This window comes from Haliscomenobacter sp. (assembly GCF_033763495.1).
Taxonomy (GTDB): Bacteria; Bacteroidota; Bacteroidia; order Chitinophagales; family Saprospiraceae; genus Haliscomenobacter.
Window position 1 is genome coordinate 1 of sequence record NZ_JANRKL010000181.1, and the last position, 101,713, is coordinate 101,713.

A 101,713-nucleotide genomic window follows, 5' to 3' on the forward strand; every position below is an offset into this window, starting at 1 on the left:
GCAACTCCTTGGGCAGGGACCGAAACAAACTAGGTGTGGGTGTGAAAGTGTGAACGTGTGGGTGTGACAGCCTTCCATTCCCACAAGAAACCCCGCCAACCCACAAGAAAGGGTTTGGGTGTGATCGTGTGAGTGTGGGTGTGACAGCCTTCCATTCCCACAAGAAACCCCGCCAACCCACGGATTTATCCGTGGGAGGCTACCAAAAGGTCCTAACCCACGAATTTATTCGTGGGAGATTCGAAGGACTACTTATCATCATCAAGCTACAACCATGTAGCACAAAGCACAATCATGAAAAACTTTTTTAAAACCATACTTTGTCTAAGTCTGTTGGCCATCAGCGCCTCGCTGTTTGCCTCCAGTCACCGGGAAGCACCGCTGATCGCGGATGATCCCTTGGCGGACAATACCGATTTGTACGCCTTCCGCAGCCCTGATGAACCAGGCATGATCACCATCATCGCCAACTATGTTCCACTGCAATTGCCACAAGGTGGCCCCAACTATTACAACTTTGGTGAAAACATCCGCTATGAGATCCACATCGACAACGATGCCAGCATTCCCGGCGATGAAATCACCTTCCGTTTTACGTTCAAACTGGTGAATGAAGACCCTACTACTTTCTTCAACATCCGTTTGGGCAAACAAAACCTGAAAGCCACTTACACCCTTGAGCGCAGCATCGATGGAGGTAAAAGTTTCCAGATGGTGATCAGAAATGGTGTAGTACCACCCAATAACGTTGGTACCCGCTCGATTACCAGCGGAGTTGGTCTGGATACCCGTTATGCAGATTTGGTACAAAATGCCATCACCACTTCTTCTACTGGTGAAAAAGTATTCTGCGGCCCAGCCGACGATCCTTTCTTTGTAGACCTGGGTGGCATTTTTGACCTCGGTGATTCACCTCGTCAAGGTAGCAAATCTCGCGATGGCGTCAAGTGTTTGAATGTAAGCACCATTGCCATTCAAGTGCCCATTCGCACCTTGCTGAAAAAAGGAGCTTTCTATTTGCCCAAGACCATTTTGGATCCTGACTATGTGATTGGAGTATGGGCTTCTTCCAGCCGTCGCGCCATCCGTACTTTGTCTAAAGGCAAAGAAACGCACTCTGGTGATTGGGTTCAGGTATCTCGCCTGGGTATGCCTTTGACCAACGAAGCGGTGATTCCAATTGGTTACAAAGACTATTGGAACGCACTCAGCCCTTATGCTGAAATCAGCGACACTGTTTTAGACAATTTCTTCTACAATCCAGAATTGGCCCTGTACATGGACGATTCTCAGTTCGGTACTGCCGTTCCAGCAATGAAGCAATTGCGCATCCAGCGCAAGTCTTTGGGTTCATTCGACTTTGGCTATGGCAAAGATGGTTTGTATCCACTTAAAGGGAATCCTGCGCTGAATGGAACAGCGCTTGATGATAAGGTGTTTGGTACATTATTGCTTCCTGGCCCAGGAAAGGCTCGCTCTGTAGATCTTTGGCCGATCTTCCACACGGGTGCCCCGAACCTTCCCCCTTACCAATTGGCAACGGGCAAAGGTGGAAACCCCCTGGCGCCAGGTAAGCCTTTCATCCACAACTTCCTCCCCAACGGTGGTGACATGTTGCGTTTGAACATGGCTGTACCTGCTACCCGCCGTAGCGATCCTAACTTCAGCTCACTGGGCTTGGTTCAAGCAGCAGTAATGGGTTTGACGCATCCAAAATACAAAGGCAACCGCAGCCTGGAATTCATCCCGAATATGGATGGTTTCCCAAATGGTCGCCGCTTGGAGGATGACGTTACCCGGATTGAATTACAAGCAGTAGCTGGTGTGGTTTTGGCTGCCGTTGGGTTGTGGTATGACGACTTTGATGGTAAAAACCCTGTCAGCACCGACTTGATTGATGTCCTGACCTACACCACTGGCGTAGAGAAAAACGATGCAAAATTTGGGATGAGCTTCCCTTACGTAGCATTGCCCTGGGCTGGCGACGGCAAATGTGGTGGCGTAGAAGTAAGCAGCCCAAGTACGGCAGCTATTGCTAACGCCGCTGCGGAAAGCAGCTTGTTGAACGCGCCAAAAGTTGTAGCAGCGGTTTATCCAAACCCGGTACGGGATGAGATCAACTTCAATTTACGGTCTCAAGGTGAAAACCAAATTCAAATCGACCTTTACGACTTGAATGGCCGCAAATTGAACAGCATCATCTCCACTACGGTATTCGAAGGTGAAAACGCCATTCAGGCGAAACTTCCAGTAGGCCTGGCCAAAGGCAACTACTTTGCAAGGATCATCGACAAGAATGGTGCCGTATTGCAGAATGTGAAAATTGTAAAAGTCAACTAAAAGTTGAGAGGGTTGAGGAAGGTTGAGAAGGTTTAGGCTACCGCAGTGACTTAGACGCAGGCCAGTATCAACCTTCTCAACCTCCCTCAACCTTCTCAACCTTCTCAACAAAAAAGCCATGTACCACCGCATTTCCATCCTTTTCCTTTTCCTTGCTTTCGCTTTTGCTTGTGCCAAGAAGCAAACTGAGTCAGCTACCCTGACGGTCAAAGACATTCCATTACTGCTTGACCGCAATGAAGCCATCCAAAATGGCCAAGAATGGTCGGACGTCCAAAGTTACTACGGTACTTCCCGCCAGGCACTGCTGGATAACCCCAAAGACTACGAAGCAGCCCTCAAATTGGTATACGTATTTGTCAACGAAGCCCGCATCACCGGCGAGCACGGACATTACTACCCAGCTGCGCTGAAAATGAGTGATTATATTTTGCAAAAACCAGAACTGGAAAAAGACCTCCAATTTCGGGCCATGGCCGCCAAAGCAGGCGTCCAATTATCCCTACACGACTTCAAAAATGCCCTAAAAACCGGCACTGAAGCCATGAACATCAACCCTTACAACGCCCAGAATTATGGGGTATTGGTAGATGCCAATGTTGAATTGGGCAATTATGATGAAGCCGTCAAGATGGCGGACAAAATGGTTTCGATTCGCCCTGACTTGCGCTCTTACGCCCGGGTTTCCTACTTGCGTGAAATTTACGGGGATGTGGATGGTGCCATTGAGGCCATGAAAATGGCGGTAGATGCTGGTTTTCCGGGTCAAGAACACACCTGCTGGGCCAGACTTACCCTCGGTAATTTGTACAAACAATACGGCAACCTCGATGCAGCTGAAGGCGAATACAACACCATTTTAAAGGAACGCCCTAACTATCCATTTGCGGTTGCTGCCCTGGCTGAAGTGGCCGTGGAGCGCAAGAAATACGGAGAAGCGGAAAAGCTGTTTAAAGATGCTGCCAATATCATCCCTGAAGTAGGCTTTTATGAGGAACTCGCCAGATTGTACAAAGCTCAAGGTAAAGATGAAGCTTGTAAAAAAACCCTGGCTGAAATTTGGCCCATGCTCGCAGATGATGAGGCCCACGGCCACAACATGAACCTGGAATACGCCAGCATTTACGCCGACATCGTTGGTGATTTGAATAAAGCGCTGAAATACGCGCTGAAAGAATACGAAATCCGCCCCGAAAACATTGACGTTAACCGCAAACTGGCCCTGATCTATCAAGATATGGGCAATAGCGCTAAAGCTTTGGAGCACATGACCAAAGCAGCCAAAACCAATTCCAAACACCCTGAATTGAAACAACTGGCTATAAAAGGGTAGAGTACATTTTTTTGAGCTATACCAGGCAGTTGAGCAGTTTTCGCTCAACTGCTTTTTTTTTATTGTTACATTTGGGGCATTGGGGCGATAAATGTAATACCCAGGCAAATGGAATTGAACGATCTTGATTTTTTATTGGAAGCCGTAAAGGCTTCTCCCGACAATCTGCCACTGCGTAAACTACTGGCTTCAGCACTATTAAAAAATAGTCGTTTTGAAGAAGCAGAAGTGGAGTACAAAGCTGCTCTACGCATGGCACCAGAAGATTTGACCCTGCAAATGGGTTTGGCCACTGCTTTTTTAGAGCAGGGTAAAACGGCGATGGCCATGGTCATCATGGAAGATATCTTGTCGCATGATACGCCGCCACCTCAGGCCTGGATCATTCAGGCGCGCCTGTTATTGAAGGCTGGCCAAGCCCAACAAGCTCAGGAGGCCTACGACAATGCCATCAGCCTCGATCCCAATTTGGCCGACGCCTACCTCAACAACGAAATCAGTCAAAAACTGGACCAGTCAGCGGAGCCCAACAAAGTGCGTTTGGGCGGATTTGGTGACGAAGATGAGGAAGAAGAACGTATCCTTGAGTTTGAGCGACCCAAAGTCAGCTTCAACGATGTAGGTGGGATGGAAAAAGTGAAGGAGGAAATTCGGATGAAAATCATCCACCCACTGGAGCATCCCGAAATCTACAAGGCTTATGGAAAAAAAATCGGTGGTGGGATACTGCTTTACGGCCCTCCCGGCTGCGGCAAAACCCATTTAGCCAGGGCTACTGCAGGTCAAATCAAGAGCAATTTTATGGCGGTGGGCATCAACGAAATCCTGGACATGTGGCTGGGACAGAGTGAAAAAAACCTGCACGCCATCTTCCAAAAGGCCAGGCAAATCAAGCCTTGTGTGCTGTTTTTTGACGAAGTTGACGCTCTGGGCGCCAATCGTAGCGACATGCGCATGAGTGCAGGAAGGCACTTGATCAACCAATTCCTCAGTGAACTCGACGGCATCGAGCAGTCCAACGATGGAGTTTTGATTCTGGCAGCCACCAATGCTCCCTGGCACCTCGATCCAGCTTTCCGCCGCCCTGGTCGTTTTGACCGGATCATTTTTGTACCCCCACCAGATGAAGCGGGCCGGGCAGCCATTTTGGAAATTCACTTGCGCGACAAACCGGTTTCGAACATTGATTTTGCCAAAATCGCCCAAAAAACCAATGGGTTCTCTGGTGCTGATTTGGAAGCTGTAATTGATATTGCCATTGAAAACAAACTGGAGGAAAGCATGCGCAAAGGTATTCCGCTCCCTCTCGACACCGCTGACTTGCTCAAAGCGCTTAACCAACACCGCGCAACCACCAGCGAATGGTTCAGCACCGCCAAAAACTACGCCCTGTTTTCGAATGAAAGCGGGCAGTATGATGAAATTTTGAAGTATTTGAACGTAAAAAAATAGTTGAGGAGGTTGAGTAGGTTTAGGCTACCGCAGCGGCTTGGACAAGAAAATTGTCAAAATCGCTGCGGTAGCCTAAACCTACTCAACCTTCCTAAACCTTCCTCAACGCAACTTATCTCCATGTCACGCCACCTTGAACGCGCCCAACTCCTCATGGAACAACGGCGCATAGCTGAAGCTGAAAAAGAACTGGCCCTTGCTCTGCAGGAGTCTCCCGATAATGGATTTGCCTTCCGATTGTTGGCCTTGTGCAAGGTAATGAGCAGAAACTACCCTGCGGCCTTATCTCCCGCACAACAAGCTTTAGCGCTCGATCCGGATGACCCCGGTAATCATTATATTTTGGCGGTAGCTAGTTTTTACAACAACCAAAACCAGCAGGCCAAGGACTTGATTCGCAGCGGTTTGAACCTCAATCCCTACATGCCCTCCATGTTTGAATTGGCTGGAGAAATTGCCATGCAGGAAGACCAATGGGAAGAAGCGCTCTATCAGGCTCAAAAAGGATTGGAGATTGATCCCGAAGACACCGAATTGGTCAACCTACGCGCTCGGGCATTGCTCAAACTGAATCGTACCGCCGAGGCGGAGGCTACGATGGATTACGCCCTGTATACTGACCCACACAATTCCATGTCACACGCCAATCAGGGTTGGGTGGCCGTGCATCAAAACAATTTTGAACAAGCAATTGCATCTTTTAAAGAAGCGCTACGCCTCAATCCACAAAATGCCCATGCCCGGGCGGGTTTAAAGGAGGCAATTAAGGCCAAAAACCCTTTATACCGCTGGATTTTGAATTATTTCCTGTGGATGAGCAAATTGCAAAGTGACAAACAGTGGTGGTTCATCATTGGTTTGTATTTTGTATACCGCATCGTGCTGAGTTTGAATAAAAACTTCCCGGCGCTAAGCTTTTTGCTCACCCCTCTGATTGTCCTATACATTCTTTTTGCTTATTCCACCTGGATCGGGCAACCGGTTTCTAATTTTTTCCTGCGCTTTCACCCGCTCGGAAAACACGCTTTGAGTGCCGATGAAAATCGGGCTGCCAATTGGGTGGGCATTCAATTGCTTGCACTTTTGGGCGTAGCAGTCTTGTATTGGTTGGCACCTGAAGCGGGTTGGCTCGGCTGGACCAAAGACCGACTGCTTTTTGCCGTCCTGGTAGTTGGCACCATGTTGATTCCGGTCAGTGGTTCTTTTTTAGCCCCTGAGGGAAGCCAAGCACGTAAGCAATTGGCCTGGTACGCCATCATTCTGGGTGTTTTTGGTCTGGTTCCAGTCTTATTCCCTGTAGCATTTGAGATGATCTATGTGTATGGGATCGGGATTTTTGTGTATGCTTTTGTGGCGAATTACATCTTACAGCGGGCAGCAAGGAGATTTTGAGTGCTTGTTTGAGCTCAAAAAATTTACCAAAGCAATTTATATTTGAGGTAAAGAATGTTGACCATGACTAAAAAAGAGATTCGCGACCTGATTGCCAGTGGTCGCCTGAATGAAGCCATTAAAGGACTACCTGGAGTTGTTGCAGAGCACCTGCAAAATGATGTGATTTTGTTACAAAGTCGATTGAATGGATTGGAACGCCAGGAGCGTTTGGGTACTATTGATTCGGGCAGTGCCAATATTGAGCGGGCAAAAATCACTGCAGCAGTGCTCGACATGCTCTCTGGTGATTAAGCCTGATGGATTGGGTCTTTTTTCTCCTCATAAATGGGGAGATTTTACAAATCCCCTCCAGCGATGAAGCCTAAGAATGTAGAAACCCTGATCTTTGAGTCATTAATTTGATTGTTCACACACAACACTCAAACCATGAAGACGCACAAGATTATGGCACTTATTACGGCAATGACTCTTTTCCAAACCCTGAGTGGGCAAAGTAGCAGCGAAGACCACTATGTGGGCACCTTCAGCAATAGCCAATCAGGTCTGGTTTTGTCGATGGATAAGGCAGCTGATGGCAGTTACAAGGGTTTTTTCCAGTTGCAGGGACAACAATATACGTTCAGCAATGGGGTCAAACTCTTGGGCATGATCAATGCTGAATACCAATACAATGGCCAGGCATTTGCGTTTTCGCTCTCTCGTTTGCTGGGTGAATATTATGTAACTAGCGAAGGGGTAAGTATTCCTGTAGTGAAAACGGCCAATCAAGCTGTCGCCGCCACTAAATCAACAGTTGGCGCTGGAAACACCCCAAAAAGCAGTACAGCTACCAGTCCCACTACGTCCAACGTGACAGGTGGCAAAGCAACAACCACCGCTCCTGCAGCCACTGGTGCCCGGATTTCCGACCCTTACAGTGGTTATTCTTTCCAGACGCCAGCTGCCTGGAAAAGCCAGGAACAAGGTGGTGGTTTCGTACTCAATAAAGTGGGTACCCAGGTATCGATGAGTGTAAGCCCCCATGAGTACAAAACCCTGGCCGAAATGCGTGCCCAGGTACTCGACGCCAACGACCCCGCCAGCAATACTTACCTCAAAGCCCAAACCCAGGCTTATGGCAGCAATGGTTTGTTGATCCGTTTTGATGGCACTGCACAAGGCCAAGCTGTAGTCATCGAAATGATCAGTTTGTTGTCGCCAAACGGCGGTGGTGTGACCGTAGCCGCTTCAGGAGCAAAGGACCAGTTCGGTGCGGAATATACCTCTCTGGTCAAATCCGTGGCCAATAGTGTCCAATTCAGCAAACCTCAAACCTCCAGCCTGGCGGAACAATGGAAACAAAAGATCAAAGGCAAAAGGCTGGACTATTACTACACGGGCAATGGAATGGCCGATCACTACATCATCCACATTTGCTCGGAAGGTACTTTTGTGTACAAAAACGACAATTCCTACAGCTCAAATAATGCTTATACCGACTTTTCTTACGCAAGTGCAGGTGCGGATGCTGGCAAATGGCAGGTAGTGGCCAAAGGTACTCAACCTACTTTGATTCTGCGCTTCAATGATGGCCGGGTTTGGGAATATCCAATGAGCCCGGGGAAAGCTGGAAATGAAATCTTGTTGAATGGAAAGCGGTATTTTGTGCAGGCAGGGACGATGTGCCAGTAGATTCTCAAGCAATTGATAAGCAACTTGCCTCAAGTCTAATAGAACTCACTCCTCAAAAAAACAAATATTCCCCCCTACCCAATCAAAATTCTTATTGAAACGCACCCCGATCATTTCACCCTTACTCATGCGCGAAAGGTTGGTGATCAATTTGGGGCGAGCCTCCCCCTGGTGCCATACATACATCAAGCGGATTTCCAGCTTAACCCCACCAGTAGGCGATTCAATGACGGGCTCATAGTTTACTTTGCGTTGCAAAAGGAAGTTTTCTTTGTCCGAAATCGCGTCCAGGTCTTCTGCGGTGATGTGCAGTTTAACCCCGGAACCAGCGAAGGAAAAAAGAGGCTTCAAAACGTAATTTTCCAGATCAGCCGGGTATTCTGGCAACTCATGCAAGAAATAACTTTTGGGTACAAAAGGGCTGTTCAGCAGCGGCAAGGTAAATTTACTTGCACGGTAGAACCAATTGGGATGGGCAATCCATTCCACGTCGACGTCGTCGGTAAGTTTGAACTCGGTCACCAGATCCGGGTAGTTTTGTAAGTCGTCAAAAATTACCCGGTTGTAAATACGTTGGATATCAATGCGGTGGCCATCTTTTTCGTAGTACAATTTCCGGCCATCTTTGCGCACCTTGGTCAGGCAAACAGCTTCGATGCCGAGGATGTCTTTGGTTACCGCAAAATCAATTCTGGTTTTTTGAATCTCTGGGTAAATCTCCAACAGAATGGTGTTTTCAGCCTTGCCTTCGCCAATAAACAGGCGTTGCAACTCTGCGATGTACCCATCCCGATCCAATCCATTAAAGTATTCGGTGAAGCCCTGGGGGCAATAAAAAAAACGCTTATACATGTCCCCGATGTACGCCTGATAGCCATACAAGGTAGCGAACCCCTGCATTTCAATCAATTGTGGCGTGAACTCACCCTGCTCATCCTTACAAACTGCAAAATCCAAGGTCAACAAAGTACAAGTATCCGGCTCGTTGGGTACCCGCTGGTCGGCGGGAATGGCCCGCTCGGTTTTGGCTCTAAAATCGGGTTGGATCATCACATCAATGATGTCCTCTCCGGCCTGAATCAATCTTTGCGTCAAGGCTTTAGGGACAAAAGCGGGGGTTTCTGCCACGCGAAACTCCAGGGTGTCGGGAAAATCTTGCTTGATTTGAGCTACAAAAGCCTCATAAGTCTCTTCCGTAAAAGAGGCATTGTACCGTTGGCGTATTTCTGGCAACATAAAACCATTATCAAGCCACCAAGGCTCCCTGGAGCTGTTCGGCAGCGTGGTGTAAAAATGAAGGAATGATCACCGCTTCGGTCAACATGATTTTATCAGGATCATCAAGTCGATCGATCATTTCAAAGTATTTGACCTCGCCGTGGGTTTCGATGACCCATTTGCGCTTGTCGTCCATCAGGTAATAACGCAGCATCCCCCGTGAATCAGCCTCGGGATGGAACTGGGTGCCAAAAACTTCGGGAGAAAAACGAATCGCCATTACGGCACGTTCCAGCGGAATGTGGGGGCGCTCTTTTTCCAGACACAAGGCTTGGGCTCCAAATTCACGCATCCTGGTTTCGTTGACCTGAGTTACCTGATAATCTCGTGAATCAACGGCATAGAATGGTTCGGGCAAGCCATGAAACAAAAATTCGGCGTAACCGTCACCCATGCGGTGGATGGGCATTACGCCAAAAGAAGTGGACTGTCTTCGCGTCACTTCGGCCAGGCCCAAATGGCGGCAAACCATTTGAAAAGAATGGCAAATGAGGAACATGAACTTCTTGCGAGCATGGCTCCGGTTGTAAGCAAAAAGGGAATCCACAAATGCAAAATAATCCTTTTCCCATTGGGTATTGGCCGCTAGTGGGCTGCCCGGGCCACCACTGGAGATAAAAATATCGAATGCTTCCAGATCTGGAATTTCGTTGTTTGCACGCACATTGAATACTTCAAAACTGCCCTCAATGCCATCCTGCTCCAGAAAGCGAGCTGCTATCTGCCGAATACAACGCATACCTTCGTTGGCCCAATTGTCGTACATGTCCAGTACCGCAATCTTAATCGTTTCGTCCGTTTTCATCACAGCAAAAAAATTTAAAGCTTTGAATAAAAAGGGTCAAAAATAGTCAACCTGGGCCGATTTACCAAAGTCCGTAAGCAGTTTCCCCAATGATAAAGTCTACAACAGCCTTAAAGTCCTTGGTTTCGTTGTACACTTTGAGTTGGCGATCTGCCCCAGTTCCATTTTCCATCATTTTGATGATGTACTCAACTTCTTCGCGGCTCCCCAATTGATCTACTACATCATCAACAAAATCAAGCAGCTCCAGGATCAAAGCTTTAGTAGGAACTTCTTCTTGTTTTCCGAAATCAATCAACTTGCCATCGATGCCATAACGGGCTGCCCGCCATTTGTTTTCGTTGATGAGTGGTTTGCCGTACATGCGGAAACTCAGGTTGCTGCTCATCAATTTGTACAATTTGACCACAACAGCTTGCATCACTGCCGCCAGGGCAATGGTTTCTTCAGCGCGCATTTGTACATCACAAATCCTGAATTCTACGGTTTCAAAAAACGGATGCAGGCGCATGTCCCACCAGATTTTTTTACCATTGTCGATACAACCCGTTTTGATCAACAAATCCAGGTATTGTTCATATTCCATTGCACTGCTGAAGGATTCAGGCAATCCGGTGCGAGGGAATTTGTCAAAAACTTTGGTACGAAAAGACTTGTAACCCGTATTGCGGCCCTCCCAAAATGGAGAATTGGTGGAAAGGGCAAAAATGTGGGGCAAAAAATACCGGGCTACGTTGATGATTTGTACACCAACTTCCCGGCTGGGAATGCCTACGTGTACGTGCAAACCAAAAATGAGGTTAGAGCGGGCAGCTTCCTGCAATTCTTCCACAATTTGGTCATAACGCGGATTGGGCGTAATCGGCTGATCAGCCCAATGCGAAAAAGGGTGGGTACCTGATGAGGCAATTTTTAAATCAACCTTATCGGCAATCTCCATGACGTACTTGCGCAGATTGACCACATCCTCGCGGGCCTCATGAATATTTTTACAAATAACGGTGCCGACTTCCACCACTGCCTGGTGCATTTCGGCTTTCACTTGTTCCTGGAGCTTTACTTGCCCCTCATCTACTATCCGCGACATGTGCGAACGCAACTCCCGCGTTTGCGGGTCGATGGTTTGAAACTCTTCTTCTATGCCAAGGGTGAAACAAGAAAGATCCATAGGTTGAAGGTTTTTATGGGTTCCAAGGTTTTAGTGTTCATAGTTTCAGGGGTCACGCCGACACTTCGACTACGCTCAGTGACCGGAGGAACCCCTTAAACTATAAACACTAAAACCTTACTTCGTTTTTGTTGTCTTTTTCGCAGCAGGTTTTTTCCCTGCAAGTCCGGTCAAGGCAGCCATGTCATTGTTCACGCCTGCACCGACAAAAGTACCCCAGGTGAGGTTGGTTTGTCCAGGTTTGGCGGCTTTGGCACGCTCGATGGCCATGGTTGCAGCGGCTTCTACTACCCAGTCAAAGTTCTCTTGACCGACCGAATTCACATCGGCATCAGGTGCCGGGTTGCAGAAGTCGATGGCGTATGGAATGCCGTCACGCACTGCGAATTCAACCGTATTGAAGTCGTAGCCCAGGGCCAGATTCAAACGCATGACGTAATCATGCACCGTTTCCAGCAATTTTTTGGCTGCAGGCCCTTGCGCTTTGATTTGTGAATCGTAGCGCAAATGGTGTGGATTGCGGGGCTCATAAGGCATGATGCGTACATGTTTTTGCCCTATGCAATAACAACGGAAATAATCGTCGAAAACGATTTCTTCTTGCAGCAGCATCACCAATTGCTCGGTTTCCGCGTGTTTTTTCCACAAATCCTCGGCATCCTCCACCCGATAGACACTTTTCCAACCTCCACCTGCGTGTGGTTTCATGTAAGCTGGAAATTTGACATAATCAAAAATGGCATTCCAGTCCAGGGGCATTTTGAGGTTGCGGAAGGATTCGCCGCTGGTATCGGTTGGCAATTCAAAGGAAGGAATCAGTGCAGTATTGGGCACCGGTACGCCAACTTGTAGGGCCAAGCAGTTGTTGAAAAACTTTTCATCTGCGCTCCACCAAAAAGGGTTGTTGACTACAGCAGTGCCACAAAGTGCGGCGTTTTTGAGAAATGCCCGATAAAAAGGGACGTCCTGAGAAATGCGGTCAATGATCACTGCGTAACCACTATCGCCGCCCTGGGTCACTTTGTCAATCGAAACGGGTTCAGCAATGATGTCCTTACCTTCTTTTTGATTGACACGTTCAATGAATGCCCAAGGGAAAGTGTTCTCTTTTCCGAATAAAATACCGATTTTTTTCATATGTAAACGTTTTCTTGTTCGTGAATTTTGGCAAAAAGCCAGTTCAAATATTGTCCTTAAATTTTAGACAAGTAATCAGGGAACATTTCCCGCCAGATTGGCCAATCGTGATTGGCAAAAGGGCGGATATCCAGCCAATGGTTGATGCCCTTGCGCTGTAAAATTTGTGACATCCATTCATTTTCACCCTTGCAAAAATCGTGTTCAGACGTGCCAAGGACAATCTTCATATCGTAAAAATGGTTGTTCTGCGCATCGGGCATAAAATCAGGTGGGTTGTTAAAAAACACGTTGTCGTCGTAGTACCCTCCCAGATGTTGTTTGATGTCAAAAGCGCCACCCATGCTGAATAGATAAGCTACTTTATCCGGGTGTTTAAAGGCAAAATTCAGGGCGTGATACCCTCCAAAACTACAGCCTGCTACTCCAATTTTATCCACATTACATTCTTGTCGAATGGAAGGAACCAGTTCCTCATTCAACATGCGGTCATAACAGGTATGGTTGTATACACGAGTAGCCGGATGCAGGTGTTTGGCGTACCAACTATCGCTATCGATGCTGTCAATGCAATAGATTTTTATTTTTCCCGACTCAATAAACCCACGAGCGGATTCGATGAGTTTAAAATCCTTGTTTTCGTAGTAACGCCCCATGGAGGTAGGAAAAAGCAGGATCGGATAGCCCCAATGTCCAAAAGTCAACATTTCAATGTCTCTTCCCAAACTATGCGACCAGAATTTGTGGTAAGTCTCTTGCAAGTTTATTTGGTTTTAATGGATTGAATCAGGGTAATATCGCAAAATAATTACTTTTGCCTGCGACTAAAATAATATTATTCTCGATATGCACAAAAAAGAACTCGTTTTATCCTCCATTCATTTGGGACGTAAAGTCAAGGTGACCCTTATTTTGCCACCCCATTATGCATTTAGTTTTCGGCACTATCCCGTTTTGTACCTCAATGATGGCCAGGATTTACCGAGTTTGCGCATGGAGGAAACCTTACATACCTTGTTTACCGAGCAGAAGCTTCGCCCTTTTATCGTGGTGGGTATTCATGCCAATGAGCAACGCATCCAGGAGTATGGTACCGCAAATCAGGCAGATTATGCGGGCAGAGGTAGTAAAGCCGGGCATTTTACCCATTTTGTTTTGGATGAACTCAAACCCTACATCGAGCGGCATTACCGGACCAAGACTCAGGCTCAACACAATTTTTATGCAGGGTTTTCATTAGGTGGCCTGTCGGCCCTAGATATTGTTTGGCACCATGCTGATGTTTTTTCCAAAGTAGGCGTTTTTTCCGGTTCCTTTTGGTGGCGCTCCAAGGCACTGGATCAAGGCTATAATGAGGCAACGGACCGCATCATGCATGCCCTGGTTCGGGAAACGCCTGATAAACCAAACGTCAAATTCTGGCTCCAAACGGGAACTGAAGACGAAGTATCCGACCGAAACAACAATGGCATCATCGATTCCATCGACGATACCCTGGGATTGATTGAAGAGTTAAAACTAAAAGGCTATCGCCTCAATGAAGATATAGTGTACCGTGAAGTGGAAGGTGGCCGCCATGACCAGACGACTTGGGGAAGGGTGATGAGGGAGTTTTTGGAGTGGACTTTTAAAGAGTGACGAATTTTTCGAATGACGAATGACGAATTGGGAGCGTTCCCAATTCGTCATTCGTCATTCGAAAAATTCGTCATTAATTTTTTACCGCATCATCCGAATCTGATTCCCTCCATTGGCATTTCCTTTCTGGAAGCCTTTCATGGAGTAGATGAAGCTGAACATGAAGTAACGGGCCAGAGAGTTGATGTCCTGATCCTGGAAGTAATTCAGCTGAACGGTCCGGCTGATGCCCTGGTTCTGGTTCAACAAATCGTAAACCCCAAACTTCAACTGGCCTTTGTTGCCTTTCAGAAAAAAGGCGGAAACCGCAGCATTCCAGATTGGAATATCTTGATCAAATTCCTCGCCCAAACCACGGAATTGGCTGTAATCCAGGTCTGTTTCGATGTTCAATTTATCCTTGAAGAAGAATTTTCTCAGACCTGCAGAGTAGGTGTAGCTGTAGTAATCCTGGTTGCGCTCGCTGTTGAGGGAGTAAGCTGTATTGGAATAGTTCAGCGTATAACCCAGGTTCCAGTCCCATTTCTCTTTTTTCTGGTTTTCGAAAGTGATCCCAGCGGTTGGGTTGGTGGTATTGGTGAAGTTACGTGCCGTGTTCACAAAGGTAATTCCCCTGTTGTAGTTGAATCCTCCGGAAAGGTTATACCTCATTTTTAGGCCTTTGAACCGGCCTCCATAATTCAAGCGGCTAATGAAACGGTAATCATCCGGTACGTTGATGGGTGTACGTTCGGTGACAAATGTTTCTTCATTGATGGTTTGCGCCGTTTGAATCCGGTTGTGGGTATAGGTAAAGTTCGTGAATGCAAAGAAGTTGGTAAAATTGAACTGATTGAAGTGGTTGTAGCGCATCGTAAAACGATTGCTGTATTCAGGCTTCAGGTTCGGGTTCCCGATGTAAATATTCAGCGGGTTGCTCAAGTCACGAACGGGTTGCAACTGCGTAATTGAAGGTTCGTTGATGTCGGTACTATAGTCAAAGTTGAAGCTGCGCATTTGGGTAAAATTGTAGCGCAAACGCAGACTTGGCAAGTAGTTCAGGAAATCCTGTCTTACCTTTTGCTCACTCGAGCGGATGTCTCCTTCCAACACGGCTTGCTGTACAGCCAGGCCTGTAGAGAAGTTCAATTTGGGGTTGGAAACCCTGAAATTGAAGCCTCCATTGTGGAAGTTAAAATCGCTGAGGGTACGGTTGGTTTGAATGGAATTCAATACCAGTTGTCCGGTAGGCAATACATCGTACACTTCACGGTTGTTGTCGTTGCCCCGGTGGTTGTAAGAATAATTGAGCTCCAAAAACTTGCCCCGTGACAATGGTTCAGTGTAGGACACCCGGGCATTGTAACTCATCCGATCACTGAGGGTATTGGTTTGTTGATCGTAGTTTTGAGTATTGGTGATCGAACCATCCGTGCCAAAGAACAGGTTCCGGGACAGGTTGGTACCATCCGTATTGCCATCTACATTGTTCAAGGTGAAAGTGGTGCTCAAGCTACGGCCACGGCGGCTGAAACGCTTCCGGTACAACAAAGTAGTGTTCAAATTGGTATTGGTACCATCTGAAGCATTGGTCTGGCTACTCGAGTTCCGAGGTGCATTCAATTCCGTAGTGGAAAAAGAATTTGACAAAATGTCGTTACCATTGCCGCTCAGGGACAAACGACCTACCACCCGGATAGATTGGGTAGAATCCATGTCGTGGTCGAGGGTAAAATTGAGTCGGTGTACATTGCTGCGTTCGTCCTGTTCTGAGGTATCGTTGGTAATAAAAGCTGATTTTTCCAGATAATTTTCAGTTCTGGTTTTTTGATCGGTCTCCTTTTTGAAGCCACTGTACAGGTAACTACCGTTGATTTTGGTTTTTTTGCCAAAATCCTTGCTGAAGTTCAAGCCAGAAGAATAAAAGGTAGTAAAACCGTAGTTGCGGCCAAAATTGATCGGAATGTCGCTTCCGCCACCACCACCACCGCCACCAGTGACGATACGCATGCCACCGCCGCCGCCCATGCCACCGGCACCGCCCGAGAAATCGAGGTACTCATTCACGGAGAAACCATTGCGGTTGACGTTGTTGGCAGAGCCGATGAAAGACAATTGGCCGGTCTTGGAAAAACGGTTGACGTTGCCGCCCAGATCAAATTGTTCCGGTCCACCAGCCCCTACACGGAAGTTGCCAAAAACGCCGTTTTGACGGTCTGGACGCAAAGTCAAGTTGATGGTTTTTTCGCGTTGACCATCATCCACACCGGTGAACTCGGCCACATCAGTCATTTTATCAAACACTTGTATCTTATCGATTGCATCAGCAGGCAGGTTGCGGGTTGCGGTTTTGGGGTCGCGTCCAAAAAACTCCTTGCCGTTGACCAATACCCGGGTTACATTTTCCCCTTGGGCTTTGACGTTACCGTCCTTTTCTACTTCTACCCCGGGTAGGCGTTTGAGCAATTCTTCAACGGTAGCGTTAGGTTGGGTTTTGAATGCTGCGGCATTGAACTCAACGGTATCTTTTTTGATGGTCATGGGGGATCTTTCACCTTCCACCACATACACATTCAGCGTTTCGGATTGCTCCTTCATGATGATTTTGCCGAGGTCTTTCTCCTTTTCACCCGCAAGGGTAATCGGGATTTTTTTGACGCCATAACCCAAAAAACTCAACTGCACAATGTAATCGCCAGCTTTCACACCAACGACTTCAAAGGCACCTTTCGGATCAACAAGAGCAAAACCACTTAAAAGTGAATCTTTAGCTTGCAGGACCATCACCGTTGCACCAGTGAGCGTTTGCCCGGTAGTATCTGCAACGGTTCCAAAAATTTTCGTTTGTGCTTGTGTACTTGCATAGGTCAGGAAGAGTGCACAAACGAGGGTAAAAATATGCTTCATAAAAAAAAAATTAATCGGGTTATTTCTTGCTACAAAGATACCGGAGCATTTCCTGGAAAGAGGTTAATCTGTCTTGATATAAGGTTAAAAATTGTTAACAAAGCTATTTTAACACAAATGGGGCTCGCAGCAAGCGCTACGAACCCCATTTTTACTAGGTTTTTCCCTATCTAATGCCCTGCCGACATTTGTACTGGTGTCTCGTCATTTCCTTTAATTTCCTTCACCAGAAAACAGGAAGCAGCGGCACAGAGCATACAAAACCCAGCCAGGATCAAAGCATTCCGAGGGTCATCCCCCAACAAGGGCTTGTAATACAGCGGTACTGTTAACATCCCGATGAACTGTGGCACACAGATGAAACCGTTAAAAATCCCCATGTATACCCCCATCCGGGCAGATGAAACGGCATTGGCCAGCATCAGGTAAGGCATTGACATGATTGACCCCCAGGCCAGGCCGATTAAGGTCATGCCTGCAAAATAAATCCACTTGTCATTGCTCAGGATCACACTGAAGAAGCCCAGTGCCCCGATTGTCAAAAACAAAGCGTGGGTGGCTCGGCGGCTACCCATCCGTTTGGCGATGGCAGGCAAAAAGATCGAAATCACAAAGCAGGAGATGCTGAACATCGCAAAACACAAGCTGCCCCAGTTTTTACCCGCTTCAAACCCGGTAGGGTTCGCATCTGGGCTTGGGGCATTAAAGGCATATTTTGCAGCGGCCAGGGATAAATATTGCCACATCAGGGGAAGGCCGTACCAGGTAAAAAATTTCACCCACCACAATTGGCGCATCACGATTGGCATTTCCGATAGCGAAGCCAAAATTTCCTTAAAAACCGGCAACATCAAGACCAAATACAGGCCTAATGCAATGCCTCCAGCCCAGATCAGGCCATTGGTGAGTCCGCCCAAACGAATGGCAAACATGCCACCAATCAAGGCAGCGCCAATGGTTAATGCCAAATGCCAAAAGGAAATGTTTTTCTTTTGTTCTGCGCTAAAGGTAGGTTGTATTTTATAGTCTTCATTTTCAGGTGGATATTCTTTGGTGGTATACATCGTCCAAAATACGGTCAGCAAAATTGCCGCAGCCCCAATGTAAAATGGGATACGTACTGAGTCCGGAATGCCATTGCTAAAGTCGCCACCAATCGCCATCGAAATGCCAATGATCGGGAGAATAAGCGGCATCAAATTGGAAAGGGTTTGACCGAATCCCACCATAAATGATTGTACTGCAAATCCGGTTGGGCGTTGTTTTGAATTCAACAAATCCCCTACAAAGGCTCGAAATGGTTCCATGGAAGAATTCAAACCCGCATCCAACAACCACATCAAACATGCAGCCATGAAGACCGATTTGGAATTAGGCATCAAAATCATCGCAATACTGCCTACGATGGCACCGATAAAGATGTATGGCCGGCGGCGCCCCCAGGTATTCGACCAACTCCGATCGGACAAAGTACCAATGATCGGCTGCAACAAAAGCCCCGTGAGCGGTCCGGCCAGCCAGAGACCAGGAATGCTGCTTTCTTCAGCTCCTAAATAGCGATAAATTGGACTCATGTTGGCTTGTTGCAAACCAAAGCCATATTGAATACCCAGAAACCCGAAACTCATGTTCCAGATTTGCCAAAAAGAAAGATCCGGTTTGTTCTTCACTGTAATCGTTTTAAACACCTGCTGGCGTTTCCCAAACAAGCGTTATTTGCTAATCTAAGTAGTTCGAAAAATTTTTGTAATGATATTTATTTTTTCCCGAAAGAAAAAAATAGTCGAGCAGAATAAACCACCTTCACACATGGGTTGGAGACGCAACTGGTTAAAAACTAAGCATCACACTTTTCCCCAAATAAACCCCTTGCGGTAAATCCACGATTACTGTAGTTGTATTGTTTTTCACATTAGGCAAACAAATAAATTTATCGCTTTTTGAGGTATAAGCACCTGGTAATGTGATGAGTATTCGGCCCAAACACCGTGATGGGTCTGCCACAGTCAACTGTTTCACTTTATCCCCTGCCATTTTGAGCATAACCATACCCTGACTGTCCATTTTTATTTTTTGCCCTTTGGCAATTTCTACCTCACCTGCTTTGTAAAAAGCCAACTGAACAATGCCCAATGTGCCGTGTTTTACACCTTGCAAATCTGCTGTATTCGATAGGATTTCAATGTTGCGGTTATTCACACTTGTTTCCGCCAATTTTTGCTCGGAAACATTTGGCACAACGATGTACTGATACTCAGGATATTTCTCCATCTTTCGTTTACCATGAATATCGGTTTCGTTTATTTTATCGCCGTGATTGAACCACAACTTGAATACATCTTCACTTACCAATTCTGTGCTGATGTTCTTTTGGTCTGTAATATCTGACCAACGCCCCGTTTCGGACTGATTGGATATGTTTATAGTTGTTGGTTCGGGAAAAAGATACCCGATTTTATCCTGGTGCACCCATTTCACATTTTCAGCAATTCTATTGCCCTTCGAAAGGACTTTTTTCTGCCCATCTTGCATTACTATCACCTCGCTCCTCAACAGAACTTGATTGATTGTGGTGACAATGGGCAATGACTTTTTGGGCTTTATACCTGCACCGAGGCAAACATATTCCTCATCAAAAAAGAACCACGATTTTTTGGCTTCGAGCATATCGTGGGGGCTTTTAAAATCAAACGCCACTGCACCGTATAGGCCATCGGTCACGGCACCCACGAAGTTGGTTAGCCCATCTTTTTGAATGTCAGTAGGTGGTGGCAAACTTGGTTTTTGCATAATGGTTGTGCCGGATATTTTTTGCCAGTCATATACCGCCCAAATATTGTGGTATTCGTCACCTTTGAGCATCAAATAATTTGTACCATCGGCTCGGTGATGGGTTGTTTTACCTGGTCCGTTATAGGGTTCTTCCATGTTTCGGTTTCGGGTAGAAAACATCCTGACACTGGTGTAAAAATTGGGGCGTTGAAAGACAAAATGCTCAGTTTGCCAAAAGAATTTGGCAAAGGACGAAGTTGGCCGGGCTTCCCCTTTTCTCAATTTAATGATGTCTTCCAATTCTTTTTTTCTATAATCAGTGCTGACTAAAAGTCGCTCAATTTCCAGCGTTCCTTTGGGTTGCAAAGGAGGTTTTTTTATCGAAATACTTCGATTTGCTACCCCTACATCATCATAAATGCCGTACACCTGTTGTTTGTAAATACCATCCAGATAATAATCCACCAATAGGTTGATATTCTCTTTTGAAAACTGATATTTCGTGCCAGCCACATAAGAAGACCATTCGCCATATGCATTAGCAAATTTGCCGTAACCATAGGAATCGGTATTGTTCACTCGATCGGGACGATGATGAAAACTATAATCATGCTGTATACAACGCTCCCCTGTTGAGAATTTCATTTCACCCTCAATGATGTGGATGATTGTGTCAAAAGCCATATCCTTGCCAAGAAAGAGTAAATTCTTAGCCAGGATACCCGCGATCACAATCCTGTCACCACTCGGACGTGCGCCCGAAGCACTCATATTGGCCCGACCAATCATTGGTTGGGCTTTTTCGATCAAATCTTTAGGCAAATCATCACCAATTGCCAAGATGAGATTCATTAGATTAGTGGGTGTTGTGATTTGGTTATCATGCCAGTTATCACCAACAAAATCGTTTTTCACCCAAAAATTCAAACCACGGACTATGGCATTTTTCACTTTTTCACTTTGATGAAAAGCGGAGCTTGGAGTTTTAAAGGCTCTTGCCAAATAAGCCAAATCGCTTGTATGTCTGCCATGCGGAAAACTCGCAGTCCTGCTTAGGTCAGTATAATTGATGTCGGAAAAACTGCCATCCTCCTTCATTTTTGCCAAAATCGCCTCTACTTGGCTGTCGTTAGGCTTAACTTTCAAAAGTTCTGTAACAACCCGTTGTTTGATGATTATCAAATCCTTGGATTGAGCATCACCCAGGGTAAACAGGGCAAAGCATAAGTATAAAACGGTAATCGCTTTTTTCATCTTGTCCATATTGAATTTCAAAGAAAACAAGATACCATTGGGCAAAAAAAAAGAGCGCAAGCACCACTGCTCCGCTCTTGTAAGAAATCACCCGACTGTTATTATGAAGGATCTAAAAAGCAAGTTGTAAGTCGTTAATAAAATTAACAACTTTGTTAAGGAAACCTTAAATCTGAGGGCAATATAGGGCAATTTATGAATACTCACAAAATTTTACTGGAAATTTTAACGAAAGGGTAATTTTTTTGTTCCAGCCCCATTCCACCAATTATAATTTGGCCAGCCTTAACAATTCACACGCCATTGACAAATGTGTTTTGGCGCCATGATCTTTTTTATCCTCTACATTTCTCATCGAATTTGTACTTTTCGTGCACAAAATTCCAACAATATGGTCGAGGCACTAACCGAAAATCCGATTCTTTTGCTTTTTATTGTGGCTGGCCTGGGCTACGGAGTAGGGAGCATCAGCATCAAAGGCAATAGTCTGGGGGTAGCCGCTGTATTGTTTGTAGGTTTGTTCATCGGCAGTTTTAGCCCTGAGCTGCGCATTCCCGAAATCATTACCTTTTTGGGCCTTTCCATCTTTGTGTATACAGTGGGTTTGGGGAGTGGGCCTAGTTTTTTCAGCACCTTCAAACGCAGGGGTTGGCAGGACTTGATTTTTGTTTTTGTCATGCTCAGTTTTTCTGCGAGTGTGGCCGTTGGCTTGCATTATTTATTGGGGTTTGAAGGCAGCATTACAGCGGGATTGTTTGTAGGCAGTACCACCAACACCCCTGCTCTGGCGGGTTTATTGGATTTGATTCGCAACACGGGTTTGGATGAGAACATCAGCAAGCTGGATGCAGAAAACAGCGTTATTGGTTATTCCCTCTCCTACCCTATGGGCATATTGGGCCCCATGCTGGCCGTTATTTTGATGCAAAAACTGCTCAAAATTGATTTTCAGAAAGAAGAACGGGAGCTCCGCAAGGACTATCCCGTACGCCAGGACATCCTCACCCTCACCGTAGAAGTCAACCATGAAGATGTCATCAATAAATCCATCCGCGATTTGCGCCAAGAAAGGGCCTGGACCGTTTTGTTTGGCCGTTTTGAAAGGGGTGACCGCATGCACCTCAGTTCCTGGGATACCGAATTTCAACTGGGCGACAAAGTAGCTCTGGTTGGAGACCGGGAAGAAGTAGAGCAGGTAGCCCAGGAAATTGGTACCATCCTCCCCCATCAGCTCTCTTTCGACCAAACCGAATACGAAACCCGCCGGATGTTTGTCTCCAACTCCAAAGTAGCAGGTTTAAAACTTGCAGCCCTGAATTTGAGTGAGAAATACGCCGTTCTGATCTCGCGCGTCCGCCGAGGCGATGTCGACATGATGGCCAATGCGGACACTGTACTGGAATTGGGTGATCGGGTGCGGGTCATCGGCAAAAGAAAAGACATGGCCGACATTGCTAAGTTTTTTGGTGATTCTTACGAAGAACTGAGTCAAATCGATTTGTTGTCCTTTGGTCTGGGGATGGCGATGGGGATGATTCTAGGGATGGTGACTTTTCAGTTGCCGGGAGGTATTGACTTTAAATTGGGTTTCGCTGGCGGGCCGATTATTGTGGGGCTAATCCTGGGCGGCTTGCGCCGCAGTGGGCCAATCAACTGGTCCTTGCCTTATAGTGCCAACTTGATTTTACGGCAGATCGGCTTGATCTTTTTGTTGGCGGGTGTTGGCGTGAATTCGGGGCATCAATTTGTAAAAACTATTTCGGGAGGTGGCATCGGCTTGTGGGTATTTACCAGCAGTGCTTTAATCAGCATCCTTACGGTGTGTGCTACCTTATTGGTGGGCTATAAAATTTTGAAAATACCCTTCAGCATCTTGATTGGCTTGGTTTCCAATCACCCAGCTATTCTGGATTTCAACATCCGCCGGAGTAAGAATAAGTTGCCTAATGTGGGCTATTCTTTGATGACGCCAATGTCGATTGTAGTGAAGATTGTGTATGCACAGTTGTTGTACCTCTTGTTGAAATGACAAATGATTCGAATGACGAGTGACGAATTTGGAGCATTGCCTCCCATTCGTCACTCATCATTCGAATCATTCGTCACTCGCTACCCGGCGATCAGCACATACTTATTCTTCTTCCCGTTTTCCAACATCACATATTGTCCGTGGAGCAGAGTTTCAGAAGTTATCGTTGCTTCGTGTGTAGTGATTTTTTCCTTATTCACCGTAATGGCATTGTTTTGAATCGCCTTACGCACCTCACTTTTAGAGGTTAAAATCTGGGTATGTTGCGCCAAAAGGTCCGCAATATTGACCCCTTCTGCAAACAAGGCTTTATCTACCTGAAAAGTAGGAATCTCGTTCGCCACCGTTTCCAGCTCCTCCGCACTCAAACTCAGTAACATCTCCCGATCCGCATTTCGGCCAAACAGCAATTCCGATACTTTGAGCACACTCTGGTACGCCTCTTCGCCGTGGATACGTTTGGTCAACTCCTCGGCCAGCAAGCGCTTGAGTTCACGTGGGTCACTGGCAAATTCTTGCTCGCGCGCCTCGATCTCTTCCTTGGAATAAAGGGTAAAATAACGTGTAAACTTGGGAATGTCTGCATCATCGGCATTGATCCAGAACTGGTAAAACTTATAAGGCGAAGTCATTTTGGCATCCAGCCAAATGTTGCCAGCAGTAGATTTGCCAAATTTGGTGCCATCAGCTTTGGTCAACAAAGGAGTAGTAATCGCATAGGCCTTTTCGCCAAGGTTGCGGCGAATGAACTCCGTACCCGAGGTGATGTTGCCCCACTGATCGGAGCCCCCCATTTGCAGGATACAGCCATATTGATTGAACAAGCACTGGTAATCGTAACCTTGTAACAATTGGTAGCTGAACTCCGTGAAGGAGATCCCCCCTTCCAGGCGATTTTGCACCGAATCTTTTTGCAACATGTAGTTCACCGTCAGTGTTTTACCAACAATGCGCAAAAAGTCCAACACGTTCATCTCCTTGTAAAAATCCAGGTTATTGACCAGAATCGCGGCATTCTCGCCCTGATCAAAGTTCAACAAGCCTCTGAACTGAGTGGTTTGGTGGGCCAGGTTGTTGTCCAACTCATCGGTCGTTTTGAGCTCACGTTCTTTGTCCTTGCCCGAAGGGTCACCAATGCGCCCAGTTGCGCCCCCCATCAGTACGATCGGTTGGTGGCCGCTGAGTTGAAACAATTTGAGCAACATGATTTGCACATAGTTGCCGATGGTTATAGAGGGTGCCGTGGGGTCAAAGCCAATGTAGCCGACCACTTTTCCGGTATTTAGTTTTTCTTCTATTCCGTCAATTTTGGAATGCAGCATGCCCCGCCATTCCAGTTCTTCCAAAAAGTTCTTCATCGTGTTGGATTAAATCGGCGCAAAAATAGACGCTAGTCGCATAGTGTGCAAAAGAATTGTGCCCTGAATCAAAAAAACCTTGTATATTGCGAAAAATTTAGCTGGGTTTTTCCAACCACAATGCTCAATTTTATGTCATGTATTGTAGCTGATAACTCACCAATAAATCAGTGGGTTCCCTGAGCTAAACACGTTCCGTTTTTTGTCCCCTCATTTCCTTCAGGTTCAAACATCCTCCCGTCCGGTAACAGGCCATTTAATTAATCAGTAACCCAATCGAGTTATGCTCAATTCGACCCAACCGTCATTGCGTAGACGGAAAACCATGAACTTTAAGTATTGCCTGATTTTGGCACTCAGCCTGGGCCAACTATCTTTATTAAATGCCCAAGGTGGCTACATGCCGGGCTGGTGGCCCAAAATGCCGCCGCCTAAAGTCCACAACTACGACATTTGTTTCCCTGCAGATGTATCCAGCAACACCTGCAAAGCTCCTGTCAACATCCCTGGTGTACAGATGATTGAATTGGGCGACGACAAACTGGCCGTCAACATCAGCGACAAAATTTACCGCACAGATGCAGACGCTTGTTACAAAATTTTCCGCACCTACACGGTAATGAACTGGGAGTTGTACAATGAAAAGTGTCAACTCGACCCTATGTCTAACCCCGTAATTATTGATCGGGATGCGCCTGACTTTGATTGGGTATACGGCGAGGGGGTTTGTGTGCTGGTACGCAACAACACTGCTTATCTCAGCCACGACCGGGAAATCTCGTCCGATGACCGAAAAATTGAACTCAGTCCTATTTGTTTGGATAATGGGGGCTTCCACTACCGCGCTTTTATGTACACTCAGGTCATCAAAGTGTACGACGATGTTCGACCGGTGGTTACGGTGCCCGTTGTGCCCAAATTTCAAACGAATCTAAATACCTGCAAGGGTGCCATCGATGTAACCTTTGCAGCCAGCGACAACTGCTCCGAAACAGTAAGCCTGGAAACCCAGTCCATCATGATTGCCCCTTTCCAAAGCATCAGCAACATGCGGGCACCTGTTAACTTCGACACCCACTGGAGTTGGAAAGACAATAAAAATGGGACTTTTAACATCAAAATTGCCAATCTTCCCGAAGGCAAACACGATTTGATCGTGGTGGTACGGGATCAGTGTGGCAACTTATCCTTGCCCACCCGCATCCCCTTTGAGGTGCGTGACTGTAGCGCCCCTGCCCCAACCTGTAAACAAGGCCTGGCCATGGCTCTCATGCCAGACGGGCTTGGGGGGGCAATGAATACCGTATGGGCCAGCGATTATGTAGCCAGCCCAGCTTACGACTGCAATGGTCAAGGACCAGAGGTAGATAAGAATGGTTTGAAAAAAATCACGCGTTATTCCATCAACCGAGTTGGCCAACCAGCCCATATCGACAGCACTTCCTTGACTTTCACTTGTGCTGAAGCGGGGCAAAAAGTAGACATCGAATTACACGCCTGGGACAACCTGGGCAACCATGGTTATTGTGTTACTTACCTCCTGGTACAGGACAATCGGGGAATCTGTCCGGTTTTGCCTGGCATCACGGGTACCGTTGCAACTGCACAAGGAGCCCGAATGCGCAATATTCCACTGAACGCAATCCAGGAGATAGTAGCCTACCAAACCAAAACGGACAAAGACGGATTTTACCGCTTTAAGGAGTTGCCAGAAGGTCAAAGTTATGTGGTGCGCCCCAAAATGAAGGCGGGCGACGCCAACGGAGTCAATACCCGCGACTTGAACCTAATGTTGGAAATGTTGCAAAACAAACTGGACAACTTCAGCCCCTATCAAATCCTGGCCGCAGACATCGACCAAAATGGAGAAATCACCACCGAAGATTTTGCCAAATTGCGGCAAATCATTTTCCAACGGGACTCTTTCCCACAGGGCAATTGCTGGCGTTTTGTTGATGCCCGATACACCGTGCCTCGCTCCTTGAAACCTGGTAAATACCCCGATTCGGTAGCCATTAACAAATTGGAAACCGGAGTCATTGCCGACTTTGTAGCCATCAAATTGGGTGACCTGGATGGAAGTTATGTTCCTGCAGCAGGTCAATTCCAGGAAGATGGCCAGTTGGCGAACCTGAGTAGTTTGAATCTAAATGGTGATCAAAAGTTGAGAAGTGGTTTGACGCTGGAACAAAACCAGCCCAACCCCTTCCACGAGGAGACCCTCATCAATTTTTCGCTACCTGTAGCTGGCCCGATCACCCTTAGCGTTTGGGACCTACAAGGCAAATTGATCCATAAACAAACTGCCAACCTGGCGGAAGGCAGCCATCAAATTTCACTTGATGCGCAAGCTCTGGGAAATGTGAAAGGTATGTTCTACTATACGCTGCAGACGGCGAGTGGTAGAGAAACAAAGAAGATGTTGAGGTTTTAGGAGAAAAGTAGACTTGTGGTAAGTTAAAAATCAAGGGTTTGTGCACAAGTCCACGATTTTTAACTTACCTCAAGTCTATTACCCAAACCTCAAAATCACCCCCTAGTTCTACCCCACTCCCATCCAGCCCTTGCATATTTGTAGCATTCACCTAAAATGCTACAAACCATGAAATTGTACAGTTTGCTTTTAATGCTAAGCCTGTCCCTGCTGATTTCCTGCCAAAAAGAAGAGGGAACCTCAACCCCACCACCCTCATTCAAAATCGGAAAAAACCGTTTCACCCTGACTGCAGATGGTGTAGAACGGGAATATTACGTCCATGTTCCCAAGGGCTATACCGGAACTACCGCTACTCCTGTTGTCTTCATGTTCCACGGGAGCAACCAAAGTGGCGAACAGTTTTACAACATCTCAGGCTGGAAAGAAGTGGGCGAATCCGAAAACATCCTTACTGTTTTCCCTTCAGCGCTAGTCTATTGCGTTACGGAAGATGGAGTCACTGAGACGATTAGCAAATGGAATTCATTGCCTGGCGGGGCTGATTTTTGCCCCAAAGTAGTGCTCAAGGATGACCTCAAATTTATGCGGGCCATGTTTGCCGATTTGGGTGCCAAATTCAAGGTAGACCCCAAACGCATTTACACCGTAGGCTTCTCCAGTGGTGGCCAATTCAGCGCGACTTGCGCCGTTAAACTCTCCGACCTCATTGCCGCAGCAGTATCCTGTGGAGGTGGTGGTGCCTTGCCTCGGGATTCTGTGTACAAGCCTGTGCGTTTGCTACCAACAATGTTGTTTTTTGGCAATATGGATGAAAAAATGATCAAAGGAGTGGGCTTACCCGTGGGTGCTGCGGTACCGATGGGTTTCACGCAATTGTACAAAGATTATCCCTTCCTATATGCCGTCCAGCCTAAGCCCTTTATCAATACGTTTCAACTCAAAGAATCCAGTTACACTACTAGTGGTGACCCAAATTCTGCGGTAGTTGCAGATTATCAAGGCTTGTCGGGCCGGGCGGACCATGTCTTTAAAATGGTCGAGGTCAAAGGCTTGGAACATGAATACCCGAACGGGACTAATCATCCGATGAAAGCTGCCGTTTTCCATTGGGCCTGGTTCAAACAATTCAGCTTGCCTTAGTTTTGTGGTGGTGCGTTGAGGACAGGGACCAAATACAACAAAGCCCGCCTACAATTTGGTATTTCACCCTGCGATCCCTATACTTGTAGGCCTTCAACGCACCAAACCATAAAACCAAGTTCAAAATGAGTCCTGTTTTTCCTCAATACCTGAAGAATTTCCGCTGGCTGGTTTGTTTATTCCTGGTTGCATTTTGTCTCAATGATATTCAAGCCCAAGGCACCCGCCTGTTGCGCCAACCCAGCCTCAGTGAAAAACACATCACCTTTGTATACGGCGGCGATCTATGGATCACTGACCGTACTGGTGGTGAAGCCCGTCGATTGACCAGTACCCCTGCGGTCGAAAGCGACCCTCACTTTTCTCCCGACGGTCGCTGGATTGCCTTTACATCCGATCGAACTGGCTCAAACTCAGTATACATCGTTTCCATCGATGGTGGCACTCCCACCCGCCTGACCTGGCATCCATCCGCTGCCTTTGCCCGGGGCTGGACCAACGACGGAAAACGGGTCCTCTACGCCTCTTCCCGCGAAACCGCCCCCAGTGCATATAACCGCCTTTGGACGGTTGCAACTCAAGGTGGCCCCTCTACCCTACTACCCGCACCTTGGGGCTTTGATGGGTCGTATGCCCCAAACCAAAACCGCATCGTCGTAGACCGCATGAGCCGTTGGGATGTAGAATGGCGCGAATACCGGGGTGGCCAAAACACCTCCTTATCTATCCTGAACTTGGATGATTTGAGCGAAACACCCATTCCATGTGAGCGCAGCACCGATACCCAACCCCTTTGGCTTGGCAATACCATCTACTTCCTTTCGGACCGTGACTGGACTGTCAATATTTGGGCCTATACCCCGAGTACTGGTGCCTTGGTGCAAAAAACCAAGTTCACGGGCAGTAATGTAAAATGGCTATCTGGCGATAAGGGCACCCTCATCTTTGAACGAGATGGCTACCTGCATACCCTAGATGCCGCTTCAGGAAGCCCCAAACAACTGGAGATCACAGTGCGCGGCGATTTCCCCTGGGCCGAAACCCGTTGGGAAAACGTCAACAAACGGGTCAGCAATGCAGCCCTTTCCCCTACAGGTAAACGGGTGGCCATGGAAGCACGCGGCGAAATTTTTACCGTTCCCATTGCCAATGGCGACGCACGCAACCTTACCCGCAGCACCGGAGTGGCCGATCGTGCACCAATTTGGTCGCCCGATGGCAATCGGGTTGCCTGGTTTTCGGATGCCAGTGGTGAAGGATACGCGCTACTCATTGCCAACCAGGATGGACTAACTGCCCCGCGCAGCATCTCGATTGGCGAATCAAAAATGGCCTGGGAGCCCACCTGGTCGCCCGATGGCAAACGCATCGCCTTTTGTGATGACGATGTGCGCATTCGGGTAGTGGAAGTAGAAACTGGAAAGATCATCACTGCCGACGTGGGTGGGCTCAACATCGAGCGTGGCTCCCTGGGTCTCAACTGGTCGCCCGATTCCAAATGGCTAGCCTACGCCAAAACAGCAGCCAACAATTTCCGTCGCATCATGCTTTGGTCGGTAGCTTCCGGCACCAGCCGCCCATTGACCGATCCACTTGCTGATGGTTTTGCGCCCGCCTGGGATCGTGGAGGTCGGTACCTTTACTTTTTGGCGAGCACTGAAGTTGCGCTGGGTTCGGGTTGGGCCAACACCAGTTCCACCCAGTCTAATCCTGCGTACGGAGCCTATGTGGTTGTGTTGCGCAAGGACGACCCCTCCCCTTTTCCGCTAAAAAGTGACGAAGAACCTGACACCACTGGTGCTGGAAAAAAAGTAGTAAAACCAGAGAAAAAACCCACCAAGGATTCGGTTGAATTGGTACGTATTGATTGGGAAAAAATTGATCGCCGTATTTTGGCATTGCCGATGCCAGTGCGCAATTATGGAGCCGTACAGGCTGGGCCAAAGGGATCTGTCTTCATTGGTGAATTCATCCCCAATGCACCAGGAATGTTGCTTCATAAATTTTCCATAGAAGACCGTAAAACCAGCGAGTTTGCGCGTGGCGTACAAAGACTCTCCGTATCAGCGGATGGGGAAAAAATCCTCCTGCAATCAGGTAGTTCCTGGCGGGTAGTTGGCACGGCCAAAGCTCCTGCTCCTGGTGAAGGCGGCCTGGCGATTACCTTGCGCATGCAACTGGATCGATTGGCAGAATGGCAACAAATCTTCAATGAAACCTGGCGTTACGAACGCGATTATTTTTACGATCCAAATATGCACGGGCGGGACTGGCAGCAGGTCAAAGCTCGTTATGCGCCGCTCATTCCCTACATCCGGCACCGCAGCGATTTGAATTATGTGCTGGATCAGGTGAACGGAGAATTGTCTGTTGGCCATAGTTTTGTCTCCGGGGGCGATTTCCCAGCGGTGGATACCGTTCGGGTAGGCCTCTTGGGTGCGGATCTGGTTGCCGAGAATGGTTTTTGGCGCATTAAACGAATATACACGGCAGAAAGCTGGAATCCGGGGCTCCGTGCTCCACTTGACCGTCCCAACCTCAAGGTGCAAGAAGAACACTATTTGATGGGTGTCGATGGAGTCCCCCTTACCGCTGCTGATGACCCTTACCGTTGGTTGGATGGCACTGCTGGTCGGCAAACTGTGCTCCAAATCAATGAACGCCCCTCCATGGATGGGGCCTGGAAAGAAATTGTCGAACCCATTGCCAATGAAAATGCCCTGCGGCAACGCGCCTGGGTGGAAGACAACCGTAGAAAGGTAGATGAATTATCCGGAGGAAAACTGGGCTACATCTGGATTCCCAATACAGGTGAGCCAGGCTTGGTGTCCTTCAATCGGTACTTTTTTGCGCAGCAAGACAAAGAAGGGGCAGTCATTGACGAACGATTCAATGGTGGTGGTTTGCTCGACGACTACATGGTTGACCTGATGACCCGCAAACTGCGGGCGGCCTATACCAATGAAGTGCCCAATGGTGCTCCAGGCCGTCTGCCAGCGGGTATTCTGGGCCCCAAAGCGCTACTCATCAACGAATTGGCTGGTTCCGGCGGGGACTTTTTTCCTTGGGTTTTCCGGCACCAACAGGCAGGGCCACTCATCGGCGCACGTACCTGGGGTGGATTGGTAAAATCTTCAGTGCATTATGCCATGATTGATGGAGGCCGGGTAACCGCTCCCGACAATGGCATCTTTGACCCCAATGCCAAGCGTTGGATTGCCGAAAATGAAGGGGTAGCTCCGGATATTGAGGTAAAAATCACCGCAAAATCTTCTGCGGAAGGGCGTGACTTGCAACTGGAAAGAGCCGTAAAGGAAGTCCTGGATTTGCTCAAACAACAAGGGCCAATCAAAGTGACGGTGCCGCCTTATTCCACACCCGCGAAGCATTGATAGAACATTCCCAATATGACCAAAATGGAACAAGCCGAATACGAAGTCTACATGAGGAAATGCCTCGCTCTTGCTCAAATTGCCAAGGCCAGAGGAGACAGCCCGGTGGGTTCCATTTTGGTACAAAACAGAAAAGTAGTAGGCGAAGGTATTGAAGGTGGAAAGACCCATCAAGACATCACTTTTCATGCTGAAATTGAAGCCATCCGCAATACTCGGACCGCTTTGGGAAAAACAGACCTGTCCGATTGTATTTTGGTGACCACCCACGAGCCGTGTATCATGTGCTCCTATGTCATCCGGCACCATAAAATAAAGCTGATTATTGTGGGATTAAGCACTGGAGAAATTGGAGGGTATAGCTCCAAGTTGCCTTTGTTATTGGACAAAAGCATCAGCAAATGGGCCGATCCGCCGAAGATTATTGAGGGGATTTTGGAGGAGGAATGCCGAGCATTAATTTAAATCTGTGAAGCTTTGCTAAAATGGAAATAAAAAAATGAAGCGCCGGAAGTTTTTGAAAAAATCCCTACAAACTGTGCCAGTGCTCTGGACAACTCCGTCCATTCTTTCCTCCTGCAAAAAGGAAGAAACGAGTATCACTAAAACGGTTATTGTCGTTGGAGCAGGGATTGCAGGACTTGCCGCTGCCCAACGGCTCAAAAATAAAGGTTTTACTGTAAGCCTCCTGGAAGCACAGGAAAAAGTGGGTGGCCGATTGCGCAGCAACCGAAGCCTTGGTATCGCCTTCGATGAAGGAGCCAGTTGGATCCATGGCATCACCAAAAACCCCATCACCGATCTGGCTGAGCAGGCGGGAATGAAGTCTTTCCATACCGAAGACTCCAGTCGGAAGTCCTACGATGTAGGTGGCATTGTGCGTAGTGCTGCTACGTACGATCAGATAGAGGATGAATTTTACGACATGCTTGATACCTTGATGAAAAAAGGTAATGCCTCCCAAAGTTTTCAAACGGTATTTAATGCCCAATACCCCACGCAGGCCAAAGACCGGCTTTGGAAATTTTTTTTGTCAACTTACCTAACTTTCGATACCGGAGACCTGGATAAGCTTTCCTCCTTGCTCTACAATGAAGGAGAAGAATTCAAGGGCATTGAAAAAATTGCGACCAATGGTTACGACACCATCGCCAATCACCTGGCCCGTGGCTTGAATGTACAACTCAATCAACGGGTTACAAAGATTGACTACACTGGTAACAAAGTCCAGGTGACTCACAATGGTCAAACCAGCAGTGCTGATTACGTGATCCTGACCGTGCCCCTGGGCGTATTAAAAAAAGGAGTGATCCAATTTGCACCCAATCTGCCCGCTGCCAAACTAAACGCCATCCAAAAAATTGGGATGAGTTGTGTCAACAAGTTTTTACTGACCTGGCCAACAGCTTTTTGGGATGACGTTCAGTACCTGTCCTATACGCCTGAAACTGCCGACAAATTCAACTACTTTGTAAATGTCAACAAGTTTCATCCTTCCAGCAATGCCTTGATGACCTTTGCTTACGCCGCCTACGGAAGACAAACCGAAACCATGACAGATTCCGAAATTAAGGAGGCCATCATGGCTCATTTGAAGGACATGTACGGCAACTCAATTCCCAATCCCAATCCAAGCAATTTACTCCGCACCAAATGGAGCAGCAATGAAAATGCTTACGGTGCCTATTCTTTCACCGCAATAGGTACTGAAATGCGTCATTTTGAAGATTTGGCCGAACCGCTAGATGACAAGTTATTCTTTGCTGGTGAACACACCGAAGTTGATTATTTTTCAACGGCACACGGTGCTTATTTGAGTGGATTGAGGGAGGCCAACAATATTATTGATTTACAGTAAAATCCTTAATGTCCTTCCCAATGGATTAAACCTTTTTTTCTTTTTGGCATTTAGCCTCTATGTCCAAACCCAGCATCAACATCATTTGGTTCAAGCGCGACCTCCGCTTACAGGACCATGCTGCCCTGGCGCAAGCCATTGCCGAAGATATCCCTTGCCTGCTGTGGTATTGTTTTGAACCCAGCCTGATGGCGGCTCCAGAAACGGACCTACGCCATTGGAGGTTTGTGTACGAAAGCTTGCAAGACTTGAAAAAGCAGCTCGACACTTACCAGAAAAAAATCTATTGGGTGCAATGCGAAGTGATTCCCAGCCTGGCAAAGCTGGCCGAGCATTATCAAATCCAACACTTGTACAGCCATGCCGAAACGGGCATTAAATTGAGCTTTGATCGGGATAAAGCAGTCAAAAAATGGTGCCTGGAGCAGGACATAATGTACCGGGAATTTCCTCACGACGGAGTCATTCGAGGGCGGAAACACCGACGCGGCTGGGTTGATCACCTGGAGAAAGCCTACTTCAAAGCCCCACGAGCTGAGGTTGATTTGTCCCGGCTGAATACCCTGGAACTACCCCAAATATTGTTGAACCAATGGGCTTATCCCCCGTTACCAAGCTCTATTCAAACTCCCCAGGAAGGATTCCAGCCGGGTGGCGAAACCACTGCCTGGCGCTACCTTCATTCTTTTTTTCAGGAACGGGGCAAAAACTACAGCCTGCAATTGTCCAAACCCGCGGCCAGCCGGATCAGTTGCAGTCGTTTGTCGCCCTACCTGGCCTACGGATGCATTAGTTCCCGATCGGTAATGCAATTGTTGAGGGGCAATTTACCCCAAAAAGCAGGTACCTGGAACCTCAAAAACTTCCGCTCGCGCTTGTGGTGGCGCTCCCATTTTATCCAAAAACTGGAATCAAACTGGCGCATTGAGTTGGAACCCATCAATCCAGTATTCAATCAACTCGACCGATTGACCGAAGGTCCTTTCCTTGAGAGCTGGAAGTTGGGCCAAACCGGATTCCCCATGATTGATGCGTCCATGCGTTGTTTGCATGCCAATGGCTGGATCAATTTTCGCATGCGGGCAATGCTGGTTTCCTTTGCTTCCTTTGCCTTGTGGTTGGACTGGCGGCCTGTAGCGGTTCATTTGGCTCGTTTGTTTCTGGATTTTGACCCCGGAATCCATTACCCCCAAATCCAAATGCAGGCTGGGTTAACGGGTTACCATACCCTGCGGATTTACAACCCGGCCACCCAGGTCCTCAAACACGATCCGGAGGGCGTTTTTATCAAAAAATGGGTACCTGAACTGCAACATGTCCCCGTAGTACATCTGGCTGAACCCTGGAAAATGACGGCGATGGAACAAAGTTTTTATCAATGCAGAATTGGACAGGATTATCCGGCGCCCTTGGTTGATTTTGAATCTGTTATGGCCATCAACAAAGACCGCTACTGGCAATTGCGGCAAAGTGCAACTGCCAAACAAGCTTTGCCAAAATTATTGGAACAATTTTGCGTCCCTAAAGATATTGTGAAGTACCAACAGGAAACAAATACTTACGTGCAAGAATGAATGATTTACAATTTCCCCAGCGCCTGCTCAAAATCCGCCACCAAATCCCCAATAAACTCAATTCCCACCGAGATGCGCAGTAAATTATCCGGGCTTCTTGGATTCGCCCCTTCCGCCGTCCGGCGGTGTTCAATCAAACTTTCTACTCCACCCAAACTGGTGGCATGAGCAAATATTTGCAGGTGTTCCGCCAATTGAATGGCCTTTTCCTTTCCTCCTTTCACTTCAATGGACAACATCCCCCCAAAACCGTGTTGCATTTGTGCCTTGGCTACTTCATGATTCGGGTGTGAGGGCAAACCGGGGTAATACACCCGCTCGATGGCCGGTTTCCCATGTAAAAACTGTGCCAAAACCTGGGCATTGCTCGCGTGTACAGGCATACGCAAGGGGAAAGTAGCCAGGCTGCGGTTCAACAACCAGCAGTCGAATGGTGAGGGGACTCCACCACCCGCACTTTGAATCGAGCGCAAGCGGGTACTCAAGGTGCCTTTTTCTTTTAAAATCAAAGCCCCACCCAAAATATCGGAATGCCCCCCAAAATACTTGGTGGTGGAATGCATGACGAGGTCACAGCCCAACTCAAAAGGACGTTGAAAAAAGGGCGTCGCCCAGGTATTGTCGCAAGCTACAGTGATGCCTTTTTCGGCTCCCAGTTTGGCGATGGCCTGGATGTCGAATATTTTGAGCTTTGGATTGGTGGGGGTTTCGATCCAGATCAGTTTGGTCTCTGGTCGAATGGCATCTGCCACATTGCTCACCGCACTCATGTCCACCTCTTCGGCATTGATTTGCCAGCCCAGGTACACCTGAGACAAAAGGCTGCGGATACCATGGTAACAATCATCCGGAATCAAAACATGGGCACCCGGCTCCAAAATGGCCTGAAATGCCGCATACGCCGCTGCCTGCCCGGAAGCAAAGGCGATGGCATCAGCGCCCCCTTCCAGAATGGCCAACTTGGTTTCGAGGCTGATCCGGTTGGGGTTCTCGCTGCGGGTATAGATGTGCTCACGCGGCACCCCGTTTTCCCGTTCAAAAGTGGTACTTAGAATGATCGGCTGGCTCACTGAGCCGAATTCCTTTTCGATGGTATAACCTGCGTGAACGGCTTGGGTATTCAGGTGCAATGGATCCATATTGAGAGAGGTTGAATATAAATGAATAAAGATGAAGGATTTTTTGAGTGACGAAAACATGAGTACATGACTTACGAGTTTAGAAGTGAGCTACCGCAGCGACTTGGACCAGGGCTATGCCTAAGTCGCTGCGGTAGCTCACTTCTAAACTCGTAAGTCATGTACTCGGAACTCTTAACTCATTACCTCACCATACTATCTACAATCAACTCTGCCAAATCATACACCATGACATCGTCTTGCTTGTCTTTGGCTTTGACGCCATCCTGCATCATGGTCAGGCAGAAAGGGCAATTGGCAGCGATTACTGTAGCACCTGTTCCCAGGGCTTCTTCGGCCCGTTCCAGGTTGATGCGTTTTTCGCCGGGTTCATCTTCTTTGAACATCTGTGCGCCGCCTGCTCCACAACAAAGCCCGTTGGTTTTACAGCGTTTCATTTCCACCAATTGAGCATCTAGGGAAGCCAAAACGCTACGCGGCGCTTCGTACACCCCATTCACCCGTCCCAGATAGCAGGAGTCGTGGTAGGTAATTTTTTTACCCTTAAAGGTCCCTCCTTCCTGCATTTTGATCCGACCGGTGTTGATCAGTTCCTGCAAGAGTTGGCTGTGGTGCACCACTTCGTAGTTACCGCCCAGAGCCGGGTATTCATTCTTCAAGGTATTGAAACAGTGCGGACAAGCCGTCACTATTTTTTTGACATTGTAGCCATTGAGGGTTTGTACATTTTGCAGAGCCAACATCTGGAATACAAATTCGTTTCCCGCCCGTCGGGCTGGATCACCCGTACACATTTCCTCATTGCCCAAAATGGCAAAGGGCATCCCCACAGCATCCAGAATCTCGCAAAAAGCCTTGGTTACCTTCTGCGCCCGGGCATCAAAACTCCCTGCACAACCTACCCAAAACAATATTTCCGGCTCGCGGCCTTCGGCGGCCATTTCGGCCATAGTGTAAACCTTCATAAAGATGAAAGATGAAAGATGAAAGATAAGAGATGAGAGTCTAGCATCGTGCTTTATCTCTCATCTTTCATCTCTCATCTTTAAATTATAATTCTTGTTTCCACGCTTCCCGTTCAACCGACATCGCCCATACCGCTCCGTTGTTTTCCAGGCTGTTGAACATGGGCAGCCATTCAGAAGGGCCTTCGGAAAGGCTGAGTATTTCGTAACGGCGCAATTTCAGGATGGGCTCCAGCGGCGAAATCAATACTGGGCAAGCTTCCACACAAGCATTACAAGTGGTGCAGGCGTGGATCTCCTCCCGGCTGATGTAGTCGAAAAGGCTTCGGCCATCGTCAAAGTTGGTAGCGCTGAGCGCTTGCGATTTGTCTTTGGCGTATTGCACATCTTTGCTGTCGAGCTTTTTGCCAATTTCATCCGCACGGTCGCGGATGTCCATCACGATCTTGCGGGGTGAAAGTTTTTTACCCGTCAGGTTGGCCGGACAAACGGAGGTACAACGCCCACATTCGGTACAGCTGTAAGCATCCAGCACGTTTTTCCAGGAAAGGGAAAAAACGTCGTTGGCCCCAAATTCGAGGTTGTCCATGTTGACTTCAGTGCCTGCGTTTTCAACTGGCAAACCCAACATGTTTTTTACCTCATTCATCACCTCTGGCATGTTGTCCATTTCACCCCGCGGTTGCAAGCGGGCAAAATAGGTATTGGGAAAAGCTAGAATGATGTGCAGGTGTTTGGAAAAAGGCAGATAGTTCAAAAAAGCAAATACCACCAGGATATGCCCCCACCAGCCAATGCGTTCCAACAAATGAAGAGTGCCTTCGCCAGTGCCATCCCAAATCGGTGATAAAAATTGGCTCACCACAAATCCGTATTCATTCTGATGCCGCGTCATATCCGCACTGTTCATCAGAAAAATAAAGAAGATCAGGGCCAATTCCAGGAAAAGGATGTAGTTGGCGTCTTTAAAAGGCCAGCCCTTCATCTCGGGTTTGTGAAAACGAGCCAGACGCAAAATATTCCGCCGGGCTAAAAAAATGATCGTGGCTGCCAGGGCCAAAACCGACAAAATTTCAATAAAACTGATTACAAAGGTGTAAAAACCGCCCAAGGGAGGCCAAAACACCCGATGTTGTCCGGTAATGCCATCCACAAAAATTTCAAGCAATTCAACCTGGGTAATCACAAAAGCCACATAAATAAAGAGGTGCAACACCGCAGGAATCATACGGCTGAACATCTTTTTTTGTCCAAGAGCTACCAGCAATACATTCCGCCAGCGTTCAGCGCTGTCGCCACTGATGGATTCGTCTTTACCCAACTTGATGTTCCGGCGAATTTTGAGGAACTGCAAGGCAGCATACCCCAAGGAGGCTCCGGCTATCAACACAAAAAGGACTTGTTGTATCATCGATCTATGTTCTGTTGGCTCAAAATTAGCGAATTTTCGCTAAAATACAATCCTGACATTTTTTTCCAAAATTCCCGACAGGATAAATTAATTTTGGTGCAAAATAGGAACTGTAAGTGCCCGATCATAATTAATGGCACTTTTTAAACATTTCTGCATGAAAATTCTGGAGCACAAGCAGATTGAGCAAAAGGTAAGTCGATTGGCCATCGAAATCCTGGAGCACAACATTGAGGAAGACGGACTTATTCTGGCTGGCATCAACAATCGGGGGATGGCTCTGGCGCGGATGCTGGCCGAACGTATCCAGAAAATCAGCAAGTTACCAATTCGGCTCACCAATATTCGCCTCAATCCGGCAGCACCAATGGAAAAACCGGTGGAGATCGATTTGCCGATTGAAGAGCTTACCGGTAAATCGATTATTGTAGTGGACGATGTCGCCAGTTCCGGCCGTACCTTATTGTATGCCTGCAAACCCATCCTTGAAACCTTGCCCAAAAAGTTGGAAATCGCCGTTTTGGTGGATCGGACCCATAAATTTTTCCCCGTGCGAGCCGATTACGTAGGCCTTTCTTTGGCCACTACCCTCAAAGAAAACATCCTGGTTGAAATCGGAGAGGGAGAAATGGCTGCATTCCTTGAATAATTGATTTTCCAAGCCATGTCTCTGGTGAAATATCCAGAACCAATTTTCGTTTTTGACAAAAATTTCCATGAATATGTACTTCAAGAACATTTTGATCACCCTGACTTTTCTGGCCTTTGCCAGTGCGAGTTTTGCCCAATCCAGTGCGATTACCTTAAAAGCAGAGAAAAAAACGGCTGCTCCTGGCAGCAAGGTTTGTGTCAACATCAGCGTGGATAATTTCAACAAGATGTTGGCTACCCAGTACTCTCTGAAATGGGACCCCAAAGTGCTGGAATATGCCGGTGTCCAGGGCTTTAAATTGCCCTACCTGACCAAGGACAATTTTGGGACTGTGGGCATCAAAAAAGGTTTCCTGACCGTAGTGTGGGTTGAAAACAACCTCAAGGGCGCGGACCTGCCCAATGGCGCGGTGATGTATCAGGTTTGTTTCACCGTCAAAGGTAAAGCGGGAAGCAGCAGCAGCATTGCTTTTTCTCCTACCCCTACTCCATTTGAGGCAGTCAACAGCAAAGAGCAGTTGGCTAAGGTTTCAGTGGTGAATGGATCGGTGAGTGTGAAGTAGGCAAAATTTTGTCCCAAACAAACGAAATACACAACACCATGTCATCCTTTGCGCCTCTTTACGTACAAGTTGAAAATAGTTTTCAGCATCATTTTTCACGCAAGCCCCTCGTGGTCAGTTCCCCTGGTCGGGTCAACCTCATCGGTGAACACACCGATTACAACGATGGTTTTGTGTTGCCAGCCGCTGTGGACAAGGCTGCTTACATCGCCTTGGCTCCGAGTGGCAGCACCCAGGGCAAATGGATGTCTTTGGATTTTCCAGAAACAGTTACCGTTGATTTCCAAAACATTACCACCAACTCCGTTCGTTGGGCCAATTACATTTTGGGCATTGTGGATCAGGCGCAAAAACTGGGCAAACCCATTCCTGCTTTTGACTGTGTGGTAGCAGGTGATGTGCCGATGGGTTCGGGGATGTCCTCTTCCGCAGCACTGGAATCCGCGGTGATTTTCGCCCTGAATGAATTGTATGATTTGGGTTTGAGTCGTTGGGAAATGGCCCTTTTGGCGCAACGCTCCGAGAATGAGTTCATCGGGGTGAAATGTGGCATCATGGATATGTTTGCCAGTTTGCACGGCAAAGTCAATCAAGTCATTCGCCTGGATTGCCGCGATTTGAGCTTTGAATATTTCCCCATTGAATTGGGTGCCTATAAAATTGTGCTGTTTGACACCGGAGTCAAACACTCTCTGGCCGATTCGGCGTACAACACCCGCCGATCGGAGTGTGAAACTGGCTTGCATTTTTTCCAAAAACACTACAATCCCAATTTTAAAGCGCTACGTGATGTACCCATCACAATGGTGCAGGCCAATCGCAGCCGCTTGCCCAAGGAAGTATTTGACCGCTGCCTCTACGTCACTGAAGAAATCCAACGCACTCTCGCCGCCTGCGAAGACCTAAAAAATGGCGACCTGACCGCTTTTGGCCTCAAAATGTACGCCACCCACGAGGGGCTTCGTCATTTGTACCAGGTCAGTTGCCCGGAACTGGATTTTCTGGTGGATGCTGTACGAGACGAAAGCAGCGTACTCGGTGCGCGCATGATGGGCGGCGGTTTTGGGGGCTGTACGATCAATCTTGTACACGAGGATGCAATCGAAGGTTTGCAGGAACGTTTGGCCAAAGCGTATCAAGAAACGATGGGCCACAAGTTGGGCATGTACATGGTCGTGACTGGGGATGGGGCAAAAGTTCAAGCTTTAAGCTGATCGATCTTCTTTTGAATGATTTGTTTATCGGTTTGTGTTTTGGCGATGGCCAAGGCTCTTTCGAGGTGTATTTTGGCTTTTAGGGGATCAATTGCCAAGTACAATTCACCCAGCAAGGTGTAGTAAAAATGATTGTTCTCCAGTTTAAGCTTTTCTGCCTCCAAGATGGCCACTGCATTTCCTTTTACTTTGGCCAGGACATAGGTCCGGTTGAGGGCAATGATGGGCGAATATTCCAACACCAACAAGTGGTTGTAGAGTTGTAAAATCTGTTGCCATTTTTCTGGACTATCTTTCTTAATGGTGTGCCAATAGGCAATTTGGGCTTCAAGATGGTATTTTGAAAGCGCATTTCCCTGAGCCGCTTGTTTTAAAAAATAAGCTCCCCGGGCAATTAGTGCTTCATCCCACTGGCTTTCATCCTGTTCGTGGTACAGGAGCATCTCTCCTTTTTCATTGATTCTGGCTTCAAAGCGAGAAGCTTGAAAGCACATCAAAGCCATCAACGCGTTGACCTGGGGCTGATTGGTAGGCGCATATTCAATGAGGGAGTAGGTCAGGCGCATGGCTTCCAGGCAAAAATCTTTGCGCAAAACACTATCCTGGCTTTCCGAATAATAACCTTCGCTAAACAACAAGTACAGGGTCGTCAATACGCTGGCTAATCGTTCCTGAATGGCCATGGCCCCGGGGATTTCAATGGCCACTTTTTCCTGCCGCAGTTTTTCCCTGGCGCGAAACAAGCGTTTGTTGATGGTTTCTTTGCTGCTCAAAAAGGCAATCGCAATTTCATCAATGCCAAAACCGCATAAGGTACGTAGAGCCAGGCCGATCTGGGATTCAACCGAGATAACCGGATGGCAAATAGCAAACAACATTTGCAATTGACTATCGGTGATGTTTTTGGGGGACAAATCCAATTCAGGCTCCTGGCTCAGGTCGGATTCATTCATCAAGTCAGGCCTAATCTTGCCCTGAAACAATTGCTGCCGTTTTAGCTGGTTTTTGGCCTTGTTTTTGGCCACGGTGTACAACCAGGCGCTGGGATTATCGGGGATTCCATGGTGTGGCCAGGTTTCCAGGGCGAGTACAAAGGTTTCACTGACAAGATCTTCGGCCAATTCAAGGTGTTCAATGCCTAGAAAGCGGGTGAGTACTGCGGTGATTTTGCGGAACTCAGTGCGGAAAAGATGTGGGATTAATTTTTGTTGTTCCATGAGGGCGTGTTTTTCACCACCTAAGAAACTATAGGCACTAAAGAGGCACCTCAGAAAGAAACTGCCTGAGGTGATTCTCAAGTGCCTATAGTTTCTTAGGTGGTAAAAAAAAACTTATAACTCCACCGATTTTGCCAATCTGCGTACCTCCACGGTATTGCCATCACCTAGTAAAACCGGGCTACCTTTGGCAAATTCAACGGCCTCATCCGCAGACTCAGCGCGTACAATGATGAAGCCGCCGATGGTTTCTTTGATGTCGCCAAAAGGGCCATTGGTGACTACATTATTGTGCCCTACTACCCTGCTGTCGTCAAAAGCCAGGCCACTACCGGTGCTGACCAGTTTGTTTTGAGCGGCAATCCCGCCAATCCAGTCCATGGTCATCTGCATCCAAACCTGCATTTGTTCCGGTGAAGCCAATTTCCCGCCATCTTCGTGTCTAAAAATCAGCATAAATTCTTGCATCGTTGTTGAATTAAATGGTTACAAAATTGTTGTATACCATGATGACAAACGTGTCGATTGGAATTGGACACAAGATGCTGATTATTTTTTAATCGCCTCTAAGGCTTTGAAGGCTTCATTGTTGGCTTTATCGGTATATTTTAGGGTTGAAAGCTGGTAACTTTTGATGGCCGCTTTTTTGTCGCCTGCCTGTAGTTGGGCCTTGGCCAGGAGGTTGTGGTTCTGATAAAAGCTTGGATTGATTTTGGCGTTAAAAGCCAGGATGTCCACCGCTTCTGGTACCCGATTCAGCTCAAATAGCTTTACACCAGTTTCTCGCAAGCCGTTGCGATTGGTGCTCCATAGATTGTATTGGTAATAATTTTGAGGGTCCTTGATCCAGGTTTTGTACTGGCGAATGGCGGCTTTGGCTCCTTTCTCCTGGGCGATTTTTAAAAGTGTGACACCGTAATCCGCTTTAGGTTGGTTCAAATCCGGTTTTTTATTCAACACTCCAGCTAGGTACTCGCTGGAAATGGCAACAACTACAGGTTTCCCCGTTAAATTATCGACAGTACTGGCTGAAATAATGCCAATCAAATGGCCATTGGCATCAATCACGGGCGAGCCGCTGGAGCCACCCATATTGGCCTTTGGATCGCGGTCAATAAAAATATCCAAGCCATATTTGCGCACCACAATTCCTGGGTGGATTTGAGTGGTACTGTCGTTGTAGGGGCAAGAAATGATGAACACTTTTTCACCTGCCTGGACAGGCGTAAAACGAGGTTTGAGCGGATACAACTTAGGCGAGCTTTTTTTGACCGAAAAAACGATCCAGTCTCGTTCGGTGATGCTGGAGCCAGCGCCTTCCAGTTTTTCATTGGGGTCTTCGTTCAACAATTGATCCATGATGGCTAGGTCCTGGGTGTTGCCTTTGGGTCGCATGGTCCATTGTTGCAAGTGGGCATTGATGCTTACGCCTAAAGATTGTTTGTTTTTGGCCACCCACAAGATGTGTTTTGCAGTTGCAGCCAAGGTATCGGTCCCAGTATTGATCAAAAAACCTGTACCTGCGTAACGGAATGAAGGGTCGATGTATCGATCACCGTTTTTGTACTGGACTTCGTTGATCAGGCCGATGGTTGGCCATTGAGATGGTGGCAAATCAATCCACGATTCCTTAGATTGGGCGAGGCCAAATAAAGGAAAAAACAGCCATAAAATGAACAAACGCTGGGGGTGCTGAAGAAACTGCATGTTGACTTTTTTGTGGTCAGTGAATGGGACGAAGGTAGTACAAGCACTAGGCTGTAGCGGAATTTGAATTGTAAAATGGAGTGTAAAAGTATGTAACACCTGTAATAACTGAGGTGCCCCTTTGGTTTCTTAGGTGGTGAAAGAATCTTTTTTTACCACCTAAGAAACCTAAGGCACCAAAGGGGCACCTCAGCAGGTTATTGAAAGGTTTTAGTCTTAATTCGCCTGCATTTTTTCAATGTCTTTCTTCACCGTGCGCGACGCCGCAAACAACACCACGGCCAATGCTACCCCCAAAATAGGAATGATGTACATCGCATGATGCAAACCGATCGCCTTAAATTGCTCCGATAGCTCCACAGCACCCGCCGCCTGCATAGCCCGTCGCGCAAAATGATCACTTAGTAGCCCCGTGATGACCGGGCCAAAACTTGCTCCCAGCAAATACATCGCAAAAAAATACAAAGCCATTGCTGTACCTCGCAAATTGGCGGGGATCACCTCCTGAATTGAGGCATATACGCCAGAATAATACACAAACATCAGCATGATGCCCGTACCCATCAGCAGCATAAACAACAAGGTGGCACCAGGAGGCTGATTCAAGGCCAGGAAAATACAAGGTGCAGCCAAGCCACAACAAAGGGCGGAAAGCAACAACTTGGCATCCTTGCGGCGGCGGCTCCAACGATCCGCAATCCAACCTCCGCCGATAAGGCCGAGTATGCCCACCGCCCCCAATACAATCGAGGAAATATTAGCTGCTTCTTTTAAACTCATCAAGTGGGTGCGCATCAAAAAGGCTGGCAAAAAGGAATTGATTGCATACATATTGAAATTGTGCAGCGCACCAGAAACGATTATCCATAAAATGGTAGGAATGGCGAGTACTTGCCAAAAGGGGGAGCGCTGGTTAGGAGAAACTTGCAAGGTTTTTTCCTCGGTGGCACCACGTACAGGTTCCGGCAGTTTCAAGGCCAGCAGGCCCAAGATCAGCCCAGGAATGCAGGCAAAATAAAAAGCATGCCGCCAGGTATAAACCGAAGCAATCAACCCACTCAAGCGGTAACACAAAAAGGTCCCAAGTGGCAGCCCCAGCATAAAAATGGACAGTGCCAGGGCTCGACGACGCGGTGGAAACAAGTCCCCAATCAAGGAATTGGCCGCAGGGGCACAACTGGCCTCCCCTACTCCCACGCCCAAACGGCTCACAAACATCCAGCCGAAACTGGGTGCCAAGCCGGACACTGCGGTAAGGAGGCTCCAGATGCTAACGCCTCCAGCCAGGATTTTGCGGCGACTCCTGGTGTCGGCCAAACGCCCGAGTGGCAAACCAACTGCCGCATACATCAGGATAAAGGCAGTGCCCAAGGTACCCAACAAGGCATCGTTAAGCCCCCATTCTTTTCTGATCAACTCGGCTAAGGCACCCATAATCTGCCGATCGTAAAAGTTCATCAGGTTGATGCCAAAAAGAATTCCCAGCGCGTACCAAGCGCCTTTACTTGCTTTCTCCGTTTGCATACTGATGTGGTTTGTTGTAAATTCATCTCTCCTCTTTTTCCTCCAAAAACTCATCCGTAAAATGCGCCCTGCGTTTTTCCTGCTTAAACTTATCCGCATTAAAAGCCTGGGAATCTCCTCTCGGAATGGATAAAGAAGTCCAGCTTGAATCACAGCACATTTTACCAATGAACACCATTTGCCCCACGTGGTATGGATAATGAGCCAATTGTCGGTTGATGGCTTCCATCACTGTATGCCCCTGATTGCGGATGTAAATGATGCACTCCAGATCGGCAGGTTCAAGCGGGTTTAGGGCATCAAACAGACATTGCCAACCCGCATTCCATTTTTCAAGTAAATCCTCGCGGGAGGCGATGTCGTTTTCAAATTCAGCATCGCGATCCCGCCATTCCTTTTCCCCATCGCTGTTTAAAAAATCTGTCCAGCGCGACAGCATGTTGCCCCAAAGGTGTTTGACAATGGTGGCAATGCTGTTGCTTTCGGGATTATATTGCCAAAACAGTTGTTCATCATTGAGTTGAGCAATGGTTTTATCGCCTAACATTTTATAATAGGCAAACTGTTTTTTCACACTTTCGAGATATTCACTACTCATAACCGGATTGTTAAACTAACGCAATAGAGTTACTTCCCCCCGAACCAGGGCATTCCCAGGCCCCTTATCATCCACATATTCGATGCGGAACCAATAGATGTAAACACCATGTGGTGCTTTTTGACCCCGAATGAATCCGTCCCAGCCCGTATTGATATCTGTAGAGCGGAAAGCCTGGTTCCCCCAGCGGTCAAACACCTGGATTTCATAGGCTGTTACCCGCACATTTTCATTGAGGTAAGGCCGGAACGTTTCGTTGGTGCTGTTGCCATCGGGAGAGAAAGCATTGGGGGTAAAGGTTTTAAACACGATGCATTCCCGCAAGCTTAAAGTCATCGAGTCCGTATCTGCACACCGACCATTGGAAGCACGGACCCAGTAGGTTCCAGCGAGGGTAGCCGCCAGGGATTTCCCCGTACTGCCATCCGACCAAAGCAATTGAGCATTGCCACTACCGCTGGCCTGTAATACAAATGGTTTGTCATCACAAACGAGGGTATCCGGGCCAAGGTTTACGTTTGGAACCGCGTTTAAAGTGACTTTGAGACTATCACTGAATCGGCAGTTACGTTGGGTCACCTGGGCCCAATAGGTCCCGGCACTGGTGACATTTATCCCGGGGGTAGACGCACCGGTGCTCCAGCGTACCTGATCAAATCCAGTCAAAGCCCCCAGAACCAGAGTCTCACCGGTACAAAGCACTGTGTCCTTGCCCAAATTGAAACGGGGCAGAGGATTGTAAGCAATGTTGATTGAATCCCTCACCTGGCAGCGCCCTGCCGCAACCTGCGCCCAATACAAACCAGCCTGGTTCACCACAAAGGCCGGATTGTTGGAGCCATCTTGCCATTGGGTGGTCGTATTGGGTACCTGTACATTGAGTCGGAGTGTACTTCCCTCACAAAGCGTGGTATCCGGCCTCAACAAACTTTGAGGCAAATTCACGGATACGATCTTCACAGTATCCCGACGCACACAAGCATTGAGATCGATTTCCAGCCAATAAGTCCCCGTTTGGTTCAGCATTTTTGCTGCAGTAGACTGCCCGTCGTTCCAGCGATATACCCCTCCGGCAACGGTAGGATTCAGGTTCAAGGTTTCATTGTTACAGAGGGTGGTATCCCGCCCAAGCGTAAAGACAGGGTAAGGTTTGTAGGCAATTCGCACTGAATCGCTGACACTGCAACGTCCTGAACTGGCTCGTAAAATGTACAAACCCGCCGTAGAAACCACATAAGGATTGGCACTGGAATTGTCTTGCCAAAGCAGTGTAGCCCCTGGAACATTGAATTGATAGGTTTTCGTCAGTCCTTCGCACAAGGTGGTATCCTGGCCCAACAATCCTTTGGGTAAATCAATGAATTGTACCCGGATGCTGTCGCGCTTGCGGCAACCATTGACAGTCACATCTGCCCAAACCACTTCTGATTGAGTCAAGTTTCGAGTGGCAGTGGTATTGCCATTGTTCCAGCGATAAGTGGCGTTGGTAGTGGTGGCATTCAAATTGATGTTTTCTCCGGCACAGAGTGTCGTATCCCGGCCTAAGCTGAATTTAGGTTCAGGCGCAAAGGTATAAGTTGCAGAGTCGCGTTTGGTACAGCCATTAAGGGTCACATCTACGTAGTAAAGGCCAGTTTGGGTAATATTGATGCGGGGAGTGGTCGCACCAGTACTCCAACGGTAGGTTCCCCCATTGATGGCCACACTAGGGCTGTAGGATTCTCCAATGCAAAAACTGCGATTTGCGCCCAATTCAAAAGCGGGCCCCGGGCTAAAGGCAAAACGTCTTTGGTCATTGAAGGTACATCCATTCAAGGTGGCGGTTACTGCATACACACCACTCGCTTGAACACTGATGTTGGCATTGGTACTGCCATTGGACCAGCGGTAGGTGGCATTTCCTGGGGTATTGACCGTTGCACGCAAGTTGAAATTGGTGCCATCACACAAACTGGTATCCGGGCCAAGTTCAAAACGTGGAAGAGTCTGCATCCGCAGATTCACACTGTCGCGTTCTGTACAACCATTTGCACTGGCTTCCAGCCAATATACACCAGCCGTACTGGCTTGGAAGGTAGAGTTGTTGCTACCGTCTTGCCAACGGAAGGTGATATTGCTCAGGTTGGAGCGGAAGGTGAAACTTCCACCCTCACAAAAAGAAGTATCGCGCCCCAAATTTAATCCTAAAGCAGGCAACACATTGATGTTGATCGAATCCCGGGCAGTACACTGACCATCGTTGACTTCCACCCAAACCAATCCGGCAGTGGTGACCCGAAGGGCTGGCCCTGTGGTGCTGTCACTCCATAAGTACGTCCGCCCACCAGTCTTGGAGGCATCCAGCAGTAAAGATTGTCCATCACAAATGCTGGTGTCACGGCCCAAGTTAATAGCAGCGGGGCTAATGACCCGAACCTGTGTAGAATCCGAAGCAAAACAGCCCGACAATTCAACGGTCACTTTGTACTTCCCTGCTTTGCTGGCGTTGATACTGGTTGCAGTAGAACCATCCTGCCAGCGATAAATAGCTCCAACCAGATTCAAATCCGCATCCAAGACCAGATTTTGATCAGCGCACAGGGTTGTGTCATTCGTTAAATTGGGCGTAAAATCAGCGGCAGGCAACACCCGGACGGTATCCATGAGGATACAACCGTCGTTGTAAGTGACTGCCACAAAATAGGTTCCGGCCCGGGTTACATTCAGAATAGCTTTGCTACTGCCATCATTCCAACGGTAAGATTCACCAGCACTAAATGTGTTGGCATCTAAAAGTAAACTATTGTTTTTGCACAAAACTACATCTTTACCCAAAATCCCTTCATCAACATAGTCGACTGGGGAGTCAAAAACCCAGTTTTCGTTGCTGTTGCTGATGTTGGTACTGTTGGCACCAGCCAGAAATTGGGTAGAACCTACACCACGTTGGTCCCGCATTTGTACAAAATCCGCCACTACTTTTCCTCCATTCATGATCACTTCAGCCTTGTTGCCACTTACTGTTGAACGGAGTTCAATAGGGTTACAATTGTTACCAATGACCTGAAAATATTCATTGACGGTTTGGTCATATAGCACATCCAAATCATAGGTTTTTCCAGCACTAAATATTAATGAGTCGATTACATTAATCCCCAAAAGGATTCCACTATTTCGAAATTCAATCCGATTAAAACGATTGGTTTTAGGGGCATTCCCTGGAGAATGTGGTATAAAATAAGGCACTAACGTTGAGGTTCCCTTAGGGTTGGAAAACAACACATTGTGAAAGGTCGCATTGTTATTGGAAAAAAAGGATGGATTAGTATTGGTGAACTCCAGCAGTGAAGTCCCCGCGTCAATCATCGCTGTTTCTGCTACAAACATCGTGTGAAAGTTGGTAAAACCATTGCCATTTAAACGGATATGGCTTTTACCCAGCTTCACTATTTGTTTGTTAAAATGATAATGAGTAATCCAAAATAGATCAGCCGTTATCGGCTTATCATTTGAATTGAACTCGCCAGATCGCACATATAAGTTGGAAGTACTGAGGCTATCTTGTAACAGCCAGGAGCCATTGCCATAGATGACGGTATTAAAAGGTCTAAATCCAGAAGTTTGAATGGTATTTCCGGTTAGATTTCCCCGAAGACTCAACTCAGTAATTGAAGACTCGGCTCTTGGATTTGGTAAATTAACTGAACCGAAGGCATTCAAAACCCACATCCTTAAGATGGGATTGTTGCTTACCCCACTCCAGCTCATGTTGCGGCAATAGGCAAAACGGCTGTAGTTGTTGACTTGTTGATCGGGGCCATTGAATGAATTGGCGTCGAAAAAAACGTTGTCCTTGGCAGTAGGAATACACTCACCGCCAGAGCCTCCACTACTTTTTGACCAGTTGACTGGATCGAACCAATCGCCATTGCCGCCTTTTCCAACCCAATACAAATCTCGTCCCGCCAGTTCATTGATGGTCCAACCTTCGTTGTTGCCCAGGTCAATTGAATTGTTGGCAATGGCCGGTCCCACTCCAATGCGCTTGATGTCCTGGATCATCAAGCGTTGAGTTGTAATGGGCTTTGTGGCATTGAGAATCGCTTGTCCACCATTTCCTGCAGAGCGCAGTTCCACCATTCCGTTGCATACATCGGGGACAATCAGCTCGCCCAGTGTAAAAGTGTCCTGGGCATTGATCTGAAAGGCATAGTTGACATTGAAAAACTTGACCACATTGGCGGAATTGCTACCATAATTCCAAAATGTAGCCGTAGTAGTTATCGTATCAAAGTGTTGTTTATGTCTAGAAAAGTTACTGAGCGTACCATCCCCTCCTGCAAATTCGACCACGTTATAGGTCAGGTCTGGAGCATTTACATTGGCACTCGAGACCATGTATCCATACTGGTTGCTGAAACGAATGATTGATGTACCTGCATCCAGCGCAATTTGCAGAGAGTTTATGTTCCATTCCAAGTTATTGAAATTCAATGGCTCCCGATTGCGCATGATCCAAAGGCTGCTACCTAGGCTAAGTTTGCGTGGCTGATTTTCACGGGAGAGCAAGTTGCGGGTGATCACACGTTGATTGGCGGTCGAAAAATCACCTTGAATGAAATAAAAGGTATTGAACACAGATAAGCTATCGGTTAAAGCCCAGGTTCCAGAACCTGCCACATAAATGTCTTTGTTAAAAATACGCCCAGCAGAAGTGATGGTATTGCTGACATTGGCGCCTTCGAAATAAAAATCGCCCTGGAAGTTTTGTCGCAAGGAAGTGATAAAAACCAATGAACCGAAAATGTGCATGGCTTTGGTTTTGTCGCCAGCAAGTGTTGGAGCCCCCGTGGCACCAGTCCAGCTCATATTGCGGCAATAAGCATTTTCGATATCGATGGTTACAGTTATGGCATTGCCTGAATTGGCGTCAAAAAACACATTATCACCAGCGGTAGGGACACAGGCACCGCCAGTTCCTCCACTGGTGAACGACCAATGGGTGGGATCACTCCAATTCCCATTGCCACCGACCCAAAAGAGGTTATTGTTGGATTTTTCAACAATGGTCCATCCGCTATTGTTGCCCAGGTCAGCGGCACTGCGCACCACAAAGCGGGCCCCGCCAGACGCTTTTACATCTTTGAGTGAGACAAAATCACCAGTAATTGAGTCGGCCGATGCTTCAAAAGTGAACTGCGTACCAGAAACACTACTGAAAATCTGAATGGGGGAAATACATTGCCCCACTGCGTTCAACTTCTTTAACCGATAGGTGAATCCAGCCTGAAACTTGAAATTTTTACCAGGCCCTAGGATGAGGTTGTCAAAATTGACCGAACCTTCCACCTCACTATCTGTGCGCATTTCAAGGGTTGTCAAATTGATTGTACCGCCGGTTTCGCTGATCAATCGGCCTTTTCCCTGGGTACTGGAAAATAACACAGTACCCAAATTGAGGTTCCCGACACCAGTAACCCGCAAAAAGGGTTTATTTGAATTCAGTTCTATAACCGAAGTTCCGGGCACCACACTCAAATTGCCGCGCTTGAACTCGACCACTGCGGAATCGTACTGATACAAAACACGGGAGGTATAAAAAGAACCTGTGACCATAATGCGACTACTCCCCAGATCGAGAGCTACTGCTGCGCCTGGATTAACGAACCAACGTTTGCAACTCATTGCCTGATTTCCGGTATTCAAACTCCCCGCATTTATGAGTAAGGTCGAATCCGTTTGTAAAGGCGATTGCAAAGTCCAGCCTCCACCCGCACCATTAAAGGTAACCAATTGCCTGATGCGGTGACCTGCCATAAGAATGGTTTGCCCCGTGGTATTGGCCAAAAAATTGACCGCGCCCCGAAACGAAAACACCATATTCGCGCTCAACCTTAAGGAACCGTAAACATTGAGAATATACCCTGCTGGAGCGGAAAAAGTAGGGTTATTGGTTGCTGCTTCCCAGTTCATATCCAGGCAGAAAATCGATTGATTGTTGACGTTCACGACCTGGTTGGGTGCAGTAAAGGAGTTGGCATCAAAAAAAACCCGGTCACTGGGGCTTGGTACTACGTTGTGACGGGTAGCACCACCACTGGCTGTCGCCCAGTGGCTGATATCGGACCAGTCACCGCTACCGCCTACCCAATGATAGTCAACCGCTTGGGCCTGTTGAGCCAGCACAAGGATCATGATTGTTAGCAAAAGGAGTCGAAACATGGTCTTTTAGGTTTATGGGTTAATATTGGGTTGAGAAGTTGAGGAGTTGAAGAGTTGAAGCTTCCGCAGCGGCTTAGACAAGGGTATTGTCAAAATCGCTGCTGTCGTCTCAGCTCCTCAACTCTTCAACTTTTTATTGCCGAATCGTCCCCACCAAAGTAGGAAACGGTTCAAGAGGCCCATCCACAAGGGCGGTTCTGGCAAAGTAGAAGATGTCTCGGCTTCTTCGACGAGGCTGGTTTTGGAAAAATCGTATAAATCTTCAAAAATTTTGCGCACGTTTTGTTCAACCATCCCTCGAAAAGGAATTCGCGCCATCAAACCGTACAAGGCGGCATTACCTTTTGCGGTTTCACCTGGATTGTTTTTTGCAAAGAGAATTGAGGCTTTGAGGTCTTCAATGTAAGTGTCAATCACTGGGATGTTCTGGCGCATTACAGTCAAATGAATGGAGTTGGGCAATTGTTGACGGTCCAACATCCATCCTTTTTGTTCCAATTGATCGGCCACTACAAAAATATCAGGCTGGTTTCCACGAGTTGTATAGGTGATGATGTTCATCACTGGCGTGCCCAAAATACTTATTTCTGGAATTTCGGACAAGGCTTTTTTAATTTCCTGAGTAGCTTGCATGATTTCCTGAGTAATCTGCAAATAACCATCTTGTCCCAGTGCCTGCATGGCCGACCAGGTAGCAGCAATCGCTCCACCAGGGCGCGACCCCATCAAGGTGGGTGAGGCATAAATCCCGCCTGGCCAATCGGTGGCTATGTAAAACTGGTGTTTCAGGTAGTTCATATTTCGGTACAAAAGCACCGAAGCGCCTTTGGCACCATAGCCAAATTTGTGAGCATCGGCGGAAATGGAAGTAACTCCTGGCACCCTGAAATCGAAAAGATCAACGGGGTATCCCAATTTTTCTACCCAGGGCAATAAAAATCCCCCGATGCAACAATCAACGTGAAAGGGTACCTTTTTCTGCAGTGCCAAATCAGCAATCTCGACAATTGGATCCAGCGCCCCGTGTGGGTAAGTAGGTGCAGAGGCGGCAATGAGAATGGTATTGCGCGTAATCAGTTTACTCAACTCCTGCGGCTGTGCCCTCATTTCAGCATCAATCGGCGCTTTTTTCACCTTGATGTTGAGGATATGGGCGGCTTTTTCAAATGCAGGATGGATACTATCTGAAGTGACGATTTCTGGTTCAGTAATGTGAGGGAAAACTTTGCGGGCTCGCTCCCGGTAAGTGTATACCGCCAGGAAAATACTTTCTGTCCCGCCCGAAGTCATGGTGCCCGTCACATTTTCATCTCCATTCAATAGATTGGCCGTCATTTGAATCACCTCCAACTCCATTTTTTTCAAACTTTGAAAAGCAAAAGGATTGAGGTAGTTTTCGGAAAAAAAGCTACTGTAGGCCTCAGTCAGGAGTTCCTGGTGGGCATCATCCACGTAATACACCATACTCCAGGCACGGCCTGCTTTCCAGGAAATGTCCTTTAAATGTAACTTTGACAATTCATCAAGAATAGTATCTTTATCGCGGCCTTGGGCAGGAATGGAAATTCTTTCGGACATGCAGTAAACTGTTTTAGCGTTCGGAAAAATACAATACCTTCCCAGCTTTATCATGCGAACTGCATAAACTGGTCATTTTTTTTAACCATTGATAATCGCAAGCAAATGAAAAACAAACAAAAAGCACTCATCGGATTCGCGCTTTTTAGCCTGATTGCCCTGAGTTGTCAACCGAAAGCAAAAGAAAAAGAAAACACTGAAATGGAATCCAAGAAGGAAATGGCCTACCGCCTACCCGATCCTAAAAATTTCGAAAAGACCCACCAGGGTAAAAAAATTGAATTGTTCATCCTGAAAAATGGCCCGATCCAGGCAGCCATTACCAATTACGGCGCCCGGATGGTTGCTCTGTTGGTGCCCGACAAGGATGGCCGGGACATCGATGTCTTGACGGGATACAACAACATCGACGACTACCTCAAGACGGAATCTTACTTTGGCTGCGTGGTAGGTCGTTATGGCAACCGAATCGCCAAAGGCAAATTCACGCTCAATGGCAAAACCTATACCCTGGCCACCAACAACGGCGCCAATCACTTGCACGGAGGACCAGAAGGTTTTTGTAAAAAAGTATGGGATGCCAAACAAATCGACAGCAGCAGCGTAGAATTCAGCTACCTGTCCAAAGACATGGAGGAAGGTTACCCTGGCAATTTGCAGGTGAAAGTGATTTATCGCCTCACTGCTGACCGAGGCGTAGAAATTGAATACAGCGCTACCACCGACAAACCAACCGTACTCAACCTCACCAACCACAACTACTGGAACCTGGATGGCGAGCGCGACACCAGCATCAACGACCACCTTTTGCAGATTTTTGCCTCCAAATACACTCCTGTTGATGCAACCTTGATCCCAACAGGTGAGCTGGCTTCGGTAGAGGGTACCCCCTTTGATTTCCGCAAACCTACCGCCATAGGTGATCGGGTGGATGCCGATCACGAGCAAATCAAGTATGGCAAGGGTTATGACCACAATTTTGTGGTAATTCCTCAAAAAGTAGCTGCAGGTGAGTTGCCCCTCATTGCAACGGTGCTTAGTCCCAATAGTGGCATCAAAATGGAAGTATTGACGGCAGAGCCCGGCATTCAATTTTATGGTGGCAACTTTTTGACCGGGGCCCAGGTGGGCAAAAGTGGACAGGCCTATGTGTTCCGTTCAGCATTGTGTCTGGAAACGCAGCACTTCCCTGATAGCCCCAATCAGCCCAATTTTCCAACGACTACCTTGAATCCGGGACAAACGTATAACACGCGGACGATTTATCGGTTCCCTGCGCAGTAATGGCCTAGGGCCGTGTTTCTTTTACGATGCATTGCCCTGATTAATATTAACACAGTCAAAGCGGCATTTTTTTATCACAAAGGGAAAAGAGAGGGCGCAAAGGACACAAAGACTTTTAACGTCTAACATTGTGCCCTTTGTGTCTCTTGGTGTTTTCTTTGTGAAATAAAATGTCGCTTTGGCCTGATTCAAAAAAAATAGAAACCTTTGTGTTCTTAACAACAAAATTCAAGCTTAATTTGTAAGGTAAACTTTGATACACCTATTTTTGGTGCCCAATCTTGTTGTATGATCTTATACCCCGATTCCTATCTTTTCTCCGAGGAAAATCAACTGGAGCTCAACGGGCAGGTGATTCATCACCAACATGCCTGGCTGCTGAGCATTGGGGATGAAGAACTGGATTTGATGTTTGAAAATGGCTGGCGGCGGGCAGGCAATATTTTTTACCGGTACTCTTACGATACTCACGAAGACATAACGACCGGAGCAGGTCCGCTACAAGTGCTCCCTCTTCGGATACCGGTCAATCATTTCACGCTCACCAAAAGCCAGGCCAAAATCTGGCGGAAAAACGAAAACTTTCACTGGAACCTGGTTTCCGGGCGCCCCACCGATGCACATCACGAACTTTTCCTCCTGCACCGCGAGCGCTTTGTGCGCAATGTGCCCGATAGCATTTTTGACTTCATCAGCACCACCCATGAAAGTTTGCCAACCAGAGGTTTGATCCTCGATGTTTATGATGAGGAAAAACTGATCGCAAGCAGTTTGATCGACCATACCCCTAAATCCATGTCAAGCATTTATGCCATGTTCCATCCCGATTACGGGGCATATAGCCTTGGAGTGTACACGATGCTGCTGGAGATTTACAGTTGTCGACAGTTGGGTAAGCCGTATTACTATCCGGGCTTTGCCCACCACGAGTCTTCGTTTTACGACTACAAAAAACGATTCAACAGCCTGGAGTGGTTGGATTGGAAAGGGACTATGGATTGGTTGCCATATGAGCGTTTGAGGGAGAAGACGGAAAGGGAGTAGGATAAATGGCTTGATGTTATTTGCTTATCTGGCAATTGATAACATTTGAGTAAAAAGTACATGATTTGCAAGTTTTGAAGTGCGCAACCCTTCAAAAATTAGTTTTAGTTCATTGCCCCCTCCAGGCCCAATCAATACCCATACTTCTTCTTCCACAACCCCCGCAACCAGCCTCGAGTTTTCTCCTCAGTTGGATTGGCGGCTGGTTCAAACAATTTTGTCCCGCTCAATTTTTCTGGCAAGTATTCCTGCTCCACGAAGTTACCTGGAAAGTCGTGGGAGTATTGATAGGCTTTCCCGTAGTCCAACTTTTTCATCAACTGAGTGGGTGCATTGCGCAGGTGTAGGGGTACAGGCTGATTGCCCTGAGCATGTACCAATTCCTGAGCTTTAGCAATGGCCAGGTAAGCTGAGTTGCTTTTGGGGGAAGTAGCCAGGTAAATGACCGCTTGTGATAAAATGATCCGGGCTTCCGGCAAGCCGACCGCCTGTACGGCCTGGAAGGCGGTGGTTGCCATGAGTAACGCATTGGGATTGGCCAGGCCAATGTCTTCCGCCGCTGCAATGACCATCCGGCGAGCGATAAACTTCACCTCTTCTCCCCCTTCAATCATCCGGGCCAACCAATAAACAGCCGCGTTGGGGTCGCTCCCCCGAATGGATTTGATGAATGCCGAGGCAACGTCATAATGTTGCTCCCCTCCCTTGTCATAACTGGCAATGTGTTGTTGTAAGATATTGGTGATGATGGCATCATCTACCACTATTTCTCCTTCTACATTTGAGGCTTGGCTAGTCACCAACTCCAGGATATTGTACAACTTTCGGGCATCTCCGCCAGAGTAATGCAATAGTGCATCATAACTATCGAAACGTACTTTTTTGTGTTTCAGGTATTCGTCCTTTTGCAGCGCGTCTTGAATGAGTTGCATCAATTGATTGGTTTCAAGCAATTTAAGCACATAGACTTGGCAACGCGACAAAAGAGCTGGGATCACTTCAAAGGAAGGATTTTCAGTCGTTGCACCTATTAATGTCACCACACCTTTTTCTACCGCTCCAAGCAAAGCATCTTGTTGAGATTTGCTAAAGCGATGAATTTCATCGATGAACAACAATGGGTTGGGTTTGCCAAAAAAGCGTTGTTGCTCGGCTTTTTGAATGGTATCCCGCACATCCTTGACCCCCGCAGCGATTGCACTAAGGCTATAGAAAGGCCGGCCCGTTTCTTTGGCCAGGATGTTGGCCAGGGTTGTTTTGCCCACTCCCGGAGGCCCCCAAAGGATAATCGAAGGCAAAAAACCCGCAGCCAAAGCCTGGCGCAACACCGAACCCTCCCCTACCAAATGTTCCTGCCCGAGATAATCCGCAAGGCGCAACGGGCGCATTCTTTCTGCTAATGGCTGCATTTTTTTTGATTTGTGTTTTTAGTGTCAAAATCTCAAAACGAGGTGAAAAATATTACAAAAAACAGGAATCATAACAACTTTTGTTGTACTTTAGCAGTCTCAATTCAGTATTAAGGTTTTACCTGAGGTAATTCCAACTTCGCGAGAGCATCTACCTATCTGAATCTACCCTCTTTTGGTTTCATTTTGAAGAACAGCAAGCACCGCTGAGTATATTTTTTTTTGTTATACGCAAAAAACACAATTGTACTCAATCTGCCCCCATCGGTGAGTTGCACAAACTATGAGAAAACTATGGCTGCTAACATCAGTCACCTGAAAGTAATGGGGCAAAGCGCTGCTTTGGCAGATGATGTTGTTTTGCGTTGGTTACCCAAACAACAATTGTGGATTGATCCAACCCGATTCAACCAAATAAGTGGTGAAAACGGGCTAAGAATCAGTATTTTACCAGGCTCTTTTTGCGATACCCAAGGCCGAATCATCACCGAAAGAGTTGAACTTGAACTAGTAGAAATTGTCCACAAAGCCGGAATGTTACTGGCGGCAATGCCCAGTACATCCAGAGATGGGGTTTTTGAGTCGGCGGGAATGTTTAGTCTGCAGGCAAAAAAAGGTGAACAGCATTTAAAACTGATCAAGCCCCTCCAAATTACCTGGCCAATTTACAATTTGAACGCCAAACCTGCTTCCTTGCAAATCGTCACATTATCCATGGCCAGTACCCGTTCGTTCAGTGCGGCTGCGGAGCTGGATTGGATTCCCTTTTTCAACAAACCTACTCCGGTACTCAAACAGCAAGGGCAACGCTGGCTAAAATTTGAACTCACCCAGTTGGGGTGGTTCAGCGCCCATTTACCCCTGTCCAGAGAAGGGCTCAAATCCATGTTGAGCATCCGTTATCAGGATCAGGATTTTGAGCACAAGCAGGCTTTTTTGGTGTTCCGCAACCACCAGTCGGTGGTCAAACTTTTTCCCTACGACCAAAAATTCTGCGCCTTCAACATTCCCCGCCGGGCACCCGCTTGTGTGGTCATGTTGGCCTGCAAAAGCGAACGTTATTTCCTGGGGCATACCTGTTTTGACGGGCATTATGCCAACAATTTGACACTGCAACTTGAGGAAGTGGAAAAGGGCCTCCTGCCCCAACATTTGTTTGCGATCGTCAATCGTTAAGGGGCGATAAAATAAGTTCTCATTTTCGCACTTAAAGGCTTTTAGCCAGTAACTGGTGAAAATGATGAACACAGGCTTCACGTTTGGGAGAGAACCGTCCCGTTTGGTAAAATCGGGACTGTAGCCCTTTTTGTACATTTTCCACCACAAATTCATCCTCCCGTTCCACCTTGTCCAAATCCGCTCCGGCCCCCTGGTCGAGTTTACTTTCATCGTATACATAGAGGATGAAACGCACTTTGCATTGTTTGATAGACAGGGGTTTGACAATGTTGACACTTAAGCCCCAGGGGTAAAAATTGAACATCATGTTGGGGAAAACCCAAAAATAGTAAGCGGCAATCCGCTTGCCGTAATCGATATGCCCGGCAGGAAGGTCGAAACACTCTGTCCCGGAATCAGCAATTCCCACTTGCAAATTGCAGTAGTCAAACAGCTCGCTGTAATACGCACCATAGTCCAAAACCTGGTTGAGGCCCGCATGTACAAAGGGAATGTGGAACCCCTCCAGGTAATTGTCGCAATACAAAGCCCAATGCGCGTTGACCAAATAATCTCGGCTCAATTCAGATGCATAGCGAAACTGCGAAAGAGGCATAAAGCCAATACGCTCCTGCATCACCTCCAACACTGACTTGAAGTCAAATCCGGGATCGAGTGAAACAAAAGGAAACTGGGCCCAGGTTTGACAAGGCACTTCAGTCAAATGGTCACAAGCACGGGGGAATCCCTGGGCTTCCTTGAACTCGGGCATGAATTCCATTTGCCCCTGAAGGTCAAAACGCCTGCCGTGATAGTTGCAGGTCAGTTTTTTGTATTGCCCGGGGTAGTGTACAAGGATGTTGCCCCGGTGGGTGCAGACATTACTAAAGCATTTCAGCTCACCGGTTTCCGTTTTGCTTAAAAACAAGGGTTCATTGACAAAACCGGGGAGGAATTGAAAGGGATAGACCGATCCTGCCTGGTTCAGATTCTCGCCAGTTTCAATCCACTGCCAACTGCGGGGGAATACCTTTTCCTGCATGGCTTCGAATACCTGAGGGTTGCGGTAAAACTCGGCAGGTAGGGTTTCGGCGAGGGTGATGTCGGGATGGACTGAGTAGGTAAAATTTGACATAGCTATTTTTTGGTTACACAATGATAAATAAAATTTTTTCCAGAATTTCCTATCTGCAAAGCAACCCTATCTCTCCTAAACTGGTAAAGGGAAATAAACCTAACAACCAATATGCCCACTTACATCGTAGTATTAAGTGGAACATCAGCAATTAAACTAAAAATATGGATCGGAAAGAATTTTTGAGCCTACTGGGACTAACCGTAGGTGGTGGCGTAGCCATTTCATGTTTGGGCGGATGCTCAAAAGAAGCTGGAGTTACTCCCGGAGGAAGCACGGGCGGTGGTGGAGGTTTAGATTTCACCCTTGATCTCAATGCCACAGAAAATGCCGCCTTGAACAACAACGGTGGCTTCCTGGTAAAGAATGGAGTGATTGTGGCCAGAACTACGGGTGGAGTATTCATCGCCGTAGCCGCTGCTTGTACGCACCAAGGCACCATCATCCAATACCAGGGCAATAACTCCAGGTTCTTTTGCCCCAATCATGGCTCCACCTTTTCAGAGTCGGGAGGTGTATTGAATGGTCCGGCTACTTCAGATTTGAAGCAATATAAGACGGAGCTGAATGGAAAAAATTTACGGGTGTTTGCTTAATCAAACACAATGAAACTCCATCTGGCGGCTGCGCCGCTTGTTTTTTCACCATCTAAGGCATCTAAGAAGCACCTCAGGAGCATTACCTCCTTAGATGTCTCTTAGATATCTTAGATGGTTCAATTAAAGGTTTACATTTGGTAGGTAAAAATTTGTTGGACGGCTATGCCGCATGTTTTCTACCACCCAAGGAAATACATAAACCCTAGGCCCAATTCTGGGCACCAATGGCCATATTCTCCCCTTTCGCCACCCGAATCGCTCCATTGTTGTGCAAATCAATCCGCCCCATCAACAAACCACCCCAACCAGCGTGATTGATGAGTACAGGTTTACCGTCCAGGTTATTGACCACAATAGGTTCGGGTAAAAAAGTATGAGTATGCCCACCGATGATGATGTCGATGTTCCGTGATTGGGGTGCCAGTTTCAGATCAGAAACTTGTTCGTCCTGATAGTGGTAGCCCAGATGGGACAAACAGATCACCAGACTGCACCCGTGTTTTTCTTTAAGTTCAGCAGCTACCTCGTTGGCGGTGGCCAGAGGATCGCGGTAAACCAGTCCTTCTCTCAGCAGTTGAGGAATAGCGCCTTGTGGATTTAATCCCAAGCCCATTATGCCAATGCGCTGCCCTGCCTTTTCAACAATATGGTGTGGTTTAACCAGTTTAGCCAACGGAGTATCCGTCAGTTGGTAATTTGCTGCCAGGGCAGGAATTGAATTTCTGCTGAGCTGAGTAGATAGGTCTTGCATGCCCCGGTCGAATTCGTGGTTGCCCAAAGCAAAAGCATCATAGCCCATCCCCTTCATCCAGGCCAGTTCCTCCCCTTTTGAATTGGAAGGGTTCAATACGTCTCCCGCATCGAGCAGCAAAACATGGTTTTGTTCTCTCCGAATTTTTTCCACCAGTTGCCTGGCTTTTTGGGCAAAAGTGTAAGAAGTTGCATTTCCCCCTCCAAACCGACCATGTAAGTCGTTGGTATGCAGGATGCTCAATGAAAAATCACCGGAAAAGTCCAACTGGGGAATTCCCGTACCCAAGGCAATGGCTCCAAGGCCAAATTGATGGATGAAGGTACGTCTTTGCATGGTTGAGGGTTTTATTCAAACAATGTTCTTTGCTGAGCAGGAGGTACAATCCCCAGGTGACGATAAGCTTTTTCGGTAGCTTCCCGTCCGCGTGGGGTTCTTTGTAAAAAGCCTTCCATAATCAAAAACGGCTCATGGACCTCTTCAATTGTGCCAGCTTCTTCGCCGATGGCCGTAGCAATGGTGGAAATGCCCACGGGACCACCTTTGAATTTTTGGATAATGGTTGACAAAATTTTATTGTCCATTTCATCCAGGCCATATTCATCTACATTCAAGGCTTCCAGAGCAATTTTGGCGATTTCCAGGGTAATCCGTCCATCCCCCTTGACCTGGGCAAAATCACGCACCCTGCGCAAAAGGGCATTGGCGATACGAGGTGTACCCCGGCTCCTCCTGGCGATTTCCGTTGCACCTTCGTCCAGAATTTCCAAGCTCAGAATATTGGCCGAACGATGGATGATTCGTTTCAGGGTTTCCACGTCGTAGTAATCCAGGTGACAATTGATACCAAATCGCGCTCGCATCGGTGCTGTCAACAAACCCATTCGGGTAGTTGCCCCTACGAGGGTGAAAGGGTTGAGTGTAATCTGAATGCTACGCGCATTGGGGCCACTATCGATCATAATGTCGATGCGGTAATCCTCCATAGCAGAGTACAGGTATTCTTCAACTACAGTATTGAGACGGTGAATTTCGTCAATGAATAAAACATCCCCTTCGTTGAGATTGGTCAGCAATCCCGCCAGGTCTCCCGGTTTTTCCAATACGGGTCCTGAGCTCATTTTGAGTCCCGTTTCCAGTTCATTGGAAATGATGTGAGAAAGGGTCGTTTTGCCCAGACCCGGTGGGCCATGCAGCAAAACGTGGTCCAGGGCTTCTCCTCTCTGTTTGGCTGCTGTGATGAAAACCTTCAAATTGTCTACAATTCGGGGCTGTCCACTGAAGTCTTCCAGCGCTTTAGGGCGCAACGCGCGCTCGATTTGCTGTTCATCCGTGCTAAACTGTTTGCCAGAAGCATCCAATATAGGATTTGCCATTTAAATATTGTTTTTAAATTTGCGCAGCAAAATTTGAGGCCAAGTCCTTTTCCAGGTTTTGAAGCATCAAATAAGGCTGGCAAAGACGCAAACCTTGCGTCTCTACATTTTTTCAGCATTGAAAATACAATAATACAACAATGAGTGGATCAAAAGTAACCATTGAAAATGGAAAATTAACGGTGCCAAACGATCCGATCATCCCTTTCATTGAAGGTGATGGTACTGGAGCCGATATTTGGGCGGCTTCAGTTCGCGTTTTGGACGCCGCAGTGGAAAAAGCGTACAATGGTACACGCAAAATTCATTGGAAGGAAGTGTTAGCTGGCGAAAAAGCCTTTAACCTTACCGGCAGCTGGCTTCCAGACGAAACCCTGCAGATTATTGACGAGTACCGTATTGCCATCAAAGGTCCTTTGACTACCCCGGTTGGTGGTGGTATCCGCTCTTTGAACGTTGCCTTGCGTCAAATGCTCGACTTGTACGCTTGTGTTCGTCCAGTACATTATTTCAAGGGTGTGCCTAGCCCAGTGAAAGAACCAGAACTGGTTGAAATGGTGATCTTCCGGGAAAACACCGAAGACATCTACGCGGGTATTGAATACTTGGCTGGCACTCCAGAATTGGAGAAGCTCAAAAAATTCCTGATTGAAGAAATGGGGGTTAAAGGAATCCGCTTCCCTGATACCGTTTCATTGGGTATCAAACCTGTTTCAATCGAAGGTACCGAGCGCCTGGTTCGTTCCGCCATCGAGTACACCATCGACAACAACCTGCCTTCCTTGACCCTGGTTCACAAGGGCAACATCATGAAATACACCGAAGGTAAGTTTAAGGATTGGGGTTATGCCTTGTTGGAGCGGGAGTATGGCGATAAGGTGTTCACCTGGGCACAATACGACCGAATTGCTGCTGCCGATGGCAAAGCTGTTGCTGACAAAGCTCAGGCAGATGCACTGGCTGCGGGTAAAATCCTGATCAAAGACGCGATTGCGGATGCATTCCTGCAACAAATTCTGCTGCGTCCTGCTGAATATTCAGTGATTGCTACCTTGAACCTGAATGGCGACTACATCTCCGACGCTCTAGCAGCAGAAGTAGGTGGTATCGGGATCGCTCCAGGTGCTAACATCAATTACCTCAGCGGCAAAGCCATTTTTGAAGCTACTCATGGGACCGCTCCAAAATATGCTGGTCAGGATAAGGTGAATCCAAGTTCGGTAATCTTGTCTGGTGAGATGATGTTCCGTTACATGGGCTGGAAGGAAGCTGCTGACCTGATCATCAAAGGCGTTGAAGGGGCCATCAGCAACAAACGTGTAACTTATGATTTCCATCGCCTGATGGAAGGAGCAACTTTGTTGAAGTGCTCTGAGTTTGGCGATGAGATTATTGCGAACATGTAAATTAGAGATGAAAGATGAGAGATGAGAGATGAGAGAAGCTACCGCAGAGGCTTAGACAAGATTATCGTCGAAAACGCTGCGGTAGCCTCTCTCATCTCTCATCTCTATTCTCCGCTTTTTACAAACTTCTTCGTCCCCGTTCCATTCTCCGTAGTAACCTGCATCAGGTAAGTACCCGCTGGAAGTCCATCCACTGAAATCTGGAATTGATCACGCTTCACGTTGGTGTATACTTTTTCCATAATCTGGCGACCCGCCATATCCATGATCCGTACATTGGCCTGTTTGGACACTTTATTCAAGGCCAATTGCAGGTAGATGTCTTCACGAGCTGGATTTGGACTAATCGCAAATTCATTGGAGATGGAAGGCAGATCACGATCACTGCTGATCACCAATGGACCTACGTTCATTCGTACAACGTATACATTTTCCAGACCATAACCAGTTGGGCTGTAGGTAACCGTACCCAAATCTGAATCCAGGGCGGTGAAACTGGCATAACGTGGTTTGTCCGTTGCAAAACCGGTCAACAACATTGGACGGCGATCGTAAGTATCGTTCAACAACAATTCAATGTCGGTATCATCACCAGTGAAATATTCAATCATCACCAGGTAGGTGGTGGTATCTGCCAATTGTACAGCAGGTTCACCCTGCTCAGGGAAAGGCACAGTAATCAGGCGTGCTCCCGTTTCGGTTCCTTTGATGTCGTAGAAGTTGTCGGCTATCAAATCGCGTTCGGTTGATTCCACCAAGGCGTTTTGGTTGCGGTCTTCCCAGGTATACAAACTCACCAACAAGGAAATCCCCTGGAGATCAGCTCCATTGTTGACCCCAAAAGAAACACTCCGCAGGTAATTGCCCTTTCCCTTAACCACGTAATAACTGTTGCCGTAAGCAGCCGAGTGGGGTTCATTTACATCCCAGTTGTCCCCTGGAAGGGTATAAAAAGAAGCGCCCAGCTCTTTGGCAAAAGTGGTATCTGTAACGCGGAAGAAAAACCCTTCAAGGTTGTCAAAGCGGTCATAATCCGTTGAATCGGCAGACGCCTGGTAAACCATGGCATAGGTTCCTTTTTTATTGGGCAAAAATTTAGGAGCAAAAATAGCAGTATCAATTTGGTTTGGTGCAATTGACGCAGAGGTAAGCGAATCCCGGAAAATACGGGAATTAGTCGTTGAGTCAATGGCATTGATGTACAACTTCAGGTTGGTTTGGGCGTTGGCTCCAATATTTTCAACCGCTGCCCCAAAAGGAATGGTTTCAGCCTGATTGGCAGGTTGCTGCATGTTGGGCGACAAAGCGTAAAATTGGGTCAAGGCCAGGTTGTTGGCTTCCCGCTTCACCAGTTTGACATCGTCGATAGCCCAGAAGTAAAAATTACCATCATAACGGAACTTGATCTTGACACTATCTGCGTTTTCGCTTCCAATCAGTCGTACCGATTTGTAGGGGTCTTCATTTTCTTCAAAGGGACGAATTTCTTCGTTGATTTGACTAGAGACCCAGGTCTTACCACCGTCTTTTGACCATTCTACAAAATACTCACTACCATAAAAATGCCTAAAATATTGGTAGAATGAAACATTGAGTGCAGTGCCTTTGGTAACTTTAATGGTTGGAGAAATCAGCTCTCCGGTGTGCGGTGTCGGGCATGGCCCCTGTCCAAAACCACTGTTACAGGTAGTAATACTGCCTAAATCCAGGGTCGCCGCGTTCATAATCATTGCTCCATTACAGCGGGTAGGTGAAAAAAAGGAAGGTTGAGCTGGGTAGGCAAAAAAGCAAGGATCCGCGAATGCATTTGCCGAAATCCAGGACCAGGCGGTAGCAGTGTTGGGCTTGCCAGAACAAGAAACCGTGTTGCTTGTCCAGGCATTCAAACCACCGTCAAAATCACCTTGTTTGGAACTATTGCCCCAAACGACCAAATTAGGATTTACAAAATCAGGGGTATTGGATTTGATGGTCACCTTCACTGCACTGCCCAACAAAGGTTTAATCTTGTTGGCTGTAGCCAATGATACCATAAAACTTGGAATGGTAACTTGTGGTCCTGAAGCGCCGTTCCCAGCTGAAAAAATCACAGGCGAAGTGCTGACATTGTTGAATATAATTACAGCAATTGCACCTTTTTTTTGTGCATTGAGTACCTTGTCAGAAAAGTCACAACTTCCACGATCAAGCACGGCGATTTTTCCAGTTAAGTCTGTTGTAATAACGGATGTATTGCAACCCAGAGTACCATTGGATGCATCCTTGGCCTGAATCAGTTCACCAGTAACTGTACAAAAGTTGCGGCCAAATGAAGACATTTCTGCTTGGTAATCTCCAGCAATAGCAGCAGGTTCGCTTACCGTCAGCACATGGCTTTGGGCAGTAATTTGGGATGTAAAGATCAGCAGAAACAATCCCGACAAAAGGAAATAAACCACTGAACATGAGTGCGTAAAACTCCGCATATGCGAATATTTATTTAGGTGATGAAATGTAAACAAAAACAAACATTGATCTGATGGACGAAAGGTTTGGATCAAAATGTAACAACCCGAAAATTACAGTTATAATGGAAAAGATCAAATTCTAAGCAGTATTTTGTAGGAAGGGTTACAAAATACACTTTGGAATGATGCTTAAAAAAGGTTCTTTAAAGCCGTTTCATCCGCAAAAAAACCCGGTATTCGGCATCCTGAATGAAGTGAATCTCGCCTCCGATCCGCTCTGCCCGCATTTTCATGTTTTGGAGTCCATTTCCAGAACCAGGTTTGGGTGTACTGGCCACCACAGGCCCGTCATTGGCAATTTCCATTTCAAAAAAGCGGCCTTGCTGCCCAAGCCGAATACTGACCTGATTGGCTTTGGCATGCTTGGCAACGTTGTTGATGGCTTCTTTAAAGATGTAGTACAAATCCTGGCGAATTTGGATCGGGATACTCGTTTTTAGATCCAGATTTTTTAGGGTGACCTGGTATTGAACGTTGAGGGGGCTCAATACATCGTTGGCATGTTCCTGCATCCGAAACAAAAGATCCTCGATGTGGTCTTTCCGAGAATCAATCGACCAGATCACATCGTGCAGGTGGGACATGGCTTTGCGGGCTATTTCTGCAATTTTGTTCAATTTTCCAGTATCTACACTGCTTGTGCCCAGGTGCTGCAACACTTCCGCTTGCATTGCAATCCCTGCCAAAAGCCCACTTACTTCATCGTGGATATCGGCTGCAATTTTGGTCCGCAGGCGTTCAATTTTTAATTTGTGTACCAATCGAGAGCGCAGCGCATAAAATCCACCCACACCTAGTGCCAATGCAAGTAAAGCCCAAAACCACCAATATTTGTAAACGTAAGCAAAGACCTGTATCTCCAGGACTAAACTTTGGGACCAATTCCCCCGAGGGTCTGCCCCCTGGATACGCAAACGGTATCGACCGGGCGGCAACTGATTGTACTTGATCTGATTGAGCCCTCCGAGTTCTATCCAATCGGGGTCCAATCCTTCCAATTGATAACGGTATTTGATTTTTTCCACATTCCAATAAACAGGAAGGGTGAATTCCATTTCCAGGTTTTGCTCATAAGCACGGAGTTCCAGGTACCGTAGCTGTTGCAAATTGTGGGTAAAGTTCGACAAAGTATCTTCCACCCAATTGTATTTGCTGACTCGGGTGAGGCAAACCTGAGGTATGGTATCGCTGCGTAGCAGTCGTTCTGGCCGAAATGCATTTACTCCATTGATGGTGCCAAAGTACAGGATATTGTCTTCGTCTTTAAAGAAAGAATAACGGGTAAAGGAACTGTGGGAAAAACCATCCAGGTCGTAAAAATTGGTAAAGGTTTCGTTTTTTCGATCAAAACAGGACAATCCACTGTGGGTGCTGATCCATAAATGGCCCAGGTGGTCCTCCAAGATGCCCGAGATGGTGTTACTCGCCAGGCCCTCTTTCTGGGTATAGTATTTGGTTTTTAAAGTCTTAGGATCAAAACGAATCAAACCTTGAGAAGAGCCTAACCATAAAATCCCTTGTTTATCTTCATAAAGGCTATAAATCAATTGAGATCCCAATTGGGAACGATCTAGGTAGGTTTCAAAATGATTATCTTTCAGTGTTTTGCCTGCTACGATTTTGTATAAACCTTTGTTGGTGGTAACCCAAAAGGTATTGTTCTTGCTACTGGTGATGTAATAGGGAAAAAGGTGGCTCAGCGGCGAGGGATCCTCCGCTGTATAAAATGGGCGAAATTCAGCCGTTTCACGATTGAAAATCAACAATTTATAATCTCCATTGGGAAATTCTGTCAACAACCAAAATTGCCCCTGAGCATCTACAGTGAAGGCACGAAACCGGGCCGGGTAACGATAAATGGTTGCCCTCTTTTTGGTGAGGTTGTAACGAATCAACAATCCTTTGTCTCTTCCCTGGCATGCAATGCCCCAAAGGTAGTTGGGCTCCTGGTATTTTAGGTCAAAACAACAATTGAAACGCAGTACTGTGTCCGATTTTTCCTCGATGATGCGTAGGGTATCCATCCCTTTTTTTACATCATTTTTGTTCAGACTATACCAAAAGCTGTTTTCATTTGCAAAATAGATATTGCTACGCCCATCACTAGCCATGCCCCGCAGGATTCGCCCAAAATCATCTTCAGCAATGTTTTTTTGGAGGTACCTTTGGACAATTCCCAGATTGTTTTTAAAAACTTTTAACCCCGTGTCTACCCCGAAAAAGAGGGTGCTGTAAAAATTTTCACTGTATACATCGATGATTTGTTTGCTGACACTAATGAATTTGCTAAAATCTTCGACCCTTCCATTTTTCTGGATACAAAACAGTTTTTTTGTGATCGGGAACCTCAGACTGCCATCCGTTTCAGAAACCAGGATGTTCCCTTTTTTGTCTTGCCACCACAGGGAAAATTCGCCATTGTCAGGCAGTCCACTCACCACCTTAAAAGTCTTTTCTTCGGAATTGTATTTAAACAGGTAATGATTACGGGCAAAAGCCAACCATACCTGGCCACTACGATCCCGTTTTAAAATAGAAATTCGTTCGTTGAACACGTTGGGTGGCAATACAACGCCCTTGAAATCTGATGGCTTAAATTGTTTTAGCAATCCTTGTCTGGAGACCAGGTTTAAAACACCATCTTTATTGTTTCCAAAAAGCCAAGCGTTTTTTCCTACTTTGAGGGCCTCAAACAACTGGTCGTTGGATTCACCTGAAAAAGAGGAATTTACTTCCGCAATCCGAATAAATCGATTCAAAGCAAGATCAAATTCGTACAAAACGCATAGTTTATCACTCGCTGTTTGAAACCGGGTAATTACCAATAGGTTTCCGTCCTCATCAACCCGAATACCCTGGACTTGTTCATTCGATTTAATCCCTCTTTTTTTGAGGGAGATGGTTTTTCTTTGGAAGGTTTTATAATCAATCAAATCGAAGAGTTCATTGTTGCGCAGGTATACGACCAACAGCAAACTGTCTTTTAACAAACGAATAGCATGTACATGGTGATCCGATATGGTGTATGGGTTATTTGGATTGGTATTGAAAGTCAAAAATTCATACCCATCGAAACGCTGCAGACCATGTGCAGTTCCAATCCATAACAACCCAGAAGGGTCTTTTTGTAAGGATGTAATGGTCCAATCTGACAAACCATCCCGCAAAGAAAAATACCGAAAAGGGATATCTCCCTGTTGCGCGTTAAGAGACAAACTCACACACAGGGATATCAGCAAGCTGATTTTTTGTACAGGTAGTTGGCAAAAAAAATTAAACATGAAGCGCTCTCAGTAATTGAGGTCCCAAAATAGGCTGATTTTTTTCATAATCGAAAAAATAATATCAACTCTTGAGTTTTGATTTGGTTCAAAGCCTTCATAGACGATTACCCAATATCATTGAAACCAATTCTCCTTTGCTGTTGATTTGTAGTTTTTTGTAAATCTTTTTGATATGGTCCCGTACCGTTTCCAAAGTAATGCCACAAGCATCAGCAATCATTTTATAACTTTTGCCATCTACCAAGCCTTGTAAAATTTCCTTTTGGCGATCGGTCAATTCCACATCAGGGTTGTTTACTCTTTGCCGGAAACGGAAAAAATTAACTACATGCCTGGCTATAGAGGGAGACATAAATGATCCTCCAGCTGCCACGGTTTGGATGGCTTCCCGAACCATCACTAGAGGAGACCTCTTGGACAAATAGCCCACAGCACCTCTGCGCAAAGCTTCGAAAACGTGTTCCTCTTCCTCGAAGGAAGTAAGCATAATGATGTCCAGATTAGGGTGTTTTTTTTGAATCAAATGAATGCCTTCCAGGCCCGACATCCCGGGAAGGTTGATGTCTAGCAGGAGAATTTCTGGAGACGTTCCTCTTTGAAGTGCCAAAAAAGTTTCTACAGATTCAGCTACGGAATGGACTACGAAGTCGGCTTGGGCACTCAAAAAGTCGGCTAAACTTTCGCGTACCGTTTCCTCATCTTCAATGATGCTTAAGTGAATATGAGCCATTAGGTTTGATGTGTTGTACTAGTGATTATTCGATTTTAAACAAAGAAAAGTAAAAAAAAATTGTAAATCTGCCTAAAACTTCTTCGAAAAGATAACTTTGCAGGTAACATTGTCATTCTACCGATGATAATTTGGAAAAAAGTCCTGTTAGAACTTTTTTTTCAGGCAAAGTTCAAACTTACAATCATTATTTTCGAAAATACAGATGGGTATGTTAAAGTCAAAAATTGCTGGCATTGGTTATTATGTCCCAGAACACATAGTAACCAACCAAGACCTGACCCGAGTCATGGATACAACGGACGAATGGATACAGGAAAGAACGGGTATTCAGGAACGTCGCTATGGCAAAAAATTTGAAGAGACCCCGACGACTATGGCTGTAGAGGCTGCCAAAATTGCCATTGAACGGGCCGGAATCCAAAAAGAAGACATCGACTTTATCATTTTTGCTACCCTGAGCCCTGATTATTATTTTCCTGGCTGTGGCGTCTTGCTACAACGGGAGTTAGGCATTACCAAAACTGAAATTGGCGCTTTGGACATCCGCAACCAATGCTCCGGTTTTGTATACGGCTTATCGGTAGCCGACCAGTTCGTCAAAACAGGTATGTATAAAAATGTACTCCTGGTGGGCGCGGAGATGCACTCCATGGGCCTGGATTTTTCTACCCGTGGACGCAATGTAACGGTCATTTTTGGCGATGGTGCTGGAGCCGTAGTTCTACAACCCACGGCAGAAGAAAACAAAGGTGTACTTACCACCCACCTTCATTCCGATGGTACTTATGCCGAAAAACTCGCCCTCATCAGCCCTGGTTCTCATGGTGCCTACCATTTCAATAAAATGGCCATCGAAACCGACTTTGGTTTCCCGGACGTCGAGTTTGGTGAAGTATTTGTCAATCAAACCATGATCGACAATGCCTATACTTACCCGGTGATGGAGGGCCAGTTTGTGTTCAAAATGGCGGTGCAGAAATTCCCGGAAGTCATCATGGAAGCACTGGCCAAAACTGACCTCAAACCCAGCGACATCAACATGCTTATCCCCCACCAGGCCAACCTACGCATTAGTCAATTTGTGCAGGGCAAACTTGGCTTGAGTGATGATCAGGTGTGGAATAACATCCAGCGTTTTGGCAATACCACCGCCGCTTCCATCCCCATTGCACTTTGTGAGGCATGGGAAGCAGGTAAGGTAAAAGAAGGCGACCTGGTGTGTTTGGCAGCCTTTGGCAGTGGCTTCACCTGGGGTTCGGCACTAATTCGTTGGTAATGTTTACGTTTACGTTTACTAAACTTTTAAAGTTTAGTAAACGTAAACGCAACCCCCATTGTGCTGATGGGGTAATGTCATTAACTGTTACAAAAATTACCACTATATTTGTGCAGCTAGCTGGTCATTTCACCAGCGCATTAGCCCATTAGCACATTAAGCGCATGATTAACCCAAGTACGATAGCCCTCCGGGCGCGGATCGACGAAGCCGTAAAAGACCTGCACGAACTGACCATTCGCATCAACCACAATGATTTGGCCAAAACGGTGAGCGACTTGCGCAACCGCATCAATGACCCCTTCATGTTTGTGATCGTGGGAGAGGTAAAAGCAGGCAAAAGCAGCTTTATCAATGCCCTGTTGCAAACCGATCGAGAGATAACCAAGGTGGCCCCTCAACCAATGACCGACACCATTCAGCAAATTGTGTACGGAGAAAAAGAGGAGGTCATCGTCATCAATCCTTTCCTCAAAAAAATCCTGATTCCGGTCGATATCCTCAAGGAAGTAGCCATTGTGGATACCCCAGGCACCAATACCATTGTTGAGCACCACCAGGAGATCACCGAGTCTTTTATTCCCGCTTCGGACTTGATTGTCTTTGTATTTGAAGCAAAAAACCCTTATCGCCAATCCGCCTGGGATTTTTTCAAGTTCATCCACGAAGACTGGCGCAAAAAGATCATTTTTGTTTTGCAACAAAAAGACCTGATGTCCCCTGAAGATCTGGAAGTCAACATCAAAGGAGTACACGATTACGCTGAAAAACAGGGCATCTACAATCCACTCATTTTTGCCACTTCGGCCAAGTTAGAGAAGGATGGCAACAAAACCGATAGTGGCTTCATTCCCATTCGTCATTACATCCTGGAAAACATCACCGGGGGAAAAGCACCCGTATTGAAGTTGGGCAACAGCGTCAGCACTTGCTTGCGCATCAACGATAGCATTCGAGAAGGCCTGGATTTGCGTCAGCGCCAATGGGAAGCGGACATGGAGTTCCGTAAAGACATCAAAAACACCCTGGATAACCAGGAAATAAAGTCGTACAAACAAGTTGATCAACTGGTAGAAAACATCCTGGCTGGTTACGACCGCACCACCCAGGCCAAAGAACAGGAATTGCGCGATGGTTTATCCTTCTTTTCGCTGGTCCGTCGTTCCATTTCCTCCATTTTTACCAAAAAAACCTCTGCGAAAGAATGGTTGGAAACCCTGGCTAAAGACCTGGAGCAAAGCCTGAATACCACCCTACGCGAAAAACTACACGATGGCATCAATGATCTAGCCGATAATGTGCAACAAATGGCCAAACTGATCGACCTAAAAATCCATACCAGCAAAAATTTGCTACAAAACGACCACGAGATATTCAGCGCCATTGCTGAGCGCCGGCACAACATTTTTCGGGAGTTGCAGGAGAAATTTGAAGACTTCATCAAGAAAAGCGAAAGTTTTACGGATCAAAGTTTATTTCCTGATAAAACCCCGCTGCCCGGCTCCTTTGCCACCGGCAGTGGCATTGCCGTCATTGGTTTGATTCTGGCTGCCATCACCCAGGGCGCAGTTTTTGACATCACTGGTGGCGTACTCACTACGATAGGTATCCTTTTCGCTGGCTTCGCTACCAGTGGAAAGCGCCGCAAAATCATCGATGGGTTTCTGCATGAAATCATCAAAGGCCGTGAAAAAATCGAAGTGGATGTAACGGCCCAATTGAAACAATACATCAAACGCCTCAAAGAACGCATCGACAGCAATTTTGACCCATTCGACCTGATGCTCGACAAGGAAAAAGAACAACTTGCGGTGCTAAACCAGGAACAGGCGGTAGTCAGCAATCAATTTGGCACCCTGGATGTTGAAATCCGAACCATCCTGGCCAGCATGTAGTAACGGGGCGATTATTTGAAAATCGTAAGTTTTGGTTTGAAATTCGTTCGGCGTGGCCAGACGAAAGCTCGTCCTTTGTGCTTGAAATAATCAAATCGCAAGGGAATGAATTTGTCCAAATCCACTACATCAGTTCAAAAAATCGGATGGTTATTGGCAGTCTTGTGCCTGACTCAGTTTGCTTATAGCCAGAGTACAGACAGCACCAAACATGTATTAAACTTCACAGGTACCGCCAGTGTAACCAACAACGGCTTTTCTTTTATTCCTTCGTTTTCTTTGGGAAAACCAGCAGCCATCTTTAATTTCAATATCAATGGTGGAAAAAGATTCAGCTTTGAACCCGAATTCCGCTTTGATTTAGAGGGCGCAAGGCCCTGGTCTTTTATCTTTATCTGGCGGTATAAATTGATAAATGCAGAACGTTTCAAACTCACCATTGGCACCCACCTGCCTGCACTCAATTTCAGAACGGTGCCCGTAATCAAAAACGGGGTAGCATTGGATCTCATCCAAACCCAGCGTTTTTTCCCGGTGATTGAACTTGCACCGTATTATGCGCTGAATAAAAGCATCAGTATTGGCGCTTTTTACCTCTATGGCCACAGCCCAGAAGTGGATGCCACCAAAAACACGCATTTTGTTTCCTTACGTTCCAATTTTTCCAATGTCAAATTTTCGGAGCAGCTCTACATGCGTTTTAACCCACAGGTTTTTTACCTGAAAAGTGGAGATAAAGATGGGTTTTATGCCGCAACAAATGTGACCTTGGCCAAAAAGAATTTTCCACTCTCCCTCTCAACCATGATGAACAAAGCGCTGAAAACGGAGATCGCCGGAAAAGATTTCAACTGGAACCTTAGTTTAGCTTATACATTTGGAAGTAGTTACACCAGGCCTTAAATTTGATCATCTCCGTATTGATTGAAATTTGCAATTGAACCATCATGGACAAACCCGAAACGCTTGACGATTTTTACCAACGAAAATTCAATTGGATGCCGGAACAGATTCGCAATGAAATCGGGCATTTCAATGTATTCCGCTTGGAACCTTTTACAGGCGATAACGCAAAACCTGTGCCTTACAAGCGGCGGGATTTTTACAAAATCACGCTGGTGGTTGGCAATAGTAAAGTCCATTACGCGGACAAAGTAGTAGAGGTGCAAAAGCAGGCCTTGTCTTTTTCCAACCCCCAGATCCCTTACAAATGGGAACATCAGGACAATATCCGCAGTGGGGCCTTTTGTATTTTCAACCACCATTTTTTCCACCAGTTTGGCAATTTGAACCAGTACGAGGTGTTTCAACCCAACGGGAACCACATCTTCGAGTTGAGCGACGAGCAAGTTGCCCGCATTGCGCCAGTTTATGATCGGATGTTCGAAGAGATTGCTTCGGAATACATCCACAAGTACGATGTACTGCGGAACCTGGTATTTGAACTGCTGCATTTTGCTATGAAATTGCAGCCCAGCACCGTGTTTGATAAACAACAGATCAACGCCTCCCAACGCATCGCTACCTTGTTCCTGGAGTTGTTGGAACGCCAGTTTCCCATCGACGACAACCACCAACACATGCAATTGCGTTCGGCCTCGGATTTTGCCGGGCAACTCAACATCCACGTCAACCACCTGAACAAAGCAGTGAAAGAAAGTATGCAAAAAACGACCTCCCAACTCATCGCCGAGCGGGTTTTGCAGGAATCCAAAATCTTGTTGAAACACAGCAACTGGAACGTGGGAGAAATCGCCTATTCTCTGGGCTTTACGGAAGTGACCCATTTTAACAATTTCTTCAAAAAACACGTTCAGCTGAGTCCTACCAAATTCAGGAATGCTTGATTTTCGTAAGATTTGTTTTTTGTTAGGGCGCCCGCTACACAGAACAAATGGAGCGTCCGACGGGGCTTTGATCTGGTTGTCAAAATGCAGCTCATCGATGGATGCTTTTTATACAAAAAAACGGCTTGGAGCGTCACACTCCAAGCCGCCTGTTTTTTATCCAAAGGCTTTACTCACAAGCGGAGCCATCAAAATCCCCTGCCTTAACCGCAATCCAATTCAAAGTCATTCCTTCTCGATTCAGTTTTTGTAAGGAAACTGTATTGTTTTGTTTAGGATCGTTTAAGGCCAGTTCCTCCCGATAAAAAGACCATCCGGGGTAACGTTTAATGAATCCAATCTCGCTGTAGTAAAAACCATTGAGCAGGTATTTGCGGAAAATTTCCAGAAGGTCTTTTCGCACATAGCCGGTTGGAGGATTCTGGTTCCAACGCCAGTTTCCGCCAAAAAACAATTGTGCGATCCAGGACTCGTCTTGGGTAAAGCTTTTTTCTTGCTGGATGTGTTGCCGCAACAACTCCAAATCCACAATATCGAGGCCATGGGCAGACTGTTCCTCGGCATGATGCATCACCTTTACCACCTGAACGCGGTATTGATGCGTAGAATCAAGGTTGCAAAAGGAATATTCTCCAAATTGGTTGGTAAGTACACTTTGGGTTTCGCCTGAAGTCAGGTCAACAACGCTCACCACAACATCTTGCAGCGCCTGCCCATAGTGGCAAGTGATTTTCCCATTGAGGGCTACCTGAGCATTTACATGCAGGCTCAGAGTCAAGAATATAATGCTTATGATCCCTTTCATAAAACTTACTTTGATTTGGTTCAGGAATTAATGTTGGATGAGAATGGGAAAGCTATGCCGCGTACCATCTCTGGTCGTTTGAAGATAATAGGCACCATTGGGCCATTGCCGAACATCCACTTTCGTCGTTCTATTGATTTGCCCACGCCAAACCAAAGTCCCCAAGGTACTGTAAACCTCGGCTTCTAAAATTTCGGGAAAGTTGGCTTCTATGATCAGTAAGTCTGAGGCAGGTTGAGGCAACAATTTGACAAGCGGGGCTTTTAGTAGTTCTTTATTTTCGACAATAGAAACCAACTTTATTTCCCCAGCTTCTGGAGCAATGGGAAGTACCTGATTCAGGTTATCAACCAATCGAATATTTTCCAGGGTAAGATTGAGCTGCTTGAGGTAGTCTTCGATAAAGATCACATCTTCCAGTGTCACCTTTATTCTGGCAATTTGCCCATAGCCATTGCGGTTGTTTTTGTCCAGGCGGCTGAGTACCACATCTAGCCTGCCTTCCCGTGGGTTATCACGTTGAAAAAACAACACTTGATTGCCCTCCGGTAACAACCACGACAAGCTTTTTTCTACTTTGATCTTACTGCGCCCCAGAGGGTCGGGCCGATAGCGCAAAGTAAAAGCTATCCCATAAGTATTTTGCGCGGGCTGAAATGAGGTACCCAGTTCAATCGGAATTTCAACTGATTGAGCGGATTTCAGGGTGTCTTTACTGATCAGCAAAGGGGTTCCAGTTGATTCAATGGGGCTAATCCCATTTTCTTGGAACCCTGGGATGGATTTTTGCCAATTGAGGTCAATGGCCAAAGTGTCTTGTAGCTCGATGGTACCATTGCCATCTGTGTCAGCCCTTACCAGGTCAATTCCATTGCGGTTGAGAGGATGTACAAATGCCTGGGGGTACCAATCCAGATTGGCATAGGGGCGTTTGGGGATACCCACTGATTTGATTTGGGTAGCGAGTGCCAACACATCGAATTGGTTTACTTTACCACTGTTGTCCACATCTCCCGGCCAAACAGCCTGGTCCAGACGTAGTATAGCGGCCTGGTTGTGACTGAGCACCAGTTTTTTTAAGCTGGAATCAATGGCAAGTGGTGCAAGCGGTTCATTTTTGAATTGCAGCAAGGGCATCAAAGGGCGAAACTGGGAGTAAATCTGGTTCAATGCAGGATCAAAGGGGCCATTAATAAGGTACTCTACTTTTAGCCCGTCCGGGAAAGTATAGGTGCGATATCCTTTCAAGCGCAAGCGGAATAGCGGCTTGCCAACAGGAGTGGCCGGGGCGTCGGGTACTACCCTCGTGATTACGCGCAAGATTCCTTTACTGACCTCCGCCATTCCAAAATGACTGGATTTAACCTGGGCGGTATCCAAAATTTGGACACCTAACAATTCAGCTTCTTCGTGATTCCAGGCCAGTGTAAATTGTACCGTACAGGCTTTTTTACTTTGGGCACTGAGGGTGAAACCAACCGTGCGATCCCAATTGGGAAGGTCTTTGCTGAAAATTAAAGAATCGCTGAGCGAAAGGTGCAGGGTATCCTGCCCCAGGCACGTCAAAGCTGAAGCTGCAAGGAAGCTCAGGGTCAGAAACACTCGCCAATTTTTACATTTGTTCATGAAAGTCAGTCTTTTAGGATTAATCATTTGTCGTGGATTATTTACTATGACAAAAATGGGGATCGCTTATTGAAAAAAAGGGGTCAAAATATGATCTTTGTAAATTCAAATTCAAGTATATTTTCACTTAAATAATTGTAAATTAATTTTTTATCGTAAAATATGTAAAAATGAAAACCTCGCTTGTCCTGATGGCTTTAAGATTGCTTGATCAAGTGGAAATCGACCAATTCCGAAATTTCTTACTGTCTCCTTACCACAATTCCAATCCAAAATTGATCTTGATTTTTGATTACCTACTGCCCTGTTTAGACAAAAAGAACAAGTTAACTCTTTCGAAAGAAGCCCTCTTTAAACAACTCTATCCTGGCGAAAACTTCAATGAGCCCAGGATTAGAAACCTCTTTTCCCTGCTCACGAAGCAAATACAAGCTTTTTTGGTTCAGCAGCACCTAAAAGAACAGATGGCGCTCAAAGAGCGTTTGTTAGCCAAGGCCTTGATCCAAAGGGAGGGGGTATTTATGCTGTCCAAACCGATTGCACAACTTCAAACCTTGCTGGAACAACAAAGCTGGCCAGCGCAAGAATTTTTTCTGGCCGATTACGAGTTGCAACATTTTCAAGACCTACACCTTGGCCGGGAAGACAAGCGGGCTTACAGTCCATATTTGCAGTCACAAAGCCAGACCCTGGATTTATTCTACTTGCTGGAAAAACTACGGGTTGCCTGCGACATGCAAAGCAGAAATTTTGTGGTCAAGGCCAACTACACCTGTGCGTTTATTGATGAACACATCCTAGAATACGAACAAGACGCGGTGAAAGTTCCCTTCAAATTTTGCCTGGATATTTACATCACAGCATACAACATGTTTACTCAAAATCCCAAACGGCATTATTTTGATCAGCTCAACACTTTATTGTCTCAGTACGGATCACTCATTCCGATAGAAGAACTCAAAACGCTCTATACGTATATGCTGAATATAGGTGTACGGGAAGTGAATTTGGGGAATTCCGATTTTTATGCTGAAGTTCACCAACTGTATAAAACGCTCATTCATAAAGGAATTCTACTCCGAGATGGCAGCTTAACCCAATGGGCTTTCACCAACATCGCACTGACCGGGATTAGACTCGGGGATTATGATTGGACTGAATCTTTTATGCTTCAATACGCGCAGTACTTGCCCGAGGAGGTCCGCGAGAACGCGCTTGCTTTCAACCGTGCCAATTTAGCTTTTGAAAAAAAAGAATACGGAGTAGCTCAGAAACTGCTGCTCAACCTGGAATTTCAAGATGCGTACTACGCTGTTGCAGCTAAAATTCTGTTGTTAAAAATATATTTTTTACAAGACGAAACCGACCCATTGGTGTCTCTTGTGGAAACCACTTGTCGCATGATTGAACGGAACCGACAATTGTCCGACTATCAAAAAAAATCAAACCTCAATTTTTTCCGGTTCGCCTTAAAAATCCACACCCAAAGAAATGCCATTAATCCTTCTTTCTCCAAAATGAGACGTTTAAGCGAGCAGGTTGAGGCAAGTAAATCCTTGGCCAATAAACAGTGGCTATTGGATCAACTTCCTTCGCTCCCAAAAGTATAAAAAATGAGGCCAACAAGTCACATGAGTGACGTTGCTGGCCTCATTTTTAATTAGCTTTTGAAATAAGTAAGCTTACTTGATGATATAGGCCAAGCTCAAACCCAAGCCAGTACCTACAGTAAACGATTCAGCGATGTATTCACGGCCTTTGAATTCTTGAGTCCGCTTGTTGATTGGATTCAACAGGTTGCGGGCAGTGAAACTCACCTGATACTTACTCGCAAAACGTTTGCTCAATTTGTAGTTCAACAACGGGAATTCTTGCTCATACACATCTGGAGTACCAAACAAAGCAATGTTGTACAGTTTTTCTCCGGATACGTTGTAGGACAAAGCAGATTCCCAACCTTTTTCAGGGTTGATGTAGGACAAAATGACGTTTACGATATAAGGTGCCTGCCCTTGGAAGGGACGAGTACGGGTATCATAGGTAGGATCCAACTGACGGGAGTTGTTGAATTCCTCTTCAGGAATATCGTACTCAGACTTGATCAAAGCAAGGTTGGTGCTGAAGAAGAAGTTTTCAAAAGTTTTACCCAAGAAGTCTAAACCTTTGCGGAACTCCAATTCTAGACCATAAACACTGGCCTGATCGATGTTGATGAAGCCCAATTCCGGGATGGTTGCCCGTGGATTGAAAGCGCGAATAATTGGATCATCAAAGTTCTTGTAAAATGCACTAATCGCCAATAATTCGCCTGTGCGTGGGTACAACTCGTAACGAAGATCGTAGTTTTGGATCAAGGTACGCTTCAAATTTGGGTTACCCACGTTGAAGAAACCATTTTTGGTATCGAATTGCTCAAAAGGAGCCAATTCCCTCATGTTCGGACGAGCCAGCGTTTTTGAAGCTGCAATACGAATGTTTGCCTTATCTGACAAGGCGTAAATCAAATTACCGGAATACAATAGGTCGGTAAGGTTGATGTTGCCTTTACCCGAGGTAGGATCCTGGCTTTCTACTTCCAGCTGAGTACTCTCCAATCTCACCCCTGCAATAGCTTTCAACTTAGAGGTCAGGTTGTAAATCGCCATCCCATAGGCTGCGAATATGTTTTCCTCCCCTGTATAGAAGTTTTTGGCGTTAACCTGGTTGATGTAGTGGTACCCTGTGTTGTAACGGGTGATGGCACCACTGCTATTCGTTTGAGTGCCGATGATACCAAAGTTAACCGGGCTAAAAAAGTTGTCCCAATTGCCTTTGAATGTACTTACCCCAATGGTAGATGGTACACCAGTGTTGTTCAACTGATAGCGGAATTCTTCAAAGTCACGATCAGTGTTGTTGAAGAGTGCTCCGAATTTCAGGCGGTTAGAACCAGCAGCGTTACCTCGGTTTAGGAAAGGAATGGAAATGTCCAGTTTACCTGAAGTAACCCGGTCATCCAGGCGGCGGAAGAAGTGGTAAGGAAAGGCAAATTCTGCGTTGTTGATGTTGAATTCTGCGTCTTCACCTTCACCCAGCTTAACAAAGGCAAAATAGCGCAGGTCTGGCTCTTCCTGAAATGACTGATTGGTAGAGGCCACCCATTCAATTTCTGTTTTGTTCAGCTTTGGAAAAATATGACGACCAGTCACCTGGAAGGTAGAAAACTGCCGCTGGGTAAATTCCAGGGTGTTGGTATTAAAGACACTGGCTGATTCCGACACTTGTCCAAGGAAAGAACCCGATTGATTCCGGCCTACAATTTCTGCATCATTGTTGAAAATGTAGTTTAAGCCAATGGTATGGTTGTCGCTCAACTTATAAGAAAGGTTAGCCAAGGCGCCCATTTGTGGGTTTTGGGTGCTTTTGGTTTCTTGCAGGTTTTGATAAGCAAACAATTCTTGCGGGTTGGTGTAAATAAAGGTCCCCACATTACCATTGTTGTAATGGTTGAAGTTCGCCGAGTAGTTGGCGCCTAAGGTGAAACCCAAATCTTTTCCAAAAAGTTTTACCCGGTTGCCAATGCTGAAGTTGAAGCTACTGTTCATTGGTGAGTTGCGCAAGGAAGGAATAAATTCGTTGCTCAAATCTTTGGAGGAACGATCAAAAATGTTGCGCGTGTTGTCATTGCTCGGGTTAGGATCGCGAGCAATCAGATAAGTACTGGATGAAAGTAAGTCGCGATTGGCGGCTGTAAGCAAATAATCTGGCTGACCACGGCTACCGTCTTCGAAGCCCAACCAATCCGTTTTTCCTTTTTCCTGGGTTCTGAAGTTGTCAATCAAAGAAGACTGAGTATTGAATTCTTGTCCAACTTGGAAGTACAAATTGAATTTTTCAGGGAAAGCTTTGGTGTTTACATTGACTAAACCACCACTAAAGTTGCCTGGCAAGTCTGGGGTAAAGGTTTTTACAGTAACGATACTCTCAATGATCTGAGATGGAATCAAGTCCAAGCTGGCACTATTGCGGTAAGGGTCAGTACTTGGTAAAGTTACGCCATTGAGTTGAGAAAGCGAATAACGGTCGCCCAAGCCCCTCATGACAATAAAGCGGCCACCTTCAACCACGGCTCCGGTCATTTGTTTCATGGCATCGGCAGCATTGGAACTACCTGTCCGGCTGATTTGTTGCGAAGACACCCCATCCTGGATGGCAAATGCTTTACGTTGGATGGTGATCAGGGCTGCATCGGTGGTTTTTACTTGTTTAGCAGTCACAACTACCACATCAAGCTGTTGAGCCTCAGTTTCTAATGCCGCATCCAAATTATTGGTGATGGCATTTTTGATTTCAAAATCGGAAACTACCTGTTTGTTGTAGCCAGTGTAACTGATTTCGATTTTATACACTCCAGGAGCAGCATCAATGGTATAGTTGCCATCAAAGTCGGTAACGTTACCTGTAACTTGGGCATCATTCTGAAAGAGAACGACTGTCGCTCCAATCAGGGCTTCACCATTTTTTTTGTCGATAACTTTTCCTGCAAGTACTCCCGTTTGTGCAAAAACGAAGCCTCCGATCAAGATGAAAAAAATTGCTAGAACGGCTTTAGCTAGATAGTTGTGTGCCATAATGAATTTGTTTGTGAAAATACAGAAAGTGAAAGGCGAACCTTCCACTTTCTGTTTTACTATTGTCAGTTGATTGATTACTCTACAATCAGCTTTTTAGCAGCAAACTTGCCGCTTTCAGTGGTAAACTTCACCAGGTAAATGCCGCGAATCAATCCCGACATTTCAGTTCTTACTACTCCGGTAGTATTCACTTGTGCAGTTTTAACCAAACGCCCTTCGATACTGAAGATATCGATGCGAACATGCTCATCAAAATTTGACTCAAGGGTGAACTGATCACGTGTTGGGTTAGGATAGATTTTGAAACGATCCAGTACACTTACTGCAAAATCTTCCGTAGACGTTGTCACAAAGCCCAAGTGACCATTGCGAGCCAAAGTTGACCAACCAGCCAACCAGTTTTGCCGAGTATCGTTGGCAAAAGCTCCTTTGTAGTTAACCGCAGTGAAGAATGGATCGCCTGCTGGAATGGGAGCCAACTCAGTAGTATACGCAGCACCTAGCAATGCTGGACGAGGGTCCAACAAACCATCTGCAATACGGCTAATGCTACTCAATACTGGGTTTTGAATGAAGTTTTTGTTGTCATTCAAATGTTTGATCAATACTGAACCCGTAGGATCGTCTTGGGTAGGCTGACCAGAAGTGATACGAATGATACCTGTGCTGGAAGCATCCAACATTGAAGTACCATTGCCGAAGAACAAGTTGTTCAACAACTTCAATTCGCCTTTCACCAGTTTTTGATGAGCGTCATTGGTTGGTGAGTTTTTATCCTGTACTTCCAATACTTTGGTCTTCTGACCAACTACGATGGAGTTGGCAATCGTACCAGCAGTACCTGCGCGCAACAACCAGCCGTTGGCATTACCTGCAGCAGCACCTACACCCGAACCGATATGGGTCCAGTTGAAAAGCGTTGGATTAGAATACAAAGCAGCGTCATCTGGAGTAGAACCATCGAATTCACCACCGTTGTCAGCAATATCAGGACGTTGGATAGAGAACCAGAACTGGCCTTTACCTGTGTATACCTCATCCCAGTCGTAGCTGTCATCTTCTGCAAAGGCTACAACTGCATGCTTCAAATTGGGTGCACCACCGAAGAATTCGATACCATCGTCAGAGTTGGCATAGATTTCAACGTAGTCCAAAACCGTTTTGCTACCTACAGCCCCCAGGGTCAAACCGTTCAATTCTGAGCCAGAAGCGATCTGACGACCACCGTGGCGGATCGATACATAACGCAAAACACCTGAGTCGTCGTTGTTGTCGGTACCACCATACAAACCACGTGGTTCGCTGGTAGAGATACCTTCTACTGAAGCAGTAGCATTACCGTTCTTTTGGGTAATCCCTTTGCCCAAAATCACCAAACCACCCCAAAGGGCGTTATCACTTGGACCCAAATCAGTTGGGTTGTTTACGTCATCCGATTGAGCAGTGAAAATGATTGGCATATTGACCATACCATCAGCGTAGATTTTTGCACCACGGGTGATGATCAAAGCTGAAGGGTTGTTCACATCTGCACGTGGGGTGAATTTAACCACTGTACCCGCTTCGATGTTCAGCACACCACCTTCTTCAAGGTATACCAGGCCATCAAGGACATAAGTATTGTTCTTCGTCCAGTTGTAGGTTTTGCCAGCTACCAACGAAGAGTCTACAATAAATACTGTATCGGCAACAGTGCTACCCAAGTGGCCATTTCTTGCCAAAGTAGACCAACCAGCAGCCCAGTTGTCGCTAGCATTAGCTCCAAATGCGCCTTTGAAATCCACTTTTTCGAAGAATCCATCAGTTGGAACCGCAGCCAACTCAGTAGTATACGCTGCTCCACTCCGAGAAACGCGAGGATCAAGTTGAGCATTGGCAGTACGGCTGATGCTACGAATGGCGGGATCTTGGATGAAGTTTTTGTTGTCACCCAGGTGTTTGATCAAAACAGCGCCCGTAGGGTCGTCTTGGGTAGGCTGACCAGAGGTAATCCGGATAATGCCTGTTGCAGTACCATCCAAAGCGCTAGTTCCGTTGCCGAAGAACAAGTTGTTCTGCAATTTCAATTCACCTTTCACCAATTTCTGGTGTGCATCATTGGTTGGTGAGTTTTTATCTTGTACTTCCAATACTTTGGTTTTCTGACCAACTACGATGGAGTTGGCAATGGTACCAGCAGTACCTGCGCGCAACAACCAGCCGTTGGCATTGCCAGCCGCTGCACCTACACCTGAACCAATGTGTGTCCAGTTGAAAAGCGTTGGGTTGGAATACAAAGCAGCGTCGTCTGGAGTAGAACCATCGAATTCACCACCGTTGTCAGCAATATCAGGACGTTGGATAGAGAACCAGAACTGGCCTTTACCTGCGTATACTTCATCCCAGTCGTAGCTGTCATCTTCTGCAAAGGCTACAATCGCGTGCTTCAAATTTGGTGCACCACCGAAGAATTCGATACCATCGTCTGAGTTAGCATAGATTTCAACATAGTCCAAAACCGTTTTGCTACCTACTGCACCCAGGGTCAAACCGTTCAATTCTGATCCAGAAGCAATCTGACGACCACCATGGCGGATCGATACATAACGCAAAACACCAGAGTCATCGTTGTTGTCTGTACCACCGTACAAGCCACGTGGCTCGCTGGTAGAGATACCTTCTACTGAAGCAGTAGCATTACCGTTCTGTTGGGTAATCCCTTTGCCCAAGATCACCAAACCACCCCAAAGGGCGTTATCACTTGGTCCCAAATCAGTTGGGTTGTTTACGTCATCCGACTGAGCAGTGAAAATGATTGGCATGCTAGCCATACCATCAGCGTAGATTTTTGCACCACGTGCGATGATCAATGCTGAAGGGTTGTTCACGTCTGCGCGTGGGGTAAATTTAACTACCGTACCTGCTTCAATGTTCAGTACACCACCTTCTTCAAGGAATACCAAACCATCTACAACGTAGGTATTGTTCTTCGTCCAGTTGTAGGTTTTGCCGGCTACCAGTGAAGAGTCTACAATATTGAGGGTTTGTGCAGCGGGAGTAGTACCGAAGTGGCCATTTTTAGCCAAGGTGGACCAACCAGCAGCCCAGTTGTCGCTAGCATTGGCACCAAATGCACCTTTGAATTCTACTTTATCGAAGAACCCATCATTTGGCACTGCTGCCAAATCAGTAGTGTAAGCAGCTCCACTCCGGGTAACGCGAGGATCCAATTGACCATTAGCGGTACGGCTAATGCCACGGATACCTGGATCTTGGATGAAGTTTTTATTGTCTCCCAGGTGTTTGATCAAAACAGCACCAGTAGGATCATCTTGAGTTGGCTGACCAGAAGTAATCCGGATTACGCCCGTTGCGCTGGCATCCAAAGCACTGGTTCCGTTGCCGAAGAACAAGTTGTTCTGCAGTTTCAATTCGCCTTTCACCAATTTCTGGTGAGCATCGTTGGTTGGGGTATTCTTATCCTGTACTTCCAATACTTTAGTCTTCTGACCAACTACGATAGAGTTGGCGATGGTACCAGCGGTACCTGCACGCAACAACCAGCCGTTGGCGTTACCCGCCGCAGCGCCTACACCTGAACCAATGTGTGTCCAGTTGTATAGGGTTGGGTTAGAGTAAAAAGCAGCATCATCTGGAGTAGAACCATCGAATTCGCCACCGTTGTCAGCGATATCAGGACGCTGAATAGAGAACCAGAACTGACCTTTGCCCAGGTAAACTTCGTCCCAGTCAAAACTATCGTCTTCCGCAAAAGCAACAATTGCATATTTTAGGTTTGGAGCTCCACCGAAGAATTCGATACCATCGTCAGAGTTGGCATAGATCTCGACGTATTCCAGAACAGTTTTGGCACCAACACCTGCAAGTGTAAGGCCATTCAATTCAGAACCCGATGCAATCTGACGTCCACCATGGCGGATCGATACATAACGGAGTACACCTGAATCGTCATTATTGTCATTTCCGCCATACAAACCACGAGGTTCACTAGTAGAAATACCTTCCACAGAAGCAGTGGCATTTCCATTTTTCTGGGTTACACCTTTACCCAAAATTGCCAACCCGCCCCACAGAGCGTTGTCAGTGGGCCCCAGGTCTGTTGCATTGTTCACATCATCAGCCTGTGCAGTAAAAATAATTGGGTCTTGAGCAGTACCTCTTGCATAAATTTTAGCGCCACGAGCGATGATCAATGCAGAAGGATTGCCTACATCAGCCCTTGGAGTGAATTTCACTACAGTACCTGCTTCAATAGTCAATTCAGCTCCTTCTTCAACGAAAACGAGCCCGTCGCAGAGATAAACGTTGTTTTTGGTCCACGTAACTTTCTGACCAGCCGCAATACTCGCATCTGTGATGTTCACCACAGTTTGAGCAGTAATACTGGTTAGTGTTAGGAGAACCAAGGTGAAAAGTGTAAAGAACCTCTTCATAATGGTTGGTTGGTTGGTTATTTAAATACTGGCGCAAAGGTAAATTGCCAATGTTAAGTCATTTTTAAATCTAGGTTAACTATACAAGTCTCTACTGTTAAGTTTTATAACTCATTGTAAAATGACTGATTGACAATTCCTTTATCCCTCAATGGCAAAGATCAAGCTGCAATATGAAGTGGATGTAAAAGGAAGGTTATTTCTACCTTTAGATTAGTCTAAACTAAAAGTGCTGCACGATGGGAATCATCGTGCAGCACTTTTAGAGTTCTGAACTACCAGTTCAATATTTTTCCCAAATTTTAAAATTCCGTTTCCGGTAATTGATGGAAAATTTCATTTTACTGAGTAAGGCACTACCAATAAGCCCATCCAACTGAATTCCGCTTTGTGCTGCAATGTGGTCAAAATCAATGGCAGTGAAATCTATTTTTTCAAAAACCAAATTACCTATCTCAAGATTATTTAATTCGACGATTTGGCAGGATTTGACTTTTTTATCCAGTCCTCTGACATTGTCTATGCCTTTTTTTTGATAAACTGCCGTAGATAAAGCTGTTAAACATTCAGCACTGATTAGATTGGATTCAGCACCAGTATCGATACCGAACTTCCAATTTTTTCCATTTATTTTCACCTCAATTATCGGAATGTGTTCTTCCAGCGCAACTGGGATTTTCACCATAGGCTGGGGCAATCCAGAAAAAGAGGATTCATCAGCCGGCAGCAAATACAGTATTTGTTCTTTGGGGGCAATCAATACCTCATGCTTTTTTAAAAGCTCATAGCCAACCAGGCCAAGAATTTTGAGGCGGTTTCTGGTTTCCAGCTGCCTCAAATCCAGAGCATAAGCAGAAATATTCCTCCATTCTACTTGCTCGATTTTGACAAATCTAATCGTGGTGTCTTCCATGCTTAATGCACCATTGACACCATTGGCAAGTACTTCTTTTTTAGGATGTGGATCATTGATGACCAAAGCAGGAGCTCCGGTATCCAGAATAAACAAACCATTCTTATGGCCTAAATCTACATTGATCAAGATATTGGTTCCTGAAAATTGAAACGGTACGCTAACGACATTTAGGTTCGACGTCCATTCTTTCGAATCCAATTCTTTTTTCTCACGGGTCTTCAAATACGCAATTCTACTTTGGCCATCTACAACGGTTACGGCAATTGCAAGGACCCAAACACAGAACACTTTTAACCCCTTCATTTTCGGTGATTTAAAAGATGAAACCATAGATTTGGGCTGGCTTTGCAACCAGTTAATCTTAATTTTACTTCAAATTTACATTAAATTAACATTGAAATCAAATAAAAGATTCCTATCCCTCAGCATTTTTGATGAATTACATAAAAATGGCCCTGAAACAAAATAATCTTTCGGAGTTCAGTTTTTTTTGTCCTTGATCCTCAGCAGTATCTCATATGATCAAAGGAAAAATGTCAATTGTGTTAAAAGCTTCCCAGCATTTGTCGTATCTTTACGACCCGTAACAAGGAAAGCTAAATAGCGAAAAGCGAAAAGCGAAAAGCGGAAAACAAAACCCTGATCCTCAATCAGTGTTTGAAGTTTTCACTTTTCATTCTTCGCTTTTCGCTTTTCACTTTTCGCTATTCGCTAATCATGACCAAGTACATTTTTGTTACGGGCGGTGTAACCTCTTCCTTGGGTAAGGGGATCATCTCAGCTTCGCTGGCCAAACTGCTTCAGGCCAGAGGCTTCTCAGTAACCATCCAAAAATTTGATCCTTACATCAATGTCGATCCCGGCACTCTCAATCCTTATGAGCACGGCGAGTGCTACGTAACGGACGACGGTGCCGAAACCGACCTGGACCTAGGACACTACGAACGTTTTTTAAATGTTCCAACTTCACAATCCAATAACGTCACCACTGGCAGGGTTTACCAAACCGTAATCGAAAGAGAACGGCAAGGAGGGTACCTTGGTAAAACGGTACAGGTAGTTCCCCATATCACCGACGAGATCAAGCGGCGCATGCAGATTTTGGGTACTACCGGGCAGTTTGAAATTGTGATCACTGAGCTGGGGGGTACGGTTGGCGACATTGAGTCCCTACCCTACCTGGAATCCTTGCGGCAGTTACGTTGGGAATTGGGTGCGGACAATTGCCTGGTCATTCACCTGACTTTGATCCCCTACCTCAATGCTGCCAAAGAGCTCAAAACCAAACCTACTCAACATTCGGTAAAAGAGTTACTCAATACAGGAATTCAGCCCGATATCCTCGTTTGCCGCACCGAGCACCACATCAACATGGACATTCGGCGCAAACTGGCCTTATTTTGTAATGTAGATGTCAACTCGGTGATCGAATCCATGGATGCGGATACCATTTACGATGTTCCGCTCTTGATGTTGGAAGAACGTTTGGATTCTACGGTCATGACCAAATTGCGTTTGCCCGACCGCCGTGAGCCCGATCTTACCCGTTGGAAAAATTTCTTGACCAAGCTCAAAAAACCCAAAACTGAGGTTAAAATTGGCTTAGTGGGCAAATACAACGAGTTGCAAGACGCTTACAAATCCATCCACGAATCCTTTGTCCACGCAGGAGCAGCCAACGAATGTAAGGTAAAAGTGGTACCAATTCACTCTGAGCAGTTGGAGGGTGATCCTTTAGAAATCGAGCAAAAACTGGCTGGTTTACACGGGGTACTTGTTGCCCCTGGCTTTGGCGAAAGGGGTATCAATGGCAAAATTGCGGCCATCAAATACGTACGGGAAAACCACATTCCATTTTTTGGCATTTGCCTGGGTATGCAGTGTGCGGTGGTTGAATTTGCCCAGCATGTGTTGGGCTTGGAGCAGGCGGCCTCTACGGAAGTCAATCCTAATGGTCCCGATCCAGTGATCAATATGATGGAGGAGCAGAAAAAAATCACCGATAAAGGCGGCACCATGCGCCTTGGAGCATTTGAATGTGAGCTCAAACGCAAATCCAAGGCTGCTCAGGCCTACGGCACCACAAAAATAAGTGAGCGCCACCGCCACCGCTACGAATTCAACAATGATTACCGCGAGAGAATCGAACAAGCGGGTCTGTTGGCAACCGGAATCAACCCTAATTCTAATCTGGTAGAAATTGTGGAACTAAAAGACCACCCCTGGTTTGTCGGTGTTCAGTTTCACCCTGAGTTGAAAAGTACGGTTGAAAATCCACATCCACTGTTTGTACAGTTCATTAAGGCCGCAATGGCTTTTCAAAAAGGGCATGAAAAAAGTAAAGTTCTTACTCCTGCCTAAAGAATGGTCTGAAACGGGGGCGATTCTTTTAGGCATCGCTCCCGTTTTAATCGCCGTTGTGGTCTGGCTCCGCTCCTGTCGCCATCCTTTTTTTTGGGATACCATCCAATTGGCCTCTCGCCAAGCTCAATGGTATTATGACCAACATTTCAAATACCTGTTGTTGCCAGATGCAATTGATAGTGGCCATCCCAGCGGATTTGGTATGTATCTGGCACTTTGTTGGCGGGGCTTTGGGCAATTACTCCTGGTGAGTCATTTGGCGATACTTCCTTTTGTTGGATTAATATTGATGGGATTATTCCGACTGAGTAAAAATTTTAATGGTTATTCTAAGTGGTTTTTCCCTGTAGTGGTCGCTATGGACCCTGTCTTTCTGGGGCAAATTTCCCTGGTCAGCCCTGATGTTGCCTTATTTGCTTTGTTCATTTGGGGTTTAGCGGGGGTTCTGGAAAAGCGCTCTGGTTTATTATTCCTCTGTTCCATTGTTTTGGCCATCATTAGTTTAAGGGGCATGATGGCGGTACTGGCCTTGTATTTTTTTTATGTGGTAAATCTTCAACCTGGCGAACGGCGCAGGCCTGTTCATTGGCTGCGCAGTACAGTACCTTTTATTCCCGCTGGCTTATTGGCGCTGGCTTTTTTGGGGTACCACGCTTGGGCAAAGTCCTGGATTGGATTCCATGCTGATTCGCCCTGGCGGGAGAGTTTTACAATGGTTGGATTTAAAGGGATGCTAAAAAATGGAATTGTGCTGGCCTGGCGAATTGCCGATTATGGGCGGGTGTTTTTGGTTTTGGCAACTTTAACCTTGGCTTTTAAACAATATAAAACTTTAAGGTCTAATCCATTTTTCTCCCTGGTCCTCATCACGCTGTTCATTCAAGTTCCCCATTTTTTGTTGTTTCAAGGGGTAAGCGCGCACCGGTATTTGTTGCCTTTTTATCTGGCCTTGCACCTGTTTTTCTTTATGCTTCTGCAACAAAGTCAACTCCAAAGCAGGGTCAAATCGATTCTCCTGGGTCTTGTTCTTCTGATCCTGGCTAGTGGAAATTTTTGGGTTTACCCTACTGGAATCGCTCAAGGTTGGGATAGCACTCCTGCTCATTGGCCACATTTCGCCATGCGGAAGGAAGTGATTCAATATTTGGACCAACACAGTATTGCATTGGAAGAAGTTGGAACTACCTTTCCGGAAATTGGCCCCTTGCACTGGCGCGACTTGAATGGTAGGCAGGATGGGTTCAGCCCCTTAAATTTGTCCCAAAATGAGTACGTCTATTTCTCCAGCGTGATGAATGATTTTTCGGAGGAAGACCGAAAATTGCTTTTCGAAAAATGGACTCCGGTTTTGACTTTGAAAAGAGCAGGTTTGAAGACTATTTTATTTAAAAAACCATAAGCACAAATGGCTTTTCGCAAAAAGAACATCCTGGAATTGGAACGCAGCAGCGTTGAAGAGTATAAAATCCAGGAAAAAACACCCCTGATTTTAGTACTTGACAATGTCCGCTCTGCGCTCAACGTTGGTTCGGCCTTTCGAACTGCGGATGGCTTTGCCTTGCAAAAAATCTACCTCTGCGGCATTACTGCCCAGCCACCCCACAAAGAAATCCTCAAAACCGCTATCGGCGCTACAGATTCAGTAGATTGGGAGTATGTGGAAGATCCAGCTGAGGCCGTGCAAAAGTTGAAAGCTGATGGTTTTGAGGTTTGGGCGGTAGAACAAGCCGAAAATAGCACTTCTCTGGAGCAGTTTAAGCCCCTTAAAACCAGCAAAATCGCGGTGGTATTTGGCAATGAGGTTACCGGAGTGGCCGATGAAGTGATGGATATCGTGGATGGCGCACTGGAAATCCCCCAATTTGGCACCAAACATTCTTTAAACATCTCGGTATGTGTGGGGATTGTGGCTTGGGACCTATTTGTGAAATTGAAAAAATTATAGTTGAAATGTTGAAGAGTAGTCTACGTCTAAGCAGCTGCGGTAGCTCACTTCAAAACTCATAAATCATGTATTCTTCACTCTTAACTCAAAAAAGAATATTATCGATTGCTTGATAATCAAATCGTATCCAGCCTATTTCACAAACACCTCCTCCAAATATTCCTCCCCCAAATCCTGATTGATCATCTTGCGGATTTTTTCCCGTCCATAAAATAGCTCTTGTCGTAGGGAAGGGGAATCGATCATCAGGTACATTTTTTTGCGAATGACCCGAATTTGGGTGGTATGCTGGGTAATGGATGGTCCCATCAAACGTGCCCAGGCAGCCTTGATCTGGGACTCGCTGATGCCTTGTTTGAGCCGGTACTGGTTGACCATCTCCAGGAGTACATCCTTCAGGGATTTTTCATCGTATTTCGCCATGATACGAAGGTAGCCGTTTTTTGTATTTTGGTCAAGTCCTTTTAGCTTTGACTTTTGCTTATCTTTGTCCCATTCAACTACGCCAACCCGACTACTACAATGAACATCCTTTTACTCATCATTTTAAGTACGATAAGTAGCCTCAGCATGCGTAACAAAAAGGCTTTTGCCCAAAGTTTGTCGATACCACACCACTTTCACGAAAGTACTGCCGCCCCGAATGTAAAAATTTTGGCGACAGATTTTGAGATTCCTCAACTCAAGCGCAAACGCCGCATTTGGGTTTATTTGCCTCTGGATTACGATAAAAATCAAAAACGCTATCCCGTTTTGTACATGCAGGATGGGCAAAATTTATTTGATGCCAAGACCAGTTTTGCCGGAGAATGGCGCGTCGACGAAACCCTCAATCACCTGGATAGCACCCTCAAACGCAGTTGTATCGTCATTGGCATCGACAATGGCGCCGAAAAACGCATGACCGAATACGCTCCATGGGATCATCCCCGCTTTGGAAAAGGCGAAGGAGTGGCATATACCAAATTTATGGTTGAAACCCTCAAGCCCTACGTTGATCAACACTTCCGTACCCTCAAAGGGCCTGAATCTACTGCGGTAATTGGGTCTTCAATGGGTGGCCTCATTGCTTTTTATGCCGCATTGGAGTATCCCCAGGTATTTGGACGTGCCGGGGTCTTTTCTGCTTCTTTTTGGCATTCCGAAGCAGCCTTTGAGCTAGCTAAAAAGAAAGGGCCAATGGCTAAAAAACTCAAAATTTACCTATTCACCGGAGCCATGGAAGGCCAGGTTGAAATGGTTGAGCCCATGCAACGGATGGCCAAGGTGCTCAAAGAAGCTGGCTTCAACAAACGCCGCTTGTACACAGCCATCCCCAAAGAAGGCAAACACAATGAAGCATTCTGGGCCAGTGAATTTGCCGGGGCTTTCACCTGGTTGATGCGTTAATTTTTTTAAAGGGCAATCAGGCCATGCTCAATGCCCAATTTGACCAGCGCTGCGGTGTTTCGTACTGTAAATTTCGCCAATAGGTTTTTCCGATGGCTGTCTACCGTCAAAGGACTGATGTACAATTGATCTGCAATTTCTTTATTGGTCAAACCCTCCGAAATCAGGACCAAAATCTCCTTTTCCCGGCTAGTCAAAACAGGTACCTGAGCCGATGATCTTTGGGTAGTTATTGCAGTTGAAGCCTCCATGCTGAAGTACATCCGCCCCCTCGCTACCTGTCGAATGGCTTCGATGAGTTCCTCTTTGTCTACATTTTTAAGCACATATCCCGAAGCACCTTTCTCCATCAGACGGGTGATGTAACTGCGTTCCTTGAAGGTACTGATGCCTAAAACTTTGATGGCTGGGAATTCTTTTTTGATCCGTTCACACAATTCGATGCCATTCAAATCGGGTAAATTGATGTCCAATAAAACCACATCGGGCATATCCTGGCGGAATGCCTCCAGTGCTTCCAAGGCATAATGGGCGCTTCCCACCACGGGATAATGTTCCTCGCCTTGTAACAAACCTTTGATGCCTTCTACCACCATGGGGTGGTCGTCGATGATAAAAACCTTGGTCATTGAATCTGCATTTAATGGTTTACAAATCCTGTCAATTCAACACAAAATCAATATTGATAGAAGTGCCCTGACCTGGTTTGGAGCGAATATCCAATTGCCCATTCAGGTAATCAACCCGGGAACGAATATTGGCCCATCCAATGCCCTGTGCTTTTTCCAAAGTATCCTCGGGGATACCTACCCCATTGTCCTCTACCGTAAGACTAAAGCGTTGCCCATCACGCAGCAATTGCAACAAAACCATACTGGCTTTTGCGTGTTTGACTACATTGTTCAATAACTCCTGCACTATCCGGAATACAATCACCTCCTGCCCCTCGGGTATCCGTTGCTCGATACCAAAAGTCTGGTATTGGATTTGCATTGGGGTGCTATTGCCCAGGTGGTCGCAAAAATCCTGAAGGGCGTCTTTCAATCCGAATTTGAGCAGGGCTTCTGGCATCAGGTTGCGGGCCAGGCGCCGCATTTCATTAATGGATTGATCCATGGAATCAATAGTGCGGCCAATGGATTGCGCTCCTTGTTCGGGCATTTCAGGGTTGGCCTTAATCACCATAAGGGATTGTTTGATGCCCGACAACATTCCCCCCAGTCCATCGTGCAAATCCCGAGACAATCGGCGGCGTTCTTCTTCCTGGCCCTTCAGCATGGCATCCGCAGCCAGCAACTGTTTTTCCTGCTCCAATTCTCTGAATTTTTGTTCTTGCAACTGGAGGACTTGCTCTGCCAGTTTTTTGCGGTTGCGCTGATTGCGCCAGGCCAGCCAACCCACAATGCCAACCAAAATGGCCAGGACAAATGCACCCAGTGCCAGTCGGCGCTGATTCTGCTGCATTTGGGTCAATTGAACAATCCGCAATTCTTTTTCTTTGGTAGCGTATTTGGTTTCCAGTTCCTGGAGTACATGGATGAGTTTTTCGTTTTGGACCGAATCACGACCCGATTGGTACATTGAAAAATATTGTCGGTATGCATCTATCTGACCCCGGGCCAGGGCCAGGTAGGACAGGGTTTGGTACAAAGCAAAGGTGTAGGCTCCAGCCTTTTGTTCGATGCCGAGCTTCAGTGCAGATTTGACAAAATTTTCAGCTTCATTCCAATTGCCCTGGTTTAAAGCGACCAAGCCCAGGCCGTGTAAGGAATACATTTGATTGATACCATCCCGGGTTTGCAGCGATAAATTCAAACTCTCCTGATAATACCGTTTGGATAATTCGATTCGCCCCTGTTTCATTTTGATTTCGGCCAGATTGGATAAAGCTCCGGCCAATACCACATTTTCTCCCAAATCCCGACACATGGGGATAAGTTTTTCATAACACCATGTTGCGGAATCCTGAAGTTGCAGCCCTAGATAAGCTTCTGCGTGGTGCTGTAAAGACTGAACTACAACCGAGGAAAGGCCTCCTTCCTCTCCTTTTTTCAGGGTTTCCCGCAAAATTTTCAGGGCTTCTCTGTACAAGGAGATGCCATTGTAAACCATGGCCAGGTTGTTTTGAATGGCCAGAGGATAATGAGGGGGCAATACTTCAGGATGGTGATGCACCAAATAAAGGGCTTGCTCATACGCCTCGATGACCTTAAAATTACTACCTCTGTACAAGCAGATATTGGCAGTGTTCACCAGCGCGGCAACTTGTAACTTTATAGCCCCTTCCTTTTTCGCCCAAATCAAACCCTTTTGGGTGTGTTCGTAAGCTTCATCATATTTGGCCTGATTGATCAGGGCATACCCCAGGTTGATTTCAGCGCGGGCGATACCGGAACCAAATTGCAAACGATTCGCTTTGCTGAGGGCTTTGCGGATGAAGTGCTCCGCCGAATCGGCACGGTATTCCAGGTACAGTTTTCCAACATCCATGAGGGCCAACATGCCTGTGGTATCCTGCCTATGTTGGAGGGAAATGTGCAGGAGGCTATCGCGTTGCCGCCAGAGCTGTGCCCCCAGAGGCTGGGCTATTCCCAAGGAAAATGCAGTAAAAACAAGGATCAATCGCAGGTTCATTCGGTGTTGCTTGGAATGAAAAAAGGGACGACTTTGTGAGCCGTCCCCTTATTTACGAAGGAATCCTATTTTTGGATCATTCGCCTTCCATGCGAACAATCTTTGGATGAAAAGTTCCTATCGTTTCCACCAGTGATTCCTGGGCTGCCATCACCTGGTGGATGTTTTTGTACGCAAAAGGTGCTTCATCCAGTCCTCCTCCCAGCAGTTCCACACCGTGGGTACGCAGGTGTTTATCCAGTTCGGATTTGGTTACAGCTTCCAAGGCCTGCCGGCGCGACATCTGGCGGCCAGCACCGTGAGAAGCGGAGTTGAGGGAGTCTTCAAATCCTTTCCCACGGACGATAAAAGCAGGCGCTGTCATCGAACCCGGGATCACACCCAACACACCTTTTCCCGCCGGAGTAGCCCCTTTGCGGTGTACAATGTATTCCTTGCCATCGGCCAGGGTTTCTTTCCAGGCAAAATTGTGGTGGTTTTCCACAATAGCCAGGGCTTTTTCGCCCAAAGACTTTGCCATACGGTGATGGATCTGGTGGTGACAAGCTGAGGCATAATCCCCCGCCAGGTTCATTGCAACCCAATATTCTTGACCAGCTTCGGTATCAAGCCCCAACCAGGCCAGGTGTTGGGCTTGTTTGGGCAAGTTGCAGGTTTCCATCGCCAGTTTGGTATAATACTGCGCCAAAGTAGCCCCTAACCCACGGGAACCGGAATGCGACATCAAACCCAGGTACTTGCCCAAGGGCAGATTAAACTCATTGTGCTCATCCATGATTTCCACAATGCCAAACTCTACAAAGTGGTTACCCGAACCCGAAGAACCAATTTGTTCCCAGGCCTTGCTTTTTAAGGAACGCAACTTGGGCACCTCCTTGAATTCTGGTCGTTCAAAAATGGCATCGTCCATCGGCTTTTCAAAAGTGCCGAATCCAAAGCGGGTATTTTCCAACAACAGTTTTTTAAACATGCTGCGTTTGGCCTCCAATGCTTGTGGCTCCACTGGATAAATCGTCATACACATGCGACAACCAATGTCCATGCCCACTCCATAGGGAATCACTGCATTTTCGGTAGCCAACACCCCGCCAATTGGCAGGCCATAGCCCTGGTGTGCGTCGGGCATGAGGGCCCCGGCATGGGTAACCGGCAGGCGCATGGCGGTTTCCATTTGTTGGATGGCTCCTGCTTCAATTTTTTCCGCCCCAAAAACCGGGTAAGTTTTGGCTTTGGGCATAAGATCAATCAATACCGGGCCTTGTTTTTCCGGTTGAACCAGTGCTTCCACAATGCGACCCAATACTGCATCTTCGGCATAATCACTAGGGTTTGCCAGGATGGATCGCAGCAGTTCGTCTACTTGTTCCTGGGTATGTCGTTTGTAATGTTTGGGGATCAGGTTGATGCAAAGACCGATCACGGGACCTTCCGGGTAGCCCATTTTCATTAAATCTTTGCCTCGAATGTGAATTTTTGCCATAATATGGGATTAAGAAAAAAGGCTTCGAACATAAGTTGATAGCAGGGAAAATGGCTTTTCACCCAAAAAAGTTCCAAAGTTAGCGGGAAGCTTCCAACAAAGCCTGGGTATAGGGATGTGCAGGCGTTTCAAAAACCTGTTCTGCCGGGCCATTTTCTACAATAACGCCATCTTTCATCACCATAATATCTTCGCACATGAAGCGGACTACGGCCAGGTCGTGGGAAATAAAAAGGTAGGTCAAGCCCTGTTGTGCCTGTAAATCTTTGAGCAAATTGAGCACGGTGGCCTGTACGGAGACATCCAGAGAGGAAACCGCCTCATCGCACACCAAAAAACGGGGTTGTACAGCCAGCGCCCGAGCAATGCACAAACGCTGGCGCTGACCACCGGAAAATTCATGGGGATAACGGGTAAAGTGGTCGGCCTGCAATCCCACTTGCTCCAAAAGGGCAATGCTACGCGCTACCCGATCCTGGTCACTGCTGCCGATGCCGTGGACCTTCATCGGTTCAGTAATCGCCAAACCTACTGGCAAGCGAGGGTTTAATGAAGAATAAGGATCCTGAAAAACGATCTGTAATTCCCGACGCAATTGGCGCATAGCCTCAGCGTCTAATTTTTCAATATTTTGACCATTGTAATGGATGACACCCACGCTTGGTTCAATCAAACGCAGAATGCTCCTTCCCAGGGTGGTTTTCCCACTACCTGACTCTCCCACCAAACCCAACGTTTGCCCTGCTTTGATGTCAAAGCTGGCATCTTGTACGGCTTTTACCCAGTTACGGGTTTTGCCAAACCAGGATTTTTGCACTGGAAACCAGGTCGATAAATTTTTCACCTCCAACAAATTTGTGCGGAGAGTAGGCGGTATTGGTGGAGCAACTTCTTTTATCTCAGGTTTTTGCTCATTTTCGACAAAATCATCAATAGTGGCCAGTCGAGCCACTTTATGGTCCAAAGGAGGGCGGCAACTCAGCAATGCTTTGGTGTATGGAGCCTGGGCCTGACCAAAAATCTGTTCGCGGCTTCCTTTTTCCACCAGTTTACCCTGCTGCATGACCAGCACCTGATCGGCCAGGTCAGCAACCAACCTCAAATCATGCGATATGAATAAAATAGCCGTGTGAAATTCCTCCTGCAATTCGCGCATGAGCAGGATAATTTCCTTTTGTACGGTGGCATCCAGAGCAGTGGTGGGTTCATCGGCCAATAACAAACTTGGATTGCAACACATGGCCATAGCAATCATGACCCTTTGTTTTTGCCCTCCGGAAATTTGATGCGGATACGCACGGTAAATGCGTTCAGGATCCTGAATTTTCACTTTGCCCAACCATTCCAAACTTCGTTGCCGCGCTTGTTGGGCATTGAGCCCCAAATGCAAACGTAGGACTTCATCAATTTGTTGGCCACATCGTTGTAGCGGATTGAGCGAAGTCATCGGTTCCTGAAAAATCATACCTATGGCCTTACCTCGGATGTGCTGCCAATCTTTAATCTGGCAATTTTGCAATTGAAAGTGCTGTCCAGCAGCGGGCTGAAAGGACATTTGTTGAACACTGAGCTGTGCTTCGGTAGGCAAAAGACCTAATAATGCCAGAGCCGTCATTGATTTTCCAGATCCCGATTCCCCAACAATGGCCAGCGTCTTTCCTTTTGGCATTACAAAAGACAGGTCATCCACCACGGTATTGGCACCAAAGCGAATGGTCAGGTTTTGCACTTCCAATAAATTCTCCATACTGCGTGCCCTTAGTTGTCCGAAAGGCGCAGTTCGATCACATCTGGCTTGATCTCAATGCGCAAATTATCCGGCTGGCTCAACCAACGAATAAAGGTATCTCCAAACAGTTCCTTGCGCCAGCCCTGGGTAAATACCTCTTCCGCAAACCCCGGATCGTTTTTGATTTTTTTAAACCAATTGCGTGGCAAAGCCAGCGCATGTGAAATGCCTTTTTGCATACACTGGTGGCGAATGATGAGGTACAAAAACTCGGTCAGGATTTCTTCATTGGGGTTTTCTTCGTCTTCCGTGGGGACCTGGCGCAGCAAAAACTTCTCATCCTCGCTGATTTCCCGGAGGTATAATTCATTCATAACCGGCCATAAATCACCAGCAAATTTATCGGGAATGCGCCGATTTTCACGCAAACCAGCTCGCCCCGAACGCATGCTACGCACGATTTGGCTCATAAACTTGCTAGGCAACACCATTTCTTTGGAGTAGTTTTTTTCCTCCGCCGTTTTGCGCCGCCATTCAAACAAACGCAACAGGAACAAGCGCTCCCTTTTGTTCAAGGATTTCATCAAATCGCTGTTCAGCGCTTCGTGATGGGGATCACGAGCATAATAGGCTTCCCGCTCTAGCCCCCTGAACTCCTCTTCTGCCCAATGCAGGCGTTGGTGCCGTTTAAGCTCTGCTTCCTGTTTTTTCCACAAATCATACAGCGGTTCAATATCCTGAATGGCGTATTTGAGTTGATTTTGGTTAAATGGGCGAGCTTCCCAATCGGCTACTGTAAAACTTTTATTGAGGTTGATTTTTAATTCGGTCTCAACCAGTTTTTTGAACGCCAAAGGATAACGGTACCCTAAAAAACCAGCCGCAATTTGGGTATCAAAGGTATTTTTAGGAATAGTGCCATGGGTGGCATAGAGCAACCGGTAGTCGTTTTCACCAGCATGGGTGATTTTTACAATATTGGGGTCCTCAATCATTTTTAGAAATGGCCCCAGGCTTTTAAGCGGAAAAGGGTCAATTAAAAACAAACCGTGCTCCGTTGCTACCTGGATGAGGCACAGGCGAGTTGTAAATCTTTTTTCCCCAACGAATTCTGAGTCAAAGCACATCCACTCGATGTTCGTGTTGATCTGAGCAAAGTGTTCTAGTCCTTCCTTTGTAGTGATTAATTCAAATGCTTGCATTGCCTTTCTTTTAGGGGTCCGTCTTGCGCAAATATATCGAGTCGGAATGGAATATTTTCCCAAAAAGTTGTAACCTAGCAAAAGTAAAAGCTCGTCTTAGGAAAGTAGAAAAATTTACTTCCCGATTTGGGTTTTGAATAGGAAGCCTAACGGTTCATTTCACGAGAGCTTTCTATTCAAAAGCTTCAAAAAGATCGTGAAGTAATTTTTTGTGGCAAACCAGGTATTTTGCAAACGCACTACATGGAAGAAGACCTACTTTTGGTTCAGCGTGTACTGAGGGGAGATCAGGCTGCTTTCCGCCAACTGGTGGAACAATACCAGAACTATGTCTTTACCATTGCTATGCGGGTCTTGAATTCTCGGGAAGAAGCAGAGGAAGTGTCCCAGGACGTGTTTTTAAAAGTGTACAAAATGCTGGGTAGTTATCGGCAAGAGTCCAAATTTAGTTCCTGGCTCTATGCGGTTACTTATCGTACGGCCATTGACAATGCCCGTAAGAAAAAATTACCTTTGCAAAACATTGATCCGGGAAGTACCGCATTACAAACACCAGATGTGCACAGCAAAAATCCGGCTGAGCTAACCCAGGACAATGACCTCAGGCATCAGGTACAGTCGGTCATCAATCGGCTGAAACCCGGTGACGCCAACATCATTACGCTGTATTACCTGCATGAACAATCGGTACAGGAGATTGCCGAAATAACGGGTTTGAGTGTGACCAATGTCAAAACAAAATTGTTTCGTTTAAGAGAGCAGTTGCGCCAGGAATTGACGGCCAGTGCTTTGGATCAACACTAAGTATGGAAAATACACAGTCCATTTTAATCTGGAAATACCTCGATGGGGAGTGTTCTCCTCAGGAAAAAGAACAGGTACAACTTTTGATGACTCAGGATTTAGCCTTTGCCGAAGAACTGGCGATGGCCAAAAGTTTGCAGGAGGCTCTGCAAGAATTAGAGCCTGAGCAGCCTTCTATGCGTTTTAGTGCCAATGTGAGTGAAAAATTGCCAGCATTGTATCGACCTATTCACGCTTCTGCGGATATTTTGCCAAAAGGAATAGTGCGGATTTTTGGAAGTTTGGTGGGGACAGTTGCAGTCCTCTGTTTGGGGTTGTTTTTTGCTGGACAAGGTCTGGCAGGCAACCAAGCAGGAATGGGCAACCACACAGGGTTGCCCCGAC

Annotated in this window: 70 protein-coding genes; 33 read left to right on the forward strand and 37 right to left on the reverse strand. The window is 46.6% G+C overall.

Annotation, left to right across the window (positions count from 1 at the left end; genetic code table 11):
• Positions 1-294 precede the first annotated feature (294 nt).
• From SFV55_RS19755 to SFV55_RS19780, 6 genes are all read left to right on the forward strand, one after another.
• Positions 295-2,340: a DUF4331 family protein gene (locus tag SFV55_RS19755; RefSeq protein WP_320031269.1), complete on the forward strand. Its 2,046-nt coding sequence runs from the start codon at positions 295-297 to the stop codon at positions 2,338-2,340.
• A gap of 118 nt (positions 2,341-2,458) precedes the next feature.
• The gene (locus tag SFV55_RS19760; RefSeq protein ID WP_320031270.1) at positions 2,459-3,673 is read left to right on the forward strand and encodes a tetratricopeptide repeat protein; all 1,215 of its coding nucleotides are present in this window, start codon (positions 2,459-2,461) and stop codon (positions 3,671-3,673) included.
• Positions 3,674-3,781: 108 nt separating this feature from the next.
• Positions 3,782-5,125, forward strand: coding sequence for an AAA family ATPase (locus SFV55_RS19765; RefSeq protein ID WP_320031271.1), 1,344 nt, complete (start codon positions 3,782-3,784; stop codon positions 5,123-5,125).
• 120 nt (positions 5,126-5,245) lie between these two features.
• Positions 5,246-6,517 (forward strand): tetratricopeptide repeat protein, encoded by a 1,272-nt coding sequence (locus SFV55_RS19770; protein WP_320031272.1) that lies wholly within the window; start codon positions 5,246-5,248, stop codon positions 6,515-6,517.
• A 63-nt stretch (positions 6,518-6,580) separates the two neighbouring features.
• Positions 6,581-6,811, forward strand: a complete 231-nt coding sequence (locus tag SFV55_RS19775) for a hypothetical protein (RefSeq protein WP_320031273.1) — start codon at positions 6,581-6,583, stop codon at positions 6,809-6,811.
• Between the two features lie 135 nt (positions 6,812-6,946).
• Positions 6,947-8,191, forward strand: a complete 1,245-nt coding sequence (locus SFV55_RS19780; RefSeq protein WP_320031274.1) for a hypothetical protein — start codon at positions 6,947-6,949, stop codon at positions 8,189-8,191.
• Between the two features lie 45 nt (positions 8,192-8,236).
• Here SFV55_RS19780 and SFV55_RS19785 read toward each other — a convergent pair whose 3' ends face one another.
• The 5 genes from SFV55_RS19785 to SFV55_RS19805 all read right to left on the reverse strand — a co-directional run bounded on the left by SFV55_RS19785 (position 8,237) and on the right by SFV55_RS19805 (position 13,340).
• On the reverse strand, positions 8,237-9,427 hold the full coding sequence (locus tag SFV55_RS19785; protein ID WP_320031275.1) for a hypothetical protein: 1,191 nt from the start codon (positions 9,425-9,427) through the stop codon (positions 8,237-8,239).
• Positions 9,428-9,437: 10 nt separating this feature from the next.
• Positions 9,438-10,274, reverse strand: a complete 837-nt coding sequence (locus SFV55_RS19790) for a glutamine amidotransferase-related protein (RefSeq protein ID WP_320031276.1) — start codon at positions 10,272-10,274, stop codon at positions 9,438-9,440.
• A gap of 61 nt (positions 10,275-10,335) precedes the next feature.
• Positions 10,336-11,442, reverse strand: coding sequence for a carboxylate-amine ligase (locus SFV55_RS19795; protein WP_320031277.1), 1,107 nt, complete (start codon positions 11,440-11,442; stop codon positions 10,336-10,338).
• Between the two features lie 117 nt (positions 11,443-11,559).
• Positions 11,560-12,579, reverse strand: coding sequence for a hypothetical protein (locus SFV55_RS19800; protein WP_320031278.1), 1,020 nt, complete (start codon positions 12,577-12,579; stop codon positions 11,560-11,562).
• Positions 12,580-12,635: 56 nt separating this feature from the next.
• Entirely contained in the window at positions 12,636-13,340 is a 705-nt protein-coding gene (locus tag SFV55_RS19805) for an esterase family protein (protein WP_320031279.1), read from the reverse strand.
• Positions 13,341-13,425: 85 nt separating this feature from the next.
• On the opposite strand from SFV55_RS19805, the gene SFV55_RS19810 reads away from it, so the two are divergent.
• On the forward strand, positions 13,426-14,217 hold the full coding sequence (locus SFV55_RS19810; RefSeq protein WP_320031280.1) for an alpha/beta hydrolase: 792 nt from the start codon (positions 13,426-13,428) through the stop codon (positions 14,215-14,217).
• Positions 14,218-14,298: 81 nt separating this feature from the next.
• On the opposite strand, the gene SFV55_RS19815 is transcribed toward SFV55_RS19810, so the two are convergent.
• The 3 genes from SFV55_RS19815 to SFV55_RS19825 form a co-directional block, all read right to left on the reverse strand.
• Positions 14,299-17,103 carry an outer membrane beta-barrel protein gene (locus SFV55_RS19815; protein WP_320031281.1) on the reverse strand — a complete coding sequence of 935 codons (2,805 nt, stop codon included), beginning with the start codon at positions 17,101-17,103 and terminating at the stop codon, positions 14,299-14,301.
• Positions 17,104-17,273: 170 nt separating this feature from the next.
• Complete coding sequence (locus tag SFV55_RS19820) at positions 17,274-18,773, reverse strand: MFS transporter (protein ID WP_320031282.1); 1,500 nt, start codon at positions 18,771-18,773, stop codon at positions 17,274-17,276.
• A gap of 160 nt (positions 18,774-18,933) precedes the next feature.
• Entirely contained in the window at positions 18,934-21,129 is a 2,196-nt protein-coding gene (locus tag SFV55_RS19825; RefSeq protein ID WP_320031283.1) for a polysaccharide lyase family 8 super-sandwich domain-containing protein, read from the reverse strand.
• A gap of 391 nt (positions 21,130-21,520) precedes the next feature.
• On the opposite strand from SFV55_RS19825, the gene SFV55_RS19830 reads away from it, so the two are divergent.
• A complete protein-coding gene (locus SFV55_RS19830; RefSeq protein WP_320031284.1) occupies positions 21,521-23,158 on the forward strand; it encodes an aspartate:alanine exchanger family transporter in 1,638 nt (545 codons plus the stop codon).
• A gap of 80 nt (positions 23,159-23,238) precedes the next feature.
• Here the strand turns inward: SFV55_RS19830 and tyrS are convergent, their stop codons facing one another.
• On the reverse strand, positions 23,239-24,516 hold the full coding sequence (gene tyrS / locus SFV55_RS19835; protein ID WP_320031285.1) for a tyrosine--tRNA ligase: 1,278 nt from the start codon (positions 24,514-24,516) through the stop codon (positions 23,239-23,241).
• Between the two features lie 325 nt (positions 24,517-24,841).
• Here tyrS and SFV55_RS19840 point away from each other — a divergent pair, with 325 nt between their 5' ends.
• The 6 genes from SFV55_RS19840 (at position 24,842) to SFV55_RS19865 (ending at position 34,917) form a co-directional block, all read left to right on the forward strand.
• Positions 24,842-26,950, forward strand: coding sequence for a T9SS type A sorting domain-containing protein (locus SFV55_RS19840; RefSeq protein WP_320031286.1), 2,109 nt, complete (start codon positions 24,842-24,844; stop codon positions 26,948-26,950).
• Positions 26,951-27,118: 168 nt separating this feature from the next.
• Positions 27,119-28,093 (forward strand): hypothetical protein, encoded by a 975-nt coding sequence (locus tag SFV55_RS19845; protein WP_320031287.1) that lies wholly within the window; start codon positions 27,119-27,121, stop codon positions 28,091-28,093.
• Positions 28,094-28,218: 125 nt separating this feature from the next.
• A complete protein-coding gene (locus tag SFV55_RS19850) occupies positions 28,219-31,485 on the forward strand; it encodes a PDZ domain-containing protein (protein ID WP_320031288.1) in 3,267 nt (1,088 codons plus the stop codon).
• A gap of 24 nt (positions 31,486-31,509) precedes the next feature.
• Entirely contained in the window at positions 31,510-31,950 is a 441-nt protein-coding gene (locus SFV55_RS19855; protein WP_320031289.1) for a nucleoside deaminase, read from the forward strand.
• Between the two features lie 34 nt (positions 31,951-31,984).
• A complete protein-coding gene (locus SFV55_RS19860; protein ID WP_320031290.1) occupies positions 31,985-33,343 on the forward strand; it encodes an NAD(P)/FAD-dependent oxidoreductase in 1,359 nt (452 codons plus the stop codon).
• 59 nt (positions 33,344-33,402) lie between these two features.
• Positions 33,403-34,917 (forward strand): cryptochrome/deoxyribodipyrimidine photo-lyase family protein, encoded by a 1,515-nt coding sequence (locus SFV55_RS19865; protein WP_320031291.1) that lies wholly within the window; start codon positions 33,403-33,405, stop codon positions 34,915-34,917.
• Positions 34,918-34,922: 5 nt separating this feature from the next.
• Here SFV55_RS19865 and SFV55_RS19870 read toward each other — a convergent pair whose 3' ends face one another.
• The 3 genes from SFV55_RS19870 to SFV55_RS19880 all read right to left on the reverse strand — a co-directional run bounded on the left by SFV55_RS19870 (position 34,923) and on the right by SFV55_RS19880 (position 38,432).
• Positions 34,923-36,056 carry a trans-sulfuration enzyme family protein gene (locus SFV55_RS19870; protein WP_320031292.1) on the reverse strand — a complete coding sequence of 378 codons (1,134 nt, stop codon included), beginning with the start codon at positions 36,054-36,056 and terminating at the stop codon, positions 34,923-34,925.
• Between the two features lie 182 nt (positions 36,057-36,238).
• The gene (locus SFV55_RS19875; RefSeq protein ID WP_320031293.1) at positions 36,239-37,021 is read right to left on the reverse strand and encodes a (Fe-S)-binding protein; all 783 of its coding nucleotides are present in this window, start codon (positions 37,019-37,021) and stop codon (positions 36,239-36,241) included.
• Between the two features lie 85 nt (positions 37,022-37,106).
• Entirely contained in the window at positions 37,107-38,432 is a 1,326-nt protein-coding gene (locus tag SFV55_RS19880) for a (Fe-S)-binding protein (RefSeq protein WP_320031294.1), read from the reverse strand.
• A 157-nt stretch (positions 38,433-38,589) separates the two neighbouring features.
• On the opposite strand from SFV55_RS19880, the gene SFV55_RS19885 reads away from it, so the two are divergent.
• The 3 genes from SFV55_RS19885 (at position 38,590) to galK (ending at position 40,860) form a co-directional block, all read left to right on the forward strand.
• Entirely contained in the window at positions 38,590-39,081 is a 492-nt protein-coding gene (locus SFV55_RS19885; RefSeq protein WP_320031295.1) for a phosphoribosyltransferase family protein, read from the forward strand.
• A gap of 73 nt (positions 39,082-39,154) precedes the next feature.
• Positions 39,155-39,646, forward strand: a complete 492-nt coding sequence (locus SFV55_RS19890; protein ID WP_320031296.1) for a cohesin domain-containing protein — start codon at positions 39,155-39,157, stop codon at positions 39,644-39,646.
• 38 nt (positions 39,647-39,684) lie between these two features.
• The gene (gene galK / locus SFV55_RS19895) at positions 39,685-40,860 is read left to right on the forward strand and encodes a galactokinase (protein WP_320031297.1); all 1,176 of its coding nucleotides are present in this window, start codon (positions 39,685-39,687) and stop codon (positions 40,858-40,860) included.
• Here the strand turns inward: galK and SFV55_RS19900 are convergent.
• The 7 genes from SFV55_RS19900 to SFV55_RS19930 form a co-directional block, all read right to left on the reverse strand.
• Positions 40,845-42,077, reverse strand: coding sequence for an RNA polymerase sigma factor (locus SFV55_RS19900; protein ID WP_320031298.1), 1,233 nt, complete (start codon positions 42,075-42,077; stop codon positions 40,845-40,847). The two genes, galK and SFV55_RS19900, sit on opposite strands and share 16 nt — an antisense overlap.
• Positions 42,078-42,191: 114 nt before the next feature.
• On the reverse strand, positions 42,192-42,545 hold the full coding sequence (locus tag SFV55_RS19905; RefSeq protein ID WP_320031299.1) for a YciI family protein: 354 nt from the start codon (positions 42,543-42,545) through the stop codon (positions 42,192-42,194).
• Between the two features lie 81 nt (positions 42,546-42,626).
• Complete coding sequence (locus SFV55_RS19910) at positions 42,627-43,784, reverse strand: serine protease (protein WP_320031300.1); 1,158 nt, start codon at positions 43,782-43,784, stop codon at positions 42,627-42,629.
• Positions 43,785-44,000: 216 nt separating this feature from the next.
• Complete coding sequence (locus SFV55_RS19915; protein ID WP_320031301.1) at positions 44,001-45,308, reverse strand: MFS transporter; 1,308 nt, start codon at positions 45,306-45,308, stop codon at positions 44,001-44,003.
• Between the two features lie 22 nt (positions 45,309-45,330).
• Positions 45,331-45,906, reverse strand: a complete 576-nt coding sequence (locus tag SFV55_RS19920; RefSeq protein ID WP_320031302.1) for a DUF1572 domain-containing protein — start codon at positions 45,904-45,906, stop codon at positions 45,331-45,333.
• Positions 45,907-45,921: 15 nt separating this feature from the next.
• A complete protein-coding gene (locus SFV55_RS19925; protein WP_320031303.1) occupies positions 45,922-52,107 on the reverse strand; it encodes a gliding motility-associated C-terminal domain-containing protein in 6,186 nt (2,061 codons plus the stop codon).
• A 117-nt stretch (positions 52,108-52,224) separates the two neighbouring features.
• Entirely contained in the window at positions 52,225-53,685 is a 1,461-nt protein-coding gene (locus tag SFV55_RS19930) for an aspartate aminotransferase family protein (protein ID WP_320031304.1), read from the reverse strand.
• 105 nt (positions 53,686-53,790) lie between these two features.
• Between SFV55_RS19930 and SFV55_RS19935 the strand changes: the two genes are divergently transcribed.
• Both SFV55_RS19935 and SFV55_RS19940 read left to right on the forward strand, forming a co-directional pair.
• Complete coding sequence (locus tag SFV55_RS19935) at positions 53,791-54,969, forward strand: aldose epimerase family protein (protein WP_320031305.1); 1,179 nt, start codon at positions 53,791-53,793, stop codon at positions 54,967-54,969.
• A gap of 288 nt (positions 54,970-55,257) precedes the next feature.
• Positions 55,258-56,013: a hypothetical protein gene (locus SFV55_RS19940; RefSeq protein ID WP_320031306.1), complete on the forward strand. Its 756-nt coding sequence runs from the start codon at positions 55,258-55,260 to the stop codon at positions 56,011-56,013.
• 131 nt (positions 56,014-56,144) lie between these two features.
• Here SFV55_RS19940 and SFV55_RS19945 read toward each other — a convergent pair whose 3' ends face one another.
• Positions 56,145-57,422, reverse strand: a complete 1,278-nt coding sequence (locus SFV55_RS19945) for a replication-associated recombination protein A (RefSeq protein ID WP_320031307.1) — start codon at positions 57,420-57,422, stop codon at positions 56,145-56,147.
• 294 nt (positions 57,423-57,716) lie between these two features.
• On the opposite strand from SFV55_RS19945, the gene SFV55_RS19950 reads away from it, so the two are divergent.
• A complete protein-coding gene (locus SFV55_RS19950) occupies positions 57,717-58,598 on the forward strand; it encodes a hypothetical protein (protein ID WP_320031308.1) in 882 nt (293 codons plus the stop codon).
• A 31-nt stretch (positions 58,599-58,629) separates the two neighbouring features.
• Here SFV55_RS19950 and SFV55_RS19955 read toward each other — a convergent pair whose 3' ends face one another.
• The gene (locus SFV55_RS19955) at positions 58,630-59,715 is read right to left on the reverse strand and encodes an aromatic ring-hydroxylating dioxygenase subunit alpha (RefSeq protein WP_320031309.1); all 1,086 of its coding nucleotides are present in this window, start codon (positions 59,713-59,715) and stop codon (positions 58,630-58,632) included.
• A 164-nt stretch (positions 59,716-59,879) separates the two neighbouring features.
• On the opposite strand from SFV55_RS19955, the gene SFV55_RS19960 reads away from it, so the two are divergent.
• Complete coding sequence (locus SFV55_RS19960) at positions 59,880-60,311, forward strand: Rieske (2Fe-2S) protein (RefSeq protein ID WP_320031310.1); 432 nt, start codon at positions 59,880-59,882, stop codon at positions 60,309-60,311.
• A gap of 205 nt (positions 60,312-60,516) precedes the next feature.
• On the opposite strand, the gene SFV55_RS19965 is transcribed toward SFV55_RS19960, so the two are convergent.
• Both SFV55_RS19965 and ruvB read right to left on the reverse strand, forming a co-directional pair.
• Entirely contained in the window at positions 60,517-61,401 is an 885-nt protein-coding gene (locus tag SFV55_RS19965; RefSeq protein WP_320031311.1) for a bifunctional metallophosphatase/5'-nucleotidase, read from the reverse strand.
• Between the two features lie 11 nt (positions 61,402-61,412).
• Entirely contained in the window at positions 61,413-62,441 is a 1,029-nt protein-coding gene (gene ruvB, locus SFV55_RS19970) for a Holliday junction branch migration DNA helicase RuvB (protein ID WP_320031312.1), read from the reverse strand.
• A 140-nt stretch (positions 62,442-62,581) separates the two neighbouring features.
• Between ruvB and icd the strand changes: the two genes are divergently transcribed.
• Positions 62,582-63,847 (forward strand): NADP-dependent isocitrate dehydrogenase, encoded by a 1,266-nt coding sequence (gene icd, locus SFV55_RS19975; protein ID WP_320031313.1) that lies wholly within the window; start codon positions 62,582-62,584, stop codon positions 63,845-63,847.
• A gap of 104 nt (positions 63,848-63,951) precedes the next feature.
• On the opposite strand, the gene SFV55_RS19980 is transcribed toward icd, so the two are convergent.
• From SFV55_RS19980 to SFV55_RS19990, 3 genes are all read right to left on the reverse strand, one after another.
• Entirely contained in the window at positions 63,952-66,312 is a 2,361-nt protein-coding gene (locus SFV55_RS19980; protein ID WP_320031314.1) for a T9SS type A sorting domain-containing protein, read from the reverse strand.
• Positions 66,313-66,497: 185 nt separating this feature from the next.
• Positions 66,498-69,593, reverse strand: coding sequence for a two-component regulator propeller domain-containing protein (locus tag SFV55_RS19985; RefSeq protein ID WP_320031315.1), 3,096 nt, complete (start codon positions 69,591-69,593; stop codon positions 66,498-66,500).
• 139 nt (positions 69,594-69,732) lie between these two features.
• A complete protein-coding gene (locus SFV55_RS19990; RefSeq protein WP_320031316.1) occupies positions 69,733-70,368 on the reverse strand; it encodes a response regulator transcription factor in 636 nt (211 codons plus the stop codon).
• 211 nt (positions 70,369-70,579) lie between these two features.
• On the opposite strand from SFV55_RS19990, the gene SFV55_RS19995 reads away from it, so the two are divergent.
• The 4 genes from SFV55_RS19995 (at position 70,580) to SFV55_RS20010 (ending at position 75,389) form a co-directional block, all read left to right on the forward strand.
• On the forward strand, positions 70,580-71,647 hold the full coding sequence (locus SFV55_RS19995) for a beta-ketoacyl-ACP synthase III (RefSeq protein ID WP_320031317.1): 1,068 nt from the start codon (positions 70,580-70,582) through the stop codon (positions 71,645-71,647).
• Positions 71,648-71,811: 164 nt separating this feature from the next.
• Positions 71,812-73,542 (forward strand): dynamin family protein, encoded by a 1,731-nt coding sequence (locus SFV55_RS20000; RefSeq protein WP_320031318.1) that lies wholly within the window; start codon positions 71,812-71,814, stop codon positions 73,540-73,542.
• A gap of 105 nt (positions 73,543-73,647) precedes the next feature.
• Positions 73,648-74,445 (forward strand): hypothetical protein, encoded by a 798-nt coding sequence (locus tag SFV55_RS20005; protein WP_320031319.1) that lies wholly within the window; start codon positions 73,648-73,650, stop codon positions 74,443-74,445.
• Between the two features lie 44 nt (positions 74,446-74,489).
• Positions 74,490-75,389: a helix-turn-helix transcriptional regulator gene (locus SFV55_RS20010; RefSeq protein ID WP_320031320.1), complete on the forward strand. Its 900-nt coding sequence runs from the start codon at positions 74,490-74,492 to the stop codon at positions 75,387-75,389.
• Between the two features lie 169 nt (positions 75,390-75,558).
• On the opposite strand, the gene SFV55_RS20015 is transcribed toward SFV55_RS20010, so the two are convergent.
• Both SFV55_RS20015 and SFV55_RS20020 read right to left on the reverse strand, forming a co-directional pair.
• Positions 75,559-76,194 (reverse strand): carboxypeptidase-like regulatory domain-containing protein, encoded by a 636-nt coding sequence (locus tag SFV55_RS20015; protein ID WP_320031321.1) that lies wholly within the window; start codon positions 76,192-76,194, stop codon positions 75,559-75,561.
• Between the two features lie 27 nt (positions 76,195-76,221).
• Positions 76,222-77,820 (reverse strand): T9SS type A sorting domain-containing protein, encoded by a 1,599-nt coding sequence (locus tag SFV55_RS20020; protein WP_320031322.1) that lies wholly within the window; start codon positions 77,818-77,820, stop codon positions 76,222-76,224.
• Between the two features lie 170 nt (positions 77,821-77,990).
• Between SFV55_RS20020 and SFV55_RS20025 the strand changes: the two genes are divergently transcribed.
• Positions 77,991-79,430, forward strand: coding sequence for a hypothetical protein (locus SFV55_RS20025; protein WP_320031323.1), 1,440 nt, complete (start codon positions 77,991-77,993; stop codon positions 79,428-79,430).
• Between the two features lie 72 nt (positions 79,431-79,502).
• Here SFV55_RS20025 and SFV55_RS20030 read toward each other — a convergent pair whose 3' ends face one another.
• The 3 genes from SFV55_RS20030 to SFV55_RS20040 all read right to left on the reverse strand — a co-directional run bounded on the left by SFV55_RS20030 (position 79,503) and on the right by SFV55_RS20040 (position 88,085).
• Positions 79,503-82,430 (reverse strand): TonB-dependent receptor, encoded by a 2,928-nt coding sequence (locus SFV55_RS20030; RefSeq protein ID WP_320031324.1) that lies wholly within the window; start codon positions 82,428-82,430, stop codon positions 79,503-79,505.
• A 77-nt stretch (positions 82,431-82,507) separates the two neighbouring features.
• The gene (locus tag SFV55_RS20035) at positions 82,508-86,866 is read right to left on the reverse strand and encodes a T9SS type A sorting domain-containing protein (protein ID WP_320031325.1); all 4,359 of its coding nucleotides are present in this window, start codon (positions 86,864-86,866) and stop codon (positions 82,508-82,510) included.
• Between the two features lie 283 nt (positions 86,867-87,149).
• Positions 87,150-88,085 carry a pepsin/retropepsin-like aspartic protease family protein gene (locus SFV55_RS20040; protein WP_320031326.1) on the reverse strand — a complete coding sequence of 312 codons (936 nt, stop codon included), beginning with the start codon at positions 88,083-88,085 and terminating at the stop codon, positions 87,150-87,152.
• Between the two features lie 414 nt (positions 88,086-88,499).
• On the opposite strand from SFV55_RS20040, the gene SFV55_RS20045 reads away from it, so the two are divergent.
• From SFV55_RS20045 to SFV55_RS20055, 3 genes are read left to right on the forward strand one after another with little or no spacing between them, the layout of a single operon-like run.
• Positions 88,500-90,143 (forward strand): CTP synthase, encoded by a 1,644-nt coding sequence (locus SFV55_RS20045; protein WP_320031327.1) that lies wholly within the window; start codon positions 88,500-88,502, stop codon positions 90,141-90,143.
• Complete coding sequence (locus SFV55_RS20050) at positions 90,112-91,545, forward strand: hypothetical protein (RefSeq protein ID WP_320031328.1); 1,434 nt, start codon at positions 90,112-90,114, stop codon at positions 91,543-91,545. The genes SFV55_RS20045 and SFV55_RS20050 overlap by 32 nt, the downstream gene beginning before the upstream one ends.
• Positions 91,546-91,551: 6 nt before the next feature.
• Positions 91,552-92,091 carry an RNA methyltransferase gene (locus SFV55_RS20055; protein ID WP_320031329.1) on the forward strand — a complete coding sequence of 180 codons (540 nt, stop codon included), beginning with the start codon at positions 91,552-91,554 and terminating at the stop codon, positions 92,089-92,091.
• Positions 92,092-92,223: 132 nt separating this feature from the next.
• On the opposite strand, the gene SFV55_RS20060 is transcribed toward SFV55_RS20055, so the two are convergent.
• Complete coding sequence (locus tag SFV55_RS20060; protein WP_320031330.1) at positions 92,224-92,514, reverse strand: DUF721 domain-containing protein; 291 nt, start codon at positions 92,512-92,514, stop codon at positions 92,224-92,226.
• Positions 92,515-92,613: 99 nt separating this feature from the next.
• On the opposite strand from SFV55_RS20060, the gene SFV55_RS20065 reads away from it, so the two are divergent.
• Complete coding sequence (locus SFV55_RS20065; RefSeq protein WP_320031331.1) at positions 92,614-93,480, forward strand: alpha/beta hydrolase; 867 nt, start codon at positions 92,614-92,616, stop codon at positions 93,478-93,480.
• A gap of 5 nt (positions 93,481-93,485) precedes the next feature.
• On the opposite strand, the gene SFV55_RS20070 is transcribed toward SFV55_RS20065, so the two are convergent.
• The 5 genes from SFV55_RS20070 to SFV55_RS20090 all read right to left on the reverse strand — a co-directional run bounded on the left by SFV55_RS20070 (position 93,486) and on the right by SFV55_RS20090 (position 100,525).
• Positions 93,486-94,109, reverse strand: coding sequence for a response regulator transcription factor (locus SFV55_RS20070; RefSeq protein WP_320031332.1), 624 nt, complete (start codon positions 94,107-94,109; stop codon positions 93,486-93,488).
• 31 nt (positions 94,110-94,140) lie between these two features.
• Complete coding sequence (locus SFV55_RS20075) at positions 94,141-96,114, reverse strand: sensor histidine kinase (RefSeq protein ID WP_320031333.1); 1,974 nt, start codon at positions 96,112-96,114, stop codon at positions 94,141-94,143.
• A 76-nt stretch (positions 96,115-96,190) separates the two neighbouring features.
• Positions 96,191-97,594, reverse strand: a complete 1,404-nt coding sequence (locus SFV55_RS20080) for an RtcB family protein (RefSeq protein ID WP_320031334.1) — start codon at positions 97,592-97,594, stop codon at positions 96,191-96,193.
• 79 nt (positions 97,595-97,673) lie between these two features.
• Positions 97,674-99,341, reverse strand: coding sequence for an ABC transporter ATP-binding protein (locus SFV55_RS20085; protein ID WP_320031335.1), 1,668 nt, complete (start codon positions 99,339-99,341; stop codon positions 97,674-97,676).
• 11 nt (positions 99,342-99,352) lie between these two features.
• Positions 99,353-100,525 (reverse strand): ribonuclease D, encoded by a 1,173-nt coding sequence (locus SFV55_RS20090; protein WP_320031336.1) that lies wholly within the window; start codon positions 100,523-100,525, stop codon positions 99,353-99,355.
• 228 nt (positions 100,526-100,753) lie between these two features.
• Between SFV55_RS20090 and SFV55_RS20095 the strand changes: the two genes are divergently transcribed.
• Together SFV55_RS20095 and SFV55_RS20100 are read left to right on the forward strand one after the other, a co-directional pair.
• Positions 100,754-101,329: an RNA polymerase sigma factor gene (locus SFV55_RS20095; protein WP_320031337.1), complete on the forward strand. Its 576-nt coding sequence runs from the start codon at positions 100,754-100,756 to the stop codon at positions 101,327-101,329.
• Between the two features lie 2 nt (positions 101,330-101,331).
• On the forward strand, positions 101,332-101,713 hold a 382-nt coding region (locus SFV55_RS20100; RefSeq protein WP_320031338.1), incomplete at its 3' end, for a hypothetical protein.

What these genes read in the sequence shown, in the direction of transcription:
- SFV55_RS19955 (WP_320031309.1), bottom strand. Translation starts at nt 59,715, where the DNA reads ATGTCAAATTTTACCTACTCAGTCCATCCCGACATCACCCTCGCCGAA.
- SFV55_RS19815 (WP_320031281.1), bottom strand. Translation starts at nt 17,103, where the DNA reads ATGAAGCATATTTTTACCCTCGTTTGTGCACTCTTCCTGACCTATGCA.
- SFV55_RS19945 (WP_320031307.1), bottom strand. Translation starts at nt 57,422, where the DNA reads ATGCAGCCATTAGCAGAAAGAATGCGCCCGTTGCGCCTTGCGGATTAT.
- SFV55_RS20060 (WP_320031330.1), bottom strand. Translation starts at nt 92,514, where the DNA reads ATGGCGAAATACGATGAAAAATCCCTGAAGGATGTACTCCTGGAGATG.
- SFV55_RS19960 (WP_320031310.1), top strand. Translation starts at nt 59,880, where the DNA reads ATGGATCGGAAAGAATTTTTGAGCCTACTGGGACTAACCGTAGGTGGT.
- SFV55_RS20020 (WP_320031322.1), bottom strand. Translation starts at nt 77,820, where the DNA reads ATGAACAAATGTAAAAATTGGCGAGTGTTTCTGACCCTGAGCTTCCTT.
- SFV55_RS19775 (WP_320031273.1), top strand. Translation starts at nt 6,581, where the DNA reads ATGACTAAAAAAGAGATTCGCGACCTGATTGCCAGTGGTCGCCTGAAT.
- SFV55_RS19860 (WP_320031290.1), top strand. Translation starts at nt 31,985, where the DNA reads ATGAAGCGCCGGAAGTTTTTGAAAAAATCCCTACAAACTGTGCCAGTG.
- SFV55_RS20055 (WP_320031329.1), top strand. Translation starts at nt 91,552, where the DNA reads ATGGCTTTTCGCAAAAAGAACATCCTGGAATTGGAACGCAGCAGCGTT.
- SFV55_RS20040 (WP_320031326.1), bottom strand. Translation starts at nt 88,085, where the DNA reads ATGAAGGGGTTAAAAGTGTTCTGTGTTTGGGTCCTTGCAATTGCCGTA.
- SFV55_RS19925 (WP_320031303.1), bottom strand. Translation starts at nt 52,107, where the DNA reads ATGTTTCGACTCCTTTTGCTAACAATCATGATCCTTGTGCTGGCTCAA.
- SFV55_RS19875 (WP_320031293.1), bottom strand. Translation starts at nt 37,021, where the DNA reads ATGAAGGTTTACACTATGGCCGAAATGGCCGCCGAAGGCCGCGAGCCG.
- SFV55_RS19890 (WP_320031296.1), top strand. Translation starts at nt 39,155, where the DNA reads ATGTACTTCAAGAACATTTTGATCACCCTGACTTTTCTGGCCTTTGCC.
- SFV55_RS19760 (WP_320031270.1), top strand. Translation starts at nt 2,459, where the DNA reads ATGTACCACCGCATTTCCATCCTTTTCCTTTTCCTTGCTTTCGCTTTT.
- SFV55_RS19935 (WP_320031305.1), top strand. Translation starts at nt 53,791, where the DNA reads ATGAAAAACAAACAAAAAGCACTCATCGGATTCGCGCTTTTTAGCCTG.
- galK (WP_320031297.1), top strand. Translation starts at nt 39,685, where the DNA reads ATGTCATCCTTTGCGCCTCTTTACGTACAAGTTGAAAATAGTTTTCAG.
- SFV55_RS20045 (WP_320031327.1), top strand. Translation starts at nt 88,500, where the DNA reads ATGACCAAGTACATTTTTGTTACGGGCGGTGTAACCTCTTCCTTGGGT.
- SFV55_RS19995 (WP_320031317.1), top strand. Translation starts at nt 70,580, where the DNA reads ATGTTAAAGTCAAAAATTGCTGGCATTGGTTATTATGTCCCAGAACAC.
- SFV55_RS19755 (WP_320031269.1), top strand. Translation starts at nt 295, where the DNA reads ATGAAAAACTTTTTTAAAACCATACTTTGTCTAAGTCTGTTGGCCATC.
- SFV55_RS19825 (WP_320031283.1), bottom strand. Translation starts at nt 21,129, where the DNA reads ATGAAAAAAGCGATTACCGTTTTATACTTATGCTTTGCCCTGTTTACC.
- SFV55_RS19865 (WP_320031291.1), top strand. Translation starts at nt 33,403, where the DNA reads ATGTCCAAACCCAGCATCAACATCATTTGGTTCAAGCGCGACCTCCGC.
- SFV55_RS19855 (WP_320031289.1), top strand. Translation starts at nt 31,510, where the DNA reads ATGGAACAAGCCGAATACGAAGTCTACATGAGGAAATGCCTCGCTCTT.
- SFV55_RS20080 (WP_320031334.1), bottom strand. Translation starts at nt 97,594, where the DNA reads ATGGCAAAAATTCACATTCGAGGCAAAGATTTAATGAAAATGGGCTAC.
- SFV55_RS19910 (WP_320031300.1), bottom strand. Translation starts at nt 43,784, where the DNA reads ATGCAGTTTCTTCAGCACCCCCAGCGTTTGTTCATTTTATGGCTGTTT.
- ruvB (WP_320031312.1), bottom strand. Translation starts at nt 62,441, where the DNA reads ATGGCAAATCCTATATTGGATGCTTCTGGCAAACAGTTTAGCACGGAT.
- SFV55_RS19900 (WP_320031298.1), bottom strand. Translation starts at nt 42,077, where the DNA reads ATGGAACAACAAAAATTAATCCCACATCTTTTCCGCACTGAGTTCCGC.
- SFV55_RS19965 (WP_320031311.1), bottom strand. Translation starts at nt 61,401, where the DNA reads ATGCAAAGACGTACCTTCATCCATCAATTTGGCCTTGGAGCCATTGCC.
- SFV55_RS20015 (WP_320031321.1), bottom strand. Translation starts at nt 76,194, where the DNA reads ATGAAAGGGATCATAAGCATTATATTCTTGACTCTGAGCCTGCATGTA.
- SFV55_RS19950 (WP_320031308.1), top strand. Translation starts at nt 57,717, where the DNA reads ATGGCTGCTAACATCAGTCACCTGAAAGTAATGGGGCAAAGCGCTGCT.
- SFV55_RS20000 (WP_320031318.1), top strand. Translation starts at nt 71,812, where the DNA reads ATGATTAACCCAAGTACGATAGCCCTCCGGGCGCGGATCGACGAAGCC.
- SFV55_RS20050 (WP_320031328.1), top strand. Translation starts at nt 90,112, where the DNA reads ATGAAAAAAGTAAAGTTCTTACTCCTGCCTAAAGAATGGTCTGAAACG.
- icd (WP_320031313.1), top strand. Translation starts at nt 62,582, where the DNA reads ATGAGTGGATCAAAAGTAACCATTGAAAATGGAAAATTAACGGTGCCA.
- SFV55_RS19795 (WP_320031277.1), bottom strand. Translation starts at nt 11,442, where the DNA reads ATGGATCTTTCTTGTTTCACCCTTGGCATAGAAGAAGAGTTTCAAACC.
- SFV55_RS19830 (WP_320031284.1), top strand. Translation starts at nt 21,521, where the DNA reads ATGGTCGAGGCACTAACCGAAAATCCGATTCTTTTGCTTTTTATTGTG.
- SFV55_RS19840 (WP_320031286.1), top strand. Translation starts at nt 24,842, where the DNA reads ATGAACTTTAAGTATTGCCTGATTTTGGCACTCAGCCTGGGCCAACTA.
- SFV55_RS19920 (WP_320031302.1), bottom strand. Translation starts at nt 45,906, where the DNA reads ATGAGTAGTGAATATCTCGAAAGTGTGAAAAAACAGTTTGCCTATTAT.
- SFV55_RS19765 (WP_320031271.1), top strand. Translation starts at nt 3,782, where the DNA reads ATGGAATTGAACGATCTTGATTTTTTATTGGAAGCCGTAAAGGCTTCT.
- SFV55_RS20025 (WP_320031323.1), top strand. Translation starts at nt 77,991, where the DNA reads ATGAAAACCTCGCTTGTCCTGATGGCTTTAAGATTGCTTGATCAAGTG.
- SFV55_RS20075 (WP_320031333.1), bottom strand. Translation starts at nt 96,114, where the DNA reads ATGAACCTGCGATTGATCCTTGTTTTTACTGCATTTTCCTTGGGAATA.
- SFV55_RS19770 (WP_320031272.1), top strand. Translation starts at nt 5,246, where the DNA reads ATGTCACGCCACCTTGAACGCGCCCAACTCCTCATGGAACAACGGCGC.
- SFV55_RS19870 (WP_320031292.1), bottom strand. Translation starts at nt 36,056, where the DNA reads ATGGATCCATTGCACCTGAATACCCAAGCCGTTCACGCAGGTTATACC.
- SFV55_RS19790 (WP_320031276.1), bottom strand. Translation starts at nt 10,274, where the DNA reads ATGAAAACGGACGAAACGATTAAGATTGCGGTACTGGACATGTACGAC.
- SFV55_RS20070 (WP_320031332.1), bottom strand. Translation starts at nt 94,109, where the DNA reads ATGACCAAGGTTTTTATCATCGACGACCACCCCATGGTGGTAGAAGGC.
- SFV55_RS19885 (WP_320031295.1), top strand. Translation starts at nt 38,590, where the DNA reads ATGAAAATTCTGGAGCACAAGCAGATTGAGCAAAAGGTAAGTCGATTG.
- tyrS (WP_320031285.1), bottom strand. Translation starts at nt 24,516, where the DNA reads ATGAAGAACTTTTTGGAAGAACTGGAATGGCGGGGCATGCTGCATTCC.
- SFV55_RS19915 (WP_320031301.1), bottom strand. Translation starts at nt 45,308, where the DNA reads ATGCAAACGGAGAAAGCAAGTAAAGGCGCTTGGTACGCGCTGGGAATT.
- SFV55_RS19780 (WP_320031274.1), top strand. Translation starts at nt 6,947, where the DNA reads ATGAAGACGCACAAGATTATGGCACTTATTACGGCAATGACTCTTTTC.
- SFV55_RS20030 (WP_320031324.1), bottom strand. Translation starts at nt 82,430, where the DNA reads ATGGCACACAACTATCTAGCTAAAGCCGTTCTAGCAATTTTTTTCATC.
- SFV55_RS20090 (WP_320031336.1), bottom strand. Translation starts at nt 100,525, where the DNA reads ATGCAAGCATTTGAATTAATCACTACAAAGGAAGGACTAGAACACTTT.
- SFV55_RS19990 (WP_320031316.1), bottom strand. Translation starts at nt 70,368, where the DNA reads ATGGCTCATATTCACTTAAGCATCATTGAAGATGAGGAAACGGTACGC.
- SFV55_RS19930 (WP_320031304.1), bottom strand. Translation starts at nt 53,685, where the DNA reads ATGTCCGAAAGAATTTCCATTCCTGCCCAAGGCCGCGATAAAGATACT.
- SFV55_RS19905 (WP_320031299.1), bottom strand. Translation starts at nt 42,545, where the DNA reads ATGCAAGAATTTATGCTGATTTTTAGACACGAAGATGGCGGGAAATTG.
- SFV55_RS19800 (WP_320031278.1), bottom strand. Translation starts at nt 12,579, where the DNA reads ATGAAAAAAATCGGTATTTTATTCGGAAAAGAGAACACTTTCCCTTGG.
- SFV55_RS19850 (WP_320031288.1), top strand. Translation starts at nt 28,219, where the DNA reads ATGAGTCCTGTTTTTCCTCAATACCTGAAGAATTTCCGCTGGCTGGTT.
- SFV55_RS20085 (WP_320031335.1), bottom strand. Translation starts at nt 99,341, where the DNA reads ATGGAGAATTTATTGGAAGTGCAAAACCTGACCATTCGCTTTGGTGCC.
- SFV55_RS20010 (WP_320031320.1), top strand. Translation starts at nt 74,490, where the DNA reads ATGGACAAACCCGAAACGCTTGACGATTTTTACCAACGAAAATTCAAT.
- SFV55_RS20035 (WP_320031325.1), bottom strand. Translation starts at nt 86,866, where the DNA reads ATGAAGAGGTTCTTTACACTTTTCACCTTGGTTCTCCTAACACTAACC.
- SFV55_RS20005 (WP_320031319.1), top strand. Translation starts at nt 73,648, where the DNA reads ATGAATTTGTCCAAATCCACTACATCAGTTCAAAAAATCGGATGGTTA.
- SFV55_RS19810 (WP_320031280.1), top strand. Translation starts at nt 13,426, where the DNA reads ATGCACAAAAAAGAACTCGTTTTATCCTCCATTCATTTGGGACGTAAA.
- SFV55_RS19785 (WP_320031275.1), bottom strand. Translation starts at nt 9,427, where the DNA reads ATGTTGCCAGAAATACGCCAACGGTACAATGCCTCTTTTACGGAAGAG.
- SFV55_RS19940 (WP_320031306.1), top strand. Translation starts at nt 55,258, where the DNA reads ATGATCTTATACCCCGATTCCTATCTTTTCTCCGAGGAAAATCAACTG.
- SFV55_RS20065 (WP_320031331.1), top strand. Translation starts at nt 92,614, where the DNA reads ATGAACATCCTTTTACTCATCATTTTAAGTACGATAAGTAGCCTCAGC.
- SFV55_RS19880 (WP_320031294.1), bottom strand. Translation starts at nt 38,432, where the DNA reads ATGATACAACAAGTCCTTTTTGTGTTGATAGCCGGAGCCTCCTTGGGG.
- SFV55_RS19980 (WP_320031314.1), bottom strand. Translation starts at nt 66,312, where the DNA reads ATGCGGAGTTTTACGCACTCATGTTCAGTGGTTTATTTCCTTTTGTCG.
- SFV55_RS19845 (WP_320031287.1), top strand. Translation starts at nt 27,119, where the DNA reads ATGAAATTGTACAGTTTGCTTTTAATGCTAAGCCTGTCCCTGCTGATT.